Annotated in this window: 84 protein-coding genes; 54 read left to right on the forward strand and 30 right to left on the reverse strand. The window is 69.3% G+C overall.

Features of this window, described 5'->3' with window-relative positions:
• Nucleotides 1-890 precede the first annotated feature (890 nt).
• From NCG93_RS06460 to NCG93_RS06470, 3 genes are all read right to left on the reverse strand, one after another.
• On the reverse strand, nt 891-1,904 hold the full coding sequence (locus NCG93_RS06460) for a zinc-binding dehydrogenase (RefSeq protein ID WP_194414758.1): 1,014 nt from the start codon (nt 1,902-1,904) through the stop codon (nt 891-893).
• 58 nt (nt 1,905-1,962) lie between these two features.
• On the reverse strand, nt 1,963-2,331 hold the full coding sequence (locus NCG93_RS06465; protein ID WP_206687646.1) for a MerR family transcriptional regulator: 369 nt from the start codon (nt 2,329-2,331) through the stop codon (nt 1,963-1,965).
• Between the two features lie 279 nt (nt 2,332-2,610).
• Nucleotides 2,611-3,618 carry a LacI family DNA-binding transcriptional regulator gene (locus NCG93_RS06470; protein WP_252787471.1) on the reverse strand — a complete coding sequence of 336 codons (1,008 nt, stop codon included), beginning with the start codon at nt 3,616-3,618 and terminating at the stop codon, nt 2,611-2,613.
• A 137-nt stretch (nt 3,619-3,755) separates the two neighbouring features.
• Here NCG93_RS06470 and NCG93_RS06475 point away from each other — a divergent pair, with 137 nt between their 5' ends.
• From NCG93_RS06475 to NCG93_RS06485, 3 genes are all read left to right on the forward strand, one after another.
• Nucleotides 3,756-5,069 (forward strand): ABC transporter substrate-binding protein, encoded by a 1,314-nt coding sequence (locus NCG93_RS06475; RefSeq protein WP_194414757.1) that lies wholly within the window; start codon nt 3,756-3,758, stop codon nt 5,067-5,069.
• 88 nt (nt 5,070-5,157) lie between these two features.
• On the forward strand, nt 5,158-6,273 hold the full coding sequence (locus tag NCG93_RS06480) for a Gfo/Idh/MocA family protein (protein WP_194414756.1): 1,116 nt from the start codon (nt 5,158-5,160) through the stop codon (nt 6,271-6,273).
• Nucleotides 6,270-7,184, forward strand: a complete 915-nt coding sequence (locus NCG93_RS06485) for a DUF6807 domain-containing protein (protein WP_194414755.1) — start codon at nt 6,270-6,272, stop codon at nt 7,182-7,184. The genes NCG93_RS06480 and NCG93_RS06485 overlap by 4 nt, the downstream gene beginning before the upstream one ends.
• 90 nt (nt 7,185-7,274) lie before the next feature.
• On the opposite strand, the gene NCG93_RS06490 is transcribed toward NCG93_RS06485, so the two are convergent.
• A complete protein-coding gene (locus NCG93_RS06490) occupies nt 7,275-8,519 on the reverse strand; it encodes an MFS transporter (protein ID WP_194414754.1) in 1,245 nt (414 codons plus the stop codon).
• Nucleotides 8,520-8,601: 82 nt separating this feature from the next.
• Between NCG93_RS06490 and NCG93_RS06495 the strand changes: the two genes are divergently transcribed.
• The 3 genes from NCG93_RS06495 to NCG93_RS06505 all read left to right on the forward strand — a co-directional run bounded on the left by NCG93_RS06495 (nt 8,602) and on the right by NCG93_RS06505 (nt 9,905).
• Nucleotides 8,602-8,907 carry an ArsR/SmtB family transcription factor gene (locus NCG93_RS06495; RefSeq protein WP_194414753.1) on the forward strand — a complete coding sequence of 102 codons (306 nt, stop codon included), beginning with the start codon at nt 8,602-8,604 and terminating at the stop codon, nt 8,905-8,907.
• A 190-nt stretch (nt 8,908-9,097) separates the two neighbouring features.
• Nucleotides 9,098-9,496 (forward strand): nuclear transport factor 2 family protein, encoded by a 399-nt coding sequence (locus tag NCG93_RS06500; protein ID WP_194414752.1) that lies wholly within the window; start codon nt 9,098-9,100, stop codon nt 9,494-9,496.
• A 115-nt stretch (nt 9,497-9,611) separates the two neighbouring features.
• Nucleotides 9,612-9,905, forward strand: coding sequence for a DUF1330 domain-containing protein (locus tag NCG93_RS06505; protein WP_194414751.1), 294 nt, complete (start codon nt 9,612-9,614; stop codon nt 9,903-9,905).
• Nucleotides 9,906-9,913: 8 nt separating this feature from the next.
• Here the strand turns inward: NCG93_RS06505 and NCG93_RS06510 are convergent, their stop codons facing one another.
• On the reverse strand, nt 9,914-10,438 hold the full coding sequence (locus NCG93_RS06510; protein ID WP_194414750.1) for a GNAT family N-acetyltransferase: 525 nt from the start codon (nt 10,436-10,438) through the stop codon (nt 9,914-9,916).
• A gap of 17 nt (nt 10,439-10,455) precedes the next feature.
• Between NCG93_RS06510 and NCG93_RS06515 the strand changes: the two genes are divergently transcribed.
• The gene (locus NCG93_RS06515) at nt 10,456-11,028 is read left to right on the forward strand and encodes a helix-turn-helix domain-containing protein (protein WP_194414749.1); all 573 of its coding nucleotides are present in this window, start codon (nt 10,456-10,458) and stop codon (nt 11,026-11,028) included.
• Between the two features lie 78 nt (nt 11,029-11,106).
• Here the strand turns inward: NCG93_RS06515 and NCG93_RS06520 are convergent, their stop codons facing one another.
• From NCG93_RS06520 to NCG93_RS06530, 3 genes are read right to left on the reverse strand one after another with little or no spacing between them, the layout of a single operon-like run.
• On the reverse strand, nt 11,107-14,466 hold the full coding sequence (locus NCG93_RS06520; protein ID WP_194414748.1) for an ATP-binding protein: 3,360 nt from the start codon (nt 14,464-14,466) through the stop codon (nt 11,107-11,109).
• Nucleotides 14,463-15,290 (reverse strand): DUF4194 domain-containing protein, encoded by an 828-nt coding sequence (locus NCG93_RS06525; RefSeq protein WP_206687645.1) that lies wholly within the window; start codon nt 15,288-15,290, stop codon nt 14,463-14,465. The genes NCG93_RS06520 and NCG93_RS06525 overlap by 4 nt, the downstream gene beginning before the upstream one ends.
• Entirely contained in the window at nt 15,283-16,752 is a 1,470-nt protein-coding gene (locus tag NCG93_RS06530; RefSeq protein WP_194414747.1) for a DUF3375 domain-containing protein, read from the reverse strand. The genes NCG93_RS06525 and NCG93_RS06530 overlap by 8 nt, the downstream gene beginning before the upstream one ends.
• A 272-nt stretch (nt 16,753-17,024) precedes the next feature.
• Here NCG93_RS06530 and NCG93_RS06535 point away from each other — a divergent pair, with 272 nt between their 5' ends.
• The 3 genes from NCG93_RS06535 to NCG93_RS06545 are packed head-to-tail and all read left to right on the forward strand — an operon-like array spanning nt 17,025 to nt 18,857.
• Entirely contained in the window at nt 17,025-17,975 is a 951-nt protein-coding gene (locus tag NCG93_RS06535) for an alpha/beta hydrolase (protein WP_194414746.1), read from the forward strand.
• Between the two features lie 41 nt (nt 17,976-18,016).
• Nucleotides 18,017-18,613 (forward strand): hypothetical protein, encoded by a 597-nt coding sequence (locus tag NCG93_RS06540; protein WP_194414745.1) that lies wholly within the window; start codon nt 18,017-18,019, stop codon nt 18,611-18,613.
• 49 nt (nt 18,614-18,662) lie between these two features.
• Nucleotides 18,663-18,857, forward strand: a complete 195-nt coding sequence (locus NCG93_RS06545) for a hypothetical protein (RefSeq protein WP_194414744.1) — start codon at nt 18,663-18,665, stop codon at nt 18,855-18,857.
• 69 nt (nt 18,858-18,926) lie between these two features.
• Here NCG93_RS06545 and NCG93_RS06550 read toward each other — a convergent pair whose 3' ends face one another.
• Nucleotides 18,927-19,295 carry a MarR family winged helix-turn-helix transcriptional regulator gene (locus NCG93_RS06550; RefSeq protein WP_194414743.1) on the reverse strand — a complete coding sequence of 123 codons (369 nt, stop codon included), beginning with the start codon at nt 19,293-19,295 and terminating at the stop codon, nt 18,927-18,929.
• A gap of 93 nt (nt 19,296-19,388) precedes the next feature.
• Between NCG93_RS06550 and NCG93_RS06555 the strand changes: the two genes are divergently transcribed.
• Nucleotides 19,389-20,834, forward strand: a complete 1,446-nt coding sequence (locus NCG93_RS06555; RefSeq protein WP_252787472.1) for an MFS transporter — start codon at nt 19,389-19,391, stop codon at nt 20,832-20,834.
• A gap of 96 nt (nt 20,835-20,930) precedes the next feature.
• On the opposite strand, the gene NCG93_RS06560 is transcribed toward NCG93_RS06555, so the two are convergent.
• Nucleotides 20,931-21,248, reverse strand: coding sequence for a hypothetical protein (locus tag NCG93_RS06560; RefSeq protein ID WP_194414741.1), 318 nt, complete (start codon nt 21,246-21,248; stop codon nt 20,931-20,933).
• A 96-nt stretch (nt 21,249-21,344) separates the two neighbouring features.
• Nucleotides 21,345-22,841, reverse strand: coding sequence for an alanine/glycine:cation symporter family protein (locus NCG93_RS06565; RefSeq protein WP_194414740.1), 1,497 nt, complete (start codon nt 22,839-22,841; stop codon nt 21,345-21,347).
• 189 nt (nt 22,842-23,030) lie between these two features.
• Here NCG93_RS06565 and NCG93_RS06570 point away from each other — a divergent pair, with 189 nt between their 5' ends.
• Nucleotides 23,031-24,512: an arylsulfatase gene (locus tag NCG93_RS06570; protein WP_194414739.1), complete on the forward strand. Its 1,482-nt coding sequence runs from the start codon at nt 23,031-23,033 to the stop codon at nt 24,510-24,512.
• Here the strand turns inward: NCG93_RS06570 and NCG93_RS06575 are convergent.
• Entirely contained in the window at nt 24,498-27,572 is a 3,075-nt protein-coding gene (locus NCG93_RS06575; RefSeq protein ID WP_194414738.1) for an alpha-mannosidase, read from the reverse strand. The two genes, NCG93_RS06570 and NCG93_RS06575, sit on opposite strands and share 15 nt — an antisense overlap.
• 102 nt (nt 27,573-27,674) lie before the next feature.
• Here NCG93_RS06575 and NCG93_RS06580 point away from each other — a divergent pair, with 102 nt between their 5' ends.
• The 9 genes from NCG93_RS06580 (at nt 27,675) to NCG93_RS06620 (ending at nt 39,521) form a co-directional block, all read left to right on the forward strand.
• Nucleotides 27,675-28,325 carry an alpha/beta hydrolase family protein gene (locus tag NCG93_RS06580; protein WP_194414737.1) on the forward strand — a complete coding sequence of 217 codons (651 nt, stop codon included), beginning with the start codon at nt 27,675-27,677 and terminating at the stop codon, nt 28,323-28,325.
• A 112-nt stretch (nt 28,326-28,437) separates the two neighbouring features.
• Entirely contained in the window at nt 28,438-29,844 is a 1,407-nt protein-coding gene (locus tag NCG93_RS06585; RefSeq protein WP_194414736.1) for an ABC transporter substrate-binding protein, read from the forward strand.
• A gap of 72 nt (nt 29,845-29,916) precedes the next feature.
• Nucleotides 29,917-30,900 carry a carbohydrate ABC transporter permease gene (locus NCG93_RS06590; RefSeq protein ID WP_194414735.1) on the forward strand — a complete coding sequence of 328 codons (984 nt, stop codon included), beginning with the start codon at nt 29,917-29,919 and terminating at the stop codon, nt 30,898-30,900.
• Nucleotides 30,897-31,835, forward strand: coding sequence for a carbohydrate ABC transporter permease (locus NCG93_RS06595; RefSeq protein ID WP_252787473.1), 939 nt, complete (start codon nt 30,897-30,899; stop codon nt 31,833-31,835). The genes NCG93_RS06590 and NCG93_RS06595 overlap by 4 nt, the downstream gene beginning before the upstream one ends.
• Nucleotides 31,836-31,865: 30 nt before the next feature.
• Nucleotides 31,866-35,606, forward strand: a complete 3,741-nt coding sequence (locus tag NCG93_RS06600) for a DOMON domain-containing protein (protein WP_194414733.1) — start codon at nt 31,866-31,868, stop codon at nt 35,604-35,606.
• Nucleotides 35,603-36,997 carry a Gfo/Idh/MocA family protein gene (locus NCG93_RS06605; RefSeq protein ID WP_194414732.1) on the forward strand — a complete coding sequence of 465 codons (1,395 nt, stop codon included), beginning with the start codon at nt 35,603-35,605 and terminating at the stop codon, nt 36,995-36,997. Before NCG93_RS06600 ends, NCG93_RS06605 begins: the two co-directional genes overlap by 4 nt.
• Nucleotides 36,994-38,007, forward strand: a complete 1,014-nt coding sequence (locus NCG93_RS06610) for an acetylxylan esterase (protein ID WP_194414731.1) — start codon at nt 36,994-36,996, stop codon at nt 38,005-38,007. Before NCG93_RS06605 ends, NCG93_RS06610 begins: the two co-directional genes overlap by 4 nt.
• 9 nt (nt 38,008-38,016) lie before the next feature.
• Nucleotides 38,017-39,012: a LacI family DNA-binding transcriptional regulator gene (locus NCG93_RS06615; RefSeq protein ID WP_206687644.1), complete on the forward strand. Its 996-nt coding sequence runs from the start codon at nt 38,017-38,019 to the stop codon at nt 39,010-39,012.
• A 14-nt stretch (nt 39,013-39,026) separates the two neighbouring features.
• Nucleotides 39,027-39,521: a DUF1990 family protein gene (locus tag NCG93_RS06620; protein ID WP_194414730.1), complete on the forward strand. Its 495-nt coding sequence runs from the start codon at nt 39,027-39,029 to the stop codon at nt 39,519-39,521.
• Nucleotides 39,522-39,583: 62 nt separating this feature from the next.
• Here the strand turns inward: NCG93_RS06620 and NCG93_RS06625 are convergent, their stop codons facing one another.
• Nucleotides 39,584-39,991: a MarR family winged helix-turn-helix transcriptional regulator gene (locus tag NCG93_RS06625; protein ID WP_252787474.1), complete on the reverse strand. Its 408-nt coding sequence runs from the start codon at nt 39,989-39,991 to the stop codon at nt 39,584-39,586.
• Between the two features lie 151 nt (nt 39,992-40,142).
• On the opposite strand from NCG93_RS06625, the gene NCG93_RS06630 reads away from it, so the two are divergent.
• Nucleotides 40,143-41,045, forward strand: coding sequence for an SDR family NAD(P)-dependent oxidoreductase (locus NCG93_RS06630; protein WP_194414729.1), 903 nt, complete (start codon nt 40,143-40,145; stop codon nt 41,043-41,045).
• 2 nt (nt 41,046-41,047) lie between these two features.
• Here the strand turns inward: NCG93_RS06630 and NCG93_RS06635 are convergent, their stop codons facing one another.
• Both NCG93_RS06635 and NCG93_RS06640 read right to left on the reverse strand, forming a co-directional pair.
• On the reverse strand, nt 41,048-42,643 hold the full coding sequence (locus NCG93_RS06635; RefSeq protein ID WP_206687643.1) for a GH35 family beta-galactosidase: 1,596 nt from the start codon (nt 42,641-42,643) through the stop codon (nt 41,048-41,050).
• Between the two features lie 110 nt (nt 42,644-42,753).
• On the reverse strand, nt 42,754-43,341 hold the full coding sequence (locus tag NCG93_RS06640; protein ID WP_194414728.1) for a TetR/AcrR family transcriptional regulator: 588 nt from the start codon (nt 43,339-43,341) through the stop codon (nt 42,754-42,756).
• Nucleotides 43,342-43,446: 105 nt separating this feature from the next.
• Here NCG93_RS06640 and NCG93_RS06645 point away from each other — a divergent pair, with 105 nt between their 5' ends.
• The 14 genes from NCG93_RS06645 (at nt 43,447) to NCG93_RS06710 (ending at nt 64,099) form a co-directional block, all read left to right on the forward strand.
• Nucleotides 43,447-45,594: a hypothetical protein gene (locus NCG93_RS06645; RefSeq protein WP_194414727.1), complete on the forward strand. Its 2,148-nt coding sequence runs from the start codon at nt 43,447-43,449 to the stop codon at nt 45,592-45,594.
• Nucleotides 45,595-45,792: 198 nt separating this feature from the next.
• Entirely contained in the window at nt 45,793-47,085 is a 1,293-nt protein-coding gene (locus tag NCG93_RS06650) for an ABC transporter substrate-binding protein (protein WP_194414726.1), read from the forward strand.
• Entirely contained in the window at nt 47,082-48,014 is a 933-nt protein-coding gene (locus tag NCG93_RS06655; protein WP_194414725.1) for a carbohydrate ABC transporter permease, read from the forward strand. The genes NCG93_RS06650 and NCG93_RS06655 overlap by 4 nt, the downstream gene beginning before the upstream one ends.
• Nucleotides 48,011-48,928 carry a carbohydrate ABC transporter permease gene (locus tag NCG93_RS06660; protein ID WP_194414724.1) on the forward strand — a complete coding sequence of 306 codons (918 nt, stop codon included), beginning with the start codon at nt 48,011-48,013 and terminating at the stop codon, nt 48,926-48,928. The genes NCG93_RS06655 and NCG93_RS06660 overlap by 4 nt, the downstream gene beginning before the upstream one ends.
• A gap of 115 nt (nt 48,929-49,043) precedes the next feature.
• A complete protein-coding gene (locus NCG93_RS06665; RefSeq protein ID WP_194414723.1) occupies nt 49,044-49,847 on the forward strand; it encodes an SDR family NAD(P)-dependent oxidoreductase in 804 nt (267 codons plus the stop codon).
• Between the two features lie 65 nt (nt 49,848-49,912).
• A complete protein-coding gene (locus tag NCG93_RS06670; RefSeq protein ID WP_308212125.1) occupies nt 49,913-51,628 on the forward strand; it encodes a family 43 glycosylhydrolase in 1,716 nt (571 codons plus the stop codon).
• A 197-nt stretch (nt 51,629-51,825) separates the two neighbouring features.
• A complete protein-coding gene (locus NCG93_RS06675) occupies nt 51,826-54,474 on the forward strand; it encodes a family 78 glycoside hydrolase catalytic domain (protein ID WP_194414721.1) in 2,649 nt (882 codons plus the stop codon).
• Entirely contained in the window at nt 54,471-55,919 is a 1,449-nt protein-coding gene (gene uxaC / locus NCG93_RS06680) for a glucuronate isomerase (RefSeq protein ID WP_194414720.1), read from the forward strand. Before NCG93_RS06675 ends, uxaC begins: the two co-directional genes overlap by 4 nt.
• The gene (locus tag NCG93_RS20320) at nt 55,916-57,259 is read left to right on the forward strand and encodes a mannitol dehydrogenase family protein (protein ID WP_194414719.1); all 1,344 of its coding nucleotides are present in this window, start codon (nt 55,916-55,918) and stop codon (nt 57,257-57,259) included. The genes uxaC and NCG93_RS20320 overlap by 4 nt, the downstream gene beginning before the upstream one ends.
• 169 nt (nt 57,260-57,428) lie before the next feature.
• Entirely contained in the window at nt 57,429-58,991 is a 1,563-nt protein-coding gene (locus NCG93_RS06690) for an ABC transporter substrate-binding protein (RefSeq protein WP_194414718.1), read from the forward strand.
• 57 nt (nt 58,992-59,048) lie between these two features.
• Nucleotides 59,049-59,990: an ABC transporter permease gene (locus tag NCG93_RS06695; protein WP_194414717.1), complete on the forward strand. Its 942-nt coding sequence runs from the start codon at nt 59,049-59,051 to the stop codon at nt 59,988-59,990.
• Nucleotides 59,991-60,019: 29 nt separating this feature from the next.
• Nucleotides 60,020-61,807: a dipeptide/oligopeptide/nickel ABC transporter permease/ATP-binding protein gene (locus NCG93_RS06700; protein WP_241741909.1), complete on the forward strand. Its 1,788-nt coding sequence runs from the start codon at nt 60,020-60,022 to the stop codon at nt 61,805-61,807.
• On the forward strand, nt 61,804-62,643 hold the full coding sequence (locus NCG93_RS06705) for an ATP-binding cassette domain-containing protein (RefSeq protein WP_194414716.1): 840 nt from the start codon (nt 61,804-61,806) through the stop codon (nt 62,641-62,643). The genes NCG93_RS06700 and NCG93_RS06705 overlap by 4 nt, the downstream gene beginning before the upstream one ends.
• Before the next feature lies 1 nt (nt 62,644).
• Complete coding sequence (locus NCG93_RS06710; RefSeq protein WP_194414715.1) at nt 62,645-64,099, forward strand: glycoside hydrolase family 43 protein; 1,455 nt, start codon at nt 62,645-62,647, stop codon at nt 64,097-64,099.
• Here the strand turns inward: NCG93_RS06710 and NCG93_RS06715 are convergent.
• Nucleotides 64,088-64,711, reverse strand: coding sequence for a TetR/AcrR family transcriptional regulator (locus tag NCG93_RS06715; RefSeq protein ID WP_194414714.1), 624 nt, complete (start codon nt 64,709-64,711; stop codon nt 64,088-64,090). The genes NCG93_RS06710 and NCG93_RS06715 overlap by 12 nt on opposite strands.
• A 97-nt stretch (nt 64,712-64,808) precedes the next feature.
• On the opposite strand from NCG93_RS06715, the gene NCG93_RS06720 reads away from it, so the two are divergent.
• From NCG93_RS06720 to NCG93_RS06755, 8 genes are all read left to right on the forward strand, one after another.
• Nucleotides 64,809-66,044, forward strand: coding sequence for a glycoside hydrolase family 1 protein (locus tag NCG93_RS06720; RefSeq protein WP_194414713.1), 1,236 nt, complete (start codon nt 64,809-64,811; stop codon nt 66,042-66,044).
• 4 nt (nt 66,045-66,048) lie between these two features.
• Complete coding sequence (locus NCG93_RS06725; RefSeq protein ID WP_194414712.1) at nt 66,049-69,051, forward strand: glycoside hydrolase family 2 TIM barrel-domain containing protein; 3,003 nt, start codon at nt 66,049-66,051, stop codon at nt 69,049-69,051.
• A complete protein-coding gene (locus NCG93_RS06730) occupies nt 69,021-70,409 on the forward strand; it encodes an MFS transporter (RefSeq protein WP_252787475.1) in 1,389 nt (462 codons plus the stop codon). Before NCG93_RS06725 ends, NCG93_RS06730 begins: the two co-directional genes overlap by 31 nt.
• A gap of 24 nt (nt 70,410-70,433) precedes the next feature.
• The gene (locus tag NCG93_RS06735; RefSeq protein ID WP_194414711.1) at nt 70,434-71,261 is read left to right on the forward strand and encodes an SDR family NAD(P)-dependent oxidoreductase; all 828 of its coding nucleotides are present in this window, start codon (nt 70,434-70,436) and stop codon (nt 71,259-71,261) included.
• Between the two features lie 79 nt (nt 71,262-71,340).
• Entirely contained in the window at nt 71,341-73,134 is a 1,794-nt protein-coding gene (gene uidA, locus NCG93_RS06740; protein WP_194414710.1) for a beta-glucuronidase, read from the forward strand.
• Nucleotides 73,135-73,154: 20 nt separating this feature from the next.
• Nucleotides 73,155-74,393, forward strand: a complete 1,239-nt coding sequence (manD, locus tag NCG93_RS06745; RefSeq protein WP_194414709.1) for a D-mannonate dehydratase ManD — start codon at nt 73,155-73,157, stop codon at nt 74,391-74,393.
• Between the two features lie 10 nt (nt 74,394-74,403).
• Entirely contained in the window at nt 74,404-74,928 is a 525-nt protein-coding gene (locus tag NCG93_RS06750; protein ID WP_252787476.1) for a gluconokinase, read from the forward strand.
• Nucleotides 74,929-74,950: 22 nt separating this feature from the next.
• Nucleotides 74,951-75,988, forward strand: a complete 1,038-nt coding sequence (locus NCG93_RS06755; RefSeq protein WP_194414708.1) for a LacI family DNA-binding transcriptional regulator — start codon at nt 74,951-74,953, stop codon at nt 75,986-75,988.
• A gap of 141 nt (nt 75,989-76,129) precedes the next feature.
• Here the strand turns inward: NCG93_RS06755 and NCG93_RS06760 are convergent, their stop codons facing one another.
• Together NCG93_RS06760 and NCG93_RS06765 are read right to left on the reverse strand one after the other, a co-directional pair.
• Nucleotides 76,130-76,957 carry a sugar phosphate isomerase/epimerase family protein gene (locus tag NCG93_RS06760; protein WP_194414707.1) on the reverse strand — a complete coding sequence of 276 codons (828 nt, stop codon included), beginning with the start codon at nt 76,955-76,957 and terminating at the stop codon, nt 76,130-76,132.
• 4 nt (nt 76,958-76,961) lie between these two features.
• Entirely contained in the window at nt 76,962-78,479 is a 1,518-nt protein-coding gene (locus NCG93_RS06765) for an MFS transporter (RefSeq protein WP_194414706.1), read from the reverse strand.
• A 138-nt stretch (nt 78,480-78,617) separates the two neighbouring features.
• Between NCG93_RS06765 and NCG93_RS06770 the strand changes: the two genes are divergently transcribed.
• Nucleotides 78,618-79,583, forward strand: a complete 966-nt coding sequence (locus NCG93_RS06770; RefSeq protein WP_194414705.1) for a Gfo/Idh/MocA family protein — start codon at nt 78,618-78,620, stop codon at nt 79,581-79,583.
• Between the two features lie 25 nt (nt 79,584-79,608).
• Here the strand turns inward: NCG93_RS06770 and NCG93_RS06775 are convergent, their stop codons facing one another.
• The 6 genes from NCG93_RS06775 to NCG93_RS06800 form a co-directional block, all read right to left on the reverse strand.
• Nucleotides 79,609-80,457: an ADP-dependent NAD(P)H-hydrate dehydratase gene (locus NCG93_RS06775; RefSeq protein ID WP_194414704.1), complete on the reverse strand. Its 849-nt coding sequence runs from the start codon at nt 80,455-80,457 to the stop codon at nt 79,609-79,611.
• Complete coding sequence (locus NCG93_RS06780) at nt 80,441-81,166, reverse strand: histidine phosphatase family protein (protein WP_194414703.1); 726 nt, start codon at nt 81,164-81,166, stop codon at nt 80,441-80,443. The genes NCG93_RS06775 and NCG93_RS06780 overlap by 17 nt, the downstream gene beginning before the upstream one ends.
• Nucleotides 81,167-81,238: 72 nt before the next feature.
• Nucleotides 81,239-81,913 (reverse strand): DUF6766 family protein, encoded by a 675-nt coding sequence (locus NCG93_RS06785; RefSeq protein WP_194414702.1) that lies wholly within the window; start codon nt 81,911-81,913, stop codon nt 81,239-81,241.
• A gap of 3 nt (nt 81,914-81,916) precedes the next feature.
• Nucleotides 81,917-82,042, reverse strand: coding sequence for a prominin family protein (locus tag NCG93_RS06790; RefSeq protein WP_241741907.1), 126 nt, complete (start codon nt 82,040-82,042; stop codon nt 81,917-81,919).
• Nucleotides 82,043-82,158: 116 nt separating this feature from the next.
• The gene (locus NCG93_RS06795) at nt 82,159-83,139 is read right to left on the reverse strand and encodes a TIGR03885 family FMN-dependent LLM class oxidoreductase (RefSeq protein WP_194414701.1); all 981 of its coding nucleotides are present in this window, start codon (nt 83,137-83,139) and stop codon (nt 82,159-82,161) included.
• Between the two features lie 106 nt (nt 83,140-83,245).
• The gene (locus NCG93_RS06800) at nt 83,246-83,581 is read right to left on the reverse strand and encodes a DUF7882 family protein (RefSeq protein WP_194414700.1); all 336 of its coding nucleotides are present in this window, start codon (nt 83,579-83,581) and stop codon (nt 83,246-83,248) included.
• A 181-nt stretch (nt 83,582-83,762) separates the two neighbouring features.
• On the opposite strand from NCG93_RS06800, the gene NCG93_RS06805 reads away from it, so the two are divergent.
• The 3 genes from NCG93_RS06805 to NCG93_RS06815 all read left to right on the forward strand — a co-directional run bounded on the left by NCG93_RS06805 (nt 83,763) and on the right by NCG93_RS06815 (nt 85,620).
• The gene (locus NCG93_RS06805) at nt 83,763-84,467 is read left to right on the forward strand and encodes a GAF and ANTAR domain-containing protein (protein WP_194414699.1); all 705 of its coding nucleotides are present in this window, start codon (nt 83,763-83,765) and stop codon (nt 84,465-84,467) included.
• On the forward strand, nt 84,464-85,207 hold the full coding sequence (locus NCG93_RS06810) for a GAF and ANTAR domain-containing protein (protein WP_194414698.1): 744 nt from the start codon (nt 84,464-84,466) through the stop codon (nt 85,205-85,207). The genes NCG93_RS06805 and NCG93_RS06810 overlap by 4 nt, the downstream gene beginning before the upstream one ends.
• Nucleotides 85,208-85,281: 74 nt before the next feature.
• Nucleotides 85,282-85,620: a hypothetical protein gene (locus NCG93_RS06815; protein WP_194414697.1), complete on the forward strand. Its 339-nt coding sequence runs from the start codon at nt 85,282-85,284 to the stop codon at nt 85,618-85,620.
• 69 nt (nt 85,621-85,689) lie between these two features.
• Here NCG93_RS06815 and NCG93_RS06820 read toward each other — a convergent pair whose 3' ends face one another.
• Together NCG93_RS06820 and NCG93_RS06825 are read right to left on the reverse strand one after the other, a co-directional pair.
• On the reverse strand, nt 85,690-86,847 hold the full coding sequence (locus NCG93_RS06820) for a hypothetical protein (protein ID WP_194414696.1): 1,158 nt from the start codon (nt 86,845-86,847) through the stop codon (nt 85,690-85,692).
• Between the two features lie 384 nt (nt 86,848-87,231).
• Nucleotides 87,232-88,017 carry a DUF2510 domain-containing protein gene (locus tag NCG93_RS06825; RefSeq protein WP_194414695.1) on the reverse strand — a complete coding sequence of 262 codons (786 nt, stop codon included), beginning with the start codon at nt 88,015-88,017 and terminating at the stop codon, nt 87,232-87,234.
• 134 nt (nt 88,018-88,151) lie between these two features.
• Here NCG93_RS06825 and NCG93_RS06830 point away from each other — a divergent pair, with 134 nt between their 5' ends.
• Nucleotides 88,152-88,541: a TIGR03618 family F420-dependent PPOX class oxidoreductase gene (locus NCG93_RS06830; protein ID WP_194414694.1), complete on the forward strand. Its 390-nt coding sequence runs from the start codon at nt 88,152-88,154 to the stop codon at nt 88,539-88,541.
• A 19-nt stretch (nt 88,542-88,560) separates the two neighbouring features.
• On the opposite strand, the gene NCG93_RS06835 is transcribed toward NCG93_RS06830, so the two are convergent.
• Nucleotides 88,561-89,613, reverse strand: a complete 1,053-nt coding sequence (locus NCG93_RS06835; protein WP_194414693.1) for a CorA family divalent cation transporter — start codon at nt 89,611-89,613, stop codon at nt 88,561-88,563.
• A gap of 385 nt (nt 89,614-89,998) precedes the next feature.
• Here NCG93_RS06835 and NCG93_RS06840 point away from each other — a divergent pair, with 385 nt between their 5' ends.
• The 3 genes from NCG93_RS06840 to NCG93_RS06850 all read left to right on the forward strand — a co-directional run bounded on the left by NCG93_RS06840 (nt 89,999) and on the right by NCG93_RS06850 (nt 92,650).
• Nucleotides 89,999-90,961 carry a ThuA domain-containing protein gene (locus tag NCG93_RS06840; protein ID WP_194414692.1) on the forward strand — a complete coding sequence of 321 codons (963 nt, stop codon included), beginning with the start codon at nt 89,999-90,001 and terminating at the stop codon, nt 90,959-90,961.
• A gap of 186 nt (nt 90,962-91,147) precedes the next feature.
• On the forward strand, nt 91,148-91,888 hold the full coding sequence (locus NCG93_RS06845; protein WP_194414691.1) for an IclR family transcriptional regulator: 741 nt from the start codon (nt 91,148-91,150) through the stop codon (nt 91,886-91,888).
• Between the two features lie 3 nt (nt 91,889-91,891).
• A complete protein-coding gene (locus tag NCG93_RS06850) occupies nt 91,892-92,650 on the forward strand; it encodes an IclR family transcriptional regulator (RefSeq protein WP_194414690.1) in 759 nt (252 codons plus the stop codon).
• 24 nt (nt 92,651-92,674) lie between these two features.
• On the opposite strand, the gene NCG93_RS06855 is transcribed toward NCG93_RS06850, so the two are convergent.
• Genes NCG93_RS06855 through NCG93_RS06865 form a run of 3 tightly spaced genes read right to left on the reverse strand, consistent with a single transcriptional unit; the run spans nt 92,675 to nt 96,104 of the window.
• Nucleotides 92,675-93,337, reverse strand: a complete 663-nt coding sequence (locus NCG93_RS06855) for a TetR/AcrR family transcriptional regulator (RefSeq protein WP_194414689.1) — start codon at nt 93,335-93,337, stop codon at nt 92,675-92,677.
• Nucleotides 93,334-94,263 (reverse strand): shikimate dehydrogenase, encoded by a 930-nt coding sequence (locus NCG93_RS06860; protein ID WP_194414688.1) that lies wholly within the window; start codon nt 94,261-94,263, stop codon nt 93,334-93,336. The genes NCG93_RS06855 and NCG93_RS06860 overlap by 4 nt, the downstream gene beginning before the upstream one ends.
• Nucleotides 94,260-96,104, reverse strand: coding sequence for a bifunctional sugar phosphate isomerase/epimerase/4-hydroxyphenylpyruvate dioxygenase family protein (locus NCG93_RS06865; protein WP_194414687.1), 1,845 nt, complete (start codon nt 96,102-96,104; stop codon nt 94,260-94,262). The genes NCG93_RS06860 and NCG93_RS06865 overlap by 4 nt, the downstream gene beginning before the upstream one ends.
• Before the next feature lie 136 nt (nt 96,105-96,240).
• Between NCG93_RS06865 and NCG93_RS06870 the strand changes: the two genes are divergently transcribed.
• Nucleotides 96,241-97,002 (forward strand): IclR family transcriptional regulator, encoded by a 762-nt coding sequence (locus NCG93_RS06870; protein WP_194414686.1) that lies wholly within the window; start codon nt 96,241-96,243, stop codon nt 97,000-97,002.
• A gap of 7 nt (nt 97,003-97,009) precedes the next feature.
• The gene (locus tag NCG93_RS06875) at nt 97,010-97,774 is read left to right on the forward strand and encodes an IclR family transcriptional regulator (protein WP_194414685.1); all 765 of its coding nucleotides are present in this window, start codon (nt 97,010-97,012) and stop codon (nt 97,772-97,774) included.
• The last annotated feature ends 43 nt before the right edge of the window (nt 97,775-97,817 follow it).

Raw genomic sequence — 97,817 nt, forward strand, 5'->3', positions numbered from 1 at the left:
CCGCGCTTCCCGGCTTCATGGCGTCTAGGGTGCAGCATGGCGGTGGGTCAGACCAGGCGAGGGCTTAGGGCTGCCACGGTGGACTCCGCCGGGAGCAACCCGATGCCGAGACCACGCGCGGCGGGGTCGACGTGCACGTCGCACACCCAGGCGATGGTCGCGTGAGCAGCGACCACACGGGCGCGCGGGCTCGCCTGATCAGACGATCGTCGTGACTCGGATCAGATCGGTTCTGGCCACGACCCGGCGGTGGGTGTCCGCGAGGGCAAGGCGCCGTGAGTCGTTCATGTATGCGGTCAACGCGCCCTCGTCGGGCAGGTGGATCACCTGCACTTCCAGGGGCCCGTCGCTGTCGTCGGCTCGACGGACCCTGCTTGATCGACGTGCCGACGGTCGTCCTCGAGAGCGGGTCGGATGGCGTTGCGGGCCCGAGTCCCGCTATGGATCGCGGCTTGTTCACCGGTCCCCATGAGCAGCGATTCCTGGAGGGGATCGGTCACAACGTCCCGCAGGAAGATCCTGCGTCATTTGGCGAGGCGGTCCTGACACTGCTGCACTAGCGATGGATCGGTGCACGTCGGAGCCATTGTGCCCGCGACGCCGTCACCTGGCTTGGGCACGTGCCCGGTCGAGTACGAGCTCGACGCGGCCGGGGAACCGATGCTTGACGCGACGGTGCTTCTTGCAGGCGCGCTCACGCTAGCGCCTTGGTTGCCCCTCTTGTCTGGCTCGTCTCTGAGCGCTGGTGTCGCACGAGGTATCGGTCAGCGCGCGGACCTCGCTCTCATCGCCACCCGCATCCCCGGGGAGCGGATGGCGGAATGCAACGCGGCGCTGAACATCGCTCGGTCTGTGAGTGCACTGCTTGATGCAGCTCGAGGATCGCACGGCTAGATCCAAGGGTCGAGAGCCAGCTTCCCGATGGTCTTCCCCTGCTCGAGCTGTTCGAGCAGCGCGGGACCGTGGGCGAGGGGATCCACGCTGGGAGCGCCGGGCGGGTAGATGCCTCTGGCGATCAGGTCGTACAACTCGGTGATCACCGAGTTGTACATGTCTGGGGCATCGGTGGCCAGCGCGCCGATGTGCAGCCCCTTCATCTGGGCGTGATGGGTGAAGATCAGGTCGTCGGTGGACACGGTCGCCGGGCCAGAGGCCTGACCGAAGACGATGACTCTTCCCGTGAACGGCTTCGCCAGGGCCAGGCTCGTGCGCAGCGTGGTTCGCCCGACGGACTCGAGCACGACGTCGACTCTTCCCACGCGCTGCAGGACCTCCTCAGCAAGGTCCGATCGTCGCCCATCGAGGACGTCGTCGGCTCCGAGCACGCGCACTGCGTCGTGTTTTTCCGGGGCGGCGGTGGCGATCACCCGCGCGCCGAAGTGCCGTGCGAGTCGAACGGCGGCCTGCCCGACGCCTCCCGCTGCGGCATGGATCAGCACGATCTCGCCCTTCTGTATTTCGCCCAACGGGCGAAGCGCCGCCAGGGCAGTGGCCCAGTTCAGCACGAGACCGAGCGCAGCGGCATCCGTCCAACCCTCCGGCACGGGGTGAACGCCGGCGGCCGGCATCAGCATGTACTGCGCGAACGCGCCGCCGCCGGACCCCACGACGTGCGATCCCAGCGGCAGCGGGTGGGCGATGCCGGCTCCGATTCCGACGACCTCTCCGGCCGCTTCGAACCCGGCGGTGTACGGAGCCACGGGCCCACCCTCGTACAGCCCGTGGCTCTGCGAGACGTCTGCAAAGTTCAGGCCCGCTGCACCGACACAGATCACGTAGTCGTTCGGGCCAGGGACGGGACGGGGCAGCTCGGTCAAGGTGAGGTCTGTGGGTCCACGGCGCGAGGACTGCACCAGCGCCCTCATCGAGGTCGCACGCTCGGAGCTGGTCAGGAGGCTGTTCATCTCGGCACGGTACGACGTTGACACTGGCGTCAACATCAAGCGTGTCGCTCGAGCACCCTTAACCCGCCAGGAGGTCGTCGAGTGCCGACAGCCGCGCCGTGAGCCGCTCGACCTGCACCGCGACCCGCTGGCGGTAGAGCTCGACCTCCGCTCGCAACGCATCCGGCACGGGAGCCGCGGGCTCTGTCGAAGCGGCGGGAGCGGACAGTACCCGCTGGATCAGAGCGGTCGGCAGCCCGGAGTCGAGCAACGAGCGCACCAGGAGGACACGGTCGACCGTGGCGGCGCAATAGTCGCGGTAACCATTCGCACACCGGCCGGGCTGAATCAGCCCCTCCTGCTCATAGAACCGCAACGACCTTGCGGTTGCGCCGGTGACCCGAGCCGCCTCGCTGATCTGCACACGACCGACAACAAGCTGCGTCATCGCCTTCTTCCCTCCGGCACCGCTGCGGCAACGCCGAACTGCCGACGAGACCGTGCCGGCGGATCTAGCTGATCGAACAGCCACATCCGCCGGATCGAATTCGCGTGAATTCGAGGTGCGAGATGGAGGTAGATGTCGCGCGTCTGGGTTCAATTCCCGCCGCCGCCGCCGCCGTCACCGTCAGCGTCGAAACCCTGCGAACCGTTGGAAACAGTGGGATCGTGGGGCTTGTGTCATGCTCGAAACGGCTTCCGAGCGAGAATGAGATAAGCCATCTGATCAGACGGGCGCGGGCCCGGTGGACTCGCGCCAGATGACGCGGTGGATCGGCCGGGCCTCGGACGGTACAGGGTCGCCGCGCAGCGCGGCGATGAGCCGTTTCATCGCGCGTGAGCCCAGACCCTCGAGGTCGACCGCCACGCTCGTCAGCGCGGGGCTCATCAGACGACCGAGCTGCTGGTCGTCCCATCCGGTGACGCTGAGGTCGTCGGGTACGCGCCACCCGCGGTCCATCGCCGCGCGGATGGCGCCGGCGGCCACGAGGTCGTTTGCCGCCATCACAGCGGTCGCTCGGTCGTGGTCGGGAAGGCTGCGGACGGCCGCCATTCCCGATTCCGCCGACCAGTCGCCCTCGATGACGCCGGTCGACTCCAGCCCGAGCGATGCGATCGTCCCGAGATAGGTGTCGCGCCGGGCGCGGGCCGAGGCGAACTGCAGGTCGCCGGTGATGTGGAGGAACCGGCGATGGCCACGTTCGGCCAGGCCGCGGATCAGGTCGACGAGTGCTGACGCATCCGCCAGCTCGCCGATGCCGCGCATCTCGTCGTCGAAGTCGGCCGATGCGACGATCGGCGTCCCGCTGGAGGCCTGCAGCTCGAGCGAGGCGAGCACCGGGGCGAACGAGACGATGCCATCGACCTGCCCGGAGTCGGCCAGCTCCGCCACGCGCTCCGTCCGTTCCTCGGCGCCCCCCTCGAGGGCCAGCACCTCGACCGCGTAGCCGGCCGCGTGCGCCGCTGTGCTGGCGCCGGCGAGCATGCGCGCGGGACTGTACGCGAGGGTCGGGACCACGACGGCGAGCCGGCCGGTCCGGCGCGTGCGCATCGAGCGAGCGACGAGGTTCGGGCGGTAGTTCAGCTGGTCGACCGCGGCCTGCACGCGCGCCTTGGTGGCGGGCTTGAGCCCGTCGGGTGCGCGGAAGTAGCGCGAGACGGTCTGATGCGACACCTCGGCGAGGCGGGCGACCTCCATGATCGTCGGCCGTCGGTGCGGTGCGGTGTCGGTCACGGGCGCCTCCTTCGACATCCATGTTGACACAGATTGTGAACCTTCACTATTCTCACTTCTCAATCGAGTGATCGATCACTAAGTGAAGGTTCACTCGACCGTTTTCTCCTCGCGACCAGCATTCCGAAAGGACAAAGATGTTCACACGCAGAAAGGCGGGCGCCGTCGGCGCCGTGGCGATCGTCGCCTTCGCCGCGACACTGGCGGGCTGCACCGGCTCCGCCCCCGCCGGCGAAGCGGCGCCCACCTACGATCCGGACGAGAAGGTGACCCTGGACTTCGCGTTCTGGGGAAACGACGTCCGCGCCGAGATGTACAACGAGGCGATCGCCGCGTTCAACGAGGAACACCCGAACATTACGGTGAACCCGACGTTCCTCTCCTGGGATGAGTACTGGGAGAAGCGTCAGACCGAGGCCGCGGGCAAGAACCTCCCGGATGTGTTCCAGATGGACATGACCTATGTCCGCCAGTACTCGGAGAACGGGCTGCTCCTGGACCTCACGCCCTACGTCGGCGACATCATCGCCACCGACGGCTACGACGAGAGCGTGCTCAACATCGCATCGGTCAACGACATGATCGCGGGCATGCCGGTCTCGACGAACGCCATCGGGATGTTCCAGAACGTGGTCCTCACCGACCAGGTCGGCGTCGAGCCCTTCGACGGTGGCGACTGGGAGGCGTACGACGAGTGGCTGCACCAGGCCGGGGATGCCGCCGAGGCCGCCGGACTCGAGGTATGGGGCGGTGCGGACCCCACCAGCTTCATTCAGCCGTTCGAGCTCGTTCTCCGCTCCGAGGGCAAGTCGGTCTTCACCGAAGAGGGTGAGCTCGGCTTCACCAAGGACGACCTCGCCGACTTCTGGAATCGCGGCGCCGAGTTGCGTGAGGACGGCGTCGTCACCCCGCAGCAGCGGATCCAGGAGGTCGCTCCCAAGGGCGCCTTCGACACCGCCCAAGCGCTCACCGAGATCGTGTGGGACAACTTCGGCGCTCCGTACCTCGCAAACCTCGGCGAGGCGTATCCCGAGCTGAACCTCGTCGCTCCTCCGGTCACAGAGGAAGGAGCCAAGGACCTGTACAAGAAGGCCGGCATGCTCATCTCCGTCGCGGCGAACACGGAGCATCCCGAGGCCGCCGCCCTGTTCACCGACTTCCTGGTGAACAGTCCCGAGGTCGGCGCCATCTTCGGGACGAACCGAGGGATGCCGGCGTCCCAGACGCAGCTCGAGGGCGTCGAACTCGACGACACCGCCCAGCAGATCATCGACTACGAGGCGTCGATCGCCGACCGCATCGGGGATCCCCCGCCGGTGCCGATCGTCGGCTACGGCTCGGTCGAGGCCAAGTTCAAGGCGCTCGGTCAGGAACTCGGATTCGGCACGATCACGGTGGACGAGGCGGTCGACCAGCTCTTCGCCGAGATCGACGTCATCGTCAATCAGTAGCCCAGTGGTCGACGGGCGTGGCCGGAATGTCCCGCGCCGCGCCCGCCGGCACGCTCCACCGTCCAGCATCAAGAAGGAAACACAGGACATGTCCTCACCCCGCCCGCCCTTCCGCGTCGGCATCATCGGCACGGGCGGCATCGCGCACGCCCACGCCGAGGCCCTGCAGAGCCTGGCCCCGCGCGTCGAGATCGCCGGCGTGGTCGACCTCGACCGCGCTCGCGCCGACGCGTTCGCCGAGCGCTTCGACGTCGACCGGGTCTACCTCGACGCCGCCGAGCTCTTCGCAAACGAGCAGCTGGACCTGGTGCACATCTGCACTCCGCCGCAGACGCACACGCCGCTCGCGATCCAAGCGATGCGCGCCGGCGTCCCGTCGCTGGTGGAGAAGCCCACCGCGCTGAGCCTGGGGGAGATCGACGAGCTCGCGGCCGTGCAGACCGAGACGGGCGTGCCGGTGCTCACGGTGTTCCAGCACCGGTTCGGTGCGGCAGCCCGCCACCTCAAGGCCCTCGCCGAGGCGGGTGAGCTGGGCCGGCCGCTCGTGGCCACGTGTGAAACGTTGTGGTTCCGTCCCGACGAGTACTTCGACGTACCGTGGCGCGGGCGCTGGGATGTCGAGGGCGGCGGTCCGACCATGGGCCACGGCATCCACCAGTTCGATCTGCTGTTCGCGATCTTCGGCGCGTGGTCGGAGGTGAGCGCGTTCGCGGCCCGTCAGCTGCGGCCCACCGACACCGAAGACGTCTCGATGGCGCTGGTGCGGTTCGAGAACGACGCGCTCGCAACGGTCGTGAACTCGCTCGTGTCGCCGCACGAGACGTCGCGCCTGCGCTTCGACTTCGAGTACGCCTCGGTGGAGGTGCAGCACCTCTACGGCTACACCAGCGAGGACTGGGCGTTCACCCCGGCAGTCGGGCATGAGCACCTGGCCACCCGCTGGGCCGAGCGCCTCGACTCCGGTGCGATCAGCGGCCACCGCGATCAGATCTCCGCGATCTTCGATGCGCTCGAGGCCGGCGCCGCCCCCGGCGTCGACCTCACCGAAGCGCGTCGCACCCTCGAGTTCGCCGCGGCGACGTACGCGTCGGCGTTCCGCCGGTCCGTCGTCGAGGCCGGCGAACTGACCGGCGACGACGCCTTCGTCCGATCCATGAGCGGCGGGATCGTGCCCTGGGCGCCCGTCAAGGAGGTTCTCGTATGAGCGCCCTGCGCATCACCCACGAGCTCGGTTCGTCCGTCACCGTCCGCGACGGTGAGGTGGAGCTGTTCACCTACGTCTATCAGCCGACCACTCGGGCGCTGGAGTCGCCGAAGCCGTACCTGCACCCGATCCGCACCCGCCGCGGTGACGTGGTGAGTCTGTTCCGTCCGCACGATCACGTGTGGCACAAGGGCATTGCATGGGCGCTGCCCGTCGTCGGCGATGAGAACTTCTGGGGCGGACCCACCTACGTGCACGGGCAGTTCTACGTGCAGCTTCCGAACAACGGCGTGCAGCAGCACGAGGGCAGGATCGAGCTGGAGGCCGGCGAGCGAGCCTCGGTCTCGCACGCGCTGCGCTGGATCACCGAGGATAGCCGCGTGCTCTTCACCGAGCAGCGCGGGCTCACCGCGGAGATCGTGTCGGACGACGCCTGGGCGCTCACGTTCGACACGCAGCTGACCAACGTGTCGGGGGCCTCGATCGCGATCGGGTCGCCCACGACCAGGGGGCGTGAGAACGCCGGCTACGGCGGGCTGTTCTGGCGCGGCCCGCGCTCCTTCACCGACGGCACCCTCGTCGCGCCGGGTGCCGGCGGGGCCGGCGACGACCTCCGCGGATCGCGCCACGAGTGGATGGGTTTCGTCGGACGCCACGACGACATCGACGCCACATCGCTCGTGCTGATGCTCGACGATGCCGCCAACCCGCATCACCCGCCGCAGTGGTTCGCGCGATCCGAGGAGTTCGCCGCCCTGAATCCCGCGCCGTTCTTCAGCGAAGAGGTCGTCGTCGACGCCGGCGAGACGGTGCGCTTCCGGCATGCGGTGGGCATCGCCACCGGGGGAGCGGATGCCGCGGAGCCGCTCGCCGACGCGCTGCGCGGCATCCTTCAGCCGGTCCTGGTCTGAGCGTGAGGAGAGGAGCGAACGTGGGCGACACCGCACCGAGCTTTCCCGGAGCGACCGGCGGCCCCGAAGGCGGGCCCGCTCGCGTTGTGGTTACCCGCCTTCCGGCACGTTGGAGGTGGCGCGTGCGCGCAACCCGAACGCGACGCCTGCCAGCGCCACCACGAAGACGCCGTACCCCACGACCACAGCGCCCAGGCCGACGACACCCACGAGAGCACCGGCGATCACCGCGGGCACACCGAACGACAGATACGCCAGCACGTAAAGCGCGGCGAACGTGTCCGCCCGCTCGGCCGCCGGAATCCGCGGGGCGAGGGAGGCGATCACACCCGAGAACCCCGTGCCGAAACCCATCCCGGTCACTGCGGTGGCGATCAGGTAGAACGGCAGCGACTCGACAGCGAGCGCGATCAGCGACAGGAGAGTCCCTATGCCGAGCGCGGCGGTGCCGAACAGCACCAGCGTCCGCGCGGTGCGCTTGCGCAGGAGGAACGCCGCCACGGCGCCGACGCCGGCGAGCAGCACGACTCCGAGTCCCTGCCAGAAGTGGGCCTCCCCGCCGGGCTCACCGCGGACGATGTTCGCACCGAGCGACAGGAAAAGCCCGCCCGTCGCCCAGCCGGCGACCACGGCGGGAGCTCCGCGCCAGAAATCCGCCCGGATCACCGACGGAACCGTCAACCGGAATCGCAGCGACCGCCATACTCCTGGCGTGCGCGGAGCGGTCTCCGGCACGATGAAGAACAGCACCGCGAGCACCACGTACGCAGCGCTCAGTGGAGCGAACACGTTCAGCAGCGCCTCGCCGCTCACGTCGAGCAGGACACCCGAGACCAATGCGCCGAGCGCAAGGCCGATGCCCGGACTCAGCGCGTTCCAGAGCCCCGCGACGCCCGCTCGTCCGTTCGGAGCGAAGTCGAGGGCCGTCGCCGACAAAGCTGAGATGAGCAGGCCGCTCGCCACCCCCTGCAGGATCCGGGCGAAGAACAGCAGTGCGACAGCATCCGCATGCCAGAACAGGAACATGCTTGCCGCCAGCAGTAAGAAGCCTGCGATCACCACCGGTCGGCGGCCGACATGGTCCGACAGCGAGCCGGCCGTCAGCAGAGTGAGCAGCAGCGCTCCCGCATACACCGCGAATACGGCGCTGATGACGATGGCATCGAACCCGATGCTCTGCGCGAGCACCGGATAGAACGGCGAGGGCGCACTGGCCCCGACCATCATCAGGACCTGCGCCACGATCGCCAGGACGAATCCGAAATAGGTGCGGTGCGACGGTGCTTCGTCTCGCTCGGCACGCTCGACGACGGGGCTGGAGACGGTGTCGGTCATGGCTGCTCCCTTGAGGGTTCGATTTTCCTCGAACTATCGGAGCGTACGTGCCTTTCCATGATTGTTCAACTATTCTCGAACCATGTCGGGAGATCTTCCGCACCCCGAGCGCTCCGAGATCCAGCTCACCGAGGTGCTCTTCGCGCTCAGCGACCCCGAGCGCCTCGCTATCGCGCGCCAGCTCGCCGATGGCCCCCTCGACATGGCCGCCTGCCATGCCACCGACCCGAGCCTGCCGAAGTCCACCAAGTCGCACTTCATGAAGGTCCTCCGCGAGGCCGGCGTCATCCGCAATGAACCGAACGGGCGCGGGCGGATGCTGACGCTGCGACGCGCGGAGCTCGACGAGCTGTTTCCGGGATTGCTGGACTCGGTGCTGCGGGGCTGAGCCTGCCGCATCCTGGTCTGGCGGGGCGTGGGCCGCGGAACTCGTCGCGGCCGGGAGTGACGACGTTACAGAGTGGCTGGGCCTGTGAGGCAGACGAGTTCAGCGGCCACCGGATCCGCCGCAGCTTGCGCCTCGAGGCGTTCGATGCTGCCATGGTGGCATCTGATCAAGCACTCGAGGGAGGCTGCATATGGGAACACTGGACAGCGACCCCACCGTTGCGGATCCGGCGCGGGCGTACATCTCCGCCGTCGGCGCACATGACATCGACAAGATCGAGACCCTGTTCGCCGAGGATGCGACGGCGAGTTTCGCCGGTCAGGTGCTGAGCAGGGCGGACTGGATCAACGGTCTCCGACGATTGTTTCCCGCGCTGCTGCGCAACGACATCCTCGAGGTCTTCACCGCCGCCACGCGCGCATGCATCGTCTACGACTTCGTCACCGACACGCCGGCCGGGGCGGTGCGGTGTGTGGAACTGGTGACGGTCAACGACGGTCGGATCACCCAGGTCGAGTTGATCTTCGACCGGGTGGCGTTCGCGCCGGTCAACGAGGCCCTGGAGCAGCGGGCGAAATCGGTGGATTGACCGTGCGCGCTCTCCCATCCTGCTCTCATCGCGTGAGACGACGGTGGCCCGCAACGGCAGCTCGAGCCAGTACGAAAACGTCCCGCACTCCCATCCCGCGAACACTGGAGGATCCATGCCCAAGGCCTACTGGGTCAGTGCCTACCGCACCATTTCGGACCCTGAGAAGCTCGTTGCATACAACAAGCTGGCCGGACCCGCGGTCCGGCTCGGCGGCGGGCGGATCCTCGCGCGTGACGGTCGTGTCGCGGCATACGACGCCGGAATCGGCGGGCGCACCATCCTGATCGAGTTCGACAGCTTCGAAGCGGCCGTCGCAGCGCGCGACAGCGAGGCCTACCAAGAGGCGCTGGCCGCGCTCTCCGACGGGGTTGAGCGCGACTTCCGCATCATCGAGGGGCTCGACTGACAGCTCGTCTAGGTCGCCGCGGCATCCCATCCGTCTGTCTGCAGCGGCAGCTGCATGATCAGGAGGTCGAGCCACCGCCCGAACTTGGTTCCGACCTGTCGGACCGTTCCCACCGCGGTGAACCCGGATCGTTCGTGAAGTCGGATGGATGCCGCGTTCCCGGCCTCGATGTTGGCGACCATGACCCGCATCCCGGCGTCCTGTGCGAGGCGCACGATCTCGGCGAGAAGCGTCGCGCCGATGCCCCGGCCCCGATGCCCCGCGGCCAGGTACACCGAATTCTCGACCGTGAAGCGATAGCCCGACTTCGGCCGCCACGGCCCGAAGCTGGCGTAACCGACGACCACGTCGTCCACAACAGCGACGACCACCGGAAAGCCGGCCGCCTCGCGCTCGGCGAACCAGGCCCTGCGTTCGACGAGATCCACCGGCTCATCGGTCCAGATGGATGTCGAGGTGCGGATCGCGTCGTTGTGGATCTCGAGAATGGCCTCGAGATCGGTCTCGTCGGCAGGCCGCAGTTGCACAGTCATGTGCATATAGTAGACGCATGTCGCAGATAGTAGACACCGCGTCCCGCGAAGTCGATGTTGCGGCGTGCGTGAAGGCGGCCAGACAGCAACGCGGATGGTCCGGAGCGCAGCTGGCGTCGGCGTCGGGTGTCTCGCGGGCGATGATCGACCGGATCGAACGGGGCGCCAGCAGCCCCACCGCGCTGGTCCTCGGCAAGCTCTCCGCCGCGCTCGGGCTCACGATCTCGTCTCTGCTCTCGCGACCGGTCGATGGGCCCGCGGCTGTCGTCCGCGATGGCGAGCGCGCGACCTGGACCGACCCCTCCACGGGATACCGGCGACGACAGGTGGTGGCAATGCCCGCGTTCCCCGTCGACGTGACCGAGGTGGTCTTGCCGCCCGGCGCCACGGTGAGCTATCCCGCAGGATCGTTCTCGTTCACGCGCCACCTGATCTGGGTTCTCGACGGCACTCTGACCTTCCGCGAGGGCGACGCCGTGCACGAGCTCGCGGCAGGGGACCGGCTCATCCTCGGCGCGGCGGCCGACTGCGACTACCGCAACGAGTCGGATCGCGACTGCCGCTACTGCGTCCTCGTCGCCCCGCTCTAGCGTGACTGCGTGCCGCTCAGCAGTGGCGGCGATCCCCGCTGAGCGCCGTCGAGTTCGGCGGGCCCGCCAGCCGTCCGCTCACTCACCGGCCTCCGAGAGCGCCACCTTGGGCTTCGCCCATGAGCGGCCGTGGGTGTCTTTGAGGATGTCGTACTCGACGTCGACGTGCGGCTCGATGGCGCTGTACTTGTCGTTCGGTGCGCCGATGATGAGCTGGAATCCGAGACCCCGCCATGCGCCGATGGCACGCTTGGTGAAATGCGCGTCGGCCTTGATGAGGGCTTCGTCGAGGAAGACGGGGGCGTACCGCGGGCGTTCGGCGCCGGCATCCCCCAGCTGATATCGGAGGGCGGCGCCGACGATGAACGCGATCAGCTCTTGGGACTCGCCGCCCGACTTCTCGCCGATGTGATCGTAGAGAGCGACATGCTGCGCGGTGGTCGCGTGGATGCGCTCCGCGCTGACCCGCACGTGATTGCGCACATCGACGAGTTCGGCGAAGTCCGGAGCGCTGCGGCGCAGGCGGTTGATCAACCGCGACATCCGGTGGTACGCGCGTTCGCGCTCCTCGTCGGTGGCGACGGCTTCGATCAGCGCGCGCACCTCGCGGAGCTCTCGGCGGAATCGCCGGCGCACCTCGGACTGGTTCTCGCGCGGCGTGATCTGCAGTCGGTGGTCATCGTCGTAGAACGGGAGGTCGCGCATGATCACGTTGATCGGCTCGATCCGGTCGCGGATCTCCCGCAGCGAACGGCTCAGCGTCGAGTCGAGGTTGGTGAGGTCGTTGCCCGAGAGCTTGAGCAGGCTGTCGCGCCACTCCGCCTCGAGCTCGTGCAGCCCGCTGGTCTCGAGATCGGTGAGGATGCGTTCGAAGTCGCCGAGCGAATGGTCGGGGTCGGCGAGAAGGTTCGGGTTGGGCCAGCGATCGAGGAACCCGCTCAGAGTGCGCCGCAGGCTCTCCCGCTGCTCCGCTACGGCCTCCTGGGCGGCGCGCTGATCGTCGCCGAACCGGCGCGCCGCGGAGTCGAGCGCCGCGTCGAACCGCGCCAGGTCCTGGGTGCGGGTCGAGGATCCGCTCCGGTCGGGAACGAGGAACTGCGTGTCGAGGTACGACGCCTGATCGTCGGTCAGTGCACGCCCTGCGGCTTCTGCCGCATCGATCACGGACTGGGCGGCGTCGACCTCGTCGGTCGTGGTAGCCCAGGCATCGGCGAGACGCCGGCCCTCCGCCTTGGCGCCGCCGATCGCCTCGCGCAGTTCCGCGGCTTCGCGGCGCTTCTGCTCGATCTGCGACTGGATGCCGGCGATCGCGGGGTTCGCGGTGGTGACGTCCGCGATGATCGCCTGCCAGCGCGCGCGCTCGCCTTCGAGGGAGGCGACGTCGACCTCCTCCCACGCCAGGCCCTGGATCTTCGCGTAGGCCGCGAGCCGTGCGTCGAAGGCGTCGAGCTCGGCGCCGGCCTCGACGGCCGCCGTGCGCGCGGCCTCGAGCTTGGCGCGGACGGCTCCGAGCTGCGCAGCGAGTTCGCCCAGACGCCGGTGGGTCGAGAAGCCGAGGACGTTGGCGCGGCCGTGCCCGCCGTGTGCCCCACGCGAGCCGTGCGAGGTCTGCCCGGAGATGGTCAGCGTCATGCGGTGGGCGCTCAGGTCGTCGGCCGCGTCGACGCAGACGTAGCCGAACCGGCGATCCAGCTCCTCCTGCAGCCATCCCGTGAAGGGCGTGCTCTTGAAGTCGAGCCGGCCGGGCAGGGTCTGCGGGTCGCGGGCACCCACGGCGGGGAGCCCGGTGTGAACGCCCTCGTACCGCAGGCGGTCGGCGGTGCGGACGGAGTCGATGGCGGCGCGGAACGCCGGCAGCAGTGCGACGTCGATGAGCAGCGTCGTGGCGAAACCGCCGAGGGCGAGGTTGAAGGCCTCCCGCCACGGCTCGAACTCCGTGCGCACCTCGATGAGCTCGCCGACGAACGGAAGGTCGCCGGTGGCCAGGCCGGCCGTGCGGGCCAGCAGATCGCGGGACCGGCGGAGCCGGTCGGGGATGTTGTCGTCATGGCCTTCGGCGTCGCGCCGCTCGACCTCGAGCTCGGTGACGCGGGTCGCGAGGGTGTTCCTCGCGCCGACCGCCGCCGCGTACGCCTCGCGAAAAGTCTCCTTCGCATCCGCATCGGCGGCGGCCTCACGGGCGCGCTGCGACAGCGTCTCGAACTCCGCCGCCGAGCCGACCTCGATCTGCAGCACCTCGAGCGCCGCGTCGAGCTTCTCGCGCTCCCGCGCCACGCTCGTGAGCCGGTGCTCCACGCCCCGGAGCTCGCGATGGGCGGTCTCGAGCCGGTCGCCGCCCGCGGCGCGCAGCACGTCTCCAAGACCTTCCCGAGAGAGGTCCGCTGCCTCTGCCAGCGCCTGCTTCTCGCGTACGGCGGCTTCGGCGGCGCGGGTCCCGGCCTGCAGCTCCGCTTCGACGTCGCGCAGCAGGTCGAGGCGGCGGGAGGCGCGCCACAGCGTCGCCAGCGAATCCGGCTCGGTGAAGCGGCCGATGTCGTCGAGCAGGCGCAGCCGTTCGGCGGACTCTTCGATGCGCGCCCGCGCCGACCTGATCGGCTCCAGCGCGCGCACCTGCTGCTGCGCCGTCAGCATGCGACTGCGCGTGCTCTCGAGACCGTCGAAATGCGCCACGACGGCGTCGGCGGTGGCCAGCGTCTCGGGTTCCTCGAGCACCATGCGCTTGTACAGGTCGTCGACGGTGGTGATCTGCTGGCCGGCCTGGATGCGGGCGAGGAGGCTCATCGCCTTGGCGCCCGCTCCCGCAGCCCCGATTCCGAGCACGGTGTGGAGCCGTGCGGAGAACTCCCGGTCGGTCGCGACGGTGTCGAGCCCGGCGCTCTTGACCGCGGCATCCGTCAGTCGCAGCGCAGCGGCCGCCTCGAGGGAGCTGAGATCGAAGGCGCCGGTGACGGTCGCGCGCACCCGCACGGTGTCTTCCACGACGCGTGCGGCCGCCGGGATGTACCAGGCACGCACCGCGGTGAAACGCGACCCGTCGTGGTCGAGCCACGTCATCGCGATCGCCGTCCAGGTGTCGGTGCCGTCTCCGCGGAGCACCGTCAGCTTCGTGCCGTCCTCCGTCCGGGTCTCGTCGGTCTTGCCCCGCCCGTACGAGAGGATGTTGCGCTGCTCCTGGCCCCGCGGCCGCCCGACGACCGCGCCGTTGGACGCGCCGTTGAACGGCGTCGTGTGCGGCATCATGAGGGCCACATACGCGTCCATCAGGGTCGACTTGCCGGAACCGGACCCGCCGCACAGCAGCGTGGCGGCCGGCGAGAACCGCACGCGGTGGGCTCCGTCGTAGCCACCCCAGTTGACGAGCTGCAGCTCATCGGCGACCCACTGCTGACCGCGAGAAGCCGCGGGGATGAGCCCGAAGAGGGTGTCCAGCATGGTCACAGTGCGACCTCCGTGTCGTCGGCATCGATGTCGGCGTCGGTGTCGACGTCGGCGTCGTCGTCGTCCAGGTCGATCGGGACGGACTGCGCCGACTGCGTGTCGAGCCAGTCGCGCAGCGCGCGCAGGCGGTCGGAGCTGAGCAGGATCTCGACGAGCGCGTTGATCCGAAAGCGGCCCTCCGACTCCTCCTCGATGACGCCGTCCTGGCGCAGCCGGCCGACCGCGGCACGGATCGCCTTCTGCCGTCGGGCCGTGCTGCCGTCGGCCTCGGCGAAGTAGGTCAGGACCGTCTGCTCGATCTCCTCGATGTCGACACGTGCCGAGGACTCGCCGGCGGTCGTCTCGCGCTGGTAGACCGTGCGCAGATGCACCAGCACGAGGGTCTCGGCACGCGAGTACGCCTCATCGCGCAGGAGGATCGGGATCTCGAGTTCGTCCGACCGGATCTGCTCCTTGTACGCGACGCCGCGATCGTGGTCGACGACGAGACGCACGAAGAGGTCGTTGAGGCGCGACTCGATCGTGTGCTGATGATCCATCAGCACCGTCCACTCGGCGCGGTTGCGCTCGGCCATCAGGAAGCGGCGCTGAAGAAGCCGCACGAGCACGCGGCGCACCTCGGGGTCGAGCACGCCCCGGTCGCCGGGGAAGAGCTCCTCGGGGTCGTGCTCCATCGCGACCGGATCGATGAACGGGACGTCGGGGATGGTGGCGGTGGCCGACCCGGTCTCCGTCTCGCTCGCGGCATCCGTGGCGATGCCGGTGTCGGGGTCGGCGGTGGCGAGCCCCGTAGTGGTGTCGGGAGCGGTCGCGAGGTCAGTCATTCTCGATCTCTTTCACAGTGCTGGCGGTCACGGCGCCGAACGCGAACCGGCGGCTCGAGCCGTCGGGCCGTCGCGCCTCGGCGACGGAGACCTCCTCGCTCTCGGTCATGCCGTTGCGGTGGGCGATCTCCAGCAGTCCCAGGAGATCGACGGGGCGGCGGGTGTCGTCCGCGGCGCCCTCGAAGGCGGTGGCGAGGTCGAAGCGGTCGCCGAGCGTCGCGACGTACTCCTCGAGCTCGGCGTACCGCGGGCCGCCCCAGGCGCGGGTGTCGGCATCCACGAATTCGATGTCGTCCGGCGCAGGCAGCGGCGCGGGCGCGCCGGGTGGGCGGAGGTCGCTGAGCGACTGCCGGAGGTGCCCGATGTCGGAGACCGGGAACGTGTGCAGCGGTTCGACGCGGTCGCCGGGCCGGGAGTCCTGCATCCACACCTGCAGCCCCGACATCACGCCGCGGAGCAGCTCGTCGACCTGACGATCGCGGATCGGGTCGTGGGTGCGCACCTGCGCCGTGATCACCTGCGACGCGCGGCGCTGGGCGGTGAGCACGTCCTGCACGCCCTTCTCGACCTGCCGGCCGATCGAGTCGAGATCGCTGCGCTGCCCCGGCCCCATGAGTCTCGAGAACGGCTGTGCGAGGAGGGTGCGCAGCTGCGTCGTCAGGCGGTCGATGTGCTCGGGGTCGCCGATGAGGCGCAGCGCCCCTTCGAACGCCCGCCCTTCGGGTGTCGACTGCATGACGTGCTGACCCCGCTGCAGGTACTCGCGGAGGATCTCACCCGTGGGACGGATGTCGCGGCGCAGGTCCGCGACGACATCCCGCTGCATCGCGTTGATCGACTCCGCGACGCGCGAGAAGTCGGCGGGCAGCTCGCGCGCGAGGTGGAGGACGTTCTCAGCCTCCTCGAACAGCTGCTCGTCGTCGATCGGCTCGGCCTCGTCGTTTCGCAGCCGGGCGATCTCCGCGTCCAGCGCGTCACGCTCCTCCAGCAGCAGGGCGATGCGTGCCTCCGGATCGGATTCCGCGTCGCGCGCCAGCCGCTCGACGGCGTCGAGCAGTGTCCGCACCCGCGATCGTGACACCCGCGCCCTCCCGCCGCCGGTGCGGCCCGCGATCTCGAGCGCCCCCACGGCGTGAGCGGTCAGCCGGTAGACCTCGACATCGTCCTCGAGCTGGGGTGCCAGCCATCCGACCCGCACCCAGTTGCGGCAGATCTCGCGGGCGGTGCCGACCGGGAGGCGGCGTTCGTCGTCGTCGTAGCCTGCGGCGCGCAGCTCTTCGATGGCCTCGCCGATCTCGACATGGGCGTCTGCGACGGCGACCGACCGGCGCTCGGCGGTGAACACGATCGACAGCACGGCCACCACGAACGGCGCGTAGCGGCCGTGGAGAAGATCGAGAGTCGGATCCTTGAACGCCAGCACCGAACGCTGGTAAGCCGCCTCGGCGCGCGTATTCGACATCCTTGCCAGATTAGCCGGGCTACCGAGACTCCCCCGGATCGTGCGCGACTTCGGCTCGGATGAGGGAACCGCCGCCGAGCGGCTCGTCGCCCTGGTGGAAGAGCGGCTGCGGGACGCCGGGGTGCGTATCCCGCGGCCCATTGCCGACTGACTGCCACTGTCGCAGACTGCCACGTCGTCACATCCGCGGTTCTCGCCTGGTCTTTTCTTGCAGGGGCTGCCGGCCGGCAACGGTCGGCGAACGCCCGCATCCAAGACCGAAAGGAACTGTCATGACTCAGCATGTTCTGGAGGCGGAGGCCCGCGCCTTCGCCGACGCCGCCTCCCAGCCGCCGTTCCTCGCCGACCTCGGCGTCGACGGTGCGCGCAAGGTCTTGGACGATGTCCAGGCCGCCCCGATCGCCGAACCGGATGTCGCGGATGAGTGGACCACCGTGCCGGCCGACGTCGGCGATGTGCGCGTGCGCATCGTGAAGCCGCAAGGCGCCACCACCGACCTCCCTGTGATCCTCTACGTGCACGGCGGCGGCTGGGTGCTGGGCAATGCGGGCACCCACGACCGCCTCGTCCGCGATCTTGCGACGGGCACCGACGCCGCGATCGTGTTCGTCGAGTACGACCGGTCGCCCGAAGCGCGTCACCCGGTCGCGGTCGAACAGGTGTACGCGACGGCGCGCTGGGTCATGAGCGAGGGGACGACCAAGGGCCTCGACGCCTCCCGTCTGGCCATCGCCGGCGACTCCGTCGGAGGGAACATCGCAGCGGTCGTCGCGATCCTCGCGAAGAAGCGCGGTGACGTCGCATTCATCCACCAGTCGCTGTACTACCCGGTCACCGACGCCGGCCAGAACACCGCCAGCTACCGCGAGTTCGCCGAGGGATTCCATCTGCGCGCCGATGCGATGGCCTGGTTCTGGGACTGCTACCTTCCCGACCACGATGCCCGCAAGAACGTCACGGCGTCCCCGCTGCAGGCCCCGGTCGACGAGTTGAAGGGCCTCCCCGAGACCTTCCTCATCGTCGACGAGAACGATGTGCTCCGCGACGAGGGCGAAGCCTACGGGCGGAAGCTCATCGAGGCCGGTGTCCGCACCACCCTCGTGCGCTACGACGGGACGATCCACGACTTCATGATGCTCAACCCGCTCCGCAGTTCCGCTGCCAGCACGGCCGCGATCGAACAGGCCATCCATGTCCTCCGCAAGGCCTTCGCCGCCGCATGAGCTCTCCAGACTCGAGCAGGAGCGATCGTGCGGAGCCGGTGATGGCGGATGCCGAACCCGACGCCTCTGCATTCAACAGCGCGGTGGGCACTGAGCTCTTCGTTCTGCAGTCGGTCGCGAGCTCGACGATCAGCGAAGCCGGGACGCGCAGCACGATCTATCTGTCGACGCTGTCCGGCGGGCTCGTGGCGATCGGGTTCGCGGGCGGATCACCGGGGTTGCTGGCCAGTCTCGCCTTCACCGTCCTGCCGACGATCTTCATGCTCGGGTGGTTCACCGTCGTGCGGCTGGTCGACACCAGCGTCGAGAACATCACGGTGCGCCGGCGCATGGAGCGGATCCGGGAGCACTTCGTCAGCCTCCACCCTTCCGGGCCGGATCTGATCTCGCTCGACAACCCGCGCACCGGCGAGTTGGGGGTGCGCTACTCCCACTCGTCGTTCCTCTTCACGATGGCGAGCATGGTCGCGGCCGTGAACTGCGTGCTCGGGGGAGCCGTCGTCACCCTCGCGCTGATCTTCGGAGGAGGGTGGGAGATAGTTCCTGCCCAGATCGCCGGGGTGGCCGTGGGTGTGCTGCTTCTCACCGCGACGCTCGCCTATGAGCGCCGACGCATTCGCGCGGCCTACCCGGAGTGACGTCGGGGGACACTTGCCTGACCACTCCCTCGAAAGGAAGCAGGATCCCATGGAAGATCCACGCGCTGATGCACCCGACGATCTCACGGGGACAGTCGATGACCGGCAGGAGCAACTCGCACTCCTCCCTGCCGACGCGCTGTCTGCGGACTGGCTTCGGCGACAGCTCGACAACGCGCTCGCCGCGTGGTCCGCGGCGGAGACGGAACTCGACATCTCGAAGGAGGCGCACACCGACTACTGACAGCAGGCGGGGTGCGGGATCCGGCCAGGACGCACGACGACCTGATCGAAGGCGGGGCGCTGCGCAGCGTCAGCCGAGCTCGTCCGCGAGCAGCGAGCGGTAGATCCGCCGTGCGTCGGTGTGGACCGCCGTGCCCCTGTCGGTGATCTCGACGACCATCGAGCGACGGTCGAACCCGCACTCCGCCCGCTGCACGAGACCGGCCTTCTGGAGCCGATCGACGATGCGTGACAGCGCGCTCTGGGTCATCGGCGTGCGCTGCACCAGGTCTCGCATGAGGCACTGCTCCTGACGAACCTCGGCGACCAGGTCGAGGATCTCGAACTCGCTGAGTCCGAGGTCGCACTGCTCGTCGAGCGCGCGCTCCAGAGCGGATGCGGTCGAGAGGTATGTGGACTGCAGGGAGCGCCATCGCTCCACCACGTCTTTCTCGGCCATGACCACATCCTAGCCGGAAACATATGTCGCGGCATTGCATGCTGGCGAATCCAATGTTGACGCAACCTATGACGTGACATGTATCTTGTGCATGTGACCTCAACAACCATCCGGGTCGTTCCCGGTTCCGACACCCCGACCCAGCGCTGGACGACGCGCACGTGGCTGCTGCTCCTCGTGGTGTGCATCGTCATCGCGCTCGACGGGCTGGACGTCTCCATGGTCGGCGTCGCGCTGCCGGCCATCGGCACCGAGCTGTCGCTCGAGACCGGCACCCTGCAGTGGATCGTGTCGGCCTACGTGCTCGGCTACGGCAGCCTGCTGCTGCTCGGCGGGCGCCTCGCCGACCTGCTCGGCCGCCGCCGCATCCTGCTCATCGCCCTCACCGTGTTCGCCCTCGCCTCGCTCGCCGGCGGGCTCGTGAGCGACCCCGCGATCGTGATCGCCTCGCGCTTCGTCAAGGGCATCGCTGCCGCGTTCACGGCACCGGCCGCCTTCTCGCTCATCACGACGAACTTCGCCGAAGGCCCTTCACGCAACCGCGCGATCTCGATCTTCACCACGTTCGCGGCCAGCGGGTTCTCGCTCGGCCTCATCGTCGGCGGGCTCATGACCTCGCTCAGCTGGCGCTGGACGTTCCTCTTCTCGGTGCCGTTCGCGGTGGCGGCGGTGGTGCTCGGCCTGTTCTTCATCCCACGCGACCACGTCGCGAAGACCGGCGGCCACGACATCTGGGGCGCCCTCACCCTGGCGGTGGGCATGCTCACGCTCGTCTACACGATCGTCTCGGCGCCGGAGGCGGGCTGGGGCTCGCTCCAGACGATCCTCGGCCTGGCGGTCGCGGCTGCCGTGCTGGCAGCGTTCGCGATGATCGAGCTGCGGGCGCGGCATCCGCTCATCCGCTTCGGCATCCTGCGCGAGGGGTTCGTCGCGCGAGCCAACATCAGCGCGATCGCCCTGTTCGGGTCGTACGTGAGCTTCCAGTTCATCCTCACGATCTACCTGCAGTCGGTGCTCGGCTGGCCGCCGCTCAGCATGGCGCTCGCCCTGCTGCCGGCGGGACTCGTGGTGGTGGCGACGGCCCCGTTCGCCGACCGGCTGATCGATCGGTTCGGATCGCGGCTGCTCATCACCGTGGCCCTGGGCGCCCTTTCGCTGGGCTACCTGCTCTTCCTGCGTGTGGGCACCACGCCGGTGTACACGGTCGACATCCTGCCGTCGGTGCTGCTCCTCGGTGCCGGGTTCGCGCTGGGGTTCCCGGCCATCCAGGAGCGCGCGACCGCGGGCATCTCGAACGACGAGCAGGGGCTCGCCGCGGGGCTCGTGCAGAGCAGCTCGCAGGTGGGCGCGGCGCTGGTCCTCGCGGTGACGTCGGCCCTCATCGCGGGCGGCGACCTGGCCGCCGACGCGAGCGCGGCGCAGATGCTGGACGGATTCCGCCCGGGGCTCATCTTGTCGACCGCCGTCGCACTCGCCGGGTTCGCCGTCGCGCTCGCGCCCCGGCGGCGGCCGCGCGCGGTCGACGCGGGCGTGAAATAGTCGCGAACGGTCCGCTCGGCACCACGTCGCCCTCGAACCGCCCGACACCTCGGGCGGTTCGAGGGCGCGCGGGCGCGACGGTGCTCCGACTCGGGTCTACGACACCTGAGTCCAATGGCGCACGACGTCGTCGCGCTCGACGAGGAACCGATCGTCCTCGGGGTAGTAGACGGCGGTGTCGATGTCGGCGCCCGCGAAGCCCGTGATCGCCTCGAAGCTCTCCCAGCGCGAGACCGTCACGATCTCGGTCGTGCCGTCGCCGAGGTCGCGCGTCAGCATCCACGCGTCGAGATTCCCGGGCGTCTCGCGGTACTCCGCCATGCCGGTGCGCTCGATGTAGGCCACGTACTCGTCCACGTCCTGGGTACGCACACTGCCGCGCCACATCCGGACGATGCTTCTCTGCTCTGTCATGCCGCCATTGTGAGCGGAACCCGGATGCCGCGCACCCGTGTGGGCCGACACATGTCACCCGATTGCCGCCAGCCAGCCGGTCCCACGAGAGGCGCCTCAGTCCTGGTGAAGGTGGTCGCGGTGCTTGTCGGCCTGATGACGCTTGGTCTGGAGGTCGATCGGACCGGTGACGCTGAGCTCGTCCTCCCAGCACTCGATGCCGCTCACATCGGGAAGGAGCGCGCGGGTGAAGACGGGATCCCGGCCCGCCCGGCGCTGCGCGGTGTAGTCCTTGAGCAATCGGAACGCGATGCCTGACAACAGGCCGATGGCGATGAGGTTGGTCAACGCCATGAGTCCCATCACGCCGTCCGCGAAGTTCCAGACCAGATCGGCACCGGCGACCGAGCCGGCGAGCACGGCGACGACGACGAGGATGCGATAGCCGGTGAGCACCGAGCGGCGCGTGGTGATGAACTCGATGTTCGATTCGCCGTAGTAGTAGTTGCCGAGGATCGACGAGAACGCCAGCAGGAAGATGATGACGCTCAGCGCGATGTTCGACCACTCCCCGAGAGTGCCGACGAGCGCACCCTGCGTGAGCCCTATCCCGCGCTCGGCACCGCCGAGGTCCGGAACTGAGACGAGGATGATGAAGGCGGTGATGGAGCAGACCAGGAAGGTGTCGAAGTAGACGCCGAGCGTCTGCACGAGTCCCTGCTTGACGGGGTGGGTGACGGCCGCGCTCGCCCCGGCGTTGGGTGCCGAGCCGAGGCCGGCCTCATTCGAGAACATGCCGCGCTTCACGCCGGTCAGCACGATGTAGCCGAACGCTGCGCCCACGACCTCGTTGTATCCCCACGCCTGCGAGAAGATCTCGGCGAACACGGGGCCGATGCGGTCGACGTGAAGACCGACGACGACCAGGCCCAGCAGCAGATAGGCGAGCGCCATGATAGGCACGAGCAGCTGTGTGACAGAGGCGATGCGGCGCACGCCGCCGAAGACGACGAGGCCGGTGAGGACCGCGATTCCGATGCCGATGCCCCACGGGAGCCATGCCGGGCCGCCCCCGACGCTGGAGGTCACGGTCGCCGAGATCGTGTTCGCCTGCAACGAGCTGAACGCGAAGGGGAAGCAGACGATGAGGATGATCGCGAACCACACCCCGAGCCAGCGGGCCTTGAGACCGCGCTGCATGTAGTACGCCGGTCCGCCGCGGAAGCTGTCGGTGTCACGTACCTTGAACAGCTGCGCCAGGGACGACTCGATGAAGCTGGACGCGCCGCCGATGAACGCCATGACCCACATCCAGAAGACAGCCCCCGGGCCGCCCACCGCGATCGCCGTTCCGACGCCGGCGATGTTGCCGACGCCCACGCGCGACGCCGCCGAGATGGTGAACGCCTGGAATGCCGAGACCGACTGCGGTTCGCCGGTCGCGGTGCGTGGGGTCTTGTCGGTGAGAGTCCGGAACATCTCCGGGATCAGGCGGAACTGCACGACGCCCGAGCGGATCGTGAAATACAACCCGAGGAAGACGACGACGGGCAGCACCACCCAGGTCCACAGATTGTCGCCCCAGGTCAGCAGCCACTCGTTCACGTCGTCCATGGTGGTCAGTATGGCGAACGGGCACCGAAGGGCAAAGCATCTGCTGCGGGTGGTCGGCAGACCGCCTCACACCCCCGTGAGGCTCCTGCGCGCAGTGCGACAGCGCTGCGCAGCCGCAGGGGTGCAGCTGGATCAGCCCCTCTGCTAGCTTCCGAGAGGTACGCCGATTCACTCGAGGAGACGCAGACAATGGCCGAGAAGCCGAACATCATCCTGTTCATGTCCGACGATGTCGGGTGGGGCGACCTCGGCTGTTACGGGGGCGGTGAGAACCGCGGTGCACCGACACCGAACCTTGATCGCCTTGCGGCCGAAGGCCTGCAGTTCATGTCCTTCTACGGGCAGCCGAGCTGCACTCCGGGACGGGCGGCCGCGCTGACCGGGCGCCTTCCGATCCGCAGCGGGATGACGACGGTGGCGTTCCCCGGCCAGGGCGGCGGGCTTCCCGCCGCGGAGTGGACGCTGGCGAGCGTGCTGAAGAAGGCGGAATACGACACGTGCCAGATCGGCAAATGGCACGTCGGTGAGGCCGACTATGCGATGCCGACCGCGCACGGGTTCGACGAGATGTACAACACGACGCTCTACCACCTGAATGCGTACACCTACACCGACAAGACCTACAACCCCGACTTCCCGTTCGACGATGAAGCCACCATGAAGATGTGGGGCAACGTGCTCGGCGCACTCGAGGGCAAGGCCGGCGAACCCGCCCACGAGGTCGAGAAGATCGATTCCTCCAACATCCCGTTCATCGACGAGAAGTCCACGGCCCACGCGCTGGACTACATCGAGAGCCACGCAGACGGTGAGAATCCGTTCTTCCTCTACCTGAACACCGCGAAGGTGCACCAGCCGAACCTGCCGCACCCCGATTTCGAGGGCGCGTCGCTGGCGAAGTCGAAGTACCTCGACTCCCTGGTCGAGCTCGACCATCGCGTGGGGCAGGTCGTCGACAAGATCCGCGAGCTCGGTATCGCCGAGAACACCCTCATCATCTGGACGACCGACAACGGCGCCTGGCAGGACGTCTACCCAGACTGCGGCTACACGCCATACCGGGGCACGAAGGGCACCGACTACGAAGGCGGCAGCCGTGTGCCCGCCATCGCATGGTGGCCCGGCACGATTGAAGCCGGCCGCCGCAACTCCGAGATCGTCGGGTCGCTGGATCTGATGGCCACCTTCGCGAGCATCGCGGGGGTCGACCTGCCGACCGAGGACCGCGAGGGTCAGCCGACGATCTTCGACAGCTACGACCAGACGGCGCTTCTCAAGGGCGAAGGTTCCTCCACGCGCGACCACTGGCTCTACATGACCGAGACGGAGATGATCCCCGGTGCCATCCGCGTCGGCAAGTGGAAGGCCGTCTGGAACATCCGCGACGGCTGGCGCGGCCCGGCCTCGTACACGGCGATCGTTCCGGAGCTGTTCGACCTGTGGCAGGACCCGCAGGAACGGTACGACATCTTCATGACGAGCTATGCGGAGAAGACCTGGCAGGCGCCGCAGATGGCCGCACGCCTGCTCGCTGTGCTGCCCACCTACAAGGAATACCCCAACCGTCCGATCCAGACCGCGGGCATCAGCTACGCCATCTTCGAATACGACGACGCGCAGGTGCAGGAGCGGGTCGCCAAGATGATGCACGGGCTGTCATCGGCCGGTTGACGCAGCCGCTTCCCCGGCCGGGCGGCGATAGCGCAGCGTGACGATCTCGAACGGTCGCAGTTCGAGCGTCGTCCGCGAAGCGTCCCACCGCTCCCCGGCCGGGCGCTCGAGCATGTCCGTGCGCTCGCAGCCCGTGGCGTCGAACAGCGCCGTCACGGTGACGGAACCGCGGCCGCCCGCGGATTCGTAGAGCCGCAGGACGACATCGCCGGAAGCGTCCTCGGCGAGCTTGACGGTCTCGGCGACGACGGTCGCGCTGCGGATGTCGAAGAGCGCAGCGGCCCCGTGGTCGCCGGTCACCCGCCGCACCGCCCGGTTGAGCCGGTAACCCTCGGCGACGGCATCCCGGATGCCGGCATTCGGCCGCAGCGCGACCCGCAGCCTGTGCGAGCCCTGGTCGGCCACCGGGTCGGGATAGCGGGGTGCCCGGATGAGCGACATGCCCAGTGTCGTGGAGCGCCCGCCTCCGGTCCGCGGCGTCCTCCGGGCGTCGTGACCATGGGTGGAGTCGTTGGCCACGGCGACGCCGTAGCCCGGCTCGCCGACATGCACCCAGCGATGTGCGCAGAACTCGAAGCGCGCGGCCTCCCACGAGGTGTTCTCGTGCGTGACGCGATGGACGTGGCCGAACTGGGTCTCGGCGGCGGTGACGTCGGCGTGCACATCGATGTCGACGTACAGCTTCAGCAGCTTCTGACTCTCGTGCCAGTCGATGACCAGCTCGAGGTCGAGCGCCGGCGCCGCGGGCGCCAGGGTGAGCCGCTGCGTGACGTGCGACGCTCCGAAGGAACGCGCGACGACGACCGTCACGGAGCCGTCGTCGCCGGTCTGCACCTCGAGGGACTCGGGGGCTTCGGCGTCGAGCGGGGTGGCGTTGCGGCGGTAGTGGTCGTCGATGTCCCAGGCGTCCCACTCGTTCGGGGTGTCGCGGTGCAGAACGAGCCGGTTCGCGGCGCCGCCCGGCGCCACCGCCTCGCGGCCTGAGGCGGCGTCGACGAGCGAGACCACACGGCCGCGCCCGTCGATGACGGCGCGCAGCACGCCGTTGTCGACCACCCACCCGTCGTCGGGCCGGCGCTCCCAGGTGGCGGAGGCTTCCGCCTCGGCGAGCGTGCCGATGGCGAACGCCTCGACGCCGCCTGCAGTCCCCGGAGTGGACGCGGGCAGCGGCATCGGGTTGGCGAGGAGTGCGGTGGATCCGGTTCCGACGAGGGCCGCCAGACTCCGGTCGACGAGGGTCGTCAGCTCATCGCGGATCCGTGCGTGATCGCGCTCTGCCTCGCGGTGGACCCACGCGATGGAGCTTCCGGGGAGGATGTCGTGGAACTGCAGCAGCAGCACGTTCTCCCAAGCCCGCCGCAGTTCGTCGTACGGGTAGGGCTCACCCGTGCGGACCGCGGCGGTCGCCGCCCACAGCTCGGCCTCGTGCAGCAGCTGCTCGCTGCGACGGTTGCCCTGCTTGGTGCGCAGCTGCGAGGTGTAGGTGCCACGGTGCAGTTCGAGGTACATCTCGCCCGCCCACACCGGCGCGTCCGGATACTCGGCCTCGGCATCCGTGAAGAAGCGGCGGGGCGCGGCGATCTCGACGCGGGGGAGCCCCTCCAGGTCGCGCGACCGCTCGGCCGCGGCCAGCATCTCGCGGGTCGGTCCACCTCCGCCGTCGCCGAACCCGAACGGCACCAGTGAGGTCGTCGCGGCGCCGGCGTCCTTGAAGTTGCGCTCCGTGTGCAGCAGCTCAGCGGGAGTCAGCTCGGAGTTGTACGTGTCGGCCGGGGGAAGGTGGGTGAACACGCGCGTGCCGTCGATCCCCTCCCACCAGAAGGTGTGGTGCGGCAGCTGGTTCACCTGACTCCACGACAGCTTCTGCGTGAGGAACCAACAGTTGCCGGTGCCGCGCACGATCTGGGGCAGAGCCGCCGAGTAGCCGAACGAGTCCGGCAGCCAGACCTCTTCCGTCTCGACGCCGAGGCGCTCGCGGAAGAACCGCTTGCCGTGGACGAACTGCCGGATCATCGACTCGCCGCCGGGCATGTTGGTGTCGGACTCGACCCACATGCCCCCGACCGGCACGAACCTGCCGGCCTGCACCTGCTCCCGCACGCGCGCGAACAGCTCGGGGTAGTGCTGCTCGAGCCAGGCGTACTGCTGTGCGGAGGAGGCCGCGAACACGAATTGCGGATGCCGCTCCATCAGCTCGAGCGCGTTGGAGAAGGTCCGCGCGACCTTGCGGATCGTCTCGCGGGTGGGCCACAGCCACGCAGAGTCGATGTGGGCGTGGCCGACGGCGACGATACGGTGGCTCGACGCATGCGCGGGGGAGGCGAGGAGCCGTGCGATGGTCTCGCGGGCGAGTGCGGCCGTGCCCGCGACGTCGTCGGGGTCGACGACGTCGAGCATCCGCTCGAGTCCGCGCACGATCGTGTGGTGCCGCGGGGAGTCCTGCGGAAGCTCGCCGAGCAGACCGCTCAGCACCTGGATGTCCTGCAGCAGCTCCCACGCCGTCTCGTCACGGCGCACGAGGCCGATGGCGCCGAGCCGGTATAGCGCGTCGTCGCCCGCCGTCTGCTTGTCGCCCAGCGGCGTCGCGGCGAACGTCCACTCGCCGGCGAGGTCGGGGTTGGCGGCGGCCTCGATGTAGAGGGTGAGCTCGTCGGCGTCGGCGCCGATAACTGCGGCGTCGAGCGGCAGGTGGTGGCTGCGCGGCGACACCGCCTTGACGATGCTGCCGTCCGGGCGATATGCGAGGCCTTCGACCTGGAAGCCGGGGCGGTCGGCAGTGAAGCCGAGATCGCAGACGATCTCGGTGTGCTGCGGGCTCCAACCCTCGGGAAGGCGCCCCGAGATCCGGAACCACGTCGAGCTCCACGCGCGGCCCCAGGTCCAGCCGGCCGGAGTCGCTTCGTACTCGTGATCGACGGCCTCGGCGAACGGGACCGGCTCGTCGGGGACGGACCAGTGCTCGACCCGCAGCGCCTGGAAGTCGGGGTACACCGCCGGCGCGAGCCGCTCTCGGGTGAACCTCTGCAGGCGTGCCTGCACATGCGACCGGTCGTCGTGCACCTTTGCTCCTCACTGCGAGGGCGTCCGTCTCCGCAGCGGAGTTGCCCGCCGACGAGCGTACATGCAACGCTGTCAGGCAACAACCGGTTTCAAAGGTGTGACATGACGATCAGAGCCCTCGTTCTCCCCGGTGGGAGCTATCGCAACCATGCGCCTCACGAGGCCGAGCCCGTCGCCGCTTGGCTGGCGGGACTCGGCATCGAAGCGGACATCCTGCGGTACCCCGTGGGGATGCCGCATCCCGCCGCGCACGAGGCGATCGGCGCCCGCATCGCCGAGTTGCGCCACACCGGCGCCGATCGCGTGCTGCTCGTCGGCTTCTCGGCCGGGGGGCATGCCGCCGGGCTGGCAGCGCTTCGGCCGGCCGACGCGTCCCGCCGCGTCGACGGGCTGGTGCTCGGCTATCCGGTCGTATCGCTGGAAACGCACTCTCATCAGGGATCGAGGGAAGTCCTCCTGGGCGACGACGACACGCCGGAACGGCGAGCCGCTCTCTCGTTGGAGCGCCTGGTGACCACGGAGGCGCCGGTGTCCTTCCTCTTCCACTCCTTCGACGACCAGAAGGTGCCCGTCGAGCACTCGCTCCTGCTGTCGTCGGCGCTGCAACGAGCAGGAACGCCCCACGAACTCCACCTCTACCCTCTCGGCGGGCACGGCTGTGGCCTCGGCGGCGACCTCGTGCCGTGGACCGGAGCGTGCGCCGCGTGGCTGTCTCGCGAGGGCTGGCTGCCCCAGCATCCCAGTCCAGCTTGACACCAGATCGGTTTCCGGCCAGAGTTATGAAACCGGTTGAGATTTGTATCGAGATCCGCGTGCCCGCCGAATTGTGCAGGTGCACACCCGAACTACGAAGGAGTAGAGGCAAATGACACAGCAGCGCTGGGTCCGCGTGGGCGGACTCATCACCGGCATCGCCGTCACGGGACTGCTCGTGAGCGGATGCGCGGGCGGCGGCACGCCCTCGTCGACACCGTCGGCCGAGGCGGTGACCTGCGACCCCGACGCTGATGTGACGATCACCGTGGGCGAGCGCCCGACGTCCGACCAGACGGCGAACCTCGAGGCGTGGGAGAACGCGGTCGCGCAGTTCGAGGAGGACCACCCGAACATCACGATCGACGACGAGGAGACCAAGTACGACGTCTCGACGTTCCCGGCCCTTCTCGTCGGGGGAACCCTGCCGACCACCCTGCAGGTGCCGTTCACCGACATCCAGTCGCTGATCGAGCGCGGCCAGGCGGCCGACATCACCGCGTACGTGGAGAACGACGACGTGCTGAGCCACCTGAACCCGCAGCTGAAGGCCGTCACGGAGGACGCTGACGGCCGCACCTACGGCGTCGTCCGCGCCGCGTACACGATGGGCCTGATCTACGACCGCGCGCTGTTCACCGAGGCCGGGCTCGATCCCGACGCGCCGCCCGCGACCTGGGACGAGGTGCTGGATGCCGCGGCGACGATCACGGAGGAGACGGGACAGACCGGCTTCATCATCCCGACCACCGGCAACACCGGCGGCTGGCTGCTGACCTCGATGTCGTACTCCAACGGCGACCTCGTGGAGGAGGTCGACGGCGACGACACGACCGTGACCCTCGCCACGCCGGGGATGGAGGCGAGCCTGCAGTTCCTGCACGACGTGCGCTGGGAGGAGGAGGCCGCGGGCGCCAACTACCTCTACGACAACAACGCCATCCGCGACGACATCGCCGCCGGTTCCATCGGCCAGAGCCTCAACGGGGCGAACCTGTACAACAGCCTCGTCATCGGCCGAGGCATGCCGAAGGAGGACTTCGGGCTCGCACCGTTCCCGACCGGCGACGACCCCGTGGGCGTGCTCGGCGGCGGCAACATCCAGTGGTACAACCCCAAGGCCACGCCCGACCAGCTGTGCGCCGCGCTCGAGTGGACGAAGTTCTACTTCCTGAACCGGTACGTCGACGAAGAGGCGGCCGTCACCTGGGCCGAGGCGCAGGTGGCGGATGACCTGCCGGTCGGCCTGCCCGAGGTGCCGGTCGTCTCGGACGACCAGTATCAGACGTACCTCGGCTGGATCGAGCCGTACATCAATGTTCCGCGAGAGAACTACACCGCGTACCTCGACAGCCTGGCGACGGCGACGATCCTGCCTGAGCCCGCCAAGAAGGCGCAGGAGCTCTACGCGGCGCTCGATCCGGTGGTGCAGGCCGTCCTCACCCGCGAGGACGCGGACTTCGACGAGCTGCTGACCTCGGCTGAGACACAGGTCCAGGACCTGGTCGACGCCGGATGATCCGTTCCGGTGGCCGCGGCAGCCGCGGCCACCGGACGCATCCGGCACGAGAACATCGACGGGAGACACAACGTGACCGCAACCGCCCCGCCCTTCGTCGGCCGTCCGGCCGACGCGGACGCCACCGGCAGCCCGCCGCCCGCTGCGCCCCGGCCGCGCAGAGGACCGCGCGCGCGGTTCCTGGTCTGGGTGCGCAACGGCGGCGTGCCGACGCTCGTCATGTTCCTCCCGCTGCTGCTCACGTTCGGCTACTTCGCGTGGTGGCCGATCCTGAAGAGCCTCATCCTGGCGTTCCAGCAGACCGACCTCATCAACGATCCCACCTGGGTGGGAGTGCGCAACTTCGAGCGCGTGCTGGCCGACCCGCTGCTCTGGACGGCCGCGGGCAACACCGTCTGGTTCGCCGTCCTGGCGCTCCTCATCGGCTTCCCGCTGCCGATCCTGATGGCGATGGTGATGGCGGAGCTGCGCCGCAGTCGCCAGATCTCGAGCGTGCTCGTCTACCTGCCGGTCATCATCCCGCCCGTGGTCAGCGTCCTGCTGTGGAAGCAGTTCTACGACCCCTCGTCGTCCGGCCTCTTCAACACCGTGCTCGGCTGGTTCGGACTCGGCCCGATCGGCTGGTTGCAGGACCCGGCGCTCGCGATGCCGAGCATCGTGATCCAGGCCACCTGGGCGACGGCGGGCACCGCCACGATCATCTACCTCGCCGCGCTCATGTCGATCCAGGCGGAGCTCTACGACGCCGCCGAGGTCGACGGGGCGTCGATCCTCCAGCGCACCTGGCATGTCACGCTGCCGCAGCTGCGCAGCGTCATCCTGCTCATGCTCCTGCTGCAGATCATCGGCACCATGCAGGTCTTCACCGATCCGTTCGTCATGACCGGGGGCGGACCCGAGAACCGGACCGTGACGCTGCTCATGCTCATCTACAACTACGCCTTCCTGTCAGGCGACTTCGGCAAGGCGACGGCCCTGAGCCTGATGCTCGCGGTGGCGCTGAGCCTGGTCTCGGCGATCTACCTCCGACTGACGCGGAAATGGAGCGAATCGTGAGCTTCGTCACGACCACGGTCCGCGCGATCGGCAAGAGCAAGGCGGCGGCGAAGGACGCCGACGACCGCACCAACGTCTCGGCCCTCGATCGGTCGCGCCGATCCGTGCGCCTCACGACCCGGATCCTCGCGGTGGTCCTCATCGCCTGCCTGATCGTCGTGTCGTTCGGGCCGCTGCTGTGGCTCTTCAAAGCGGCGCTTTCGACCAGCCAGGACATCCTGAAGTACCCCTTCGAGTGGTGGCCGAGCGGCATCCAATGGCAGAACCTGCCCGACGCGTGGTCGCAGATCCGCATCGGCCAGTACCTGCTGAACACGGTCTGGATGGCGGCAGGATGCTGGTTCTTCGGCTTGCTCGTCGCCCTCACCGGCGGCTACGGCATCTCGATCCTCAAGCCTCGCTACGCGAAGGTCGTCAACGCGGGCGTCCTGGCGACCCTGTTCATCCCAGGGGTCGTGTCGCTGATCTCGCTCTACGTCACCATCCTCGACGTGCCGCTGATCGGCGTGAACCTGGTCAACACGTACTGGGCCGTGTGGCTGCCGACCGCGGCCAGCGCCTTCAACGTGCTGCTCGTCGCACGCTTCTTCGACCGCCTGCCGAGGGACGTGTTCGAGGCGGCGAAGATCGACGGCGCCGGCGTCTTCCGGGTGTTCTGGTCGATCGTGCTGCCGATGTCGCGCCCGGTGATCGGCGTGGTGTCGCTCCTGACGATCGTCGGCTCGTGGAAGGAGTTCCTCTGGCCGCTGCTGGTCCTGCCCTCGCCCGATCTGCAGCCGCTCTCGGTCGGGCTGTACCGCGTCAGCGACACCGCTCCTACGAGCCTCCTCATGGCGGGCATGTTCATCTCGGTGATCATCCCCATCGCGCTGTTCCTGATGTTCCAACGTCAGTTCCTCCGCAGCGCCGGCCAGGCCGGCGCGATCAAGGGGTGACCACGGCGGTCACCCGGATCGGATCACTCCATGTCTCACACGCACCGGCGCATCGTCGCGCCCGCTGCGGCCATGCTGACGGCGTTCGCCATGGTCGTCGGCATCCTGTTCGCCACCCCCTCGCCCGCGCAGGCGAGTCTCACCGAGTCCGACTCGTTCGAAGGCTGGACCACGACCGTGTCGGGCACCCCCGACTTCGTGGTGTCGGCGGACACCGCGGTCGTCCACGACGGAGCCACCTCGGCGCGGATCGAGTACGCCACGGCCTACTCGAACAGCTACGTCGACCTCCGGCAGAGCATCCGGGCGACCGGCGGAACCAGCTACGCGATGAGCGCCTGGGTGAAGACGGAGAGCCTCTCTTCGACGGGCGCCGCCTACTTCGTCCTCAGCGGCGACCATTCGCAGCGCGTCGAGCTTCCCGCCGGCACGAGCGGTTGGACGAAGCTCGAGTGGACGTACACCCAGCCGCTGGGCAGCATGACGTTCGTCATGCGTCTGCTGGTGCGCGGGACGGGGACCGTGTGGGTGGACGACGTACGGATGGCCGCACCGGCGAGCCAGGCCAACCTCGTGATCAACCCGTCGTTCGAGGAGCATGACCCGCCGCCCGGCACGCTGGCCTTCACGGACGCCGCACTCGTCTACGGCGTCGGCGACGCGCACATCGGCGTGACCACGCTGGCGAGCAGCGTGACGTGGGACGTGCGGGCGTCCTCGGGGCAGCGCATCGACTCCGGCGTGGAAGCGGTCGCCGACGGCGCCGCATCCATCGACCTGGCCGCGCTGCCGGCCGGCTACTACTCGATCACGATGTCGGTGACCGCTCCGGTGGCGGCGACGCGCACGGCGACGCTGGCGATCGTCGAGGACGCCGAGGAAGCGGCATCCGCCGATCATCCGGTGGGGCTGGCCGTCCATGTGAACCGGTACTCGGTCGATCAGGTCGACAGCCTGATGGGTCCGCTCGCTGCGGGGACTCTCCGCGAGGGCCCGTCCTGGGACACCATCGAGACGTCGCCCGGGGTCTACCAGTTCCCCGCGCACTTCGATGCGCAGCTCGCCGCCGCCAAGGCCCGCGGCGAACGACCGCTGGTCATCCTCGCGTACTTCAGCCGCTGGTACGACGGCGGCAAGACGCCGAGCTCCCCCGAGGGGATCGCGGCTTTCGCGAACTACGCGGCCGCGGCGGCCGAACACTACGGCTCGGACGTGGACTACGAGATCTACAACGAGTTCAACCACACCTTCAACAATGGCGCGTGCGGCATGACAGCCGCCTGCTACATGGACCTCCTGGTGCCGGCCGCCGCGGCCATCCACGCGGCGGCGCCGGGGGCCCGCGTCGTGGGTCCGGTCAGCGCCGGCGCCAAGTGGGACTTCATGGAGGACCTCTTCGCCCTCGGGGCGCTCGAGCACCTCGACGTCGTCAGCTATCACACCTACGACTTCCCGGTGGCACCCGAAGGGCGCACCGAAGCCGGCGTCTCGACGCTGCGCGCCCTCATCGAGCAGTACGCGCCGGGCTCAGGCATCCCGATCTGGCTCAGCGAGCACGGCTGGACGACGACCACCGGTGGCACCACCGAGCAGCAGCAGGCCGCCTACATCGTGCGGTCGGCGGCGCTCCTCGAAGCCGCGGGCGTCGACCGCGTGGTCTATTACGAGCTGATCGACTCGGGCGCCAATCCTGCGGAGCAGGAGCACAACTTCGGCATCTCGCGGCTGCCCACCGACGGCGGCACGGCGCTCACACCGAAGCCCGCCTACCCCGCACTCGCGGTGTTCAACCGCCTGACCTCCGGTCGCGAGCTCTCGGGCCTGCAACGCCTCGACGGCGCCATCGTGGCGGAGTATACGGATGCCGCGGGCGACATGCTGCGGATGATGTGGGCGACCGGCGACCCGGTGACGCTGGCGGTGAGCACCGGGAGCGACGCGCGTCTCGTCAAAGGCGACGGCAGATCGTGGCGCGCCCAGCCGAACGGACGCGTCGAGGTCACCGTCGGCGCGAACCCCGTCTACCTGACGGGCACACGGGCGACGCCGACCCGCGTCGCCGACCCGGCCGTCTCCATCGACACGCCCGACCAGATCCCGCTCCATGGCACGGCGAGCGTGCCCGTCACGGTGGATCGCGCGGCCCTCGGCGTCACGGGCGACGTGTCGGTCTTCGGGCCGGTCGGCGGCGGCGCGACGCTCACCGGCACCGCCGGCGAAGCGGCCGGCTCGGTGACGCTGGCGCCGATGCGCGAGCTCGGCGCCCACCCCGTCGCGTACACCGTGCGCAGCGGCGACGCGGTCATCGCGTTCGTCGACGACAGCGCGACCGTGGTCGAGAACCCCGTGCTATCGCTCGGACCGGTCGCCGGCGCGGACGGCGTCGGTCTCGCGCTGACCGTCCAGAATCTCGCCGGAGCGCCGACGACAGGAGTCGACGACATCGCGTGGACCGTCGGGCCGGCATCGGGCACGCAGGCGGCGGTGCAGGTCGCGGGCGGCGAGACGGCCGCGTTGGATCTGGACCTCGGAGACATCGACACGTGGCAGCCCTACCCGTTCACGGTGCGCGCCACGGCCGGGTCCGAGGAGCGCCGGCTGGCGGGAACGACGGCGCTCGCGCCGATCGCGGCGGCGCCGTCGGACGGCACCGCCGTGGACTGGCGGGCACGCGGCACCTACGTGCCGCTCAGCGGATCCGTCGCGACGGCCGACGACCTCGGCGGAACCTTCGCGGTCTCGTGGAGCGCCGACGGACTGCGTGTGCGCGCCGATGTGCAGGACGAGGACCACACCGCCGCAGCGACGGTCGACAGGCTCTGGGCGGGGGACTCCCTGCAGTTCGCCGTGGCCAGGGGGCTGCCCGGCGCCGACCCCGCATCGCGTGTGGAGCTGGGTGCGTATCTCGGGGCGGATGGCCCGGGGGTCTACCGCTACACCGCGCCCGTCGGTGTCCTCGATGCTCCCGCCGCGATCACACGTGACGGCACGACGACCGCGTACGACGTCACGGTGCCGTGGGATGTGCTCGGGGTCGACCCCGCCGCCGGCGCCTTCTCTTTCTCGATCCTCGTCAACGACAACGATGGCGGCACCCGCGAAGGGTTCTACGAATGGGGCAGCGGCATCGGCTCCGGCAAGAATGCAGCGCTGTTCGTGCCGGTCATCCCCGTTGCGCCGACCCGCGCGGCCGAGGTGACCGCGATCGAGGTCGACGGCAAGCCGCTCGACGGGTTCGTGCCCGATCGCACCGAATACACCGTGCCCGCGCTCGCCGGAGGCCCGCTGCCCGTCGTCACCGCGACCGCAGAGGCCGGCACCCGTGTCGAGGTGACGCAGCCGGCGGACGCCCCCGGCACCGCGACCGTGGTCGCCTCGGCGGACGGCCGGCCGAGCACGACCTACACGATCGCCGTCGAGCGCGTCACGGGCGACGACGCCTCGGTCGAGGCATCCGTCCGCACCACGTGCCTCGGCGAGCGGGTGCAGTACCTCGTCTCGGTGCGCAACACCGCCGAGTTCACGTCGGATATCCGCGCAACCTCGCCGTTCGCCGACGAGAAGCGATCCGGTGTGCCCGCGGGCGGGACCAGGGTGATCGAACTGCGGTCCACGGAGGCGATGACGGATGCCGGACGCGTCCGGGTCGCGGCCTACGTGCCCTACCGCGCACCCGACCGTGCCGCGTCGTACACGACCGTGGAGGTGCCGGTTCCTGCGCGTGACTGCGCGCGCGCCGGCGCCCAGCCAGACCAAGGAGACCTTGAATGACCGCACCCACCCGCTACGCGATCATCGGCACCGGAGGCCGCGCACAGATGTACATCGATGCGCTGACAGGACCGTACGCCGACCGCGCCGCGCTCATCGCGTGGGCGGACCCGAACCCGGGCCGTCTCGACTGGAACGAGCAGCGAGTCCTGGCGGCGGGTCGCCCCGCACCGGCGCGCATCGATGCGGGGGAGCTGTCGGCCTCCGTCGAGCGGCTCGGCATCGAGCGGGTCATCGTCACCGCACCCGACTTCGCCCACGCCGACCTGGTCGTCGCCGCCCTCCGCGGCGGCGCCGACGTGGTGGTCGAGAAGCCGCTGACGACCGACGCGGACGGCGTCCGCCGCATCGCGGAGGCCGTCGAGACGACCGGCCGCGCGGTGACCGTGACCTTCAACTACCGGTACTCGCCGCGCAACGCTGCGCTCAAGCGCATCACCGCGAGCGGCGAGATCGGCGAGGTCACGTCGGTGCACTTCGAATGGCTGCTCGACACGTCGCACGGCGCCGACTACTTCCGCCGCTGGCATCGGCAGAAGCACAACTCGGGCGGTCTGCTCGTGCACAAGTCGTCGCACCATTTCGACCTGGTGAACTGGTGGCTCGCCGACCTGCCCGTTCGTGTCTTCGCCAGCGGCGGGCTCCGCTTCTACGGCGCCGAGAACGCGGCGCGACGAGGGCTGGGTGAGAGGCCCGAGCGCGGCTCCGTGGATGCCGGCCGGCGGGATCCGTTCGCGCTGGACCTGCGCGAGCACGAGGTGCTGCGCGGGCTGTACTACGAGCAGGAGCAGTACGACGGCTATCTGCGCGACCGCGACGTGTTCGACGAGGGCATCACGATCGAGGACAACCTCTCGCTGATCGTCGACTACGCGCGCGGCGCGAGCATGACCTACGCGCTCAACGCCCACTCCCCGTGGGAGGGGTACACCGTCGCCGTCAACGGCACCGAGGGACGCGCAGAGCTAGCGGTGGTCGAGCGCGGTGCCATCCTGCTCGATGGAACCGGGCGGCAGCACGTCGTCGATCCGAGCGCGCGCCCCGAGTCCGTCGCCGATGAGACCGGCCGTCCGGTCGGCGACCGGCTCACGGTGCAGCGGCACTTCGAGGCAGCGCGCGAGGTGGCCATCCCGCATGCTGCCGGCGGACACGGCGGAGCCGACGACGCGCTGCTGCGCGACCTGCTGATCGGGGCGGATGCCGATCCTCTGGGCCAGGCCGCGACCTGGCTCGACGGCGTCCGGGCGATGGCCGTCGGCGTGGCCGGCAACGACTCTCTCGCAGGCGGGGGACCGGTGCTGATCCACGACCTCCCGTTCGGTGCCGCCGCGACGGCTTTCGGCACTGCCGAAGCGCGCGACAGCGTCGGCGCCACGGCGGCATCCCGATGACGCGGTTCGACCGTCCACTCGAGGAGCTCCGGCGCTTCGCTCCGGAGGTCGCCGAACCCGACGACTTCGACCGTTTCTGGGCCGAGACCCTCGGAGAGTCGCGGGCGGCGGGCGGCCCCGTCACGCTCGCAGACGCGGACGTCCCGCTGCGCGCCGTCGAAGCGCGCGAGCTGGTCTTCCCCGGATTCGCGGGGGATCCTGTGCGGGCGTGGTACCTCCGCCCCGCGGGAGCGAGCGCCGACCTCCCCGCGGTGGTCGAGTTCCTCGGATACGGCGGCGGGCGAGGGATGCCGCAGCAGCGGCTCACCTGGGCCGCCGCCGGTTTCGCCCACATCGTCATGGACACGCGCGGACAGCCGGCGGCCGACACCGTCGACCCGCATGGTTCGGAGCCCAGTGTGCCGGGGTTCCTGACGCGCGGCATCCCCGACCCCGCGACGTACTACTACCGCCGAGTGTTCACCGACGGCGTCCGGTGCGTGGATGCGGTGCGCGGCCTCGCGGGCATCGACCCTTCCGCCGTCGCGGTCGCCGGCGGAAGTCAGGGCGGCGGCATCGCGCTCGCCGTCGCGGGACTGCGCGACGATCTCGTGGCCGCGATCGTGGACTACCCGTTCCTCTGCCACTTCCGTCGCGCCATCGGGATGACCGGACGCGAGCCCTACCAGGAAGTCGTCCGCTATCTCGCGATCCATCGCAACCGCGCCGACGCGGTGTTCCACACGCTGTCGTACTTCGACGGCGTCAACTTCGCCCAGCGCGCGACCGCGCCGGCGCTCTTCTCGGTCGGTCTGCCGGATCCGGTGTGCCCGCCCTCGACGGTGTTCGCGGCGTACAACCGGCACGCGGCATCCGTGAAAGAGATCGCGACGTTCGAGTTCAACGAGCACGAGGGCGGCGGGGCGGCGCACTGGCCGCGGCAGGTGGGCTTCCTGGAGGAACAGCTGGCAGTCGAGGGTCGCGCCGACCGGGCGTTCCGCGTCCCCGTGCTCGCGGGCTCCGGTCAGTAGGATCACGAGATGGTCACGCAACGCGCTGTGCGCTTGAGCGACGTCGCTGCGGTGGCGGGCGTGTCGAAGGCGACGGCGTCCAAGGCGCTCAACGACAGTCCTGTCGTGTCCGCGGCGACGAAGGCCCGCGTGAGGGAGGCGGCCGAGCGGCTCGACTTCCGGCCGAACGCGCTCGCCCTCTCGTTCGCATCGGGCCGCAGCCGTACGGTGGGCCTCCTGACGCATCGGGCGACGGCGACCTTCTCGCGCGCCGTCGTCATGGGCGCGATCCTCGAACTCGGTCGCCGGGAGCGCGCCGCGCTCGTCTTCGACGGCCGTATCAACGCGCACCACGAGATGACCGAGAGCATCCGCACCCTCCGCGACCGGCGCATCGACGGGCTCCTCGTCGTCGGCGCGGGGTTCGGGCGGGTCACGCCGTCCATCACGCATCAGTTCGAGGTTCCCGTGACCTACGCGTTCGCGGCATCCGACAACCCGGACGACTCCGTGTTCGCGCCCGACAACGAGCAGGCCGGGTACCTGGCCGCACAGCACCTGCTCTCTCTCGGGCGCACGCGCATCGCCCATGTCACGGCGGATGCCGACGACCTCGCCGTCCGCCGTCGTGAGACCGGCTTCCGTCGTGCGCTCACCGAGGCGGGCCTGCCGCTGCTTCCGACCCTCTACGGCAGTTGGCGCCGGGAGTGGGGCGAGCACGCCGTCGGTGCGCTGCGGGAGTCGGGCACGGACTTCGACGCCGTCTTCTGCGGCAACGACCACATCGGCTTCGGGGTGCTCGACGCGCTGGAGGCCGCCGGACTGGATGTGCCCGGCGACGTCGCCGTGGTCGGCGTCGACAACTGGGAGGAGGTCATCCTCGATCAGAACCTGCGGCGCCTGACGACGGTCGATCTCGACCTGACCGGTGTCGGCCGGGTGGCTGCCGACAACGTCATCGAGCCGGCATCGACGGGTGGCGAACGCTTCGTCGAGCCCCGACTCGTCCTCGGGCCATCGACCTAGGAGGGCAGAGGGGGATGTCGCTGACCAGGCCTGCGGATCAGCACTGGCGCTCTCCGACCAGCGGGTTCCGTCGCTGGGAGAAGTCGGCGGAGCTAGGCCGCGGCGACGAGGTCTGGCGTTGGGCGTGCCGCGAGGTGCTGCAGTGGGGGATCAAGACCCGCAGCGGGTTCACGGTGACGCCGGACGAGAGGGTCACCGAGGGAGACCGGCCGATCATCATGGCACACCCGTTCGGCCTGGCCGTCCGGGAGCCCGTCGAGGTCGTCGAGGTGGTGGAGACGAGCGACCGTGTCGGATTCGCGTACCGGACGCTGCCCGGCCACCCCGTGAGCGGCGAGGAGGCGTTCATCGTCCACCGCGACGGCGATGCGGTCATCCTGACGGTCCGCTCCCTCACCCGCGCCGGCAGGGAGTGGGGATGGCGGGCCGCCTACCCCGTGCTGCTGGTGGCGCAGCAAGTGGCGCGCCGGCGCTACTTCCGGGCGCTGCGCGTGCGCGCACCGCGCTGATCGACACCTGCGCTGCGCGTGCGCACCGGGTCGATGGTCACGCGTGGCGCGATCATCCGGCGTCACCCTTCCGTTGATGCACTGCTGCCGGTGAGACGCCCGAGCAGCGTGACGAGCTGCGAGAGATCCTCGGTGCTCCAGCGCTCGGTGCGATCGTGGAGCTCGGCACCTCTGTCGGCCAGCGCATCGGCCACGCGGACCCTTCCGGATTCGGTGAGGTCGACGATCACCCCGCGCCGGTCGTCCGGGTCGGGGGACGCCGAGACGAGGTCCAGCCTCCGCATCCGGCCGATCAGGGTGCTGGTCGAGCTCCGGTCCATGCCGACCGCCTCGGCGATGACGCTGGGCTTGGCGGGGCCGAATGCGTAAAGCCAGCGGGCGATATGGAAGGCGGCCGGCTGAAGACCCTCGTGGAATCGGGCGGCGCTGCGTTCTGTGAGGGCGCGCGTCGCGCTGAGCAGCGCGTTCACCTGCTCTCCGAGCGCGAGTTCGAGGCGTTCCCTCTCATCGGAAGGCGTTCGGGAACTAATTTGCATATCCAAACTATAGCCCCCTACAGTGATGGAGATCGGCAAACTATATCCGACTCTCGCCGATCGCAAGACAGGAAGAACCGCCCTCATGCCCCAGTTGCAGACCGTTGTCCTCACCGGCGCTACCAGCGGCCTCGGCCGCCTCGCCGCGATCTCGCTCGCACGGCGGGGCTTCCGACTGGCCCTGCCTGCGCGCGACGAGCAGAAGGCGGCCGAGACGCGAAGCGAGATCGAGGCCGCTGCGCCGGCCGCGCTGGTCGGTATCCACCTGGGCGATCTGTCGCGCATGGAGGACGTGAGGCGTGTCGGCACCGAGATCCGCGAGCGTTACGAACGGATCGACGTGCTGATTAACAACGCCGGGCTGCACGCGTTCGAGCAGCGGGCCACGTTGGACGGCTATCCGCAGATGGTCGCCGTCAACTACCTTGCACCGTTCCTGCTGACTGTGACTCTGCTGCCTGCACTCAGGGGCGCCACGCCGTCGCGGATCGTCAACGTCGCCTCCGAGGCATCCCGCCGGCATGGCACTCTCGCCCTCCCCGGCGACCTCACCGACACCACCCCGTTCACCGCCAGAGGATCATCGGCGGTCTACGGCAAGACGAAGCTCATGAACATCATGTTCACCATGGAGCTGGCGCGGCGGCTCGCCGGCACAGGTATCACGGTCAACGCCCTCGACCCGGGCTTCAACGTGACCGGCCTCGGGCGGGAGTTGCGTTTCGCGGCGCCGCTGGAGCGTGTCTTGAAGAGTCTTCGCATCGGCGACCCTCGTCGCGGTTCCGGCCTCATCGTCGACCTCGCCACGGCCCCGGAGTTCAGTCGGGAGACCGGCGCCTATGTCACCGCGCGCGGCCGCAAAAGGATCACGCCGAGTGCGCCGGGCGACGACCCGGCGATGCAGCGCGAGTTGTGGGACGCGACGACGGCGCTGCTGGAGCGTCCCGCCCGCGCGGAACCATCCGGCGCCGGCGCGGGTGCTGCGTAGGTTCAGGGACGGGGTCGACGCAGCAGCGAGATCCGGACCGTCCGAAGGTCGTCGCCGTAGAACATGAAGTGCCGCTCGTCGCCGTTGAGGGTGCGACGACGAACCCACAGGCCGTCGCGGAGCACCTCCTCCTGCAGCTCATCGATCTCGACGATCGCGTCCTGACGCGCGAACGAGAGGGACGCCGACGTCGCGGTGACGAGGAATTCGTCTTCGCCCGTCCGCAGGACCAGCCCGTAGCCGACCTTGTCCTCGGCGTTGGAACCGGTGCCGGTGCCGAAGATCCCGCGGGTGTCGAACGGGCCGTTGATCGTGACCTCGAACCCGCCGATGTCGACGCGCTGCTGCTCGCCGGTGCTGACCCGGAAGCCGTGGATGCGATCCTCGGCATGCGCCCGCACGATCTCCCCCGAGAGAGCGTTGAGAACCTCGTACGCTCGGAACACTTCGTGCCCCGCGGGCAGATCCTCGATCCCGAAGGGGTTGAAGCCGATCGCGCGGTAGGCGCCGACGGCGATGAACGCGAGTGCAGCCTCCGGCTTCGCCTCGGGCACATAGATCGGGTTGCCGTCGATCGCATACTGGGCGAGCGTGCCGTCGAAGTCGTCGACATAGATGTCGGGTGAGAGGAAGGCGAGCGTGGGTGCGCCGATCTGCCAGACGTCGAGCATCCGTGCGACCGGGCCACCGCTCGGATACCGGCCGGGCTCGAGGGCGTTGGGCTGCGGCCCGAGCCATGCGTTCGCGAACACCGGCAGGGCATGCCGTGCGATGCCGGCACGTGCCACGGCATCGACATAGCGGCTGAAGCCCCAGCTCATGAAGATCTCGCCGCCCTCGCCATCGGTGCCGAAGACCTCGGCCCAGGTTCCGGACGCGCGCGCGCCGTTGCGCTCCCAGACCGCCCGCACATGAGGGTGCAGGCGCTCGCCGCGGGCGGCCAGCCCGTCGAGCAGTTCGGCGGGCACCGCGGCACCCCACGCAGCCGCCGCGTGCGGCGAGCGGTCACGGCTGTCGCCGAGCAGTCCGACCTCGTTCTCGACCTGCACCGCGATGACGGTGCCGTGGACGTCGACCTCGGCGATATGGGCCATGAGCTCTGCGAAGGCGCGGGCATCGGCATCCCGAAGCCGCTCGTCGAACACGCTGAGGACCGGCGCGTCGAGCGTGAAGCGGCCCGTGAGCAGGTTGGCAGGGTCGCGCTCGGCGCGGGTGAAGCGGTCGTCGTCGCGGCGCACCCAGCTCGGGGCGTACGTCGACTCGGCATTCTTGTACGCGCCGAACCAGATGAGGACGAGACGGATGCCGCGCCGCTGCGCCTGTGCGATCTGATCGTCGACGGCGGTGAAGTCGAAGCGGCCCTCGTCGGGTTCGACGAGCTGCCAGCTGGCGGTGCCGATGACGGTGCCCACACCGTTCGCGGCAAGGTGATCCCAGACAGGGGCCATGTACTCGGGACTCGAGGCGCTGGAGTTGTGAAGCTCGCCGCCGAGGGCGAGATACGGCTCGCCGTCGACGAACAGGTGAGTGGCGGCCCCATTGCGCCGCACCGTCGGCAGCGGCCGCCGGCCCGTCGGCTTCGTCGTCGTGTCGGTCACAGCAGCATCACTCCTCATCGGGGGGATCGCCGCGGACCCCGTCGTCCCCTCGATGGTGACAGGCATGGCAATCGGTTGTCAAACCTTGCATTCGCGCCATCGCCGCGTTCTCAGTCCAGCGCGTTCGGCCCGAGCAGGATGCGGATGTGCGCCTCGATGAGTGAACGGATATCGAACGGCGGCCCCTGCATCCATTGGAGCTGGAGCCCTTCCCAGGCGGCCAGCAGCAGATGTGCGACCATGTCGGCGTCGACGCTCACGGGAACACGGCCGAGGTCTTGGAGGCGACGGATGTCGGTCGACACCACGCCGATCGAGCGCGCCCAGCGCTCCTGGAAGAAGGCATTGGCGGGATGCTCGGGATCGGCCGCCGCGCCGGCCAGCTCGTTGTAGAGGCGGGCGTAGTTGGTGCGCTGCACGCCGATCTCAGCACGGCTGCCCATCTCGGCGATGGCGCCCGCTTCGTGCCCGCGCGCGTGGATGTTCTCGTCGTCGTGCTGCCGCAGCGCGGCGATGAGCAGGCTCTCCTTGGTGGGGAAGTGGTAGTACACCGTCGGTTCGCTCGTGTGTGCGAACTCTGCGATCTCGGTGATCGCGACGTTGCGGTGCCCCTTCTGCCGGACCAGTTCCAGCGCGGCCGCGCTCAGAGACCGCCGACGAACGTCGGATTTCGCGTAGGGCCCGCGCTTCGTCGACATCCTGGCTCGCTCTCCGTGCTTTTCAGGGGTGGCGCCTGCAATGCTATGCTCATCGCCAAATTAATAGCTGACTCAGTATTGAGTCAATGAAGGCGAGGATGCCCCGTGACCATCGACCGACGCCGGCTGGTGCGCAGGCACAACCCCGTGTACACATCCGCTCATCCGGTCGCGGTGATGACGGTCGGCAACGGAGACATCGCGATGTCGGTCGACGTCACCGGCCTGCAGACGTTCGCCGCCTTCCACGAGATCGTCCCCGACCCGAAGCGTGTCGTGGCAGACGGCATCTCGGGGCTCCCCGAGCAGGTGCTGCGACCATTCGACAGCGATGATTTCCAGATCCCCTTGCGGACGCAGTCCAGCTGGTGCTGGTACCGCACGCGGACAACGCGCGACTTCCGCCTGGCGCAGGCTGAGACCGTCTACGAGACGAGCCGGGGGCCGGTTCCCTACCTCGACCGCATGGGTCTTCAGCGAGCCGGCGACCCCATCGCCGAAGAGTTCGAGGCAGGGGCGTGGTTCCACTACAACCCCCGGAGGGCTCACCTCGGGCGGCTCGCACTCGTGCGTCCCGACGGTCAGTCGTTGAGGCATCCGTCGCTCGTGTCGGATGTGCGGACGGAACTGGATCTGTGGTCGGCAGCCGTGCATGCCGAGTACACGCTCGAAGGGGAGCGCGTGGTGGTCACGACGCTCGCGGACCCCACGGCGCACGCCTTCGCCGTCCGCGTCGAGTCGGCGCTCCTTACCCGGGGCTGGGGGGTCGCATGGGTCTTCGACGAGCAGCCGGACGAGTTGGCGCCGTTCGAACTCCCGCTAGAGAGCGGGACGACCTGGACGGCCGACGGACCGCAGCGCGGCATCGCGGAGCGTGTCGTCGAGTCCAGCCGCTACGTCGTCCGCATGGAGGCGACGGGCTCGCTCGCGGAGGGCGCCGATCGTGTCGTCGCGACGGCGCGCGACCGCTCTCGGCTGGAGGTGGTCGTCGCGCTGGCACCCGACCGAGCGCGGTTGCCGGCGACCGCCTCGTTCGAAGAGGTGGGCGAGCGCGCGGAGCGCTGGTGGCGGCGCCACTGGTGCGAGGGGGGCGCCCTCAGCTTCGACGGCAGCTCGGATGAGCGAGCGCAGGAGCTCGAGCGCCGCATCGTCCTCTCGCAGTACCTCCTGGCGATCAACTGCGCGGGATCGACTCCGCCCGCGGAATCGGGTCTCACGTACAACACCTGGACCGGCAAGTTCCACCTCGAGATGCACTGGTGGCACGCGGCGCAGTTCGCGCTCTGGGGGCGCGGTCATCTGCTCGAACGCAGCCTCGGCTGGTATCACGGTGCCCTGGAACGAGCGCGCGAGACCGCGGCGCACCAGGGCTACCGCGGTGCGCGCTGGCCGAAGCAGACCGATCCCTCAGCCCGTGAGTCGCCGAGCAACATCGGCGTCTTCCTCGTCTGGCAGCAGCCGCACCTCATCTACCTCCTCGAACTGCTGCGAGCGGAAGGGCGCGATGACGAGTTCCTGCAGAGGCACTACCCGCTCATCGAGGCGACCGCCGACTTCATGGCCGACTTCGTGGAGGAGCGCGACGGCCGGTTCGTGCTGCCCGCCCCGCTCATCCCGGCACAGGAGAGCTACCTGGCCGACCGCGCACGCACCGAGAACCCCACTTTCGAGCTCGCCTACTGGTCGTGGGCGCTTCGCCGAGCCAACGAGTGGCGCGCGCGACTCGGACTGCTGCCGCGGTCCGACTGGCACCGGATCGCCGAGAACATGCATGCCCCGTATGTGCTCGCCGACGGCACCTACGCCGCCATCGCGACGACCCCCTATCTGATCCGCACAGACCACCCGTCGATGCTCATGGCGGCGGGGTGGCTGCCCGACACCGACCTCATCGACCTGGCGATCATGCGCAGAACGCTCGACGGGGTATGGAACGACTGGGACCTGCAATCGAGCTGGGGCTGGGACTACGCCGTGATGGCGATGACCGCTGCGCGACTCGGTGATCTCTCCGGCGCACTGGATGCGCTGCTGCACCCGTCGCCCAAGAACGTCTTCCTGAGCAACGGCCACAACCCGCAGATGCCGGGTTTTCTCACCATCTACCTTCCCGCGAACGGCGGCATCCTGGCGGCCGCCGCACATGTGGCGGCGGCGGTGCAGAGCGGGCAGCGGCTACCGGATGGCTGGAGCATCGAGGCCGAGGGTCTGGAGATCTGGCGACGATTCGCCAATTCGATAGTGACCTATTGATTTTAGCTCGGAGCTGATGGACAATGGCCGTGTGGCAACCGATTGACAGCTCACTCACCGACAGCTGAGTGGTCGGGCCACACCGCGTGATCGCAACGACACGCAACCGCACAGCGGAGACGCCTCCATGGCCACCGACCATGACTCGGAGGACCAGGCTCGCGCTCTCCATGGCTTTCAAAGATGAGGACCGATCCCATGAACACACTCAGGACCCGACGTCGCGGCGCACTCCTCGCCGGATCGCTGTCGATAGTGGCGGCGCTCGCGATCACCGGATGCGCTCCTGCCGCACCGGCGGACGACCCCACAGCGGGAGAGGAGGACATCGAACTGACCTTCCTCAACCAGTCGCGTGGTCAGGAAGCGGCGCTCACCCAGCTGGCCGAGCAGTACACCGACGAGACCGGGGTCAAGGTCACCATCGACTCTCCCGGCCCTGCGGACTACCTGCCGAAGCTGCAGGCGCGGGCGCAGTCAGGTGACATGCCCGACATCTACTCCTCGTTCGCCGCCACCGATATGGCCCCGTTCTACAAGGCGGGTTGGGCCATGGACCTGACCGATGAACTCGAGGCCGGCTGGAGCGAGGACTTCAGCCCCGAGGTGATCGAGATGTCGACGTTCCAGGACGGCAACAACCTCGGCGTTCCTGCGGGCATCTACAGCGTGCACTGGGAGACGCAGACCTACGGCATGATGGTCAACCCTGCGCTGACCGACATGACCGCCGACGACGCGCCGGCGACGATGGAGGAGTTCATCGACGCCAACGAGGACGACGGCAGTTTCTCGATCGCGGCGTCACTGACGCCGATGCTCGTCCAGGCGCTCGCCTCGAACTGGCTGACGGACGAGGAGATCGAGGCGACCTTCAACGGTGAGGAGAGCTGGGAGAGCGAGGGGTGGCACAACGCCTTCCAATTCCTGGTGGACCTGAAGGAGGCCGGCGTCATCGCCAACGGCGCTCTTCCTGGTGGTCAGGACGACAACCCCAGCGTCGAGACGGCCTTCTTCACGCAGACGCTGGGATCGATCTTCGACGCGTCGCCGGGTGTGTCGGTCGGCTTCCGGACCAACCCCGAGTTCACGGACTACTTCTCGATCGGCATCCTCGGAGCCGACGACGCACCGCTCGAGCCTCGCTCGCCCGGAGTCCCCGGAAAGGGCGCGGTCATCAACCCGAAGGGCGAGCACCCCGAGGCAGCGCTGGACTTCGTCAAGTGGCTCACCGAACCCGCGCAGCAGCAGGTGTTCGCAGAGGTCGGCCTGATCCTCCCGACCAACCCCGAGCTGCTCGCCAGCGGTGATGTGCCCGAGCAGCTCGGCGGCTTCGCCGAGGGCGTCGCGTCGCTGCAGGTCATGTCCACGACTTTCACCACCGATGTCCGGAGCGCCATCGTCGCCGAGGCCCAGCGCCTCGTGCTCGGTGAGACGACGGTGGATGACGCACTGGCCACCATCCAGGCGGCTCAGGATCGATCGTCGTGACCTCACAGTTCACGCTGTCCGTGCGGCGTCCCCTCCGGACGCCGCACGGGCGGCGCGGCATCCGCCGCAACCTCCTCGGCTGGACGTTCCTGGCACCGGCCATCGCCCTGATCGGCGTGTTCACGATCACGCCCTTCGCACAGGCGATCCTGCTCAGCTTCCAGTCGTGGGACGGCGTCAGCCCCGATACGCCGTGGGTCGGACTGGCGAACTACGAGTTCGTCATGAGCGACCCGATCTTCTGGACGTCGATGCGGAACGTCCTGCTGTTCGGTGTCATCGGCTTCTTCGTGGGCAACGGGCTGGCGCTGTGCCTCGCGCTCGCCGTCAATTCGACCACCCGCGGCACGACCTTCTTCCGCACGGTGTTCTACCTGCCGGGCGTGCTGTCCGTGGTCGTCGTCGGCCTCCTGTTCGGCTTCATCCTGGCGCCCGGCTCGGGCGTGCTGAACCGGCTGCTCGAACTCGTCGGTCTCGGTTCGTGGGCCCAGAACTGGCTGGGTGATCCGGCATTCGCCCTCATCTCCGTCGCCGCGGTGTTCGTCTGGTACCACTGGGGGTTCGCGTTCCTGCTGTTCCTCGCGGGGCTCCAGGACGTGCCGAAGGAGCTCTACGAGGCGGCGGAGCTGGACGGAGCGAACCGGTGGACGAAGTTCCGGTACGTGACCTGGCCGCAGCTGGCGCCGGTGACGTCGATCGTCAGTCTGCTCACACTGCTGGCGGCCCTGCAGATCTTCGGAACCGTGCAGGTGCTCACCAACGGCGGTCCGGGCTATCACACGATGGTGCCGACCCTCGCGATCTACAACGAAGCGTTCGTCAACTGGCGCTACGGCAGCGCCGCCGCGATGTCGGTCATCTTCGGCGGCGCGCTCGTGCTGCTGTCGCTGATCCAGCTCGCGATCACGGGACGGAGGTCCCGCGCATGACCCTCACCAACGACAATCCCGACACGCGCGCCGCGACGGCGGCATCGGGCCCCGAGAGCAAGAGCACCTCCGAGAAGGCGATCCGTCGTCGTCGCCGCCTCCCTCTCCACACCATCGGCCTGTACGGACTGCTCGCGATCGCCGCGCTGACGGCCTTGTTCCCGCTTCTGTGGATGCTGTCAGGGTCCCTCCAGTCGCTCACCGAGCTGCTGACGAACCAGAGCTTCCTGCCGAGCGACCCGCAGTGGGGCAATTACGTCACAGCCTGGGTGCAGGGCGACCTCGGCACGTACCTGCGCAACAGCGTGATCTACACCGCGGCGGCCGTGCTCGGCATCCTCCTGGTGTCGAGCCTTGCCGGTTACGCGCTGGCGCGGCTCGAGTTCGCCGGAAAGGGCGTCTTCACCTTCGTCATCCTCGCGGTCATGATCATCCCGGCACCCGCTATGTTCCTCGCGCAGTACAAGCTGCTCATCTCGCTCGGCCTGACAAACAGCCCGGTCGGCTATGTGCTGATCCTGATCACGTCGGGCGTCCCGATGTCGACCCTCATCATGCGGAGCTTCTTCGTCAGCCAGCCGCGCGACCTCGAAGAGGCTGCCGCGCTGGACGGCGCTGGGCCGCTCCGCATCTTCTGGAGCGTCATCCTTCCTCTGGCCCGGCCGGGTCTCGCCGCCGTCGCGGTGATCCAAGGGCTCGGTGCGTGGAACGAGTACCTCATGGCTCTCGTGCTGTTCGACGACAACGAGCTCATGCCGATCCAGCGCGGCCTGACCGCGTTCACGTCGGCTGAGACGCCCCAGCAGCAGGTGCTGCTCGCCGCCACCGCGATCTCGATCGTGCCGGTCGTCGTGTTCTACCTGATGGCCCAACGACACATCGTCAAGGGCATCGGTGCGGGCGCCATCAAGTAGACGGGGCCGGACGAGCAGCTGACCGCGATGTAGGATGCAATCGGTTGCCAACTTCGCTCGCGCCGACTCATCCCAGCTGTCGACGTCGTGCCACTCACTCGACAGAAGGATCCAGATGGACATCGACAAGAAGGTCTTCGTCGTCACCGGCGCGGGAAACGGCATCGCCCGCGAGGTGACGCTGCGCCTCCTCGCCGGGGGTGCTTCGGTCGCCGGCGTCGACCTCAGCGAGAAGGGGCTGGAGGAGACCGCGGCCATGGCGGCGGCCGGTCCGCGCTTCTCGGCGCACGTCGTGAACATCACCGACCGGGAGGCCGTCGAGGCGCTTCCTGCTGCCGTCCAGTCGGCGCACGGCGCCGTGGACGGCGTCGTCAACGTGGCCGGCGTCATCCAGAAGTTCGTCAAAGTCGTCGACCTGCCGTTCAGCGAGATCGAGAAGGTCATGAACGTGAACTTCTGGGGCGTCATGAACATGTGCAAGGCGTTCCTGCCGGTTCTCCTCTCGCGGCCCCAGGCGTCGCTCGTGAACATCGCCAGCATGGGCTCGTACGCCGCGGTGCCCGGTCAGGCCGTGTACGGCGCATCCAAGGCTGCGGTGAAGCTGCTCACCGAAGCCCTCTACGCCGAGCTGCTCGACTCGAACGTGGCTGTGACGGTCGTCTTCCCCGGGGCCATCGCGACGGGGATCGCGGCGAACTCGGGCGTCACGCTGGCGCCGGAAGGGGCATCCGCGCAGAACTCGGCGTACAAGACGTCAACACCGCAGAAGGCGGCGCAGGTGATCGTCGACGCGATCCGCACGGGGAAGTTCCGGGCGACGATCGGCTCCGACGCCGCCGGCATGGACAAGCTCGCTCGACTGAACCCGAAGCTGGCGACGACGGTCATCGCCAAGCAGATGGCGGGGCTGCTCGGGTGACACGCGTCTGGAGCAATCCGCTCGATCTCTCGTATCGATACCAGGACGTCCGCTTCTCCGGGTGGGTGGGCGGGGTCCATCTGGGCGATCCCCGCCGGAGTATTCACCGAGAGGCGGCTGATCCGTCGATCGTCAGATATCAGGGGCGCTATTTCCTATTCGCCTCGATGTCGCGCGGATACTGGCACTCCGATGACCTTGCCGAGTGGCACTATCGACCGACCGAGAAGCTCCCGCCGTTCGATTACGCCCCGGATGTCCGAGAGATCGACGGTGCGCTGATCATCAGCGCGTCCCGGAAGACGGGCAACTCGCCCTTCTTCCGGAGCGTGGACCCGCTCGCCGACGACTTCGCGGAGGTCGCGCCCGGCACGTTCTCGTTCTGGGATCCCAGCATCTTCCAGGACGACGACGGGCGCATCTATCTCTACTGGGGCTGCGACAACGTGCAGCCGTTGTACGGGCTGGAACTGGACAGTGGACTGGAGCCGATCGGCCAACCGGTGCCCCTCGCCGCGAGCGATGTCGAACGACGCGGGTGGGAGCGCACGGGGGAGGACTACGTCGTTCCCGAGCCGAAGACCGAGCGTGAACGCATGGTCGCCCAGTTCGCCGGACGTGCGCCGTACATCGAGGGCGCGTGGATGACGAAGGTGGGCGACACCTACTACCTCCAGTACGCGGCGCCCGGCACGCAGTGGAACACGTATGCGGACGGGTACCTCACCTCAGATTCGCCGTTGGGACCGTTCACGTACTCGAGCAGCAGCCCCTTCTCGTCCAAGCCGGGGGGTTTCATGACCGGGGCCGGCCACGGCAGCACCTTCCAGGATGAGTGGGGAAACTGGTGGCATGCGGCGACGATGCGCATCAGCGTGAACGACGTCTTCGAGCGACGGATGGGCATCTTCCCCGCTGGGTTCGACGAAGACGGAGTGCTCTTCTGCAACCAGAGCTTCGCCGACTACCCGCTCGTCGTGCCGGACGGCGCATTCGACCCCCGAGCACGGCTCGAGCCGGAGTGGATGCTGCTCTCGTATCGTGCCTCCGCAAAGGCGTCGTCGACGGCTCCGGGCCACGACGCGGCGCTGGCCACGGACGAGGACGCCCGCGACTGGTGGGCGTCGACAGCTCCGGGCGTCGGAGAATGGCTCGCGGTGGACCTCGGCCAAGCCCAGCATGTGCACGCCGTGCAGGTGAATCTGGCGGATCAGGCGCTGGCCGACACCGCGCCGCCGCTCGACGTCGGCGCCGACAGCGGGCACACCTGGCGCGGCATCTACGAGACGCACACCCCTGCCGCGTTCCTGCTCGAGGGCTCGCTCGATGGCGAGACGTGGGAGACGCTCCACGATGGAAGCGTCTCGGGCGAGGATCGGCCCCACGCCCTCGTGATTCTCGACCGACCCAAGATGCTGCGGCACGTTCGGGTGACGGCGCAGACTCTGCCGTTCGACGGGGCGTTCGCGGTGAGCGGTCTCCGCGTGTTCGGCCGTGGTGAAGGGGAGGCGCCGCCGCAGGTCTCGCCTCAGGCGGCGCGCATCGATGCACGGACGGCCCGCCTGAGCTGGACGCCCGCTCCGGCCGCGATGGGATACAACGTCCGGTACGGGTCGCACCCCGACAAGCTCTACCGGAGCTGGCTGCTCTACGAGCGGGATCACCTCGATGTGCCCTCGCTCAACGCCGATGAGCAGACGTGGTTCGCGGTGGATTCGTTCAACGAGAACGGGGTGACCCGCGGCGAGCCCGTGCTCGCCGTGGCAATCGACGCCCCGTGAACCTGATCCGCGCTACATGAGCTGTCCACCGTTGAGGCGCTCGGGACGATGCGTGCGCCGAGAACGTGGATGCCGGTGAGCAGGGCTCCGTACACGCCGGTCGCCTTGCGTCAGGCCACGGTCCAAGCTAGTGTGCAATCGGTTGCCATGTTCGCATTCGGACACGGGCCGGCCGGTGAATCCCAGGAAAGACGATGATGACTTCTGCTCCCTACGACCTCGCGATCGACAGTGGCGGGGACCGGTTCCCCGTGACCGGTGCGGCGCCGCGTCTCTCCTGGAAGCCGCCGCGTCTCGCCGACGGCGGCGACAGCTACGAGCTGGAAGCGACCGTCGACGGTATCGCGGCTCTCCGGGCCGTCGTGACCGGCCACCGCTACCTGGGCTGGCCTTGGCCGGCACCCACGAGCCGCCAGCGTGTCGCGTGGCGTGTGCGCGCGGTGTCCGCCGACGCCGGCTCGGAGTGGTCTGAGCGGCACGAGTTCGAGGTCGGCCTGCTCGACCAGGACTGGACGGCACGGTGGATCAGCCCCGTCCACACCGACGACCCGGGCCCCGGTCGCCGGGCCGCCCACACCCTCGCGGTCTCGTTCGAGCTGCCGGTGGGTGTCGCATCGGCTCGCCTCTATTCCACGGCGCTCGGCGTGTACGAGGCGTTCGTGAACGGCGAGCGAGCCGGCACGGCTCAGCTCTCACCCGGGACGACGTCGTACGACCGCACGCTGTACGCCCAGGCATCCGATGTGGGCGACAGCCTGAGGACGGGAGCCAACCGGCTCGAGATCGTCCTCTCCGACGGCTGGTACCGCGGACAGGTCGGCGCCTTCCGGACTCCTGCCGAGTGGGGGGACGCGCCCGGCGCCCGCGCCGAGCTGCACGTCGCTCTCGAAGACGGGTCGACACGGGTCGTCCGCACCGACGGCGACTGGACGAGTGCGCCCTCGGTCATCACCCAGGCCGACCTCATGGCGGGCCAGACGACCGACTTCCGCGCGGGGACGGCGCCCGCGGTGCCGGTGCTCGTCGACCAGGTCGCTGCTCCGCCGATCGCCTGGTCGCCCGCCCCGCCGGTGCGCGTGGTCGAGTCGCGTGCCGTGGTCTCGGTACGGGAGGTGCGCGACGGCGTGTGGGTCGCCGACTTCGGGCAGAACGCCTCCGGCTGGGTCACGCTGCGCGACCTGGGCGCGGCAGGCACGACGACCGTGCTCGAGTACGGCGAGTTCCGCGACGCCACCGGCGACCTGTCGACGTCGCACCTCGACTCCCACCGCCCTGACGCCACGATGGTGTTCGTCCAGCGGGACGAGGTCGTCTCGGCGGGCCATGACGCGGTGTTCGAGCCGCGACACACCATCCACGGCTTCCAGTACGTGCGGATCACGCGGGAGGGGGCGTTCGACCCGAAGACCCTCGAGATGCAGGTCGTCCACACCGACCTGGCCCGCACCGGTTCCTTCGCGTGCAGCGACCCGGACCTCACGCGGCTGCACGAGCTGGCGGACTGGAGCTTCCGCGGCAACGCCGTGGACATCCCGACCGACTGCCCCACGAGGGAGCGACTGGGCTGGACCGGCGACTACCAGATCTTCGCCCCGACGGCGACGCGGCTCTACGACGTCAGCGGCTTCACCCGGAAGTGGCTGCGCTCCGTCCGCGACGACCAGCTCGACGACGGCCGGATCGCCAACTTCTCGCCCGACGGCAGGCGGGTGAAGCTTCACACCGACGCGCAGTTCGCCATGATGACGGGCTCCGCCGGCTGGGGCGATGCGATCACCGCCGTCCCGTGGGAGATGTACACCGCCTACGGCGACCGGAGCGTGCTCGCCGACAACTGGGACGCCATGGTGCGATGGGTGCACTGGGCTCTCGCCACCGCCTCGGGCTCGCGGCATCCGTCCCGCGTCCAGCGATCGAGCGAGCCGCAGCCCCACGAGCAGTACATCTGGGACGGCTCCTTCCACTGGGGCGAGTGGATCGAGCCCAAGCGCAAGCGCGCCGACGGCACGCTCATCGACCCCGTGCAGGACAACCCGCAGGCCTGGTTCATGGCCGACAAGGGGGAAGTGGGCACTGCCTTCCTCCACCGCTCCCTCGACACTGTCGCGCGTGCGGCGGCGATCCTCGGACGCGACGACGACGCCGTCGAGTTCGGTGAGCTGGCCGCACGAGTCCGCGACGCGTGGCGCACCGAGTTCCTCGCCGCGGACGGGCGCACCGTCGCCGACACTCAGGCCGCGTACGTGCGGGCGCTGTCGTTCGGTCTCATTCCGGACGACCTCCGCGAAGCGTCCGCAGCGCGCCTGGTCGAGCTGATCCGCGAAGCGGGCGGCCACCTCGGCACAGGGTTCCTGTCGACGGGGGACCTGCTGCCGGTGCTGGCAGAGAACGGATACACGGATGTCGCGTACGACGTCCTCCTGCAGCGCACCTCGCCGTCGTGGCTCAACATGATCGACAAGGGCGCGACGACGATCTGGGAGGACTGGGACGGCATCGACGACCAGGGCGACGCCCACGAGTCCCTCAACCACTACAGCAAGGGCGCAGTGGTGCGGTTCCTCCACACCCATGTGGCAGGGCTTCGCCAGGCTCCCGGATCGATCGCCTGGGAGTCCGTGATCGTGCAGCCGACGCCGCACCCCACGCTCACGTGGGCCAAGACGACGCACGAGTCGCCGCAAGGCCCCATCAGCGTCCACTGGCACAGCGATGGCGACCGATTCGAGGTCGAGGTCGACCTCCCCGCCGGCACGCACGGCACGCTCGTGCTGCCGGACGGCGCGGAACGCGCGCTCTCACCCGGGCGCATCACCGCCTCGACCACGACGGAGGTCCTCGCATGAGCACCATCACCCCACCGACCACCTCGCCGCTGGGCGCGGCCGTCGCCGACGACCGGCTCGAGCCTCGCGACCCGCACCGCCTCTTCCCCGGCGACCGGCGCACGCGCGACATCGCGCGGGGGCTGTACGAGAGGGTCGCGACGGCGCCTATCGTCTCGCCGCACGGCCACGTGCCCGCGGAGTGGATCGCGCGCGACATCCCGTTCACCGACCCCACGGCGCTGCTGGTCAGCCACGACCACTACGTGACGCGGCTGCTGCACGCGTCGGGCCTCGACCTGGACGAGCTCGGCGTCGGCGGGCATCCGGTCGATCCGCGCGCGGCATGGCGGCTCTTCGCCGAACGCCAGGCGGTGTTCGCCGGCACCGCGACGGGCTACTGGATCGACGAGGAGCTGCGGAACGTCCTCGACATCGACGTGGCGCTCTCCGCCGAGACGGCCGACGCCGTGTACGACCGCATCCAGGCGAAGCTCGACACTCCCGCCTTCCGGCCGCGTGCGCTGTTCGAGCGGTTCGGCATCGAGGTCCTGGCGACGACCGATGACCCGCTGGACGACCTGCGCTTCCACGGCGAGATCGCCGCGAGCGGCCTCCCTGGACGCGTGCTGCCGACCTTCCGTCCTGATCGCTATCTCGATCCCGACTCGCCCGAGTTCGCGACCGACATCGCGCGGCTGCTGGCGAGCGAAGGACAGGAGACGAGCTTCCGCGGCTACCTCACCGCCCTCGAGGCGCGGCGCGCGCACTTCATCCGGCACGGCGCGACCTCGGCCGACCACGGCATCGAGGATCCGGCGACGGTCGACCTGACCGGCGACGAAGCCGCGAGGCTCTTCCAGCTCGCCGTGTCGGGGCGTGCCGACGCCGCCGAGCGCCAGGTCTTCCGCGGCCACATGCTGCTGCAGATGGCGCGCATGAGCGTCGACGACGGCCTGGTGATGACGGTGCACGCGGGAGTGGTGCGCAACCACAGCACCGCGACGTTCCGCCGCTTCGGCGCCGACACCGGGCACGACTTCCCCAGGCGCACCGACTTCGTGCGGGGCCTGCGACCGCTGCTCGAGCGCTTCGGACTCGAGAAGTCCTTCCACCTGGTGCTGTTCGCCGTCGACGAGACGGTGTACTCCCGTGAGATCGCTCCGATGGCCAGCTTCTACCCGAGCGTCTACATCGGGGCGCCGTGGTGGTTCCTCGACGCACCCGATGCGATGGCGCGCTTCCGCTCCGCGGTCACCGAGAGCGCCGGGTTCTCGCGGGGCTCGGGGTTCATCGACGACACCCGCGCCTTCCTGTCGATCCCCGCGCGTCACGACACGGCGCGCCGGGTGGATGCCTCGTTCCTCGCCCGTCTCGTGAGCGAGGGGCGCCTCACCGAGGCCGCAGCCGGCGCGGTCATCGACGACATCGCGGGGCCGCAGCCCCGGCGGGTGTTCAAGCTGTGACGGGTCGCTCCACCGGGCTCGCGACGCCGACGACCGGCCTCCACAGGTCACGGCCCGCGCCGCCCGTCCGCATCGTCCACCTCGGACTCGGCGCTTTCAGCCGATCGCACACCGCGTGGTACACCGACCGTGCCGTCGATGCGGAGGACTGGGGCATCGCCGCCTACACGGGGCGCAGCGCCGCGCTCGCCGCGGCGCTCAGCGCGCAGGACGGGGTGTACACGCTCATCGAGCGCTCGGCCGAGGGTGACCGACCCGAGGTCGTCGAGAGCATCGTGCGGGCGCGGCCCGGCGACGACGTCGCCGGACTGCTCGCCGACATCGCCGCCCCGGCGACCGCCATCGTGACGCTCTCGATCACCGAGGCCGGCTACCGCGCAGGCGCGGACGGGCTCCCCGACGACGGCGACCCGCTCGTGGTGGCCGACCGCGCCCGGCTCGCGCAGCTCGAAGCCGGCGACTCGGACGCGGCCCTCGGCCTCCAGACCGTGCTGGGGCGGCTCGTCGCGGGCCTCGATGCCCGGCGCCGCGGCGGTGCAGGTGCGCTGGCCGTGGTCTCGTGCGACAACATCCCCGACAACGGCGGACATGTGGCGCGGGCACTGCTCGGGCTCGCGGCATCCGTTCCGCTGACGGCGGAGTGGTGCGAACAGAACGTCTCGTTCGTCTCGAGCTCCGTCGACCGGATCACGCCCCGGATCGAGCCCGACGAGATGGCGTGTCTGACAGAGCGGTACCGGGATGCCGCGCCCGTCGTCGCGGAGCCGTTCAGCGACTGGGTGCTCTCGGGCGACTTCCCGGCTGGTCGTCCCGCCTGGGAGACGGCCGGAGCCCGATTCACCGACCAGCTGGAACCGTGGGAGGCGCGAAAGCTCTGGCTGCTCAACGGTGCGCACACGATCCTGGCGTGCCTCGGCGTCGTCCGCGGCCACACTCTGGTGTCGGAGGCGATCGCGGATCCGGTGTGCAGGAGCGCGGTCGAACGCTTCTGGGACGATGCCGAGCCGAATCTGCCGCGTCGGCTGGGCATCGCGGGCTATCGTCGCGCCCTCCTCGCACGCTTCGCCAACCCCCGCATCTCGCATCTGCTGTCGCAGATCGCACAGGACACGACGACGAAGGTCCGGCTGCGCATCGTTCCGGTTGCTGAACGCGAGCGCGCTGCCCGTCGAGGGGCCGCGGGGTGCGCCGGCGCACTGGCTGCCTGGCTCGTCGCGGAGGACGAGGCATCGGCGAGCGTCGCCGGTGTGCGTGACCGCATCGAGCGCGTGAGCACTTCCCTGGCCGAGGATGACGAATTCGTCGCGTCGGTCACCCGAGCGCTGACGCTCGCCCGGTGACATCCGGCTGAGGTGCGCGCCGAGAAGTAACGGCTCGATCACTTTCTGGCAATCGGTTGTCGAACGGGATGAATGCTGGTTTACTGGCGGTCAGCCCTCGCTTCGCACCTTCCCGGAGACGTGAGCGACAAGCGGTTGCATGAAGCATTCATTCAAAGGAGTCTGGATCATGTCGATACCCCGTACCGGCCGACGGCCGCTCAGGTTCGCAGCGTTGGGCGCTGCGGCGCTCGCCGCCGCCCTCGCCCTGTCCGCCTGCAGCGGCTCGCCGGAAGCGGCGCCCTCCGCGTCTGCCGGTTCCGTGGCTGAGAAGGATCTCGCCATCGCGGCGGTGTCGGGACCCAACTCGCTCGACCCGGCGCAACTCGTCGACGGACAGCAGCAGTTCGTGTGGTCGTCGATCCTCGACACGCTCCTCGCAAAGGAGAACAACACCGGCGAGCTCATCCCCAACGCCGCCGAGAGCTGGCAGTACAACGAGGACGGTACCGAGCTGACGCTCACGCTCCGCGAGGGTATGACCTTCAGCACCGGCGACCCGGTGAACGCCGACGCGGTCGTCGCCACGATGCTGCGTAACAAGAACACCCCCGGCGTCGTGCAGGTGAAGTACGGCGCCGTCACCGATGTCACAGCCGAGGACGACCTCACCGTGAAGGTGACGTTCAGCTCGTTCGACCCGCAGTTCCTCTCGAACCTGACCGGAGGCGCCGGCGCCATCGGCGACCCCGCGACTCTCGATGACGAGCGGACCGCGACCGACCCGGTCGGATCGGGCCCGTTCACGCTCGACGTCGCGAAGACAGTGCCCGGCAGCACCTACGTGCTCACCAAGCGTGACGACTACTGGAACGCCGACGCGATCCCGTTCAAGACGTTCACCGTCCGTGTTCTCCAGGACCCGACGGCGTCGTTCAACGCGCTGCAGGCCGGAGAGATCAACGCCGCCACCGTGCAGACCCAGCTGCTCGGCCAGCTGGGCGACGAGTATGCGATCCAGCAGATCGACGCGCAGGCAGTCGCATATCTCGACATCCTCGACCGCGGCGGGGAGAAATGGCCGGCCCTCGGCGACGAGCGTGTGCGCCAGGCGCTCAACTACGCGATCGACCGCGAGGGCGTCCTGAAGGGCATCTTCAGCGGCGTCGGCATGGTGACGGAGCAGATCTTCAGCCCGTACGGCCAGGTCTACGACGAGTCGCTCAACGAGACGTACGACTACGACCCCGAGAAGGGCAAGGAGCTCGTCGAGGAGGCGGGCTACGCCGGCGAGACCTTCCAGATCCCGAGCACGTTCCTCTCGACCTCCCTCGAGCCGACCCTCACGCAGGCGTTCGCCGATGTCGGGCTCACGCTGGAATGGGTGCCGGTGCCGCCGCAGCAGGCGCAGTCCGCGCACCTCTCGGGCGACTACCCGCTCAGCTTCCAGTTCACGGGCTTCAACTCCGACCCGGCGGACGCCGCCTCGCACTACGGCGCCAGCGGCTACGCCAATCCGCGGGGCTACACCGACGACACCATCGATGAGCTCTTCGGCACCATCAACTCGACCGTCGATACCGAGGCCGCCCTGCCGGCGTACCAGGAGCTCAACGCGTATGCCGTGGAGCAGGCGTTCGAAGTGCCGATCGTGTTCGTCGGCGCGACGTGGGCCGGCCGCGACGGGATCGTGATGGTCGATGACGGCCGCAGCTCGGTGCCGACCGTGCGACTGTTCGGCGTCAGCGAGTAAGACCATCCGGGGATGCGGGCACCGCCCGCATCCCCGGATCAACCCCAGGGAACGACGATGATCTCCTACACGCTGCGCCGGCTCGGCGCGGGGCTGATCCTGATCCTGCTGGTGACGTTCATCACCTTCCTACTGCTCAGCACCTCGTTCGAAGACGTCGCGAAGACGATCCTCGGCCAATCGGCCACGCCGGAGGCCACGGCGGCGCTGATGCAGGCGAAGGGCTGGGACCGGCCCGTACTCGTGCAGTACTTCGACTGGCTGGGGGCAGCGGTACGCGGTGACTTCGGGACCTCGGTGTACACATCGCTCCCCGTCGGCCCCACGGTGTTGCAGCGACTGGCGGTGACCCTCTCGGTCATCATCCCGGCGCTCATCCTGACCGTCATCATCTCGACAGTCCTCGGTGTCTGGGCTGCGGCCCGCGGAGGCGTCGCCGACCGACTCTCGCAGGGGATCTCGCTCATCGGCTACATCGTCCCCGGGCTCCTGCTGGCCATCGGCCTGGTGGTCATCTTCGCCGTCCAGCTCAAGTGGCTGCCGGCCACCGGCTACACGCCTCCCGGCGAGGACCCGGCCGCCTGGGCACGCAGCATCACCATCCCGGTCATCGTGCTCGTCATCGGAGGCGTCGCGAACATGGCCGCCCAGGTGCGTGGCCGCATGATCGACGAGCTCCGTCGCGACTACGTCCGCACACTCCGCACGCGGGGTACTTCGACGACCTCGATCGTGCTGCGGCATGCCCTGCGCAACGCCGCCAGCCCCGCGCTGACCGTGATGTCGCTCGAGTTCATCGCGATGTTCGGCGGCGCACTGATCATCGAGAACGTCTTCGCGCTGCCGGGCTACGGCAGCTTCGCGTTCAACGCCTCCCTGCAGGGCGACATCCCCGTGATCCTCGGCATCACCGCCTTCGGCGTGCTGCTCGTCACGGTGGTGAACCTCCTCACCGACCTGGCCAACGGCTGGCTCAACCCGAAAGCGAGAGTCCATTGAGCGACGACCGTGGACCCATGATGGAGGCGATGACGACGCCGAGCACCGAGCTCATCGTCGCCATCGAGGATGCGGCGACCGCTTCCCGGACGCCGATGTGGAAGCGCCTGCTGAAAGACCCGCAGTTCGTGATCACGGCGAGCATTCTGCTGCTCATCTTCCTCATGGGCGTCCTCACCCCGCTGCTGACGCAGCAGGGACCGAACGACGCCGACCTCTCGATGGTCAATGCACCGGTCGGCACCCCCGGCTACCCGCTGGGCGCTGACGAATCCGGCCGCGACATCTGGACGCGACTCCTGCACTCCATCAACACGGCCGCCATCTCCGCCCTCATCGGTGCCGGCGTTGCGCTGACGGTCGGTGTGATCGCGGGCCTCATCGGCGGGTACTTCGGCGCGGTGACCCGGGCGTCGACGGAGTGGCTGTTCAGCCTCATCATGACCTTCCCCGGCATCCTGCTGCTGATCATCCTCATGCCGGTGACCGGAGGCGATTATCGCTTCACGATGCTGATCTTCGGCGTGCTGCTCTCGCCGGGGATCTACCGCATCGTGCGCAACCTCGTCGTCGGCGTCAAGAACGAGCTCTACGTGGATGCCGCGCGGGTCTCGGGCCTGGGCAACATGCGCATCCTCAGCCGTCACGTGCTCTTCGTCGTCCGCGGCCCGATCATCATCGCCGCGGCGTTCATGGCGGGTTCCGCCATCGCCGTGCAGTCCGGGCTCGCGTTCCTCGGCGTCGGCTCGCTGCAGATCCCGAGCTTCGGCTCGATGATCTCCTCCGGCTTCCGCAACCTCTACATCGCTCCCACGCAGTTCCTGTGGCCCAGCCTGCTGCTCGGCGTCATCACCGCCTCGCTGGTGCTCCTCGGCAACGCGCTGCGCGACACCCTCGAAGGCTCCAAGCCCACACCGGTCAAAGTGGGCACCGGCCAGCGTGTGGCGACGGGTGCCGACGTCGCGCCCCGCGGGTCGGGCGCGCTGCTCGAAATCACCGACCTCGGAATCGCGTACCGGGGTCCCAGCGGTCAGCCGCGCGAGGTGGTCCGCGGGGTATCCCTGTCGGTCGCGCGCGGGCAGGTCGTCGGCGTCGTCGGAGAATCCGGTTCGGGCAAGACGCAGACGGCGTTCGCCACGCTCGGCGTGCTCCCGGCGGAGGCGGTCATCACGCGCGGGTCCATCCTCTTCGACGGCCAGGAGCTGGTGGGTCTGACCGACGCGCAGATGCGGCCGCTCCGCGGCAAGGCGATCGCGTACATCCCGCAGGAGCCGATGTCGAACCTCGACCCCTCGTATCGCGTGGGCTCCCAGCTGGTCGAAGGAGTGCGCTCCGCGCTCGGGGTGTCGAAGCGCGAGGCCAAGGCCCGCGTGCTCGCGCTGCTGGAACGGTGCGGCATCGCCGACCCTGCGCGCACCTTCGACTCCTATCCGCACCAGATCTCCGGCGGCATGGCGCAGCGCGTGCTCATCGCGGGCGCCGTCGCCAGCCGGCCGCAGCTCCTCATCGCGGACGAGCCCACCACCGCGCTGGACGTCACCGTGCAGGCAGAGATCCTCGATCTGCTCCGCGATCTGCAGTCCGAGCTCGACATGGCGATCCTCCTGGTGACCCACAACTTCGGTGTCGTGGCGGACCTGTGCGACCGCATCGTCGTGATGCAGAAGGGGACCGTCGTGGAGGCGGGATCGGCGCTCGAGATCTTCCGGCATCCGCAGGAGGACTATACGAAGATGCTGCTCGGCGCGATCCTCGACGATGGGTCGGTCCGTGCCGACGAGCCGGCGGCTGCGCCGGTGGAAGGGATCCTGCGATGAGCCTTCTCGAGATCGGTGACCTTCGCGTCGCCTTCCCCGGTCGCGGCTGGCGGGCGAAGCCCGTCGAGGTGCTGCACGGCGTCTCCCTCGACGTCGGCCAGGGGGAGACCCTGGGCCTGGTGGGGGAGTCGGGTTCCGGAAAGACGACCATCGGGCGCGCAGTGCTCGGGCTCGTCAAGCCCTCCGGCGGTCGCATCCTGTTCGACAGCGAGGACATCACCGCTGTCGGCACGCGGGAGCGGCGTCGCCTGGCGAGAGACATCCAAGTGGTGTTCCAGGACCCGTACACCTCCCTCAATCCCTCGCTCACAGTCGGCGACATCCTCGCGGAGCCGCTCGTCGTGCAGGGCGCGACTGCGAAGGACGCGCGGGCACGGGTGCGGACGCTGCTGGACCAGGTGGGACTGCCTGCGGATGCCGCGGAGCGACTCCCGCGCGAGTTCTCCGGCGGTCAGCGCCAACGTGTCGCCATCGCGCGCGCGCTCGCGCCGAAGCCGAAGCTCATCGTCTGCGACGAGCCGGTCAGCGCCTTGGATCTCTCGACGCAGGAGCGGGTCCTCGACCTCTTCATCGACATCCAGCGCTCCACCGGTGTCGCCTACCTCTTCATCTCGCACGACCTGACGGTCGTCCGTCACATCAGTCATCGCGTGGCGGTGCTGTACCGAGGAGACCTCGTCGAGACCGGGCCGGCGGCCCGAGTGACGTCGGACCCCGAGCACGATTACACGCGACGGCTGCTTCTGGCATCACCCGTCGCAGATCCGGTGGTTCAGCAGCAGCGGCGTGAGGAACGTCGCAAGCTGGTGGCGGCCGAGAGAGCAGTGACGGCCTGACATGACACAGCGCCCCATCCTTCCCGGATTCCACCCCGACCCCTCGATCTGCCGTGTCGGCGACGAGTATTACCTCGCCACTTCCTCTTTCGAGTACTTCCCCGGTGTGCCGATCTTCCGCTCGCGCGACCTCGTCGAGTGGACGCAGCTGGGGAACGTCCTCGATCGTCCGTCGCAGCTGAACGTGCGCGCCGGGCTCACCGGGGCGAGCGGCGGGATCTACGCGCCGACGTTGCGCCATCAGGGCGGCCGATTCTGGATGACGACGACGAACATCCATGACATCGCGCGAGGGCAGCTCATCGTCCACTCCGACGACCCGGCGGGCCCGTGGAGCGAGCCGGTCTACACCGAGGGACTCCTCGGGATCGATCCCGACCTCTCGTGGGACGACGACGGAGTATGCCGGCTCACCTGGAGCGACGTCATCCGCCCCGGCATCTCGCAGGCGGTCGTCGATCCCGCCACCGGCGCGGTGCTCTCGGAGCCCCAGACGGTGTGGGCCGGCACGGGCGGTGCCCACGCCGAAGGCCCCCATCTGGTGCGCCGGGGAGACTGGTGGTACCTGCTCGTGGCGGAAGGCGGCACAGGCCCTGGTCACATGGTGACCATCGCGCGCTCGCGACAGCCAGAGGGGCCGTTCGAGCCCTCGCCCACCAATCCGATCCTCACTCATCGCAGCACGAGCGCCGACGTCCAGTCGACCGGGCATGCGGACCTGGTGCAGCTCGCCGACGGCACCTGGGCGATGGTCTTCTTGGGGACCAGACCCCGCGGCACGTTCCCCCGTTGGCATACGAACGGCCGAGAGACCTTCCTCGCGGGAGTCGACTGGGTGGACGACTGGCCCGTCGTCGACGAGAGCCGCTTCGACGTCGCCGAGCTCGACACGGCCTTCGACGACCGCTTCGAAAGCGCCGCACTGGACGCGCGGTGGATCGCGCCCGGGGTCATGCCGGCGTCGTTCGCCGTGCCTGGTGAGGGCGGGGTGACGCTGAGCCGCGGTGCGTCGGGAGAAGCCCGCCCGCTGGTCACGCGCGTCCGCGATGAGACGTGGTCGGCTCGAGCCGATGCCCTCGGTGACTTCGCGCTGTCCGTCCGGATCGATGATGCGCATCGTGTGAGCATCGAGCGCATCGGCGACGAACTGGTCGTGCGCGGGGTGATCGGCCCGCTCGACGGAGTCCTCGCCCGCGCCGATGCGCCCCGCTCCGCCTACTCGCTCGAGATCCGCGCAGAGGAGTTCGAAGCCGAGCGCGGGGCGCGGCGGGGCCCGGATCTCGTCAGGCTCGGGTACGCGACCGACGAGTTCGTCGAACTCGCGCAGGTGGACGGCCGCTACCTCGCCACCGAGGTGGCGGGCGGTTTCACCGGTCGCGTCGTGGGCGTCGAGGCGACCCGCGATGACGTCGTCGTGACCAGATTCGCCTACCGGGGGCTCTCGTCACGAGCCTGATGGCGGCAGGTCCTTCGCGAGTTCCGGCGCCAGCGTCGCGAGAAAGGACTGCACGGTCTCTTCGACGTCGATCGCCTCGCGATCGAACAGCCACTGGGTGTGGAGGCCGTCCAGCACGGCGATGGTGACGGCGGCAAGGGAGGCCGGGGGCAGGGGCGAGGACAGCCGCCCTTCCTCGTGCAGCCTGTCGAACAGCCGGGTCATGAACCCGCGGACGTTGCGATAGCGCTGGGCGAAATACGCGTGCGCAGGGTGGCCGGGCGCCGAGGCCTCGCCGGTCAGCACGGCGCCGAGCTCGACGAGGCCGACGTGGCGGTCGCGATCGACCAGAGTCTCGGCCATCCCTCGTAGCATGTCGAGCGGATCAGCATCCGGTGACAGCGCGGAGTGGGTGCGCAGGTACTCCGCGCTGCGCTGGTCCTGCAGGTCGAGGACGGCCGTCAACAGGTCCTCCTTGCGGGGGAAGTGATGCAGCAGACCTGTGTGGCTGATGCCCGCCCGCCGGGCGATCTCGGCCATCGAGGCGCCATGGAATCCGGAGTCGCCGAACGCCGTCAGGCAGGCGGCGATGATTCCGCGGCGGACTTCGGCGGTCTTCGCGTACTGCGCCATCGGCGCCTCCTCAAATTAGTGAGACCTTTCGATTTCTATGCTAGCGTGATGTTTGGCAACCGGTTGACGGTCCATTCGAGCGAGACAAGGATGTGCGATGACGAACTTCCCCGACGGCTTCCTCTGGGGCGCGGCGACCGCCGGACACCAGATCGAGGGCAACAACGTCAACAGCGACTGGTGGGCGCGCGAGCAGCAGATGCCCGGCATGGAGCCCTCGGGCGATGCCTGCGACAGCTACCACCGCTATCGCGAAGACATCGAGCTGCTGGCCGACGCCGGGCTCACGTCGTACCGCTTCAGCCTCGAGTGGTCCCGCATCGAGCCGCTGCCGGGCCGGTTCTCGCGCGCGGAGCTGGCGCACTACCGCCGCGTGATCGAGGCGTGCCTCGACCGTGGCGTCACACCCGTCGTCACGCTGCAGCACTTCACCACGCCGCAGTGGTTCGCCGCCGCGGGCGGGTGGACCGCACCCGACGCCTCCGAGCGCTTCCAGAGCTTCACGACTGAGGCGACGACCATCCTCGACGGCGTCGAATGGGTCGCGACCATGAACGAGCCGAACATGCAGGCCGCGATCATGACGGCGATGCGTCGCATGCAGCAGGCCGGTGACGGCCAGTGGCAGAGTCCCACGGTCGAGAGCGACGGCACGGGCGACGCCGACCGCAAGAAGAACACCCACAGCGAGTTCCTGACCTATGCCGACCCGGAGATCGGGCGGAGCTTCGTCGAGATCCACCACGCCGCCCGCGAGATCGTCCGGGCACGGACCGGGGCGAAGGTGGGCTGGACCATCGCGGCCGGCGCGCTCACGGCGGCTCCGGGCGGCGAGAAGAAGCTGGAGGAGATCCGCTACGGCAAAGAAGACATCTACTGGGAGGGTGCTCGCGGCGACGACTTCGTCGGCGTGCAGGCGTACTCGAGCCAGGAGGTCGACGCGAACGGCCTCGTGCCGCACCCGCAGAACCCCGACAACACGCTGGTCGGCACGTCCTACCGCCCCGACGCGCTCGCCATGGCGGTCCGCCACGCATGGGATGTCTCGCACGGCGTTCCCATCGTCGTGACGGAGAACGGGATCGCGACCGCCGACGACGCCCAGCGCATCCGCTACACCGACGAGGCGCTCCGCGGCCTGCACGCCGCAATGGCCGACGGCATCGATGTGCGCGGCTACCTGCACTGGAGCCTTCTCGACAACTACGAGTGGGGCCACTGGGGTCCGACCTTCGGACTCATCGCCGTCGACCGCGAGACCTTCGTCCGCACGCCCAAGCCCAGCCTCGGGTGGCTCGGCGAGGTCGCGGGCCGCAACGGCCTGCCGGAGTAACGCCATGCCCGCCGTCCTCGATCCCAGTGGATTGACGCATCCTGGTCGACTCCCGATCAGCTCGCTCCGTCGTCCGTTCGCAGTCGATCTCGACGGCGAGTGGGACTTCGCCCTCGTCCGGTCGCCGGCCGACCTCGAGGCGGCGGCATGGGTCAGGGCGGAGGTGCCGGGGCTATGGACCATGTCCTCGGACATCGACCGACCGCACTACACGAACGTCGCGATGCCGTTCGCGGATGTGCCGCCGCACATCCCCGCGGACAACCCGCTTGGCGTGTACCGCCGCTCCTTCACGTTCCCGTCGTCGAGGGATCGGGTGATCCTGCACGTCGGCGCAGCAGAGGGGCACCTGCGCGCCTATGTCAACGGGACGGCTGTGGGCACCAGCGGCGATTCGCACCTCGCCGCGGAGTTCGACATCACCGATGCCGTGCGAGAGGGCGACAACGTCGTCGAACTGCACGTGGCGAAGTGGTCGTCGGCCAGCTACCTCGAGGATCAGGACCAGTGGTGGCAGTCGGGGCTGGCACGGTCGGTCGGCATCGTCACGCGCCCAAAGGTCGCGCTCGCCGATGTGACGGCGGTCGCCGACTTCGATCCGCAGTCCGGCCGCGGAGCGCTCGCACTGACGGTGGAGACCCATGGGCTGTCGCACCTGGCGGAGCCGGCCCACTCGGCCCGCGTGACGCTGCGCGGCTCGACCACCGAGCTGCCTGTCTCTGGCCGGGTGGCGGCGCCGACCCTGCCGAAGCCCGACCGTGATCGCTCGACGCGTCCCGCGCCGCGTCTGCCCGAGGACTTCATGGACCTCCTCAGCATCCGCGCGGCGAGCGCTCCGGTGCCGCCGGAGTTCCGCGCCATCCCCAACACGCTGGGCGCACCGCCGCTGCCGGCATCGCCGGCGGGCACGGCCCGGTTCCTCCTCGATGATCTCGACGTCGATCCGTGGTCGGCCGAGAGTCCGGCGCTCTACGACCTCGACATCGAACTCCTGGATGCCGGGGCGCACGTGGTCGACGCCACCAGTCTGCGCATCGGGTTCCGTCGCGTGGAGATCGTCGGGCGGGACCTGCTCGTCAACGGCGGACGCATCATGGTGCAGGGCGTCGCGCGGCATGACGTGGATCCGCGGACCGGGCGCGTGATCTCGTACGAGCGCATGCACGCCGAGCTGTCGCTGCTGAAGCGCATGAACGTCAACGCGATCCGCACCGCGCATTACCCCAACGACCCCCGGGTGCTCGACCTGTGCGATGAGCTCGGGCTGTACGTCGTGGACGAGGCAGACGTCGAGGGGCACGCGTTCGCGTCGATCCTCCCCGACGATCCGCGGTATCTGACCGAGATCGTCGACCGCGTCGCGCGCATGGTCGTGAGGGACCGCAACCACCCGTCCATCATCGCGTGGTCGCTCGGCAACGAGACCGGCTACGGCGCCGCCCACGACGCCGCGGCGGCCTGGGTCCGGCGGTTCGACCCCACACGTCCTGTCCACTACGAGGGCGCGATCTCGACAGACTGGCACGGAGGTCGTGGCGCGACAGACATCGTGTGCCCCATGTACGGATCGTTCTCGGCGCTCAAGGCCTATGCTGCCGACGACCGTGCCGACCGGCCGTTGATCCTCTGCGAGTACGCCTATTCGCAGGGCAACGCGACCGGCGAACTCGCCCACTACTGGGAGCTCTTCGAGACGCTGCCGGGCCTGCAGGGCGGCTTCATCTGGGGGTTCGTCGACCAGGCGCTCGATCCTGACGGCGACGGGCGCTACCGGTACGGCGGGGACTTCGGCGACGAGCCGAACAACGGCCCGACGCTGCTGTTCGGAATCGCCTTCCCCGATCTGACGCCGAAACCGGCGTTCTGGGAGGCGCGGGGGCTGTTCAGCCCCGTGCGCATCGTCTCCGACGGCGAGTCCGCGGGCCGTGGCCGGCTGCGGATCCGCAACCGCCAGACCTTCGCCGACCTGTCGCGCCTCGAGCTGAGCGCGCGGATCGACGGGCCCGGGGGAACGCTCGCCGAAGCCGTGATCGATGCCGGCGCGCTCGCGGCGGGGGCGGAGCTCACGATCGAGCTGCCCGCGACGCTTCAGACGTCGCTCGCCGAAGCGATCGGCGTCTCGGTCGTGGTGCGGACCCGCCACGACGAGCTCTGGGCACCGCGCGGCACCGAGCTGGCGGTGGAGCAGGTCGTGCTTCCGCGGGGTCCGGTCGCGATGCCCGCGACCGTCGCACCCGTCGAGCTCGGCGACGCCGGCGCCATCGAGCACCGGCTGCTCACGATGGCACCGCGGCTCAGCCTGTGGCGGGCGATGACCGACCACGACGTGTCGTTCGCCCTCGACAACCGATTCGTCCGCTCGGGGTTCTTCGCACTCGATGCGCAGTCCGTGGAGGTCGTCGACGGCGAGCGCGAGACCGTGGTCACGACCACCTACACCGCCGCCTTCGGCGACGAGGTGCGTCACGTCCGCACGCTGAGCCGCCTGGGTGACCACGACTTCCTCCTGCACGAGCAGGTCGTGCTGCCGGAGGGCACACGGGACGGGCTTCGCGTGGGCGTCGAGTTCCACCTGGTCGCGGGCTTCGACACCGCGCGCTGGACGGGCTTCGGGCCCTGGGAGAACTACCCCGACCGTTCGGCATCCGCTCTGCTCGGCGCGTGGGAGTCGCCGATCGACGAGATGTCGGTGCCCTACATCGTGGCGCAGGAGAACGGCACTCGCGGTGGAACGACCCGCTTGGAGCTGCGTGGTCCGTCGGGCGTCGTGGAGGTCGAGATGGCGGAACCGCTCCACATCAACGTGGCGCGCCACACGGTGGCGGAACTCGAGGCGGCGGACCACTGGTGGAAGCTCCCCGCCTCCGACCGCACGGTCGTCCACCTCGACATCGCGCACCGCGGCCTCGGCTCGGCGCTACTCGGTCCCGACACCCGGCCTATCCACCGGCTGTTCGGCGAGCGCTACGAGTGGACGTGGCGGCTGCGCCTGCGGGCCACGGCATGACCCGGGCGACCGACCCTGTCGCGCACGACGCGCGGGAGGCAGCGGAGGAGCGCGTCCCCACCGGGAACGTCGTCCTTCCGCAGCCTCCGGCGGGACCAGGCGGGCGGTCGGAGGCGGATGCGGCGGACCTGCCTCGCGTTCCCCGGTGGCAGCTCGTGCTGCTTGTCGCGGCCACGTTCGGGGGCGGCATGGCGATGGTCGTGCCCATGGCGTATTCGCTCGCGGTCCGGCTCGACCAGCTGGCGCCCGGCCGCACCGACATCCTCGGCTACATCCTCGGGATCGGGTCCGCGGCGACCCTGGTCGTCGCGCCGCTGACCGGCATCCTGAGCGACCGGACGCGCACGCGCTGGGGTCGCCGACGACCCTTCACCGTCCTCGGACTCGTGCTCGGCGTCGCCTCGATCCCGGTCATGGCCTTCGCGCCGGACCTCGTCTGGCTCGGCGCCGGCTGGGTGCTGTCGACCGTGGGCTGGGGAACGGCGGCGGGTTCCGTCGGCAACTGGCAGGCCGACCGGCTGCCGGCGAGCCAGCGCGGCAGCGTGTCGGGGCTGACCGGCCTCATGATGCAGATCTCACCGGTCGTCGGCATCGTGCTCGTCGGCCCGCTGCGCGGCGACATCCTGCTGGTCTTCGCCGTTCCCGCTGCGATCGCGACGGTCTTCATCGGCCTGTTCGTCACGTTCGCCCACGAACCCGACAGTCGACGGATGCCGCGGCAGACCCGCCTCACGATCGGCGGCGTCGTGCGCAGCTACGGGTTCCGCCCCCGCGAGGTGCCTGACTTCGCCTGGAACTGGCTGGGACGTTTCGTGTTCTTCCTCGGCCTCACGCTCACCACGAGCTTCTCCGTGTTCTTCGTCGCCCAGCGCCTCGCGTTGCCGGTGGCCGATGTCGCCGGGGTGCTGGCGCTGACCTCCAGCCTCAGCATCCTGTCGGCCACGCTCGGCGCGATCGGCGGCGGATGGCTGAGCGACCGCCTGGGACGTCGCAAGCCGCTGATCCTCATCGGGGCGATCCTGTTCGGGGCCGGATGCGCAGTGTCGGCCTTCGCCTACGGGCTGCCGCTGATCATCGCCGGCACGTTGCTGTCGTCGCTGGGAATCGCCTCGTTCTCGGCCGTCGGCCAGGCGCTGGTCCTCGACGTGCTGCCGGAGCGCGAGACGCAGGCCGGCCGCTACATGGCGATCACCATGTTCGCCCAGAAGATCCCCGGAGTCATCGCACCGCTCGCCGCCCCTGCGGTGCTGGCGATCGGTGCCGGCGGCCAGAACTTCACCGCGCTGTACCTGACCGCTGCCGCGCTCGCGGTCCTCGGCGGGTCCATCATCACCCTCAGGGTCCGCGGCATCCGCTGACCCTCCACACCGACAGGAAACCGCATGGCCTATCCCTTCGCCGACGTCTCGTCCACGCCGCTCTCCGAACTCGTCTCGCTCGCCGGACGCCGCGCCCTCGTGACGGGTGGTGCGCAGGGTCTGGGCAAGGCGATCGCCCTGCGCCTCGCCGAGGCCGGGGCCGCCGTGGCGATCGCCGACCTCGACGAGCAGCATGCGGCGATCGCCGCGGACGACGTCGCCGATCGCTTCGGCCGCGCAGCGGTCGGCGTCCGCATGGACGTCGCGGACGCGGCATCCGTCGCTTCCGGCGCTCAGTCGGCCATCGACGCGCTCGGCGGCATCGACGTGTGGATCAACAACGCCGGCATCTTCCCCAGCCAGCCCCTCGTCGAAATGCCGGACGAGACCTGGGAGAAGGTCTTCGCCGTAAACACCCGCGGTGTGCGCAACGGGGCGCGTGAGGCGGTGAACCGCATGCCGGAGGGCGGCGTCATCGTCAACGTCGTCTCGACGGCGGGCTTCCGCGGCATCGCCCCGGGGCTGTCGGCGTACGTCGCGTCGAAGCACGCCGCGCGCGGGCTCACCAAGCAGCTGGCGCTGGAGCTGGCGCCCCGCGGCATCCGCGTTCTGGGCGTCGCGCCGAGCTATGTGCCCACGGAGGGCAACATGGCGATGGCTGCCGCTGCGATGGAGCAGATGGCCGCAGCGGGCGTGGACCTCTCGAACATGCCGGCGGCGATGTCGCAGAGTCTCATCGGCCGCACCGGGGCGCCGGACGACATCGCCCGTGTGGTCCTCTTCTGCGCGAGCGACCTGTCCATGGTGATGACCGGCAGCACGCTGCTGGCGGACGCGGGCGAGACCATCTGATTGGCAACCGATTGCCCAATCTCGACAAACCTGATCTACTAGACCCGTACACCGCAGCGCAGCGCAGGAAGGCCCATCGATGCTGAAGCCCACGCCCACCCCCACCCGCGAACTCGTCAACCTCGACGGAGTCTGGCGGTTCGGGATCGACTCGCGGCTCGGCGAGCAGCCATGGGCGGGTCCGCTCGAGAGCCCGCTCGAGGCCGCCGTTCCGGCGAGCTACAACGACCTCTTCACGGACGCCGAGATCCGGGACCACGTCGGCTGGGTGTACTACCAGCGCGAGGTGCGCGTGCCTCGCGGCTGGAGCGACGAACGCATCCTGCTCCGCTTCGATGCCGCCACCCATGCGGCGCGCGTCTACGTGGACGACGAGCTCGTCGGCGAGCATATCGGCGGCTACACGCCGTTCGACATCGACCTCACCGAGCGCGTGCAGGCCGGTGGCGCGTTCCGCCTGACGGTCGCGGTCAGCGGCGAACTCACGAACGAGACCATCCCGCCAGGCAAGATCGAGGTGGGCATGACCGGCAAGCGGACGCAGACCTACTTCCACGACTTCTACAACTACGCCGGTCTCGCACGCTCCGTCTGGCTGTACTCGGTGCCGGCCACGCGCATCGACGACGTCACCGTGGTGACCGGCTTCGAGGGCACGACCGGCCAGGTGGAGTACCGCGTCGAGGTGATCGGCGACGCCGACGTGCGCGTGCGGCTGACGGATGCCGCGGGTGCGGTCGTCGCCGAGGGCTCCGGTGCGGAGGGCACGCTGTCGGTGGCCGACGTCGTGCTGTGGAAGCCGGGATCGGCGTACCTGTACCAGCTCACGGTGGAGGCCGTGCGCGGCGACGAGGTGCTCGACTCGTACCCGGTCGCCGTCGGCGTCCGCACCGTCGAGGTCCGAGGCCACGAGTTCCTCATCAACGGCGAGCCGTTCTACTTCACCGGCTTCGGCAAGCACGAGGACGCCGCCGTCCGCGGCAAGGGCCACGACGACGCCTACATGGTGCACGACTTCCAGCTGATGGAGTGGTCGGGCGCGAACTCGTTCCGCACGTCGCACTATCCCTACGCCGAAGAGGTGCTCGACTTCGCCGATCGCCACGGCGTGGTCGTCATCGACGAGACGGCCGCAGTGGGTCTCAACATGGGGGTCGTGGGTGGGATGTCGGGCACGCCGCCGTTCCCCACGTTCTCCGAGCAGTACGCGGGCGCCGCGACCCACGCCGCGCACGCCCAGCACCTGCGCGAGCTCATCGGGCGCGACAAGAACCATCCCTCGGTCGTCATGTGGTGCATTGCGAACGAGCCGGCCTCGAATGAGGACGGTGCGCGTGAGTACTTCGAGCCGCTGGTGGACCTCGCCCGTGAGCTCGACCCGACGCGGCCGCTCACCTACTCGCTGGTGATGTTCGCGACCTTCAAGAACGACCAGATCGTCGACCTCTTCGACGTCGTCAGCATGAACCGCTACTACGGCTGGTACATCGCGACGGGCGACCTGAAGACCGCCGAGATGTACCTGCAGGGCGACATCCAGGGCTGGGTCGAGCGCACCGGCAAGCCGATCATGATGACCGAGTACGGTGCCGACACGCAGCCCGGCCTGCACTCGGTGTGGGATCAGGCGTGGACCGAGGAGTACCAGGCGGACCTGCTCGAGATGTACCACCGCGTGTTCGATCGCTTCCCCCAGTTCGTGGGGGAGCAGGTCTGGAACTTCGCCGATTTCGCCACCTCGAACGGCATCCACCGCGTCGACGGCAACAAGAAGGGCGTCTTCACGCGCGACCGCAAGCCCAAGTCCGCCGCTTTCGCCCTGCGCCGCCGCTGGCGCGGGCTCGACGGCCGCAAGCCCGGCTCGGACGCCTGACCCACCCCCGGAGGAACACCATGATCATCGACAAAGCGGAAGTGATCGTCACCAGCCCCGACCGCAACTTCGTGACGCTCAAGCTCACGACGGACGACGGGCTCACCGGGCTCGGAGATGCCACGCTGAACGGTCGGGAACTCGCCGTCGTCGCCTACCTCACCGAGCACGTGGTGCCGCTGCTGATCGGCGCGGATGCCTCGCGCATCGAAGACACCTGGCAGTTCCTGTACCGGTCGGCGTACTGGCGGCGGGGTCCCGTGACGATGGCCGCGATCGCGTCGGTCGACATGGCGCTGTGGGACATCAAGGGCAAGGCGGCCGGGATGCCGGTGTACCAGCTGCTCGGCGGCGCATCCCGCAACGGGCTGATGGCCTATGGGCACGCGTCCGGCAAGGAGCTGCCCGAGCTGTTCGACTCCATCCGGGCGCACCAGGAGCAGGGGTACAAGGCGATCCGCGTGCAGACCGGCGTACCGACGCTCAAGGCGATCTACGGGATCGCCGCGCAGGGCGCCGATGTCGGCGATGCCACGGTCCGGTACGACCACGAGCCGGCCCGCCGCGGCGCGAAGCCGGTCGAGGAAGACTGGGACACCCGCGCGTACCTGAACCACCTGCCCGGCGTGTTCGAAGCGGTGCGGAACGAGTTCGGCCCCGATGTGCCCCTGCTGCACGACGGGCACCACCGGATGACGCCGATCCAGGCTGCTCGCCTGGGCAAGGACCTGGAGCCGTACGACCTGTTCTGGCTCGAGGACTGCACGCCGGCGGAGAACCAGGAGGCGCTGCGGCTGGTGCGTCAGCACACCACCACGCCGCTCGCGATCGGCGAGATCTTCAACACCGTCTGGGACTTCAAGGACATCATCCGCGACCAGCTCATCGACTACGTGCGGGGCGCGGTCACCCACATGGGCGGTATCACGGCCCTCAAGAAGACGCTGGACTACGCGGCGATGTACCAGATCAAGTCGGGCATGCACGGACCGACCGACATCTCGCCGGTCGGCATGGCCGCCGCGATGCACCTCGGGCTGGCGATCCACAACTTCGGCATCCAGGAGTACATGAGGCACGGCGCCAAGACCGATCAGGTCTTCGAGCAGTCGTTCACCTGGACCGACGGGTACTTGCACCCGGGTGACAACCCCGGGCTCGGCGTCGAGCTGAACGTCGACGAGGCGGGCAAGTACCCGTACGAGCAGGCCTATCTGCCGTACAACCGTCTGCTCGACGGCACGGTCCACGACTGGTGAGCGGGACGCCGTGACCGACGAGCGGGGGCCGGCCTCGCCCGGGGCTCGCGTGGTCGTCATGGGCGTGTCGGCGTCGGGGAAGACCTCGGTGGCGATGCGCCTCGCCTCGCTGACCGGAGCGCGGTTCATCGACGCCGACGCGCTGCATCCGGCATCCAACGTGGCCAAGATGGCTGCGGGCACGCCGCTCGACGACGGCGACAGGTGGCCGTGGCTCGACGCCGTCGCCGCGACGCTCGACGCCGCCGACGCTTCGGTGATCGCGTGCTCGGCGCTGAAGCGGTCCTACCGGGACCGGCTCCGGGCCTCGGCGCCCGGGGTCGTCTTCGTCCACCTCACCGGCCCGGCGGAGCTGCTCGCGGCGCGCGCCGACGGGCGCGACGGGCACTTCATGCCGCCGGCACTGCTGCGCTCGCAGCTCGACACCCTCGAGCCGCTCGAGGCGGATGAGGCCGGCATCGAGATCCTCATCGACGCGCCGGTCGCCGAGATTGCGCAGACTGCACTTGAATGGGTGAATGCGCGTGCGCGCTGAGCAATCGACGACAGGAGTCGCGGTGGAGGAACTGCCCCCCGAACTCGCTGCCCGGATCAAGCGCCGGGGCGGTGCCGCGACGATCTACGACATCGCGGAGCTGGCGGGAGTGAACCCGTCCACCGTCTCGCGCGCGCTCAGCAAGCCGGGCCGCATCAGTGAGAAGACCGAGGCGAAGATCCGCGCGGCGGCCGAACGGCTGGACTTCCAGTTCAACCCGATGGCTCGCGCGCTGCCCACCGGCCGCAGCCAGACGATCGGGCTGCTCGTCGCCGACATCACCAACCCCGTCGTGTTCGGCATCGTGCGCGGCGCCGAGCACGCGGCTGCGGCGGCAGGCTACACGCTGGTGATCGCCGAGTCGCAGGAGTCCGGCGAAGCCGAGGCGCAGGCGATCTCACGTCTGCTGCCGAGCGTCGACGGTCTCGTCCTCGCCACCACCCGGCTCGCCGACGAGAAGATCTCGGCCCTCGCTGAGCGCAAGCCGATGGTCCTCATCAACCGTCGCGTGGGCGACGTCGCGGGAGTGCTTCCGGACGTCGAGAGTGGCGTGAACGCGATGATGGACCATCTCGCTGGCCTCGGGCACACGTCCATCGTCTACCTCGCCGGTCCCGAGACCTCATGGATCAGCCGCCGCCGCTGGGAGTCGCTGCTGGACGCCGCAGAGCGCCTCGATGTGGGAGTGGTCGAGATCGGCCCCAACAGCCCCACCATCGAGGGCGGGCGCGAGGTGCTCCGCCGCGTGCAGGCCGCACGCGCGACCGCCGTCATCGCGTTCAACGACCTCATGGCGATCGGGCTCATGCAGGCTGCGGCCGCCGCAGGCATCGACGTGCCCGGAGCACTCAGCGTGGCCGGCTTCGACGACATCTTCGGCAGCGAGCTGATCGTCCCGCCGCTGACGACGGTGCAGGCTCAGCTGGAGCTCGCCGGGCAGCGTGCGGTCGAGAAGGTGCTGTCCCGGCTCGAGGACGGGCGCGACGCCATCGACGAGGGCCTCCTCGCTACCACGCTCGTGGTCCGCGGGAGCACCGGCCCTCGCCCACCCGTTCGCTGAGCGGTCGAGGCGCTTCCTCTCCGTCGCCGGCGCTCCCTGGCTCAGGCGACGGACTACTTTGCCCCGGTCGTTGAGCGAGAGAGGAACGAGCGAGTCGAAACGTCCTGCCCTTGCACGACTTCGCGGCCGCCGAGCGACTCGTCAGTCCGTCATTAGCACGTCTGCGCCGCGTGCTGCCCGCAGGTAGGCGAGCGACTCGCCGATGGCGGCGAAGACGTCGCCCTCGACGTGATCGAACTCGATGACGTCGTAGTCGACGCCGGGGGTGGCCCGAAGGATGCCCGCGATGTCGAGGATGCCGTGCCCCAGGGGCACCTGGTCCAGATGCTCGGCTGCGTAGCCCGTGGTGCCGAAGGGATCGCGGATGCTGCCGCCGTCCTTGAGGTGCAGTGCGACGACACGATGGCCCAGCCGCTGGAGCAGTTCCGGCACATTCTGTCCGGCCATCGCCGCCCAGTACACATCGACCTCGAGGACGACGGCGGGTTCCAGCTTCGACACGAAGTACTCGTACGCGGACGCGCCGTTGATGCGGTGATGAAACTCGAACGAGTGGTTGTGATAGCCGACGCGGACGCCTGCCTCCGCCGCCTCGGAAGCGGCCGCGTTCAGTCGCTCAGCGGTGCGATCGACGTCGTCGGCGCTCTGCCAGCGATCTGCGGGAACCATCGGATCGATCAGCGTCTGAACCCCCAGCGCTCGAGCCGCCTGCAGCGTCATGACGAGCGGCGGCAGCGGCACGCGGCGCCCCTCGTACTCGATGTCGTCGGAGAGGAACGGCGCGTGCGCGGTGGGTGCCGAGAGCCCGTGCCGGACGAGCGCCGTGGCTGTCTCGGGCACGCGGTCGTAGAGCGAGAAGGGCTCCACTGAGCGGATGCCGAGCCCGGCGAGGCGCTCGAAGGTGCCGTCGAGGTCGGCGAGCTGCTCCCGGACGGAGTAGAGCTGGACCGAGATCGCCGGGTGCGTCATCCGGTCAGGCCTTCTTCTTGGCCGCGGCGACGTGGGCGTCCGCCTCAGCGTCGAGGCGCTCGGCGGCGAGGAGCTCGAGCTCGGCGTGTGCGTCGACCCCGACCGACCCCCCGACGATGACCGGCGGGGTGGGGCTGAACTCGGTGGTGTGGTGCGCCTCCTCGCCGCGAGCCTCGAGCTCGGCCTGCGCCTGGGGAAGGATGAACCGGTCGAAGCGGCCGTAGACCATCATGACGACGAAGACGCCGGCGAAGAGTGCGAGCGGGAACCACGAGTACAGTGCGACGATGGCGGAGTTCGCGGCAGGGGCCTGCGTCTCGGCGCCGCCGTCGTAGCCGGCGATGGTGAGCACGAGCCCCACGAACGCTCCGGCGAGGCCCGCGCCGATCTTCGTGAAGATGCCCACGATCGCGCCGATGGTGCTCTCGAGGCGGCGGTTGCCCTTCCACTCGTTGTACGAGCACAGGTCGAGGATCAACACCGCGGCGAGATAGCTCACCGGGAGCAGCGCGAGTCCCGTGAACAGCCCGCCCACGATCAGCATCGGGATGCTGGCGCCCGCGAACGCGTTGATGGTCGAGCCGATCATTCCGGCCACCGCGCCCGCCATGATGATGCGGGAGATGGCGACCCGTTTCATGATCACGGGCAGGAAGATGATGCTGGGCAGGATCAGGATGCCTGCGCCCAGGACGATCGACTGCATGCCGAGATCGCCGACCACGTAACGGAAGTAGTACGCGCCGGCGCCGGCACCGTTGATGGCCGATGCGAAGAGCTGCAGCGCCGCGATGGCGAAGATCCAGGTGTTCCCCTTCAGGGCGACCAGGATGTCGCGGACCTTCACCGGGGGAGCGCCGGCGTCGGCGGTGAGATGCGTCTCTTTCACGAAGACGAACCTGGACATGCCGATGATGGCCAGCGGGATCGCGAACCACGCGATCGCGGTCGACCAGCCTTCGGGCGACTTGCCGGCGGCATTCAGCACCATCGGCAGGGTGACGGTCACCGCGATGGCCCCCAGGGAGGTCACGATGCCGGACCGGGTGGTCACCTTCGCGTAGACCCGGCGGCCGTAGAACGCGCGGGCGAGATAGAGGTTGTCGTTCGCGTCGAGGAGCGTGCGGAAGACGGCCTGGATCATGATGAACGTGACGAAGACCCAGATGATCCGGCCGGTCTCACCGAGCGCGGACGGCGTGGAGAACATCAGCCAGGTCGTCGCCCAGATGCCGATGATCGCGAATTCGTAGGGGCGTGCCTTGCCCCAGCGCGTCTCGGGGCTGCGGTCCACGATGTAGGCCGCCACGAGCGCCAGCGCGGCGTTGCACAGGTTGCTGACGAGAAGGAGCACGCCGACGATCGCGGGGGAGAGGCCCAGGGTGTCGGTGCAGTAGATCGCGACGTAGCCCAGGATGATGAAGTTCGCCGCCGCGGAGAGGCCGGCTCCGGCCCAGGCGACGAGCTTGCCGAAGGGCAGGCGTGCGGTCGGGACCGTCGCGGTCGCCGTTGGTGCTGCCATCGCAGAACTCCTTTGTCATGCTGAACGGCATCGGGACTGCCGCCCCCCAAGTAGAACACGTTTCCTTCCGTTTGACAATCGGTTGCCAAATCCCTCCATCGCCGTCCATGATGGGGGCACGGCGCGGAAGGGGCGACAATGCACGGCTGGGGAATCATCGGCACCGGCGACATCTCTGCGCGGATGGCTGCCGACCTTCGAGCAGTGGCACCGGAGCGGGTGCTCGCCGTCTGGGGGCGACGTCAGGACCGGGCCGACGCGTTCGCCCTCGAGCACGGGATCCCCTTCGCGACAGAGCGGCGGGAAGAGCTGTTCGCGCGCCCGGACATCGATGTCGTGTACATCGCGACGCCGGCCCATACCCACCTCGAGATCGCTTTCGAGGCGCTCGACGCCGGCAAGCACGTCCTCGTGGAGAAGCCCATGGCGACCTCCGCCGCAGACGTCGAGGCCATCTTCGCCAAGGCGCAGGCGACCGGGCGCTTCGCCATGGAGGCGATGTGGATGCGCTTCAATCCGCTCCACGTCGACGTGCTCGAGCGGGTGCGCTCCGGCACTGTGGGCGACGTGCGAGCGGTGCGGGCGAGCTTCGGGACGCCGTTCCGTGCCGCCGGGACGAAGCTCACTCCCGCCCACGCCGGCAGCGCGCTGCGCGACCGCGGCATCTACGCGGTCACCCTGGCGCACTGGTTCCTGGGTGACCCGACGGCTATCTCGGCGACCGGATCGCTCATGGACGGCGTGGACATCGCAGGTCACGCGACCCTGGAACACGGCGAGGGCAGGTTCGCCCAACTCGCGTGGTCGGGCATCGAGTTCCTCGACCTGTCGGCTGCTGTCAGCGGCGAGCGGGGCTGGATCACCCTCGATCCGATGTTCTGGGCCGGCCAGTCGGCACGTGTCCATGCGGGCAGCGTCGAGCGCATCTTCGGCAGCCCCGAACACGTGCAGCACCCGCGCCAGGGAAACGGCTACCGGCCGATGCTGGCGGCCGTCGAAGAGACCATCGCGGCCGGGCGCCTCCAGCATCCGTGGCACGACCGAGACGCGACGCTCGCCGTCGCGCGCAGCATGGACGGGATCGCGGCGCAGTTACCCGATTGACGACCTTCGACAATCGGTTGTTCGGTCAGGCTGAGAGCACGTCCTTCACCGTGGGGGTGAGCTCGGCCGCGAGCTCTCGCGCCAGGAAGCCAAGGCCGATGCGCTCGGTGAGCCGCATCCCCGCGGCGGCGTGGGTCCAGGCACCCCAGATCGCCGCCCTTTCGGGCTCCACGCCGCGGGCCGCGAAGCCGGCGATCGCGCCGGCGCGCACATCGCCGCTGCCCGACGTGCCGAGCCCAGGACCGCCCTCAGGGATCCGCCAGGAACGGCCGTCCGGATGTGCGGTGATCCCGTAGCAGCTGACGACGGCGTCGAATCGCCGCGCGATCTCGAGGAGGTCCGTCAGCTCATCGCCGTCGGCGAGGGGACGGCCGAGCAGGATCGCCGCCTCCTCCTTGTTGGCGCTGAGGACGATGGTGCCCGGCAGTGCGCTCCGGTCGAGGTCGGGCAGCACTCCCACCGCGAACGCGTCCAGCACGAGGCAGGCGGGTGCGGTGTCGGCGACGGCCAGCACCGTGGCACGCGTCTCGTCGGGGTCGTCGAAGCCCGGACCGATCAGCACCGCGTCCGCCGAGGCGAGGTGCTCTCCCAGCCGCCCCTCCAGCGGTGCGTCGGCGTCGTCGGGCAGCGCGTAGATGCCGGCCTCGGGAATCGCGATGCCCACGTGGGCGTCGATGGATGCCGGCACCGCGAGCGCAACACGGCCGGCCCCGACACGGAGCGCCGCCTCGCCCGCCAGGATGACGGCGCCCGGCGAGCTGCGTGCGCCACCGACGATGACGATCTCGCCGCGGCTCTTCTTCGAATCGCCGGGCTCGGGAAGGCCCCACTCCCGCAGCACGGCGCCGCTGACGAGCTCACTCGGGTTCGACATCGGGATTCCCCGGGTGGACGGTGACTTCGGCGCCCTCGCGCTGCAGGTGCGTCACGTCGGCGAAGGTCTCCAGACGCCAGCCGTCCGAGGTGCGCACGAGGTGCGTGACGGACGCGTTGAGCACCGTGTGCCCGGCCGCGAAGTCGAGCAGCTCCTCCTCGCGCATGGGCAGCAGGACATAGAGCAGCAGCATCACGACCGCGTCATGCGCGACGAGCAGCGCACACCGGCCCGGCTGCTCGAGGCCGTCGCGCAGGAACGACCGCAGTCGCAGCGCCACGTCGGCCCACGACTCGCCCCCCGGCGGACGGTGATAGAACTTGCCGAGATGTAGCCGGCGCTCCGTCTCCTCGGGATGGAAGCGCGCGACGCCGCTGCGCGTCAGCAGGTCGAGCACTCCGAGCTCACGGTCGCGCAGCCGCTCGTCGGCCGTCACCGGAACCGTCCGCTCGGCGTCGCCGAGCGCGATCGCGAGCGTCTGCCGGGCTCGGGCATACGGCGGGACCCAGAAGAGGTCGATGTCGTCGCGATGCCCGTCGAGCCATCGGCCGAGCGCCTGCGCCTGCTCCTCACCGGTGGGCGAGAGCGGCACGTCGGCGTCGCGGATGTCGAGCGGGATCCGTTCGGCGCCGTCGATCTCGGCCTGTGTCGCGGCGACATTGCCGACGCTCTCGCCGTGCCGCACCAGCCATAGTTCGTCCACCGCCATGACCCCAGGCTACGAAGCCGGACGAGCCAGAAGGGAGGGGCTTGCGGTCGCATGCGGTCCTGTGCGAACCGTCTACTCGCTCTCCGTCGCGGCGGCGTAGTGGGGCAGCCCGACCGGCTTGGACTCACTCGATCCGCGCTGCCGCAGGAAGATCGAAAGTGCGATCATCGCACCGACGGCCAGGAACTCGGACTGCCAGTTCTGCAGCGTCCGGTTCCAGAAATCGGGCGAGCCCAGGTATTCGACCCACGAGATAGGCGCCTGGCCGTGTTCCGCGTTCTCCGAGTTCATCACGACCGTGCCCGCAAGCGACTGGGCCAACCACGACAACAGGAACACGGTTCCCATGACGAGCAGCAGCGAGTTCGAGAAGATCGTCCGACGGATGCCGCGAGCCCGCGCCCACGATGGGGAGTCCGGCTTCGCGTGCTCGCCGACCATCTGATCCTTGTCCGTGCCAGGGCCCTCGTCGCCCGGCTTCTTCGACTCGGGCGACCCGCGCTGCACGAACCAGATCGTCGCCGCGATGAAGAGGAAGAACTGCAGGAACTCCGACTGCCAGTTCTCGGCGACATCCACCACGAACTCCGAGGACGTCAGGAAGGCACCGAACGCCTCGGGCGGCATCCCGTGCTGCGCCAGTCGCTCGTTGTTCTCGAACCAGCCGGCCACGGACTGCCCGGCGAGGGCGAGCACGAACAGCGCACCGAACACCAGGCTGAGGGCGTTGTCGCGAAGCTGTCGCATGGCTCACCGTCCGATCAGAGGAATCGTGATCATGTAGACGAGGCCGACCGCGAGGACTGCGATCCACGACCAGAACACCACGGCTTCGCCGCGGCGGGGGCCGGCCTCCTCCGGGGTGAAATCAGCCATTGCGCACTCCTTCCTCAGTACGAATCCTCCTGTCCGTATCGCCGGCCACGGGAGGGGATTGACACCGGTGTCATTCGCAACCCGGCAGCGGGGTGGGTTCGTTCATCCCACGTGCTTCACGCGCGCTCCCTGATCGCGGCCTCCCTGATCGCGTCCAGGAGCCCGTCTCTCGCGCGCCGCAGGAAGGGAGTCTGATCCTTGGCGACGGAGTGCAGGAACAGCTCGTCCGCACCGGCCCCGACCAGCGCGCCGAGGCGTTCGGCGACGTCCCGCTCATCGGCGGAGATGAGGATGCCGCGCTCTAGCGCTTTGGTGTCGTCAGGGTCGGCGAGCCGGTCGAAGTCCTCCGGCTGCATGAGATCCCACATCAGTGCCGGGTCCACGGTCGCCTGACGCCACTGGTCCGCCGCGATCCGCAGCGCTTCGGCGCGGGACTCCGCGAAGCTCACATGCACCTGCACCGCGCACGGACCCCTGCCTCCGGCATCCCGATATGCCGACAGGATCCGCCCCACCGTGTCGGCGTCGTGGCCGACGGTCACGACGCCGTCGGCCCAGGACGCCGCCCACGCTGCCGTCTCGGCCGAGGCGGCAGCAGCGCGCAGCGGTGCCGGGTTCTGCGGCCGCGACCAGACGCGCGCGTCGTGTACCGCGAACGCGCCCTCGTGCGTCACTCGTTCGCCGGCGATGAGCCGGCGCATGACGTCTGCAGCCTGCACCAGGCGGTCCTGCCGCTCGGGCTTCGCAGGCCAGGCATCGCCGGTGACGTGCTCGTTGAGCGCTTCGCCCGAGCCGAGGGCGCACCAGAAGCGCCCCTCGAACATCTCCGCCAGAGTGGCCAGCGCCTGCGCGGCGATGACCGGGTGGTATCGCTGCCCGGGAGCGGACACCATGCCCATCGGGAACGACGTCGTAGCGAGGGCCGCGCCGAGCCAGCTCCAGGCGAAGCCCGACTCACCCTGCGCGAGTCCCCACGGGGCGAGGTGGTCCGAGCACATCGCCCCGTCGAAGCCGGCGCGCTCCGCCTCCTGGACGGCGGCGAGCAGTGTCGACGGCGGCAGCTGCTCGTGGGACGCGTGATATCCGAGGAACACCATGCTCTCCAGCGTGGCGTGGCCGCCAGGACTCGCCCACGCCATTGCACGTCATGGGGGCTCGTGCTAACGCCGGGGTGGGCGGGACGGCGGCCAGCGGGACGGCGGCTCAGTGCTCGTGGATCCAGGCAGTGGCGTCGTCGCTGCGCTCGGGAGGCTCGGGCACGATGTGGAGGCCCGTGATCGAGTTCGCGGTGTAGATGAGAGCCTCGATCCACGCCCGGTTGATGGGCGGTTGCCTGCTGCCGTAGAACTTGTAGACGAGAGAGGCGTGCGAGTGGATCCAGACGGTGGTGCGGCCGTTGCCGATACTGGGGTCATCCTTGAAGCTGAACGAGAACGACTCGCCGCGGCGCAGCTTCGCGCTGATCACCACCATGAGGTGAGCCAGCACACGGTCGTCGAAGTCGACCTTGATCGCGCCCTCGTAGATGAACTTGCCCATGAGACCTCCGGATGCCGGGATCCGAGCGACGGACCGGACCGCGGGTACATTCCGGTCACCTGCACCTGAAGACAGGATGCACCCGATCGGGGCCTCTCCGCGCCCCCTTCGACGGCGCGCACTCGGCACCAGGTGCTGGGCAGGCTCGGTCCGCGCGGGTAGCGTGGGGCGAGGAGAGATGATGAGCAGCAACTTCGCCGCCGCGTTGGCGCACCTCGAGCAGTCCGGCGATCGGCCCGAAGAGTTCAGCACGCCGTTCGTCGAGTTCCTGCCGATCAGCGGGGCGGCGGTGTCGACTCTCGGGGACGTCTTCGGCAGCGAGACCCTGTCGGCGAGCGACGACCGGGCGGCGCGTCTGGACGAACTGCAGTTCGACCTCGGCGAGGGCCCGTGCTGGGATGCGCTGCGCAGTGCACGTCCCGTCTCCGCGGCATCCCTTCAGTCGGAGGGTCGCGAGCGATGGCCGGCATTCGTCGGTGCCCTCGACGGGGAGGAGGTCAGCTCGCTGTTCGCCTTCCCACTGCTGGTCGGCGCCCTGCGCATCGGCGCCGTAGACCTCTACTCCCGTCAGCCCATCGCGCTGAACCCCGACCATGAGCAGCGGGCATCCGCACTCGCGTACGTGATCAGCCGGCACGTCCTGCGGCTGGCGCTCGACGAGCACGCCCGCGAGGAGGACCTCCAGCAGCCGCTCTCGCGTCGCGTCGTACATCAGGCGACCGGCGTCGTCCTCGCCCAGCTCGACCTGACGCCGGAGGATGCGCGTCTCGTGATCCAGGGGCAGGCGTACGCCACGGGCAGGTCCATGGCGGATGTCGCGGAAGACGTCGTCGCCGGGCGCCTGCGCTTCACGCGGCGCGACGACAGGATCGAGGTCGAGTCATGACGAAGACCTCGCGCGACAGTCGGATGCTCCAGACCTTCGCCATGCTGGCCGACACCATGGTCGACGACTACGACGTGGTCGACCTGCTCCAGCTTCTGGTCGATGCCTGCCACGACGTCCTCGGGATCTCCGCCGCGGGCATCCTGCTGGCCGACGACGTGGGCGACCTGCAGGTCGTCGCCTCGACGAGCGAGGCGAGCCGCCTGGTGGAGCTCATGCAGCTGGGCGCCCAGGCCGGCCCGTGCATCGAGTGCTATCGCACCGGGGCGGCCGTCACAGTCGCCTCGATCGCGTCGGTCCCCGAGAAGTGGGGTGCGTTCCGCGACAGTGCGACCGCGCACGGCTTCGGCGCCATCGATGCCGTGCCGCTGCGCCTTCGCGACACCACCATCGGGGCACTCAACCTGCTTCGTGTGGAAGAGGGCCCTCCCGACGACTTCGATGTCGTCGCGGCGCGGGCCTTCGCCGACGTCGCCACGATCGGCATCCTCCACGAGCGCTCGCTGCGGGAGTCCGAGCTGCTTGCACATCAGCTGCAGCAGGCTCTCCAGTCGCGGATCGTGATCGAGCAGGCCAAGGGTGTCGTGTCATTCACGAACGGCGTCCCGATCGACGACGCCTTCCAGATCATCCGCTCGTACGCCCGCCGCAACCAGCTGCCACTGAGCGCCGTCGCGGCGCGGCTGGTCAATCGCGAGCTCCGCATCGGCGAACCGGACGCCGACGGACTACCCGGCTGACACGCCGAAAACCCGGGCGTATACTTGCCGCGCGCCCCGGACCCCGGCGTTCTCACGGAAGACCGGGTGCACACATGAAGTTCTTGACGAACGGGACAGGGACCTACCTGACCGGCGACCGGATCGCCGACGCCGTGGTGCGGCTCGGGATCGCACTCTCGAACGAGCAGCGTGTCGACGTCGTCGAGATCCCCTATCGCGCCGCCCATGGAGGAATCGAGCAGGCGATGCTCACGATCGGATGGCAGACGCGCGTGAACGCTGAGACGCATTCGACCGCGGGGGACGAACTCGTCGATCACCGTGCGGTCCAGGCCATCGTCGCCCAGGCGCATCGCCTCGTTCCCCACGGCGACACACCCATGTCACGCGATGAGGTGGGCCACACGCAGGGGTACGACGACTTCGCGTGATGCCGCAGGCGTCACTCCGAGATCTCGGCGACCGGCCCTCGATCGTGGCGGCTCAGCGGTGGGTCGGGGTCACAGCAGCATCACGACGTCGGTGATCACCCAGATGCCGTCCACCAGGACCACGGTGTAGACCCAGTACTCGTCGACCGGGATGGGGGCGTCCATCACCTGGCCGTCGGCATCCGTGAGCGAGTCGTAGGTCTCGTGCGACTTGATCTCGAACTTGGTCGCCGACGACCGCTCGATGTCCGTCGGCGTGAGGGCGAAGTTGGCGATGGACTCGCTGTACGAGCGCGATGCGGGGCCGAAAGCCGCGCAGCCGCTCGTGTTCAGCGCGGTGCGGAAGGATGCGGTGGTCGACGCCAGATACGCGTCGCAGTCGACCTCGAGCCACGCGTCGTTGTACGCGCGCATGGTCTCGATCGCCGCCCGTTCGTTCGCGTTCGACGGCTCGTCCTCCGCCGCGGCGCCGTTCTCTCCCTCGGCGATCTTCCACGTGCCGTCCTCGTCGACGAGGTGGTATCGGTAGGGCGCGCCGGCCTCGTACGGCGGGTCGATCGGAGCGCCGGACTCGTCGACGTCGAGAGTGCACACCTCGACCACGTCGACGATGATCTCGCCCATGTGCGGATCGACGTTGGTGCGGTAGCGCATGTCTTCGGGGTGGACGTCCATCGGGCAGTAGGCGTTCTGATCGCTGATGGACTGCTCGAAGGCGGGGCAGTCCGTCCACGCCATCAGTTCGCGATAGCCCGCCGTCGTCGACGCCTCGAGGGCAGCGCAGTCCCCGGATGAGTATGCCGCTCGCCAGTCGGACATCGTCCGGGCGACCGCCTGCTTCTCGGCGGAGGTCAGTTGGCCCTCGGTGCGACCGTCGGTGACGTCGTGGAGGGCATCGACCTTCCACGCCCCGTCGGCGCGGACGAGGTGGTATCGATGGTCGGCCTCGAGCGTCACCGGAGTGGCGACCGGCCGACCGTTCTCGTCGATGTAGCTCTGAGCCGCGGTGTGCAACAGCGCCGCCATCGTCCCGCGACCGAGTCCCACCGCGGAGATCGGTGTCAGCTCGAGTGATTCCAGAATCTCAGCGCGGTCGCCGGCGTACTGAGCGAAGACCTCGCAGTCTCCCAGGCCGATGCGCTCCCGGTACGCGGTGGTCGTCGCCGCGACGAACCCGTCGCAGTCCTCTTCGGCGAAGGCCCGTTCGTAGGCAGCGACAGCCCTCATGACGTCCGCCGCGTTCCCGTCGGAGTCGGAGGGCGACGGAGACGGCACGGCGGAGAGCCTCACGTCGGGCGTGGACGTGGAGGCTGCCGCCACGGCAGGGAGCGAGGTGATGGCGGCCGCGCCCACGATGACGGTCAGAACCGCCGCGCCGATCCGTCGATGTCGCCACCGTGGCCGTCGAGATGCCCGATGCCGTTCGTTGTCGCGGGCATATCCGCCGACAGTGTCGGCGGTGCGTCGGGTGCGGCCACGGCCGCTGCCGGACGAGCCCCCAGAGCTCCCCATGGCCGGAGCATAGCCCTTGGCGACGGCGACGGCATCAATCGATCCAGAACCGATGCCCGCCCCGCCGTCGCGCGGCTCCGCCGTCACGCGGGCGCCGGATCACTGCAGGTCGTCGATGACCCAATCGTCGCCGTCGGCGACGACGGTGTACACCCAGTCGATCGAGTCATCGGTGGGTTCGTCGAGCGGCTCGCCGTTGTCGTCGACCAGGGCGGTGAAGGTCTCAGTGGTGGTCACGACGATCGCGTCCTCCTCCTGCCGGACGTCGGTGACCTCGACCTCGTAGTCCTCGACCGCCGACCCGAACGCCTCGGCTTCGCTCTCGAATGCCGAGCAGTCCGTGAGCCCGGATTCCGTGCGGAAACCCTCCGTCGTCGACGCCACGTACGCGTCGCAATCGGCGTCCTGCCAGGCGTCGTCGTAAAGCTCGACCGCCGCGACCGCGGCCTGCTGATCGGCGTCGGCGGGCCCGCCCGAGCCGGACGAGCCGATCTGCCCGACACCGGCGACCAGCAGCCGGGACAGGAGCACGCCCGCGAGGATGAGGAACGCGAGCACGACGACGCCGACGATCACCCATACGATCCAGAGCTTGGACTTCGGCGGTGACGGAGGAGTCGCCGGTGCCGGGGACGCGGGCGCCCCGACGGAGGGCACGGCTCCAGCATCCTGGTACGCCCCGACAGGGGCGAGCGGGGCGGATGAGTCGGAGGGATATCCGGGATCGTGAGTGGCCGCAGCGTCGGTCGCGACCGCGTCCGGACCGGGCGCAGGTTCCGCCGGGACGGGGTCGGGTTCGGCGACGTGCTCCGTCCACCGCGAGCCGTCCCACCACCGCAGGGCACTGTGGCCGTCGTCGTACCACCCGGGCGGAGTCGTCGTCATGCGAGAACGATAGACCCGCGGCATCCGTCTCCGGCAGAGCAGTGGCTGCAGCGCGGCACCCTTCCCTCGGATGTGGCGGAGATCTCAGCACCGCGATGACCGTCGGCCCGTCTCACGGCGACTAGCGTGGGATCATGCGGGAACTGTCGGAGGCGGGGGTCGAGTTCGTCCGCGAGCGGCACATCGGCACGCTGTCGACCATGGCGCGGTGGGGCGGCATCCATTCGGTCCCGGTCGGCTTCACCTTCGACGGCGGCGTTCTGCGCATCATCACGTCACGCGACTCGCAGAAGGTGCGCAACATCCTGCGCGACGGCACCGCGACGGTCAGCCAGGTCGACGGGGCGCGGTGGCTCGCATTCCCGGCACGCGCGACGGTGCACGACGATCCCGAAGAAGTCGCGCGGGCGGTCGAGCTCTACGCGCGGCGGTATCGTCAGCCGCGCGTGAATCCGTCCCGGGTCGCGATCCAGCTGGTGCCGGAGCGACTGATGGGCAGCAGCGGGCTTCTCCGAGCGGCGTGATCCGTCTCAGCGCTGCCGGTCAGAGCCAGCGGCGGCGCTTGAAGAGCCCGTAGATCACGAGATCGAGGACGACGATCGTCAGTCCGATCACGATCCACCCGTACTGCCACTGCACGAGCGGGATGTTCTTGAAGTTCATGCCGTAGAGCCCGGCGATGAGGGTCGGCACGGCGAGGAGAGCCGCGAAGGCCGAGATCGTGCGCATGTCCTGGTTCTGCCGCGCCGCCACGTTGTTCTCGTAGCTGGAGAGGATCGCATCCAAACCCTTGCTCTGGTTGTTGATCAACGCCGCGGTCCCCGCGGCGTCGTCCAGCAGGTCGTGCAGGTACGGCACGATGCGCTCGCTGCCGACGGTGAGCGTCTCGAGATGGCGGGTGCTCTCGTGCAGCGCCGCGGCGATGCTCGAGACGGCACGGTCCACGCGGCCGATGTCCTTGCGGATCCGGTAGATGCGGTGGTGGTCCTCGCGCTCGCTCTCGCTGAAGACCTGCTCCTCGAGCTCTTCGAGGGCGGACTCGACGGCCGCCGCCGCTCGGGCGTAGCCGTCGACGATCTCGCCCATGATCGTGTAGGCCGCCGGCATCGTGTCGGTGCGCGCCTGGTCGGGCGCCTCTTCCAGCAACTTCGGCAGATCGGGCGGATTGCCGCCGTTGCCGCGCTGCACCGTGAGCAGCCAGCCCTCGCCGATGTAGAGGAACGTCTCGCCCAGCACGAGCGCCTCCTCGGGCGTGTGGAGCACGTTCCAGAGCATGACGAAGAGATGCTCGTCGAACTTCTGCACCTTCGGCTGCTGCCGGCGTGAGACGACGTCGGCGACGGCGGTGGGATGGATGCCGAGCACGTCGCGCGCGCGTCGCACGGTGTCTTCATCGGGCTCGAAGAGGTGCAGCCAGATGAACTCGTCCTTCCGGCGGATGCGGCGGACGATGGGCGGAACGTCCTCCAGTGCGGCATCTGTCAGCGGCTCGATCTCGCTGCCGACGATGAAGATCCGGAGCGAGTCGTCGTCGGTGTCGGCCGGGGCGAGATCGCGCGTGGCGGACTCGTTCTGCTCCTGCGACGGTTGCGGCATCAGCGGTACCTCCCACGGCGTGTCGTCGGGTCGCTCCGCGTGGCATTCGACCGCGCGAGCGTGAACGCCGCGGGCACGGGTAGCCCGGCGCTCAGCCGTCGCCGGGAATCTAGCCCCGCCGGGGCGCGAAGCCCGAGGGGGTTGCGGCGGCGGTCGGCCTGTGCAACCGCCGCCGGCGGCACCCGGCGGCGCCATGCGGAGGATGCCCGGCTTACTGGATGGAACGCGCGTTGCCGACGTCGTGGCGGCCCGCCTACATTCTCAGCAACCCGAGGGTCGATCCGGGTTCCCGCTCCCCAGGCGGGGCCGGAGGCCGTCATCGGCCGAGTGCGGCGATCGCGCTTCGACGCCCCGAGGACCACCTCGAATGATCGAAGGAGATCACATGAGATCGCTACTACGCTCCGGGGTCGCGCTCGTCGCGGCGGCGGCGCTCGGCGCGGGGATCGTCCTCGCCGGGACGGCAGCCGGCGCCGACAAGGACAAGGGCAACGGCAACGGCAAGCCCGCCACCGCCAGCCAGATCTACCTCGACGAGATCAAGGACTACGGCGTGTGCCGCGGCATCGATCCGTCGTGCTACCACGAATGGGGCAACGGCTGGACGGAAGGCGAGCCGAAGCGGATCCTGATCTGGAGCCGGACGGCGGGCCCGCGCCACGCCCACCTGGGCAGCCCGCTGGCGCCCGGCCTGAACCCGCCGCTGAACGCCGACAACGTCGCCCAGGCGGGGCTGATCGCATGGGCGGCCGAGCGGGGCATCGCCGCCGACTATACCGAGGACCTGTCGCAGTTCCGGCTGAACAACTACCAGGCCGTCGTCTTCCTCAGCTCCAACCGGGACACGCTCGATGACACCGCGCAGACGGCGCTGATGCAGTACATCCGCGGCGGCGGCGGCTTCGTCGGCATCCACAACGCGTTCGGCGCAGAGTACTCGTGGGAGTACTACGAGGGGCTCCTCGGCGGCGCCAACTTCTACAACCACGGGCCGAACCGCGACGGCACGGTCGAGACGATCAACAACCGGGACGTGTCGACCTCGTTCCTGCCCAAGACCTGGGCGTTCAAGGACGAGTGGTACAACCTGACGCCGTACCCGAGCTTCGTCAATGTGCTGCTCGAGGTCGACAAGGCCACGAGCGAGGCGACCCCGGCGGGCCACGGTGAATCGCACCCGGTCAGCTGGTGCCAGTACTACGACGGCGGCAGGTCCTGGCTGACGACCCTCGGTCACGACGTCGCGGCGTGGACCGACGCCCCGCTCGCGGGTGACGACTTCTTCAAGCAGCACGTGATGGAGGGTCTCGAGAGCGCGATGGGCATCAAGCCGTTCTGCACCGCCTGATCGACGCGGGAGCGCGCCATCATGGTGCGTGAAGCGGGGGCCAGGGCACGTCCTTCCGACGGGTCCTGGCCCCCGCTCGGTCGCGCCGGCGACCGCTCCGGTGCCCGTGTCCCACTGGGTGGAACCTTCGGCGCCGTCCCGACCTGCGTGCTTGCCGCGTCCTCCACGCCGACGGATACTGCACACATGCGATCCGCTGTCAGAGACGAGCCCGTGTCGGTGCTCGACCGGATCCTCGCCATCCTCGACACCGTCCGCGAGTCGCACGGCTCCACGACCATCACGCAGCTGGCCTCCGCCACCGGCATCCCGAAGTCGACAGTCTCGCGGCTGGTCGGCGACCTGGTCCGCCAGCGCTATCTCATGCGCGCCCAGGACGGCGTGACGATCGGCCTCCGCCTCTTCGAGCTCGGAGCGCGGGCGAGCACGCCGCGCCGGCTCACGGCCGCCGCTCTCCCGGTGCTGGCCGAGCTCTACAACGCGACGGGGGAGCACCTCAACGTCGCCGTGCAGGAGGGCCGCGACATGCTCTCGGTGATCTCGGTCCGCGGGCGGCTGCGGCCCGTGCCGTCCCGGGCGGGGGTCCGGGTCCCGTCGGTGACCACCGCGCTCGGCAAGGCGGTGCTGGCCTTCACCATCGACGAGGGCGTCCTCGGCAGCGTGATCACCGGCCTCGACTCGAGCAGGCGGCGCACCTTCGAGAAGGAGCTCGTCGCCGTGCGGACGGAGTCCGTCGCGATCGACCGCTGCGAGACCTTCCCCGGCGTCGTCGGCGTCGCGAGCCCCGTGCTCTCACCGGAGCGCCTGCCGGTGGCGGCGATCTCGGTCGCGGGTCCCGTCGCCGACATGGACCCGAAGCGGATCGCGCCTCTGGTACGCCACGCGGCTCTCGCGCTCACCCATCGGCTGGCGCTGCAGGTGGCCTGAGTCATGTCCGCGATCGCCGGCGACGCGGTCGGCGTCCTCGACCGGATGACCTGCATCCTCGAAGCGTTCGACGGCGACGACCGGGGCATGGGGATCTCCGAGCTGGCACTGCGCGCAGGCCTACCGAAATCGACGGTCTCGCGCCTGGTCGCGACGCTGGTGCGCCAGAGATATCTCGAGCGCGACGGCAAGCTGATCCACCTGGGACTTCGGCTGTTCGAGCTGGGACAGCTCGCCGAGCAGCCGCGCGAGCTCAGGATCGCCGCCCTGCCGGTCATGGCCGACGTTCGCAACCGCACCGGCGAGAACGTGCATCTGGCGATCCGGGATGGGCAGGAGGCGGTCTGCATCGCCGTCATGCGCGGCCGGGCGGCAGGGCCGTCGATCGTGCGCACCGGGGGAAGGCTGCCCCTGCACGCGACCGCGCTCGGCAAGGCGGTGCTCGCCCACACAGTGGGGGACGACGTGCTGCCGGCGCCCCTGGTGCCGTGGACGCCGCAGACGATCACCGATTCGTCGGTGCTGCGGCGTCAGCTCGCCGGCATCCGCCGGGGCGGGCTCGCCACCGAGGCGGGGGAGTTCGTCGGCGGGGTGTCCTGTACCGCGAACGCGATCTTCGCGCCCGGGGGGACCCTGGCGGGAGCCGTGTCGGTCTCGGGCAACGGTGAGGAGGTCGATGCCGACCGGGTCGCGCAGGTGCTGCGTGCGGCGGCGATGACGATCACGCGTCGTCTCTCCGCGCTGCGAGCCCCCTCGGACTGACGCCGGTCGGGCGGACCGGGGCCGTCAGCGCGCGGCGCGGTCCGTCATCGTGGCGACCACCATGTCGCCGATCAGGCGCCGGTGGGAGTCCTGGAGATCGGGGTCCAGCATGTCGCGCTCGAAGATGGCGGCGAAGGTGTGGCGATTGGCGACGTGGAAGCAGGCGTAGGCGCTGATCATCATGTGCACGTCGACGGCGTCCACATCGTCGCGGAAGGTGCCGGCGCGGACGCCGCGTTCGATGACCTCCTCGAGCAGCGTGATGGCGGTGGCGTTCTCGCGCAGGATGGTCTCGGACTGGCGCAGATGCTCGGCACGATGGATGTTCTCGATACTGACCAGCTGGATGAACGCCTCGTGAGTGGTGTGGTGGTCGTAGGTGGCCTCGGCGATCGTCCGCAGGGCGGCATCCGGCGACAGCTCTTCGACGTGGATGCCGCGCTCGACCTGGCGGATCTGGGCGTACACGCGCTCCAGCACGGCGAGGTACAGCCCCTCCTTGGAGCCGAAGTAGTAGTAGATCATCCGCTTGGTGGTGCGCGTGCGCGCGGCGATCTCGTCCACGCGCGCGCCGGCGTAGCCGTTGGCGGCGAACTCGGCGGTGGCGATCCGGAGGATGTCGTCCTGCGTGCGGACCGCACGCTCGGTCGTCGGCGTCTCTCGCACATCGCTCAGCTGATCGCTCATCGACCGCCCTTCCCCGTCCCTGACCGCTCCTCGGCGCTGATGAGCCCACGGAAATGCCGCTGCATTCTGTCGCGATCAGGCTGGATGCCCGTGATGATCTGGAGACTAGCGCATGCCTGTCCGACCGCCATCCGCCCTCCGTCGAGCACCGGGTGTCCTCGACGGGCGGCCTCCCGGATGAGGTCGGTCTCGAGGGGCCGGTAGACCACGTCCGACACCCACGCCTCCGGCGGGAGGAGGCCGAGGTCGAAGGCCACCCCGGGATGGTGGAGCATGCCCATCGGTGTGGCATGCACGATCCCGCTCGCACCCGCGATGGCGGACGCCAGCTGCTCTGGCGAGAGCGTCGTGACGACCTGCGTCGGGAACCGGCGCCGCATGCGGGCGGCGAGCTCGTCCGCGCGGCGCGGATCGGCGTCGAAGAGGTCGAGCCGTTCCGCGCCCTCCGACAGGAGGGCATAGGCGGTGGCGGCGCCTGCGCCTCCGCACCCGATCTGCACGACTCGCTGGAACGACGCGCCGGGCAGGCCGGCGAGGAGACCGTCGCGGTAGCCGAGCCAGTCGGTGTTGTAGCCGCGCAGGACGCCGGCGTCGAACACCACGAGGTTCACGGCGCGCAGGTGCGCGGCATCCGTATCGAGCTCGTCCACCAGGTCGAGGACCAGCTGTTTGCAGGGATGCGTGATGTTCATCGCGGTGAAGCCGGCGGCCTGTGCATCGGCGAGGAGGGCACCGACATCCTCCGCCGGGCGGCCCAGCTCCAGGAGGTCGAAGATGCGGTACTCGTAGTCGAGGCCGAGTGCACGTGCTTCGCCCTCATGCAGTGCGGGAGTCAGCGATGCGGTGATGCCTTCACCGATCAGCCCGACGAGGTAGCGGTCGCCGGGCGGGTGGGGAGTCGATGCGTCGGCACCTTGCCCCGTCACGCGAGGACCCCTTCGCCGGCGCGGCGGTGCTGATACTGCGCCGCCAGGCGGACCGGCGCGTTGAGCGCCCCGTACCCCGCGTACCCGCCGCGACGCTCGACGACCTCGAGGAACACCGTGCCGATCGGGTGCGTGTAGAAGTGCAGGAACTCCCCGGCCTCGTCGCGGTCGTACATGACGTTCAGCTCCCGCAGGTCGTCCAGGAGAGCGGGGTCGATCTGGTAGCGCGCTTCGATGTCGTCGTAGTAGTTCGACGGGATGTCGAGCGGCCGGAAGCCGCGCGCGCGAGCGGCGCGGGCGAGCTCGAGGACGTCGGAGGTCGCGAACGCGATGTGCTGCGGCAGGATCGCGTCTTCGCCGGCTCCCGAGGGCACCAGGTTCAGGGCGATCCGCAGGACCTCGTTCGGGCTGTGCAGCACCTGACTGCGCACCAGGCCGACGGGGGCGGCCACCTCGACCGATGCCTCGGTGCGAAGGTCGAGGACGGAGTGGAAGAAGAGCACTGCGGCATCGAAGTGCTGCCAGGGCTGAGCGAGGTTGAGATGGTCGACGCGCTCGATCATGCCCGCGTCGTCGCCGTCAGGCGCGCCGAATTCACCCACCCACCTCGGCTCCGCTCCTCGGCCGGCGCCGAAGAACACCTCGGAACCGTCGGGAGCGCTCACGCCGACCAGCGGCTCGTCGCCCTCGCCTTCGGCGCGGGGCACCTCGGGGGCGAACAGCTGTCTGGCCCTGCGCAGGGCGAGAGAGGGATCGCCCACCGAGAGGCCGATGCCCGCGACGGTCGGCTGCGCGCGTCCGGATTCCGGAGCGCCGAGGACGACCCGAGCGGCGCCGTGAGTCCAGAGCTCCACGGGCTTGGTGCGATGCTCCCCGTGCGGCCGGAAGCCGAGCTGAGCCAGAAGCCGCCGGAGCTCAGCCACCTCGCCGGTGCGCAGCTCCACGTAGTTGACGTCGGCGGGGGGCTCGACCGCTGGCAGGTTGTGCGTCGACATGCGCGCGGCGCGACCGCCGGCAGGGGCGCCCAGAGCCGCCGCCGTCTCGTGCTCCAGCCAGCGCAGCGACCGCCGTGCATCGATGGCGGTGGCCAGCGGATCGGCCTGGCGGAAGGTGTCGTTGAAGATCTCCAGCGAGACGGGGCCGTCGTACCCGGTGCGCACCAGGTGAGCCATGAACGTTCCGAGGTCGAACCCGCCCTCGCCCGGAAACAGGCGGTGGTGCCGGCTCCACGAGAGCACATCGAGAGAGAGCAGCGGGGCATCCGCCATCTGGACGAAGAAGATCTTCTCGGCCGGGATGGTCTCGATCGCCTCGGGATTGTGGCCGCGCGACAGGATGTGGAAGCTGTCCAGGCACAGGCCGATACGGGGATGGTCGGCGAGCCGCACGATGCGTGCGGCAGCTTCGTAGCTGTCCACGAACCGGCCCCAGGCGAGCGCCTCGTACGCCACGCGCACCCCGAAGCGGGCGGCGACATCACCCAGCTGGCGCAGCTGGGCGGCGGCGAGCTGCTCGTCGCCGCTGCGCGCGGTCGCGACGTTGCTGCACAGCAGCATGGTCTCGATGCCCAGGCGGTTCATGAGGGCGAACTTCGCGGCCGCGCGGCGGAGGTTCTGCTCGAGGAGCTCGGGACCCACTCCCTCGAAGTCCCGGAAGGGCTGGTAGAGGTCCAGTGTCAGTCCGAGCGCGCTGGCGCGGTCGCGGATGTCCTCCGGCGAGTGGGGGGAGGCGATGAGGTCGGGCTCGAAGATCTCGACTCCGTCGAACCCCGCCGTGCTCGCGGCGACGAGCTTCTCGTCGAGCGTTCCGCTCAGGCAGACCGTCGCGATCGACGTGCGCATGGCACCTCCCTGCGGACACCGGCGCTGGTGCCCGCGTGATTCTTGTCTTTAGCGTTGCATGGATCTGTACTAACTAGTACGTTCGACAACCGAAGGGCGATCGACGACGATTCAACCCGCTGGGAGAGGACACTCGATGATGAGTCTCGCCGAATGGAACACGACTCCCCCCGACACGCGCGCACCGGTCTCGGTGCTGGATCGCATCTTCGCGATCCTGGACGCCGTGAAAGAGTCGGACGGCTCGATCACGATCACCGACATCGCCGCCCGCACGGGGCTGCCCAAGTCGACAGTCTCGCGTCTCGTCACCGAGCTGACCGGCCAGCGTTACCTCGCACGCACCGAGGAGGGCGTCGCCCTCGGGCTGCGCCTGTTCGAGCTCGGGGCCCGAGCGAGCCTGCCCCGGCGGCTGGTCGCGGCGGCGGCACCCGTCCTGCGCAATCTGCGCGACATCACCGGCGAGCGCGTGGGGCTGTGGGTGCAGCAGGGGACCGACATGGTGTCGATCGCCGCGGTGGCCGGCCGGCTTCCGATGCTGCCGACCCGCGCCGGCATGCGGTCCCCGGCTCTGACGACCGCGAGCGGCAAGGCCTACCTCGCGTTCTGCGCGGATCCGGCCGTCGTCGACCGGATCAGCGCGCCACTCGTCGAGGACGACGCGGACCACTTCCGCGAAGAGCTCGCCCACGTCCGTGATGCCGTGGTGGCCATGGATGTCGAGGCGTCGTACCCCGGCATCCTGGCCGTCGCCAGCCCCGTCCTCTCGAGCGCCCGCGCGGTGCTCGGCGCGATCTCGATCGCGGGTCCGAGCGGCGCGATGGACCCCGAGCGCGCCGCGCCGCTCGTCCGTGCTGCGGGGAGCACGGTGAGCCGGCGGCTCGCCGCGGCGGCGTAGCGGCCCGATGCGCACCGCGAGCTGGACCGACTCGGTCAGCGTCCTCGACCGCGTGACCGCCGTCTTCGACGCCTTCGGCGAGGACGACGAAGGGCTGGGCGTCTCGGAGCTCGCCCGACGCGCCAATCTCCCGAAATCCACGGTGTCGCGGATCGCCGCAGACCTCGTCGCCCAGCGATTCCTCGACCGTGACGGTGAACTGCTGTACCTCGGGGTCCGGCTCTTCGAGTTGGGCCAGACCGTCCCGCAGCCGCGGATGCTGCGCCGGCTCGCGCTCCCCGTGATGAGGGAGCTGCGGGATGTCACCGGGCAGACCGTGCAGCTGGCGGTGCTCGACGGCGCGGACGTGGTGGTCGTCGCGGTGCTGCGCGTCCCGTGCGCGCTGGAGCTCTCCACGCGGGTCGGCGGGCGGGATCGCGCCCACGCGACCGCACTCGGCAAAGCCATCCTCGCGTTCTCGACGCCCGAGACGGTGACGCGCGTCGTATCCGGCGGGTTGACGAAGCAGACACCGCACACCGTCGACGAACCGGCTGTCCTTCTGCGCGAACTCGCCGACATCCGCCGGCGCGGGGTCGCGGCCGAGCACGAGGAGTGCACGATCGGTGTGGCGGCGGCGGCCGGTGCCCTCCTCATCCCCGGAGAGGCGCCGAGCGCTGCCATCTCGGTGATCGGCCCCGTCGACGCGCTGCTTCCTGATCGTGTCACCCCGGCAGTGCGGGCCGCGGCGGTGACGCTCAGCCGTCGGCTGGCCGCAGACCGCGCACGCTGATCTCTCGGGGTCACTCCACGAGAAGACGGGGTGGGTGCGCATG

This window comes from Microbacterium yannicii, from assembly GCF_024055635.1.
GTDB lineage: Bacteria > Actinomycetota > Actinomycetes > Actinomycetales > Microbacteriaceae > Microbacterium > Microbacterium yannicii.

Bases quoted from the DNA above. Each gene is read 5' to 3' on its own strand.
- NCG93_RS06820 (WP_194414696.1), bottom strand. From the start codon at position 86,847: ATGAGGGCTGTCGCTGCCTACGAACGGGCCTTCGCCGAAGAGGACTGC.
- NCG93_RS06760 (WP_194414707.1), bottom strand. From the start codon at position 76,957: ATGACGCACCCGGCGATCTCGGTCCAGCTCTACTCCGTCCGGGAGCAG.
- NCG93_RS06485 (WP_194414755.1), top strand. From the start codon at position 6,270: ATGAGCGCCCTGCGCATCACCCACGAGCTCGGTTCGTCCGTCACCGTC.
- NCG93_RS06510 (WP_194414750.1), bottom strand. From the start codon at position 10,438: ATGACTGTGCAACTGCGGCCTGCCGACGAGACCGATCTCGAGGCCATT.
- NCG93_RS06505 (WP_194414751.1), top strand. From the start codon at position 9,612: ATGCCCAAGGCCTACTGGGTCAGTGCCTACCGCACCATTTCGGACCCT.
- NCG93_RS06800 (WP_194414700.1), bottom strand. From the start codon at position 83,581: ATGGGCAAGTTCATCTACGAGGGCGCGATCAAGGTCGACTTCGACGAC.
- NCG93_RS06765 (WP_194414706.1), bottom strand. From the start codon at position 78,479: ATGGCAGCACCAACGGCGACCGCGACGGTCCCGACCGCACGCCTGCCC.
- NCG93_RS06460 (WP_194414758.1), bottom strand. From the start codon at position 1,904: ATGAACAGCCTCCTGACCAGCTCCGAGCGTGCGACCTCGATGAGGGCG.
- NCG93_RS06560 (WP_194414741.1), bottom strand. From the start codon at position 21,248: ATGACAGAGCAGAGAAGCATCGTCCGGATGTGGCGCGGCAGTGTGCGT.
- NCG93_RS06465 (WP_206687646.1), bottom strand. From the start codon at position 2,331: ATGACGCAGCTTGTTGTCGGTCGTGTGCAGATCAGCGAGGCGGCTCGG.
- NCG93_RS06550 (WP_194414743.1), bottom strand. From the start codon at position 19,295: ATGGCCGAGAAAGACGTGGTGGAGCGATGGCGCTCCCTGCAGTCCACA.
- NCG93_RS06830 (WP_194414694.1), top strand. From the start codon at position 88,152: ATGCGGGAACTGTCGGAGGCGGGGGTCGAGTTCGTCCGCGAGCGGCAC.
- NCG93_RS06580 (WP_194414737.1), top strand. From the start codon at position 27,675: ATGACGATCAGAGCCCTCGTTCTCCCCGGTGGGAGCTATCGCAACCAT.
- NCG93_RS06735 (WP_194414711.1), top strand. From the start codon at position 70,434: ATGGCCTATCCCTTCGCCGACGTCTCGTCCACGCCGCTCTCCGAACTC.
- NCG93_RS06605 (WP_194414732.1), top strand. From the start codon at position 35,603: ATGACCGCACCCACCCGCTACGCGATCATCGGCACCGGAGGCCGCGCA.
- NCG93_RS06785 (WP_194414702.1), bottom strand. From the start codon at position 81,913: ATGCGACAGCTTCGCGACAACGCCCTCAGCCTGGTGTTCGGTGCGCTG.
- NCG93_RS06780 (WP_194414703.1), bottom strand. From the start codon at position 81,166: ATGGCGGTGGACGAACTATGGCTGGTGCGGCACGGCGAGAGCGTCGGC.
- NCG93_RS06665 (WP_194414723.1), top strand. From the start codon at position 49,044: ATGGACATCGACAAGAAGGTCTTCGTCGTCACCGGCGCGGGAAACGGC.
- NCG93_RS06535 (WP_194414746.1), top strand. From the start codon at position 17,025: ATGACTCAGCATGTTCTGGAGGCGGAGGCCCGCGCCTTCGCCGACGCC.
- NCG93_RS06705 (WP_194414716.1), top strand. From the start codon at position 61,804: ATGAGCCTTCTCGAGATCGGTGACCTTCGCGTCGCCTTCCCCGGTCGC.
- NCG93_RS06650 (WP_194414726.1), top strand. From the start codon at position 45,793: ATGAACACACTCAGGACCCGACGTCGCGGCGCACTCCTCGCCGGATCG.
- NCG93_RS06855 (WP_194414689.1), bottom strand. From the start codon at position 93,337: ATGAGCGATCAGCTGAGCGATGTGCGAGAGACGCCGACGACCGAGCGT.
- NCG93_RS06565 (WP_194414740.1), bottom strand. From the start codon at position 22,841: ATGGACGACGTGAACGAGTGGCTGCTGACCTGGGGCGACAATCTGTGG.
- NCG93_RS06585 (WP_194414736.1), top strand. From the start codon at position 28,438: ATGACACAGCAGCGCTGGGTCCGCGTGGGCGGACTCATCACCGGCATC.
- NCG93_RS06715 (WP_194414714.1), bottom strand. From the start codon at position 64,711: ATGGCGCAGTACGCGAAGACCGCCGAAGTCCGCCGCGGAATCATCGCC.
- NCG93_RS06495 (WP_194414753.1), top strand. From the start codon at position 8,602: ATGTCGGGAGATCTTCCGCACCCCGAGCGCTCCGAGATCCAGCTCACC.
- NCG93_RS06610 (WP_194414731.1), top strand. From the start codon at position 36,994: ATGACGCGGTTCGACCGTCCACTCGAGGAGCTCCGGCGCTTCGCTCCG.
- NCG93_RS06865 (WP_194414687.1), bottom strand. From the start codon at position 96,104: ATGCGCACGTCGATCGCGACGGTCTGCCTGAGCGGAACGCTCGACGAG.
- NCG93_RS06530 (WP_194414747.1), bottom strand. From the start codon at position 16,752: ATGTCGAATACGCGCGCCGAGGCGGCTTACCAGCGTTCGGTGCTGGCG.
- NCG93_RS06480 (WP_194414756.1), top strand. From the start codon at position 5,158: ATGTCCTCACCCCGCCCGCCCTTCCGCGTCGGCATCATCGGCACGGGC.
- NCG93_RS06690 (WP_194414718.1), top strand. From the start codon at position 57,429: ATGTCGATACCCCGTACCGGCCGACGGCCGCTCAGGTTCGCAGCGTTG.
- NCG93_RS06640 (WP_194414728.1), bottom strand. From the start codon at position 43,341: ATGTCGACGAAGCGCGGGCCCTACGCGAAATCCGACGTTCGTCGGCGG.
- NCG93_RS06675 (WP_194414721.1), top strand. From the start codon at position 51,826: ATGACTTCTGCTCCCTACGACCTCGCGATCGACAGTGGCGGGGACCGG.
- manD (WP_194414709.1), top strand. From the start codon at position 73,155: ATGATCATCGACAAAGCGGAAGTGATCGTCACCAGCCCCGACCGCAAC.
- NCG93_RS06710 (WP_194414715.1), top strand. From the start codon at position 62,645: ATGACACAGCGCCCCATCCTTCCCGGATTCCACCCCGACCCCTCGATC.
- NCG93_RS06845 (WP_194414691.1), top strand. From the start codon at position 91,148: ATGCGATCCGCTGTCAGAGACGAGCCCGTGTCGGTGCTCGACCGGATC.
- NCG93_RS06815 (WP_194414697.1), top strand. From the start codon at position 85,282: ATGAAGTTCTTGACGAACGGGACAGGGACCTACCTGACCGGCGACCGG.
- NCG93_RS06515 (WP_194414749.1), top strand. From the start codon at position 10,456: ATGTCGCAGATAGTAGACACCGCGTCCCGCGAAGTCGATGTTGCGGCG.
- NCG93_RS06870 (WP_194414686.1), top strand. From the start codon at position 96,241: ATGATGAGTCTCGCCGAATGGAACACGACTCCCCCCGACACGCGCGCA.
- NCG93_RS06630 (WP_194414729.1), top strand. From the start codon at position 40,143: ATGCCCCAGTTGCAGACCGTTGTCCTCACCGGCGCTACCAGCGGCCTC.
- NCG93_RS06695 (WP_194414717.1), top strand. From the start codon at position 59,049: ATGATCTCCTACACGCTGCGCCGGCTCGGCGCGGGGCTGATCCTGATC.
- NCG93_RS06875 (WP_194414685.1), top strand. From the start codon at position 97,010: ATGCGCACCGCGAGCTGGACCGACTCGGTCAGCGTCCTCGACCGCGTG.
- NCG93_RS06805 (WP_194414699.1), top strand. From the start codon at position 83,763: ATGAGCAGCAACTTCGCCGCCGCGTTGGCGCACCTCGAGCAGTCCGGC.
- NCG93_RS06725 (WP_194414712.1), top strand. From the start codon at position 66,049: ATGCCCGCCGTCCTCGATCCCAGTGGATTGACGCATCCTGGTCGACTC.
- NCG93_RS06615 (WP_206687644.1), top strand. From the start codon at position 38,017: ATGGTCACGCAACGCGCTGTGCGCTTGAGCGACGTCGCTGCGGTGGCG.
- NCG93_RS06600 (WP_194414733.1), top strand. From the start codon at position 31,866: ATGTCTCACACGCACCGGCGCATCGTCGCGCCCGCTGCGGCCATGCTG.
- NCG93_RS06790 (WP_241741907.1), bottom strand. From the start codon at position 82,042: ATGGCTGATTTCACCCCGGAGGAGGCCGGCCCCCGCCGCGGCGAAGCC.
- NCG93_RS06835 (WP_194414693.1), bottom strand. From the start codon at position 89,613: ATGCCGCAACCGTCGCAGGAGCAGAACGAGTCCGCCACGCGCGATCTC.
- NCG93_RS06490 (WP_194414754.1), bottom strand. From the start codon at position 8,519: ATGACCGACACCGTCTCCAGCCCCGTCGTCGAGCGTGCCGAGCGAGAC.
- NCG93_RS06475 (WP_194414757.1), top strand. From the start codon at position 3,756: ATGTTCACACGCAGAAAGGCGGGCGCCGTCGGCGCCGTGGCGATCGTC.
- NCG93_RS06810 (WP_194414698.1), top strand. From the start codon at position 84,464: ATGACGAAGACCTCGCGCGACAGTCGGATGCTCCAGACCTTCGCCATG.
- uidA (WP_194414710.1), top strand. From the start codon at position 71,341: ATGCTGAAGCCCACGCCCACCCCCACCCGCGAACTCGTCAACCTCGAC.
- NCG93_RS06825 (WP_194414695.1), bottom strand. From the start codon at position 88,017: ATGACGACGACTCCGCCCGGGTGGTACGACGACGGCCACAGTGCCCTG.
- NCG93_RS06545 (WP_194414744.1), top strand. From the start codon at position 18,663: ATGGAAGATCCACGCGCTGATGCACCCGACGATCTCACGGGGACAGTC.
- NCG93_RS06660 (WP_194414724.1), top strand. From the start codon at position 48,011: ATGACCCTCACCAACGACAATCCCGACACGCGCGCCGCGACGGCGGCA.
- NCG93_RS06540 (WP_194414745.1), top strand. From the start codon at position 18,017: ATGGCGGATGCCGAACCCGACGCCTCTGCATTCAACAGCGCGGTGGGC.
- NCG93_RS06720 (WP_194414713.1), top strand. From the start codon at position 64,809: ATGACGAACTTCCCCGACGGCTTCCTCTGGGGCGCGGCGACCGCCGGA.
- NCG93_RS06700 (WP_241741909.1), top strand. From the start codon at position 60,020: ATGACGACGCCGAGCACCGAGCTCATCGTCGCCATCGAGGATGCGGCG.
- NCG93_RS06840 (WP_194414692.1), top strand. From the start codon at position 89,999: ATGAGATCGCTACTACGCTCCGGGGTCGCGCTCGTCGCGGCGGCGGCG.
- NCG93_RS06850 (WP_194414690.1), top strand. From the start codon at position 91,892: ATGTCCGCGATCGCCGGCGACGCGGTCGGCGTCCTCGACCGGATGACC.
- NCG93_RS06795 (WP_194414701.1), bottom strand. From the start codon at position 83,139: ATGGTGTTCCTCGGATATCACGCGTCCCACGAGCAGCTGCCGCCGTCG.
- NCG93_RS06620 (WP_194414730.1), top strand. From the start codon at position 39,027: ATGTCGCTGACCAGGCCTGCGGATCAGCACTGGCGCTCTCCGACCAGC.
- uxaC (WP_194414720.1), top strand. From the start codon at position 54,471: ATGAGCACCATCACCCCACCGACCACCTCGCCGCTGGGCGCGGCCGTC.
- NCG93_RS06570 (WP_194414739.1), top strand. From the start codon at position 23,031: ATGGCCGAGAAGCCGAACATCATCCTGTTCATGTCCGACGATGTCGGG.
- NCG93_RS06775 (WP_194414704.1), bottom strand. From the start codon at position 80,457: ATGTCGAACCCGAGTGAGCTCGTCAGCGGCGCCGTGCTGCGGGAGTGG.
- NCG93_RS06770 (WP_194414705.1), top strand. From the start codon at position 78,618: ATGCACGGCTGGGGAATCATCGGCACCGGCGACATCTCTGCGCGGATG.
- NCG93_RS06500 (WP_194414752.1), top strand. From the start codon at position 9,098: ATGGGAACACTGGACAGCGACCCCACCGTTGCGGATCCGGCGCGGGCG.
- NCG93_RS06525 (WP_206687645.1), bottom strand. From the start codon at position 15,290: ATGACTGACCTCGCGACCGCTCCCGACACCACTACGGGGCTCGCCACC.